Source organism: Enterococcus sp. DIV0294 (genome assembly GCF_050558155.1).
In the GTDB taxonomy this organism is placed as follows: Bacteria; Bacillota; Bacilli; order Lactobacillales; family Enterococcaceae; genus Enterococcus; species Enterococcus faecalis.
Map to the genome: position 1 here is coordinate 1,398,871 of NZ_CP187889.1, position 115,343 is coordinate 1,514,213.

A 115,343-nucleotide genomic window follows, 5' to 3' on the forward strand; every position below is an offset into this window, starting at 1 on the left:
TTATAGTACAGTCATGTTTTTAAAAGGAAAATCTGCAGCAGAACATGATGACTCGTTGCCTCAAGAAAAAGTAGAAACATTTAATGGTGTCAAAAGTAGCAACGGGGCTAAGAATATTTTAATTCTTGGCAGCGATACACGTGGGGAAGATGCTGGACGAGCCGACACAATAATGGTTCTCCAACTAAATGGACCATCAAAAAAACCGAAATTAATTTCATTTATGCGTGATACATTCGTGGACATTCCTGGTGTCGGGCCGAATAAAATTAATGCCGCATACGCTTATGGCGGTGCTGAATTGGTTCGTGAAACGTTAAAACAAAACTTTAATTTAGATACGAAATATTATGCTAAGGTAGATTTCCAATCATTTGAAAAAATTGTTGACTCTATGTTTCCAAAAGGTGTCAAAATCGATGCAGAAAAATCACTGAATTTAGATGGCGTTGATATTGAAAAAGGGCAACAGGTCATGGATGGACATGTCTTACTTCAATACGCTCGCTTTAGGATGGATGAAGAAGGCGACTTTGGTCGGGTTCGTCGCCAACAACAAGTTATGTCAGCTGTAATGAGCCAAATGAAAAACCCAATGACTTTATTAAGAACCCCAGAATCACTTGGGAAATTAGTCGGCTATATGTCGACAGATGTGCCTGTTAGTTTCATGTTAACGAACGGACCATCATTGTTGATTAAAGGAAAAGCAGGGGTTGAGTCATTATCGGTTCCGGTACCAGATTCTTGGAATTTTGGTGAATCCTCTTATGCAGGCAGTATTTTAGAAGTAGATGAACACAAAAATGCTGACGCCATCGAAAAATTCCTGAACGAATAAGGAAAGCATTTTAAAATATCCTTTTTTATGCTATATTAGAAACAACGTGGAAAATTAGTGAAACGAGGTTACAAAATGAAAATTGCTATTGTGACAGATAGTACAGCTTATTTACCCGAGCGCATTAAAGATCATCCGAATCTTTTTGTAATTCCCATCCCAGTCATTTTAGATGGAAAAATATACAACGAAGGCATTGACATTGAAGCAGATGAATATTATGCATTGCTAAATAATAGTAAAGAATTTCCGACGACTTCACAACCTGCTTTAGGAGAAGTGTTAGAGCTTTACAAATCAATCGCTGAACAAGGGTACGACACCATCATCAGCATTCATCTTTCTTCAGGAATCTCTGGTTTTGTTCATACGTTGCACGGACTTACTGATGAAATCCCAGGCGTTGCTTTGTATCCATATGACTCAAAAATTACAAGTATGCCAATGGGACACATGGTAGAAGCTGCTTTAGATTTAACAGAAGAAAAAGCCAGCTTAGAAGAAATTTTTGCCAAATTAGATTTAATTCGTGATAATACGTATGCATATCTAATTGTAGAAGATCTGAACAACTTAGTTCGTGGCGGTCGCTTAACGAATGGCGCAGCCTTGATCGCTGGGCTATTGAAGATTAAACCTATCTTGACTTTTGAAGATGGAAAAATTGTATTATTTGAAAAAATCCGTTCAACAAAGAAAGCTTTTGCTCGTGCAGAAAAGATTATTGGTGAACGAAACGCAGGGATTGAAGCACCAGTTAAACTGTATGTGATTCATGCCAATAACCGCATCGTTGCTGAAAAAGAACAAGCAAAATTACAAAAGCTATACCCAAATGCAGAAATTGAAATCGGTCATTTTGGTCCAGTTATCGGGACCCACCTAGGGGAAAAAGCAATTGGTTTAGCGATTTCAGCTCAATAATAAAAGATGAGACAAAAGTAAACTACTTCTGTCTCATCTTTTATTCTATTATTTTGTCGTTTGCTGCTGTTACTCAGCCGAATACTTTTTGTTTATAAGAAAATGTAAAATTACTCCTTTTTATTAGAAAATATCTTGCAAATTAAGCAATTCCTTACAAAGTAATGTATACTAAGGAAGAGGAGGCGGTTAAATGAAAAGAAATATAGCCTTGTTGCAAAGCGAAAAAATGAAAAAAGTTCAAGCTTTAGCAAACTACTACCAAGAATCAATTGACTTACCGCCTGGAAAAAACCGTGAGGCGGTTATCAAAAAGATTAATGAATCAAAAAAAGAAATTAAAGAAATAAATGATATATTAACAGATATTCAAAAGAAAAAGAAATAAAGGAGTCGTTTGTGATTATCGATGGATTTACGTTATTGCTATTTTTATTTGTCGTCGTTATGTATGGTTACTTTTACTTCGTACGTAAAAGTATTATAATTCCGGCTGCAAAACATCCTACAACAAAATATTTAGTTGCTTTTTTTAGTTTAATGATTCTGGCCAATGCATTTTCGGCAGGAGATAAAATTGAAATGATTCGAAGTGTGTTATATATTTTGATTATCTTCAGTTTTCTTTACGATGCAAGAGGTTTTGCGGAGGACTGTATTATTACGCATCCTTTTGACAATCGGGGCACGGCCTTTAAAGATATCGAAAAGATTGTCCTTGTTCAAAAGTCGAACGGTATTCGTTTAGGGTATTTAAAAAAAGGCAGAAGAGGGGTGGTTTTACGCTTTTCTGCGCCACTAGAAGAAATGGTTCTTTTTCTTTCAACACGGATGAATGAAGAGGCAGAAATTGATATTATTGTTAATGAAGATTAACCATGTTCAGCTCCTAGAAATCAGCTTTTCCCGCGTTAAGTTTTGTCTGAATTTCTTTTAAAAAAAAGAAAGCAATTTTGCTTGTACTTTTGGTAAAATTTGTTATAATTAGTCAGATTAAATTTTGGAAGGAAGTTGTTTCGGTGAGTGAAGAATTTGAAAAGTGTGTCGCTGACTTGAAAAAGAAATATCAAGCAATCCCTGAAGAAAAACGACAACACTTTGCAGAACGTATGCAAAAGAAAAATTTCTTACGCTACAAAAAAATTGAATTAATTAAAGGAGAACTTCTTCGTTTAGAAGCACGACGCGCTCAATTGGAACTTTGCGAACGCAGTTCTGAGTTAGAAGAAGTTGAAAAGAAAATTATTCTTAAAAAGAAAAAATTACTTAAATGTTTTGATCGGTAAGTCATTAAAAATTTAATATAGAAGGGAATGATAGGATGGAATTTACCTTTCTAATCATTGTTTTTGCACTGTCTATTACCTTCTCAAACATATTCAACCGGATTGTTCCCGTCATTCCGCTGCCAATTGTGCAAATTATTGTAGGCGTTCTAATTGGTTTAACTAAAATGGGGCAGGAAATTGAATTTGAGCCTGAAGTGTTTTTAGTAATGATTATTGCACCGCTTTTATTTAGAGAAGGGGAGCTAATCAATCTGAAAGCAATGATGAAAAATTTCGGGATGATTCTTTTCTTGGCCTTTTTTGGTGTGTTAATTACCTTAGTCGGAGTCGGCTGGACCCTGCATATGATTTTGCCTACTTTACCATTAGCCGCTTGCTTCGCTTTTGGAGCGGCTCTAGGGCCAACGGATGCGGTGGCGGTAGGTTCGTTATCAGGTCGAATTGACATTCCTGAACGTTCGATGAACATTTTATCTGGTGAAGGACTCATTAATGATGCATCAGGCGTTACAGCCTTTCAATTTGCATTAGCGGCTTTATTAACGGGGTCATTTTCGCCGGTGGAAGCGGCAGGGACCTTGGTTATTTCCAGTATTGGTGGAGCGGTAGTCGGAATCGTGTTAGTTCTATTAAAACAGCAAATTGTTCATTTACTTGAAACTGCAGTGGCAAAAGATGTTACAGGCTACTTGTTGATTGAATTACTCTTGCCATTTATTGCTTATTTAATTTCAGAGTTGATTGGCGTTTCTGGAATTATTGCCGCTGTGATTGCTGGAATTATGCAAGCGTCTAGTTTGAAAAAAGTTTCGCTTTTTGAAGCAGAACTGTCAAATGTTGGCGAAAGTATTTGGAGTATGATTGAGTTCACCTTAAATGCCTTAGTTTTCTTATTCTTAGGAATTGAACTTTCTCAAGTGTTTTCGCCAATTTGGATTGACCAACAATATTCAAACTGGTTCCTACTAATGGTTGTTCTAATTATTAGCGCCGTTGTCTTTTTGATTCGTTTCTTAGCCATTTTCAGTGTTTACACGCTTCAACATGGACTTAAGAAAGTTAAAAACGCAATGAATGAAATGCTGATTTTAACTTTTGGCGGTGTTAAAGGAACAGTGAGTTTAGCCACCATCTTTATTTTGCCAACAGCGATTAACGGCGAGCATTTTAAAGAACGACCGTTATTACTATTCATTACGGCTTGTGTTATTTTGGTGACTCTGATTGGTGGGATTCTAGTTTTACCATTTTTAACTGATTCAGAGACGGAAGTGGAAAATGAAGAGTCAGTCGAAATTGATTTATTACGTGATGTCATTGATGTCTTAAAACAGCAAAATGAAGAGAATCCTCGTGGTGAAATGAATGCGGTCATTGAAAATTATCAAGATCGTTTAAAAGAATTGTATACCGAGCAGCTAAGTGCAGAACGAAAACAAGAAGTGCAAGAGTTGCGGACGTTAATTGTGTCCATTGAACGAGACGGCTTAGAAGAAAGTCTGAAACAAGGAGAAATTAGTGTCAGAAGTTATCGTATGTATCAACGCTTGATTACACGGATGCAACGGTCGATTGCCAAACAATTATTATCGATTGTAGGCTTTTGGTTATTATTTGCTCGACAAATCATTTCGATTCTTTTACATCCTAAGCTATTTTTCAATCGTGGTGAAGCTTCTGAAGAAGAAAAAGAATTACGAAATGAAGAACTAGAAAATATTCGCCAAGTTTTTCTAAGAAATTCTCAAGTTATTCTGAAGAGTTTAGATAATTTGCGTGGTGTCTATGATGATGATTTAATTGATTTCTTCATTGAGGGACGCTTGGATTTAGCCCATAAGTTTGAAAAAGGCGAATTTATTGATTCATATATTGTTCATACGGAGACAGACTATGTCAAAGACCTATTATTAGGCTTCCAAGAAGAACGACGGATGATTGATCATTACGAACAATCTGAACGCATTTCAATTATCGAAGCGAACGAGTTACGAAAAAATGTCAATTTATTAGAGAGTTATTCGATTAGCGGCGAAGTGAATAATGTTCCGCTGAAACGATTTGTTAAAAATTTTAATAAAGAATAAGTAATAGTGCATGAGAAGAGTTGATATCTCCTTCAAAATTTAAAAATCCTATAACTAAATTTTAAGTACAGACTAAAAACCACCGTAAAATTTTTTATTTTAAAGAATTTTTACGGTGGTTTTTTCTTTATAATAATTATACATTTAATTAAAAATAATAACAAAATCCATTGATAGATATAATTTTTAATAAAATAAATATTTTAATGATTATTCGCAACGTTTGTTTATATTTCTTGATATATGCCTAAAACGTTATTTAATAACAATTTTTAATATTTCGTTAAAAAAACCTTTATTTATGTGGTGTTTGTGTGTACAATTTAATTATTGTAATAATAAATATACGATTAAAAAGGAGTGGTGAAAATGGTAGGGACAGTTGCGGTAACTCCAGAACAACTTAAGAGTCAAGCTAAAGTTTACGCACAAGCCTCGAATCAAATTAACAATGCAATTCGCAAAGTTAATTCAATGAATCAACAAATTTCGCAACAATGGAAAGGCGAAGCATTTCAAGCGTACTTGGAACAATATAATCAATTAGAGGGTAACGTGAAAAAAATGGAAGAATTACTTATTAGCATCAATCAACAATTGAACAAATACGCTGATACTGTCGCACAACGAGATCAACAGGATGCACATTCATTTGGTTTTTAAATAATTATAGTTGTTGGAGGGGAAAATGAATAATCATTTAAAGAAAAAAGCTTATCGAAACACACCAGCTTTTGTGATGTTAGCATGGGGTTCGTTTCTGTTCTTTGTGGTATTAATTTTGGTGGGACTTTATACATTAAAGGAGCCTTTAATGGTAAAGGGATATTATTTAATGGGATCGGTAGGGTTAATTTCTTCTTCATTCACTTTATCTAAAGTCATTAGAGATAATCAAGAAGATGAAGAAAGATATAATCAGATGTTTCGAGCACATGAAGAATCAGAAGAGTAAGAAATTTCTTCTGATTTTTAATGAATTGAGAGGGCATTCTTTTGAATGCTCTTTTTATATAATAATTAAAGGAGGAAGCTGATGGTAAAAATCGCATCCAATCAAGGCACTGCCCAAAAGGCAATTGCCGGGATCAAGAATGTATCTGTGAGTAAAAATCAAACATGTCATTTAGGAGAAAGCAATATTTCAAGTATGAAAAAAGGGGTTAAAGTCAGTAATCAACTGCTCAATAAATTAGCAAAAGTAGTCAATGGTGTCAACGCACAAGCTAATAAATTCCCCAAATTAGCGGCAACGATGGCGGCTAGAGATAGCCAAACAACGTTTAAATAAGGAAAAACGATGGAAAAGGATACGAATGAAAAATTAAGAAGGAACTATGCGGAACAGATTGTCGAAAAAGAACGAGCGATGGATCAATTGTCGAAGGAAAAGAAGCAAATCCAAACCATTTTTGGTACACTAGAGTATGAACTAACTAGAAATTTTCGCGAACTTGAGCAACTCAATGCAGAAGTGATTCATAAAGGCGGTAAGTTTACGCGTTGGGAGCAAGAGGAGCTCTCTGGAAAACAACGCTATTTAAAGGGCTTTTGACAACAACAGACACATGAATTAAGTCAAAGATACACAAAAGCAACCGCACAATCGAATGAAGAACGACTACAGCTCCAAAGAGAAAGGAGTCGGTTGTCATGGGATTAATCTACTCCAGTAGCGATTCTTCAGCAATGATGCGTGCGCTGTCCAGCAACCTAGCAGTTGCCCGAACAACCACCAGTGAGCTAACAGCTGGTTGTCAGCAACTAATCGCAGCCATCGACGGTCATACATTGTCTGGCGCTGCTTATAATGCGGGAAAAGGGCTATTTTCAGAATTAGTGATTCCGACGATTCATCGAATGACTGCCGCCGTTGATAACGTCCAAAGTAATTTGGTCAAATACAACGCTGCGGATTCATTTATTGCCAGTGAGGGCTTTTTAGATGAAGACAAACTCAAATTAAAAATAAAAATCATGAAAGCCAATCAACAATTATTGCACGATTCTGCTAGAGCAGTCGCCACATTAGCCCATAGTCAGCCAATTCCAGGAATTTATGAACTCTTACAAAATGCCCAACGGACCTTTATTAAGATGGCAGAAAGCATGCAACAGGACATTGATAAGCTCCACAAGCAAATACAAAAGCTCAATGAGTTTGATCGACAAACCAAAAACCTATTCGCCACTAGCTTAGAAGAAATGCAGTTGGCGATGCAAGGGATCTTAGTCCTGAATGAAACAACGGTCAAAAGCAACGGCCTCTACACCTTACCAAGTGGTGTTGATAAAAGTTACTTTACGGAAATTAAAAAAGATACTAAAAATGAAGTGACTGACAAACAATTATTAGAAGGCTGTACGATTATTCGTGTTCATGATAGATCACGCGGCTTTGAGTATTACATGTTAGAAAAGGACGGCTATTCCTACCGAATAGACGAGAAAAAACTATCAGGAAACTTGGCTTCTCTAGTAAAAAAATATGACTTAGATGTAGTAGAATTGACGCCAAAGGAACTGACTACCCGAGTCAATAATCAGCAGAAAAAAGGCTATAATTACTTTGAAAAGGATGACAGAGTTTTGGGATTAGGTCTCCTGTCAAAAGGTCAAGGAGTCATGGATGAAATCCAAGAGTCAGGTGTGTGGGATTCCCTGTGGATGTTAGGCTTAAGTACCGCAGCAATCCGAAGTACCCAGACATTCTCTAACGAAACTGGTGGCACGAGTAATGGCTTAAAAGGAAGTAAGAATGGACGGGCTTATACGCTTGATAGGAATAAGAGTGCTGAGGCTAAATTTTCTGGAGAAGATATCTTTAACTATACAAACAAAGTGATCGAGCACATGGCTAATCCTGATAGAGCAGTTCCAGCTCAAACATTGAAAGAAGTAATCAATGGTGGTATCTCAATGTCTGACCCCAGAGGTTCTAGTGCGACAATGTATTATAGTAAAATTTATATTAATGACAAGAAGTATAATTTTGAAGTGCTTTATGATAAACCAACAAACACTGTTTATCACTTTAAATATGACAGAAGACCATTGGGCCCATTACCAGCAGTATCAAAACAATAATACTGGAGGAAACTATAATGACAAAAAAAGAGCAACTATATTATTTATTAAATGGTTTGAATCTTGGAGAAATAGAAATTAACCATTTTACAAATCAGTTTATGAAAATTTTTGATTTAGAAATAGATTATGATGAATTGTCGAATAAAGAATATACAGTTCTAGGAAATATTTCTGATATGTCAGCTAGATTTTCTGATAATACAGAAGATTTGAAATTACCTAATGTGTACTATAGCGAAAAACAAATTAGAGATGAAGTATTCTATGCTTTAAAAGAATTAATGTAAATCATATAAAAAAAGACGATTTACTGATTGATAATTAAATAATAAGGCCTTGATAGTAAGGATATAGGTTCATCAATCCAGTTGTCAATAGCTAACAAAATATATCTATCAGAAAAAACAGAGTGATTGTGGTCAATTTAAACCGCAATCACTCTGTTTAAAATAAATATAGAACCTGGATTTAAAAATTATTAATACACGATAACAAAACTTACATAATACCAATCTACAAGTCGCAACCTTCAAGACATTGACAAACTCCACAAGCAAATACAAAAGCTCAATGAGTTTGATCGACAAACTAAAAACCTGTTCGCCACTAGCTTAGAGGAAATGCAGTTGGCGATGCAAGGCATCTTAGTCCTGAATGAAACAACTGTCAAAAGCAACGGTCTCTACACCTTGCCAAGTGGTGTGGATAAAAGTTACTTCACGGAAATTAAAAAGAAGCTTCTACGGTTCTTGAAACAGCCAAACCAAAAATAGAGCTAATCAAGAAAACCGACAGTCTAGAAGAAATCAGCAGAAAAACCATTGCTTGTGCAAATATAGGCATTAATCCTTATACAGGAAAGAAAATTAGTCAAAGAGAAGCCAATAAATTCAAGTATACTGCATGGTCTGGAACGCTTACGGAGATTGGAAATGTCGTTTTAGGCTCATATTATGGAAATAAAGCCGCTTCACGACTGGACGGACTTGATAATGTAGGGAATGTGAAAAAAGGGAGAAGTTCCGCTAACGACGCCTTAACTAGCAATAAAAACAGAAAAAATTATGTATTAGATAGAAATAAAAGCACAGGAACTGTGACTTATAAGAAAGTCAATGGGTCTACAAATACAGTCTGGGATGATATTAAAGGTACACAACCTCCAAGAGAAGGAACTACTATTCCTAAATCGTTCGAAATGAGTGTTAATGGGGAAAATTGTGGGTAAATCCAAACGGAACCAAGCACATGGTAGAATATTCAACTCGAAATTTATCTCATGGACAAAAACTTACCGAACAACAATTATTAAGGAGTTTTCAAGGTGCTGTAGAACAAGCTACCTCTACAGGGATAAAATTTAATGCTAAAATAATAATAGATAATTGGGAATTAATATTTAGTCCGGCTAGAGAAGCAGGACAATTACCAGTTATTAAACATGCTGTATATCTGCCTTAACTATGGAAGGAGCAAATTATGAAAATTAAAAGTTATGAAGATAAACTAGTCAAAGATGATATGGAAGTTGACTATTATGTCCCAATCACGGTATCATTTTCAGAAAATGATGATAAGTATAGTTTAGGAGAATTTTATTATTATAGATTCGTTAACGAACACGAATCCTTCGTTGAGCTTAAAATCAATTCTGTTACACAGAAAATTGTAGAAGTAGTATTAACAGCCATCAATGATATTGAGGAGTCTAATTTATTTATTGATGAGTATACAGAAAAAAATCCAGTAATTCAAACAGATATTTTTAATGGAAATTCGATTATAACTAAAGAATCTGGTTTTAAAATATCTAGGGAATATAAAAGGTTGTATTTTAAGCTAGATAAAGAAAAGATAGATTCTGTTGTAAAAATGTCTAACCATGTATCTTTATTTCTAAATGAAGACAGTGAGATTGTTGGTCTGGAATTTTCTAGCTTTTCAGATAATGAATGGGCAGAACTCAGTGAAAGTATACAATCTACTACTTGATTTTATTTTAAATAGAGACGATTTATAGGTGGTGCGAAATAATGGTATATTCCCAATCTAAACAATTTAGTACAAATCAAGTAAAGTTAAAAAATGAAGGCAAGGAGTTGTTAAATGAATTAGATAAAAGATGTAATATATCTGATGATGTTCAAAAAACACAATTAAAACTAATCTATTCAGAAATTAGTTCTATGGTTAGTTCTGTTGAAAATCCACAATCTATAAAAAAAATTATAGCTTCTTATCCTCAATTGATAGTAGATACTTGGGATTTCTCAGACGAATTAGGAATTAGATTATTACATTTCAAAGATTCATATAACAAATTTATGAAAAAAGTGTTTAATGGTAATTAATTAGTAAATAACATTAGAAAAAAGTAGAGTGATTGCAGTTAATTCAAACTACAATCACTCTGTTTAAAATTAAAAATCATGAACATAGGATAACAAAGTGTACATAATATCTATCTACAAGTCGTAATATGCAAGGCATCTTAGTCCTGAATGAAACAACTGTAACTTTTGGGATGGACTGTTCTCCTATGAAATCTTATCTGAAAAGAGCATTTCAGAAATGATTAAAAAACATGCAGGAAATGGAAAAGAACATTATGGACTTGGAATTTGGTTGGTAAATCCAACAAAAAATCATACGCATATTTATATTGAAGGTTGTGATCCCGGTGTTTCCTGTATTTCACTGTTCAATCCTTTGGGAAAAGATATATACACAGTTTTTAGTAATTATGAAGACAATGTTTGGGAGCTTGCTCGAGGCTATTTATCAAGAAAATAAAGAACATACAGAACCTTGGACAAAGCGGGTTTGAATTTTTGTCCAAAGTTAAGGTTCGCTACATATGAAATTCTCTCTTGACGAAGATTATTCTGAACATCTATAATTTATTTTTTTGGTAGCCGCATACGCTGATTTTTGATACAATAAGCAAGACCAAAATAGAAGGAGTTGGTAGTGTCGGTGAAAGAATTAAAAGTAACAGATTTAACCAAAACATATGGGGAAAAAACACTATTTGATCATCTTTCTTTTTTGATTCATGAAAAAGATCGCATTGGTTTAATTGGGATTAACGGCACAGGGAAAACCAGTTTATTAAATATTATTGCTGGCGTAGATAGCGGTGATGGTGATCTTGCTGCAATTCAGCAGCCAAGTGATTATCAAATTGGGTACCTTTCCCAGAATCAAACATTTGACGAGAATATTACGATTGCAGAAGCCGTGTTTCAGGGAGACAGCCCGATCATAAAAGCGGTCAAAAATTATGAATTAGCGTTAGCTGCTTTAAGTGAGAATGGTTTAGACGAAGGGGTTCAAAGACGTTACACGCAAGCAGAAGAAGCCATGAATAAACAAGATGCTTGGACAGCAGATACCAATGCAAAAATTATTTTACAAAAATTAGGTATTCCCACATTGGAAAAGAAAATAGGTGAGCTTTCTGGTGGGCAGTTAAAACGAGTAAGCTTGGCGCAAGTCTTAATTGAAGCGCCTGATTTACTGTTATTGGATGAACCAACGAACCATCTGGATTATGAAACGATTGAATGGCTGGAAAACTTTTTAAATAACTATCGTGGCGCGGTTTTAATGGTGACCCATGACCGCTACTTTTTAGATCGAGTAACCAATCGGATTTTCGAACTTTCTTTTGGAAAACTGTATGAATACAAAGGAAACTATGAAACGTATGTAATGGAAAAAGCCGAACGTGAACGTGTCGCTGTAGAACAAGAAGAAAAAAGAAAACGCCTCTTCAAACAAGAACTTGCGTGGATGCGAGCAGGCGTTCAAGCACGAGGAACGAAACAGCAAGCAAGAATTGATCGGTTTCAGGATTTAAAAGAAAACTTGCATCAGGTACAAACCAATGGCACCTTAGAAGCAGACTTTGCCACGCAGCGTTTAGGGAAAAAAGTTCTGGAAATCAAGGAAGGAAATTATGCCATTGATCATAAACAGCTTTTGAAAGACTTTAATTTACTCATTCAAGCAAACGATCGAATTGGCATTACTGGTAAAAATGGTGCAGGAAAATCCACGTTATTAAATATTTTAGCTGGACGCATTCCTTTAGAGAGTGGCCTATATAGTATCGGTGAAACCGTCCGAATTGGCTATTATACCCAGCAAAACGAAGAAATGGACCCTAATCAACGGATGATTGCTTATTTGCAAGAAGCAGCAGAAGAAGTGAAACGAAGTGATGGAAGCAGCGTTGGGGTCGCTGAAATGTTAGAGCGCTTTTTATTTCCTCGTTTTATGCATGGCACACTGATTGGCAAACTGTCTGGTGGAGAAAAACGCCGGTTATATCTCTTAAAATTATTAATTAGTCAGCCTAACGTGTTATTATTGGATGAGCCAACCAACGATTTGGACATTGATACGTTGACCATTTTAGAAGATTATATCCAAACGTTTAAAGGAGCGGTAATTGCGGTTTCTCATGACCGTTATTTCTTGGATAAAACAATGGATAAATTGTTAGTTTTTCAAGGAAATGCTCAGATCCTATCATTTTATGGCACAATGAGTGAATATTTGGCGAACCAAAAAGAACAAGAAAAGGTCAAAGAAAAACCGCTCAATAAACCAGTAAAAGAAGCATCGACAGAAAAGAAAGAAAAAACAAAGCTGACTTATATGGAACAAAAAGAGTGGGCAACAATTGAAGAAGACATCACACAATTAGAAACGAAATTAGAAACATTAACTGAAGAAATGAATCATCAGGGTGATGATTTTGTTCGTTTACAAGAATTGCAAGAAGCAGTAACAGCAACGGAACAATTGTTAGAAGAAAAAATGAATCGTTGGGAATACTTGAGTGAATACGCGGATTAAGAGACGGAGGGAATAAGATGGAAGAAGCATACTTAGCGCTAGGAAAAAAGATTTTAGAAGAAGGTCATTTTAAAGAAGACCGTACAGGAACTGGTACGTATAGTTTATTTGGCTATCAAATGCGTTTTGATTTGGCCAAAGGATTTCCCTTACTAACAACCAAACGAGTACCGTTTGGCTTGATTAAAAGTGAGTTATTGTGGTTTTTAAAAGGCGACACGAATATTCGTTATTTGTTAGAGCGAAATAATCATATTTGGGATGAATGGGCGTTTGAACGCTATGTAAAAAGCGCAGATTATCAAGGACCAGACATGACGGATTTTGGGCATCGTGTCTTACAAGATCCAGCATTTGCAGAACAATACAAAGAAGAACATCAAAAATTCTGTGACGCCATTTTAAACGATGAAGAGTTTGCAGAAAAATATGGTGAATTAGGGAATATTTATGGTGCGCAATGGCGTCACTGGGAAACCAAAGATGGTAGCTTTATTGATCAATTAGCTAATGTGATTGAAATGATTAAAACCAATCCTGATTCTCGCCGTTTAATTGTTTCTGCTTGGAATCCAGAAGATGTGCCTTCAATGGCGTTGCCACCTTGTCACACTATGTTTCAATTTTATGTAAATAAAGGAAAATTAAGCTGTCAACTTTATCAGCGCAGTGCCGATGTTTTTTTAGGTGTTCCTTTTAACATTGCAAGCTATGCTTTATTGACACATCTGATTGCACATGAAACAGGTTTAGAAGTGGGGGAGTTTGTACACACGCTAGGAGATGCCCACTTATATCAAAATCATGTGGAGCAAATGCAAGAACAATTATCACGAGAAGTTCGTTCTTTCCCAACGCTCGTTTTGAATCCAGACAAGGCTTCTGTTTTTGATTTTGATATGGAAGATATTAAAGTAGAAGGCTATGACCCACATCCAACGATTAAAGCGCCGATTGCCGTATAAAAAAGGAGAGAGAAGCTATGTTAGCAGCCATTTGGGCCCAAGATGAACAAGGAGTTATTGGTAAAGAAGGCAAATTGCCTTGGCATTTACCCAACGACTTGAAATTTTTCAAGGAAAAAACAATTCATAATACATTGGTCTTAGGACGTGCAACTTTCGAAGGCATGGGATGTCGTCCGTTACCAAATCGAACAACGATTGTTCTTACCAGTAATCCGGATTACCAAGCTGAAGGCGTTTTGGTTATGCATTCCGTAGAGGAGATTCTTGCGTATGCTGACAACTATGAAGGTGTGACCGTTATTGGTGGAGGTTCTGTCGTTTTTAAAGAACTGATTCCCGCATGCGATGTCTTATATCGGACGATGATTCATGAAACGTTTGAAGGCGACACTTTCTTTCCAGAAATCGACTGGTCTGTTTGGGAAAAAGTTGCCACTGTTCCCGGCGTCGTGGACGAGAAAAATCTCTATGCACATGACTATGAAACGTATCATCGAAACGATAAATAATAAAATGAAGGGAGGCATGAGCAATGCCGACATTGAAAGAAAAAATTATTCAAGAGAGTCAACGTTTAGGGATCGATAAAATCGGCTTTACTCATGCTGAACCATTTATTGAATTAGAAGATTCTCTGCATGAACAACGAGAGCGAGGATATAACTCGGGGTTTGAACATCAAAATGTGGAAGAACGAATTTACCCAGAAAAAACGTTTGAGCATCCTAAAAGTATTATCTCCATTGCTTTAGCTTATCCCACCAAAGCTCAGGAAAAAATGCCTAGAGATGAAAAGCGTGGACAATTTGCGCGAGCCTCTTGGGGAATTGATTATCATCACATTTTGCAGGATCGGTTGCAAAAATTAATTGCTTTTATTGAAGAGCAAGCTGCCACTGAAGCAGAAAAAGAACACTGGCGCTTTCGGCCGCAAGTAGATACTGGCGAATATGTTGACACCGCTGTTGCTCAGCGGGCGGGTTTAGGATTCATTGGTAAAAATGGTCTACTGATTACCGAAGAATTTGGTTCCTTTGTATATTTAGGTGAGGTGACCACCAACATTCAATTTGAACCAGATGAACCTGTTCCAAATGGTTGCGGTGATTGTACTCGTTGTATCACAGGGTGTCCTACAGGGGCTTTGTTAGGGGACGGTCGAATGAATGCTCAAAAATGTTTGTCTTATCAAACGCAAACAAAAGGCATGATGCCTGAAGAGTATCGAAAAAAAATGCGTAACGTCATTTATGGTTGCGACATTTGTCAGTTGGTTTGCCCTTATAATAAAGGAAAAGATTTTCATTTTCATGAAGAGATGGAACCAAAGATTGAGGAAGTTTATCCCAAATTGGCACCGTTATTAACTATTTCCAATAAAGAGTTTAAACAGCAATTCGGACACTTAGCAGGCTCTTGGCGTGGTAAAAAACCATTGCAACGGAATGCTTTAATTGCGTTAGCGAATTTGGGCGGCCGTGAAGCTATCCCACAAATTATTCTCTGTTTAAATGATCAGCGTCCTGTCATTCGCGGAACAGCTGCTTGGTCGTTAGGTCAGCTCGCAAAAAGAGAACCCGAGCAAAGTTTAGAAGCTTTAAATTATCTACTTTCTGTAGAAACTGAAGCAGAGGTTATCGAGGAAGCTCAAAAGGCTATTCACTTGTTAACAAGCAAAAAAGGAAGCCGCTCAACGGAGTGACTTCCTTTTTTTATTAAATATGATTGCGATATAAACCAACAACTTTACCTAAAATTGTAACGTTATCTAAAAGAATAGGCGCTAATGCATCATTTTCAGGCTGCAAGCGGATATGATCTACTTCTCGGAAGAATCGTTTACAGGTTGCTTCATCTTCATCGGTCATTGCGATTACGATGTCGCCATTATTGGCATTCGATTGCTTACGAACAATCACTTGGTCGCCATCTAGAATACCTGCGTTAATCATACTTTCTCCTCGAATCGTCAACATAAATAAAGCATTTTCTTCTGTACGTAAATCAGGAGGTAACGGGAAGAAATCTGATGCTTCTTCCACCGCTAAAATTGGTTCACCAGCAGTTACGACACCTAACATCGGAATAGTTGTCGGTTGAATCCCGATCTTTTCCAAGCCTTCTGGTGTTAATTCGATTGCTCGCGGTTTTGTTGGGTCACGTAAGATTAGACCCTTTTTTTCAAGACGAGCTAAATGTCCGTGAACGGTAGAAGTTGAGGATAAATCAACAGCCTTCCCAATTTCGCGAACGGTTGGCGGATAACCCTTTAATTCGACTTGTTCGTATATATATTTAAGTACTTCTAATTGTCTTGTTTCTGTACGTTTCGCCAAAACCCGCACCTTCTTTCAATTGATAAAATTAGTGTACCATAAAATGCGAACGAAATCAAACAAGCGTTCGTGTTTTATAAATATCAGAATATAGTTGTTTTTTTAAGGCAGTTCTTATAATATAGACAGTGAGAGTAAGGAGGGATTTTGATGTTATCGAAAGAAAAAATTGCCCGTATAAATGAATTAGCGAATAAAGCAAAAGTGGAAGAACTTAGTGCGAAAGAAAAAGTCGAACAACAAGAATTACGTAAAGAGTACTTAGAAGCATTTCGTGGAGGGATGCGTCACCATATCGAAGGAATGAAGGTCGTGGATCAAGAAGGGACCGATGTGACTCCTGAAAAACTAAAACAAATTCAACGTGAAAAAGGACTTCACAACAGAAAGTAATTGCTTTCATTGTCGAAATAAGCTACACTATGAATAAAGGTAAAAAAAACCTAAATTAGGAGATGATTTTTTTGTTTGACAAGACAGATCAATTGGGCGTTAATACAATCCGGACATTAAGTATTGAAGCCGTACAAAAAGCGAACTCAGGACATCCTGGTTTACCAATGGGTGCTGCCCCAATGGCGTATGCACTTTGGACAAAACATTTAAAGGTGAACCCAACAACTTCTAGAAACTGGGTTGATCGTGATCGTTTTGTACTTTCAGCAGGCCACGGCTCTGCAATGTTGTACAGCTTATTACATCTATCAGGATACAACGTAACAATTGACGATTTGAAAAATTTCCGTCAATGGGATAGTAAAACACCAGGGCATCCAGAAGTGCACCACACAGATGGTGTTGAAGCAACAACGGGACCTCTAGGACAAGGGATTGCTATGGCTGTTGGTATGGCAATGGCTGAAGCGCATTTAGCTGCAACTTATAATCGTGATAGTTTCCCTATTATGGATCATTATACGTACGCAATTTGTGGTGACGGCGATTTAATGGAAGGTGTTTCCCAAGAAGCAAGTTCAATGGCTGGTCATATGAAATTAGGTAAATTAATTGTCTTGTACGATTCAAATGACATCTCATTAGATGGACCAACTTCTAAAGCCTTTACTGAAAATGTTGGGGCTCGTTATGAAGCATACGGATGGCAACATATTTTAGTTAAAGATGGCAATGATTTAGATGAAATAGAGGCTGCGATTGAAGCGGCTAAAGCTGAAACAGATAAACCAACATTGATTGAAGTTAAAACAGTCATTGGTTACGGAGCACCAAAAGAAGGAACTTCTTCCGTTCACGGCGCGCCAATTGGTGAAGAGGGCATTACAGCGGCTAAAGCTGTTTATGGTTGGGAATATCCTGACTTTACTGTGCCAGAGGAAGTCGCTGCTCGTTTTAAAGAAACGATGATTGACGAAGGCCAAAAAGCTGAAGAGGCTTGGAATGAGATGTTTAAGAACTATGAACATGCGCATCCAGAATTAGCCAAACAATTTAAAGAAGCTTTTGCCAACCAATTACCTGAAGGTTGGGAACAAGAATTACCTAAATATGAACTAGGAACAAGTGCCGCAAGTCGTGTAACAAGTAAAGAAACGATTCAAGCTATTTCAAAAGTTGTTCCAAGTTTCTGGGGAGGTTCAGCTGATTTATCAGCCTCAAATAATACAATGGTTGCTGCAGAAAAAGATTTCGAACCTGGTCAATACGAAGGCCGTAATATTTGGTTTGGTGTTCGCGAATTTGCAATGGCTGCAGCAATGAACGGGATTCAATTACACGGTGGTAGCCATGTTTATGGCGGGACATTCTTCGTCTTTACTGACTACTTACGTCCAGCAATCCGTTTAGCCGCTTTACAAAAAGTTCCTGTAACTTACGTCTTAACGCATGACTCTGTTGCGGTGGGTGAAGATGGGCCAACACACGAACCAATTGAGCAATTAGCAAGTGTTCGTTGCATTCCAAATGTTCATGTGATTCGTCCAGCAGACGGCAATGAAACTGTTGCTGCTTGGAAAATTGCTATGACTTCTACGGAAACACCAACTATTTTAGTTCTAAGTCGTCAAAACTTACCTGTTTTAGAAGGAACGTTAGAACACGCTTCTGATTCTGTTCAAAAAGGTGCTTATGTATTGTCACCACAAAAAGGTGAACAACCAGCAGGGATTTTAATTGCGACTGGTTCTGAAGTAAATCTAGCAGTGGAAGCACAAGCTAAATTAGCGGAAGAAGGCATCGATGTATCTGTCGTGTCAATGCCAAGTTTTGATTTATTTGAAAAACAATCTGCTGAATATAAAGAAAGTGTGTTACCTAAAGCTGTGACAAAACGTGTGGCGATTGAAGCTGCAGCAAGCTTTGGTTGGGAACGCTATGTAGGAACAGAAGGCAAAACAATCACAATTGATCACTTCGGCGCTTCTGCACCTGGCGGTCTAGTTCTTGAAAAATTCGGCTTTACTCCTGAAAATGTGGTTAATACCTATAAATCACTATAAATAAACATTAAAAAACCTGAATGCTTGTGATAGCATTCAGGTTTTTTTGCTTCATTTCTTTTTGGGAGCAAAGAGCATAAAGTGAAAAAATAATGCGAACAATTGGAACCCAATACCAGTTAAAGTAACACCAGACCAACCATAGTTTTGCCACATTAATGTACCAATCAATGAACCCAGTGAACCGCCGATGAAATAGAAAAACATAAAGACGGTATTGTTACGATTGCTGGCTTCTTCTCCCAAATTTTGGACGCGTGTTTGATTGGCTACTTGCCCAAATTGAGTACCGATATCTAAAACAATAATTGCTAAGATTAGTAAGACCACATGTGTTCCACCTAGAAAAAGTAAGATAAAACTACCGAACTGCATCAACAGGCCAATCAAAACAATCTTCCGTTCTGGATAATAATCGGATAGACGACCAATGATGGGTGCTACGAAAGCTCCCGATAAACCAAAAATTGCTAGAATACCGACTTCTTTAGGTCCCCAATAATAAGCTGGACTACTAACAAAGAAAATTAATGTAGACCAAAAGATTGAAAAGGTTGCAAACATAAAAAAGCCATTGACAGTTGCTTCTCTTAATAAAGGTTGTGATTTGATTAGTTTAGGAAGACTTTTCAAAGAACCTAAATAAGTTAATCGATTTGAACTTTGAGTATGTATCACTGTTTTGGGCAATTTTAATTGAAGTAGAACGACCAATGCTAACACGAATATTACGGCGATTAAGTAGACTGTTCGCCAAGAAGCTGCACTAGCAATGAAACCCGAGATCGTTCGAGACAATAAAATCCCTGTCAATAGTCCGCCAAGCATTCGACCTGTTACTTTACCACGGTTCGCTGGTCCCGCCATGACCGCAGCATAAGGAATAATAATTTGGGCGACAATAGAGAGCAACCCAATAAAAAAAGAAGAGAGTGCAAACAGGAGAAAACTTGGTGCAAAAAACGCAGCACTTAGAGACAGCGAGGAGAGCGCGGCTACTCGAATGATTAATTTGCGACGATCAACGACATCGCCTAATGGAACAAGAAAAAGTAAGCCTAGCGCATAGCCTAATTGGGTCAGCATAGTAACAAAACCAATAGAACCAATACTGACTTGAAAGTCCTGAGCAATTTGGGTGCCAATTGGTTGAATATAATACATATTGGCGACCACAACCCCGCAAGTTAACGCTAATAAAAACGTCACTTGATTTGTTAAACCCGATTGTTGTTTCTTCATCTAACCACCTACATTTCTATGTAATTCATTTTGTAATACAACAACTACTTGGTAATAGTTGTTTTGACTACAAAAACAGACTTCTCTTATAAAGTTTGTTCAAAAAGTGACAAGTCCATTAAAAAGTTTATCACAATAAATAAAGAAAAGTAAGAGGATAAATAACAAAAATCTCATCAAATTGAAAAGAAGAAGTGGTTGTTTTCACAAGTGTGAAGAGGGTTAATTAAATACAAACAAGATTTCAATTACATTACAGAAATTTTAAAACTCAAAATTTAATACGTTTATTTCTTGTTTCAATAGGAAATTAACGGTAAAATAGAAAAGTGAGACAGTGAGGAGGAAAAATGAATGAGCGAACAGTTAACAAGAAGTAGTAAACATATTCAAAAAGCTCTTAAAAAGCAAAAAGCTTATAAACGTGCTACCGCCGTTGCGGGGACTTCAATGATTTTAGCACCTGTGGTTGGTGCTGCGGTACCTGCCCAAGCAGAATCAAGCCAGCAAGCATTTATTAATGAAATCGGAAATTCAGCAGCAGCCGTTGCCAATAGCAATGATATGTATGCTTCCGTCATGATTGCTCAAGCGTTGCTAGAAAGTAGTTATGGTAGTTCTGGGTTAGCATCTGCACCGAACTATAACTTGTTTGGTGTAAAAGGAAGTTATAATGGACAATCTGTTTATATGCCAACAAAAGAATATTTAGACGGACAATGGGTGACCGTCACAGCAGCATTTAGAAGTTATAATTCTTATGCGGAATCGTTCCAAGATCATGCCAATGTTATTCGTTCCACTGCTTTTGGGGATACATACCATTATTCAGGCGTTTGGAAGAGTAATACTAGCAGTTATCGCGATGCAACAGCCGCTTTAGCTGGAAGTTATGCAACTGATCCAGGCTATGCCGAAAAATTGAATTGGTTAATTGAAGCATATAATTTAACTCAATATGATTGGGGAGCACCAGTCGCTCAAACCACTAGTTATTCAGATACAACGGGAACCGTTGATACAACAATCGATACAGCGGCTTCTGCAACAGCAACAGCAGAAACTGTAGCTAGTCAAAGTTACACTGTCGCAAACGGCGACACATTGTGGGACATTGCTGCACGTTTTGGAACGACAGTTGATAATTTAATGTCACTAAATGGATTAACATTGGATTCTGTTTTATCGGTGGGTCAAACCATCCAAATCGGTTAATTTTGCAATTATTTAGTTGAAGAAAGACCTTACAAAAGCAGTAGTTTTTGTAAGGTCTTTTATCGTGAAAATAGGTAGGGCTAGCAGCAATTATTTGATGAGCCTAATCCGTTTTTTTATTTAATTTTTCACAAACTAAAATTCGTTTTTCTGGTAGAAATCGTTTTTTTGAGCTATGCTTAGAGAAAGAATTATTATATTGTTTGTAAAATTGGAGGATGTAGGATTATGACTAAAGGTTATGTAAAATCAGTAACAGAGTTAATTGGTCAAAGCCCAGTTGTGAAATTAAAACGGATGGTACCAGAAGGAGCTGCAGATGTTTTTGTTAAACTAGAGTTCTTTAATCCTGGTGGCAGTGTGAAAGATCGAATTGCTTTAAGCATGATCCAACAAGCCGAAGCAGATGGTCGCCTAAAACCTGGACAAACGATTATTGAGCCGACTAGTGGTAATACAGGCATTGGGTTAGCAATGGTAGGTGCTGCGTTGGGATATCCAGTTAAGATTGTGATGCCAGATACTATGAGTATTGAACGCCGCAAATTAATGCAAGCATATGGGGCTGATTTATTATTAACCCCTGGTGCCGAAGGAATGAAAGGGGCAATTGCAAAAGCCACAGCATTAGCAGAAGAACACGGATACTTCATGCCTTTGCAATTTAATAATCCAGCTAATCCAATGGTACATGAACAAAAAACAGGAAAAGAAATTGTTGATGTCTTTGGTAAACGTGGCTTAGATGCGTTTGTTTCTGGTGTTGGCACTGGAGGAACCGTTACAGGAGTTGGCCATGAATTGAAACGGATTTTTCCAGATATTGAAATTGTTGCAGTAGAACCAACAGAGTCGCCTGTTTTAGAAGGTGGCGAACCAGGTCCACATAAAATCCAAGGAATAGGCGCTGGTTTTGTCCCAGAAGTTTTAGACACCACCGTTTATCAAAAAGTTGCCGCTGTTTCTAGTGAAGACGCATTAGAAACTGCTCGTTTAATGGGGCCAAAAGAAGGCATCCTTGTGGGGATTTCAGCAGGGGCAGCAATTAAAGCTGCCATTGATTTGGCAGTCGAATTAGGCGCAGGCAAACGTGTCTTAGCGCTGGTTCCGGATAACGGTGAACGTTATCTTTCGACAGCTCTTTACGAATTTCCAGAATAAAAAACACGCCAAAAAACGAGCATTTCTCTTAGTTTAGTAAAATGCTCGTTTTTTCCACGAGAATCCTACAATAATTCTTGTCAATCGTAATAAGAAATAGTATTATTTAAGAAAGATAGACAGGGGAGGGATACAAAGATGGACAACGTATTGGTTAAAAATGCACTTGCTGAATTAAAAGAAGCCAATATCCGAATTACTCCGCAACGTTATGCTATCTTGGAATATTTAATCGAAAATCATACACACCCAACAGCTGATGAAATTTATCGCGCACTAGAAGATCATTTTCCAAATATGAGTGTAGCAACGGTTTACAACAATCTACGTTTATTTACTGAAATCGGTTTCGTTCAAGAAATGAGTTATGGCGATGCATCTAGTCGTTTTGATTTTAGTTCGAAGAAACATTATCACGTGATTTGTCAAAAATGTGGTAAAATCGTTGATTTTCATTATCCAGGGTTAGAGGACGTTGAAATGGCCGCTAGTAAATTAACAGGCTTCGAAATTAATGAACATCGTTTAGAATTATATGGATTATGTCCAGATTGCCAACAAGCACAACAGGAGAATGTGTAAAAAATTACATACTGTTAAAAATTTATCAAAAGATAAGTCACTTGTCTAGGCAAATTTCACAAGCGTAAGAGTTTTCACTCTTATGCTTGTTTTTTTGTGTGGTTATTGACTTTTAAATTCTTAAAAACAAAAAATTAACTAGCTATTATTAAGAATTAGCAACAGTTTGTGAATTTTTTTATATGCGATTCACAAGCATAGAACTCGAATAAGCTTGATTCCTCTGATATATTTTAAACAGACAGAGGGAGACGTCACCTCTGCAAAACAAAGATTGTGAAAGAAGGGATTTACAACATGAAAGTCGTAGTCGTAGGATGTACCCATGCTGGAACTTCAGCAGTTAAAAGTATTTTAGCAAATCACCCGGAGGCGGAAGTCACTGTATATGAAAGAAATGACAATATTTCCTTCCTATCTTGCGGAATTGCCTTGTACGTTGGAGGCGTAGTTAAAAATGCTGCTGATTTATTTTATTCAAATCCAGAAGAACTGGCTTCTTTAGGAGCAACAGTGAAGATGGAACACAATGTTGAAGAAATCAACGTGGACGACAAAACTGTTACAGCGAAAAACTTACAAACGGGTGCAACTGAGACCGTTTCTTATGATAAATTAGTGATGACAACTGGTTCTTGGCCAATTATTCCACCAATTCCAGGAATTGATGCTGAAAATATTTTATTATGTAAGAACTATTCACAAGCCAACGTGATCATCGAAAAAGCGAAAGATGCCAAACGTGTCGTTGTCGTTGGTGGCGGTTATATTGGTATTGAATTAGTAGAAGCTTTTGTAGAATCTGGTAAAGAAGTCACTTTAGTTGACGGGTTAGACCGCATTTTAAATAAATATTTAGATAAGCCATTCACAGATGTTCTAGAAAAAGAATTAGTTGATCGTGGCGTTAATTTAGCTTTAGGTGAAAATGTCCAACAATTCGTAGCAGATGAGCAAGGAAAAGTAGCAAAAGTCATTACACCAAGTCAAGAATTCGAAGCAGATATGGTGATTATGTGTGTTGGTTTCCGTCCAAATACAGAATTATTAAAAGATAAAGTTGACATGTTACCAAATGGTGCAATTGAAGTCAATGAGTATATGCAAACAAGCAATCCTGATATTTTTGCTGCGGGTGATAGTGCAGTTGTTCACTACAACCCAAGTCAAAGAAAAAATTATATCCCATTAGCAACGAATGCTGTTCGTCAAGGTATGCTAGTAGGTCGTAATTTGACTGAACAAAAATTGGCTTATCGTGGCACACAGGGAACTTCTGGCTTATATTTATTCGGTTGGAAAATTGGTTCAACAGGTGTGACAAAAGAAAGTGCCAAATTAAACGGACTAGATGTCGAAGCAACTGTTTTCGAAGATAACTATCGTCCAGAGTTTATGCCAACAACTGAAAAAGTTCTGATGGAATTAGTCTATGAAAAAGGAACACAACGCATTGTTGGTGGTCAATTGATGTCTAAATATGATATCACACAATCTGCCAATACTTTATCATTAGCGGTCCAAAATAAAATGACTGTCGAAGATTTAGCGATTTCTGATTTCTTCTTCCAACCACATTTTGATCGCCCTTGGAACTACTTAAACTTATTAGCCCAAGCCGCTTTAGAAAATATGTAATTAATAATAATAGAAAAAGGATGAAGAACTTCTGTTCTTCATCCTTTTTGTTAGTCACTAAGCGCTCCAGTTGTTTGGTTCATTAATGCCATTAATTGCTCTTTCGTTGTTCGTTTGATAGAAAGAGGGGGGAGATTATCTAAAGAAAAATAAGCACAATTCGAGGTTTCAATGTTTTTTTCAAAGGGATGGTTTTCTAAAATCTCACAAGAAAAGATCATTTTATAGTACTGAAATAGTTGAGGAATGTCTTTTCGTTTATCTGTATCATAAACAGCAAGCAATTCTTTTGCTGTAACAACTAAGCCAGTTTCTTCCAATACTTCTTTTTCAATATTTTCTTTAGGGGAGCAGCCAATTTCGGCATAGCCACCAGGTAATGACCATTCTTTGGTCCGTAAATCTTCAACTAATAAAAAACGATTCTCTTTTTTTATCAAACCGCGAACATCTACTTTCGGTGTTGGATAACCTTCCTCTTTAGTTAAGATTTTTTCTAAGTCGGGCAAGACAGTCGCTTCGTGTCCGGTTGCGCTAATAAGTTGTAACGTAAGTTCCCGTAGTTCTTGGTAACGTTCTTGATCAAAAGCATCTTTCCCGTAAAAAAGACCTGCATCTGCCAATGCTAGCAACCGCTTATAGGTGTTCAGATAATCCATATACGCACGCTCCTCATAGACTTAATACGTTTAGTTTAACAGAAAAAAACAAATGAAGGGCAGATTTAGCGAGAAAAGGAGTCGGTTTAAGGAAATAATAAAGAATAAATGACTAACTTACATTTTTAAACTACCTATGCTATTATTTAATAAAAAAGATTGGATATACAATAATTTTGTTATGTAAACAAAAAGGAGGTTGTAAATTGAAAGAATTTATAATTATAAGGGAAAAAATGCAGATAAAAAGACTCAGGCAGCACAAGAAGTATTGTTTAATCTTCCAGAATGGTTTGGCCTTGAAAAAGAGACCCGCAAGTATATCGATATAGCTAGCACTTTACCTATGTGGGTGGCAAAGGATGTAGAGAATAAAATACTCGGTTTTATAACACTTTCAGAAACAAGTAAAGATACAGTAGAAATCCATTGTATGGCAGTTAAAAAGCGGTATCATCGCAAAGGTATCGGCAAGTTATTGATAGAAAGCGTGGAAACGTATTCTAAAAATAACTATTTTTTTATTCAAGTCAAAACAGTTGACGAAGGAAATTATTCCGTGTACGATCATACTATTCGTTTTTACGAATCATTGGGTTTTAAGCGCCTTGAGGTTTTTCCGACATTATGGGACGCTTGGAATCCTTGTTTAATTTTAATTAAACACTTGATTTAATCTACAAAGGAGTTTTAGTATGTCAGTATTTATTAGAGAGTGTACCGTCGCAGACGTACCAGAATTAGAGGCCATTTGCCAAGAGACTTTTGCAGATACTTATGGAGATGGCGAAAACGAAGAGGATTTACAGGCACATTATGAGAGGAAATTTAGTCCAGCAGTTTTAGAAAGCGAAATCTTACATAAAGATTCGCAATATTTCTTTGCTTTTTATAATAATGAACTTGCAGGTTATGTGAAATTAAATCACGGTGATGCTCAGATTACCTATCAACATCCACAAGCGTTACAAGTTGAGCGCATTTATATTCGTAAATCTTTTAAGCGTTTAGGCTTAGGCAAACATTTGATTACGAAAGCAATTGAATTAGCGGAAGAAGCAGAAAAAGAGACGGTTTGGTTAGGTGTTTGGGAACATAATCATCCAGCGCAAAAATTTTATCAATCATTAGGCTTCGTCAAAACAGATGAACATGATTTTTATATGGGAAATGAACGTCATACCGATTATACAATGACGAAACAGTTAAAAGAGTCAACGTAAAGCAAAAACAAGGAAACGGACGCAATGAAGCCGACGATTCCTTGTTTTTTTATCTTAAAATTGTGAAGGGGATTTTCCATAATATTTTTTGAATAATTTACTGAAATGATAGGCATCTTCGTAACCAACCGTTTTTGCCACTTCTTTGACACTTAAGGAATCATTTTTCAGCAATTCTTTCGCATGGTTTAAGCGGATTTGAATTAAATAATTGATTGGCCCAACGCCTGTGGCCGCTTTAAAGGTTTTCGACAAATAAGTCGGGGTAACATATAACATTTCTGCTAACTGTTCCAAAGTAATTTCTTCGTCATGGTGCGTTTCCAGATAATAAATCGTATGATTGACTAAATTTCGTTTTCTTTTTTCCGTTTTCGATAGCCGAGTTTCAATTTTATTTTCTTGATCAACTGCTAAGCTTCTTAAAATATAGACCAATAGTTCAATAACTAAAGCTTTAATTTGTAACGCTGATTCAACTTCTTGATGGTTTAATTCATGAACAATTTGCCAAGCTTTTTCTAAAAAAGCACCATGTAAATGACTTAAATCTAATAAAGCTGATTTATTTGGAAATACGTTTCGCGCTAAGCCTTCTAAATAGAGATTTGAAATGCCAATGTGTAGTTGATGTGAGTAAGTTCCTGCTTTTTGTTGCTCACCATGTTCCGTTCGCGGATTAAAAAGAAACACCGTACCAGCAGTGGCATGGTACTGTTGCCCTTGAACAATATATTCAGATTCACCTTCTAAAAGAATAGATATTTCCAGAAATTCATGATGATGACAATTATAAGGGTGGGTCTCTTCGTTCCAAGGATCGAAGGCATATAAAATTTCAGGATTAAACGTTCGACTATTTGTGTAGTTCATAAAAAATCACTCCTACTTGTATCCGCTTTCTATACTATATTGTACATCAAAATATACAAGAATGCCCATTTCTTTTCCTATAAAAAAACAGTAATCTTATACACGTCCATAAAAACAAGAGAGAGTAGGGGAGAAAATGAATAGTTTTGAATGGATTTGGCAATATGCTAAAAAAAATAAGAATAAGTTACTGCTAGCTGTTATTTTTGTCGTTATTAACGCTATTTTAATTGTTATTATTCCATTGTTATCTGGCAGAATTGTAGACCAAGTAATCAATCAGGGGAAAACTGAAGAGCTTGTCCCAATTCTTGGGATTATGATTGGGGTGACCGTTATTCGGACAGTTGTTCGTTATAGTTATCAAGTCTTGTTTGAATCGGTCGGACAATCTGCGTTATTTGACTTAAGAAAAGATATGTATATCAAACTTCAAGAATTAGATTTTGATTTCTTTAATCATACACGTGTTGGCGACATTATGGCGCGAATGACAGGGGATACAGACGCTATCCGCCATTTCGTTTCTTGGGTCACTTATAACCTCTTAGAATGTATTTTATGGTTCATCGCAGCCGTGATTGTGATGGGGACGATCAATTGGCAATTGATGCTGGCATTAATTTTAATTACACCTTTGATTTTTCTGTTAACACAAAAAATGTCGAAGGAATCGCATCCGGTATTTTTTGAGATTCGGGAAAGTTTTTCTCGGTTAAATTCAATGGTCGAAGAAAATATTGGTGGAAATCGGGTGGTTAAAGCTTTTTCTCAAGAACCTTATGAAATTGAAAAGTTTAACAAGCACAATGAAGACTATAAAAAATGGAATATGGCTTCCGCAGATGTCTCTAAAAAATATTTACCGTGGTTAGACGGTTTTGCAGGTAGTTTAAATGTTATTGCCTTAGTTCTTGGTGGCCTCTTTGTGATTCAAGGTCGGATGACAATTGGTGATTTAGTGGCCTTTAACGGCTTTCTCTGGATGTTGAACATGCCGATGCGAATGAGTGGCTGGTTGATCAATGATGTGCAACGCTTTACGGCATCGTCCATTAAAATTCGTCAGTTATTAGCAACGAAACCGAAGATTCCCATTGCTCGGGAAAAAGAAGCAGAACCGATCCAAGGCTATGTGACGTTTGATCACGTGTCCTTTCATTTTTCAGATGATCCAGAAACCCCCATTTTATCGGATGTTTCATTTTCAGCAAAACCTGGTGAAACAATTGGTATTTTAGGGGAAACTGGTTCAGGCAAAACCACTTTAGTTAACTTAATCGCTCGGTTCTATGATCCAACAAAAGGCACTGTTTATATTGATGGAAAAGATGCTAAAAGCTATTCTGTTCGTAAATTGCGAGAAAATATCTCCATGGTTATGCAAGATGTCTTTCTTTTTTCCAATACGATAGAAGATAACATTGCTTTTGGTAATACACTGGCTAACTTGGAACAAGTGCAAATGATGGCTGAAATTGCTGATGCCCATAGCTTTATTTCCAGAATGCCCGAAGGTTATGCAACAATTGTTGGTGAACGCGGCGTTGGCCTATCTGGTGGCCAAAAACAGCGGATTTCACTGGCCCGTGCTTTAACCAAAGATCCAGCTATTTTAATTTTAGATGACACAACTTCCGCTGTTGATATGGAAACAGAATCAAAAATTCAAAAAGAACTAGGTCGTTTGACGGAAAAGAAAACGACATTTATTATCGCCCACCGAATTTCTTCTGTGAGAGAGGCCAATTTAATTTTGATGATGGAAAAAGGCCGTGTGGTGGAAAGCGGTACGCATAGCGAATTAGTCGAACAAAGAGGCAAATATTTTGACGTATATCAAAAACAATTAGGTCTGACAAAGGAAGGTGAGTCGCGTGGCTAGAAATACGTTTGATGTGGATGAGACTTTAGAAAAAGAATTTAATTGGTCTCATTATAAACGATTAGGCGCCTATATTAAGCCTTACAAAAAAGCTGTTTTTAAAACATTATTTGTCATCATATTAGCTAATCTGGCAAGTATGTTAGGCCCTTACTTTACTAAAATTGCGATTGATCAAGTAATTCCACAAAAGAATCTCTCGTTACTCTTGATACTAGGGGCTATTTTCCTATTTTCCTTGGTGATTATTGGTTGGTGTATGCGTTATCGGATATATGCCATCACAGAAATTGGACAAGATATTTTAAAAGATATGCGTTTTTCAATTTTTGAGCATCTACAAAAATTACCATTTTCTTATTTTGACAGTCGGCCGCATGGAAAAATCTTAATTCGGGTGGTCAATTACATCAATACGTTAAGTGATTTACTAAGTAACGGATTGATCAATTTAATTTCTGATTTATTTAATGTGATTATTACCTTAATTTTCATGTTATTTATTGATGTGAAATTAACCTTATACAGTTTACTGCTATTGCCTGTGTTGTTCGTGATGGTTCTGTTTATCCAAGGGAAACAACGAAAAGCTTACCAAGAGCTTAGCAATAAACAATCAAACTTAAATGCCTATATTCATGAAAGCATTTCAGGAATTAAAATTACACAATCTTTTGCACGAGAAGATGAAAATTTCCAGATTTTTAACGAGGTAAGCGAAGAATATCGTCAATCCTTTATGAAAGCTGTGCGTGTCCAGTATTTATTATGGCCAGCAGTGCAAAATATATCCGTCATTACGACTTGTTTTATCTATTTCGTAGGAATCCGTCAATTAGGTGTGTCCGTTACTACTGGGACGCTAATTGCTTTTATCGGTTATATCAATAACTTTTGGAATCCGGTCATCAATATTGGTAACTTCTACAATTCTCTGATTACTGCAACTGCTTATTTGGAAAGGATTTTTGAAACGATGGATGTTGTTCCAGAAATTCAAGATGCGCCGCACGCTATTGCGTTGCCGCCAATTAAAGGAACCGTCGACTTTCAGCATGTTTATTTCCGTTATGAAGAAGGAAAAAATATTTTGACCGATGTTAGTTTTCATATTGAGCCAGGACAAACAATCGCCTTGGTTGGGCCAACAGGTGCGGGTAAAACAACAATCATCAATTTGTTAAGTCGTTTTTATGATGTGAATGAAGGGGCCGTTAAAATTGATGGTTATGATGTTCGCGATGTGACACTCCGTTCGTTAAGAAAACAAATGGGGGTAATGCTTCAAGATACGTTTATTTTTTCAGGAACGATTATTGAAAACATTCGGTACGGAAATTTAGCAGCCACAGAGGAAGAAGTCATCCAAGCCGCAAAAATTGTTCGTGCGCACGACTTTATCAAGGATTTAAAAGATGGCTATGAAACAGTTGTAGAAGAGCGGGGGAGTACACTCTCGGCAGGACAACGCCAATTAATTTCATTTGCTCGTGCTTTACTGGCAGATCCCAAAATTTTAATTTTAGACGAAGCAACCTCCAGTATTGATACAAAAACAGAAGAATTGTTACAAGAAGGACTACAACAACTTCTGAAAGGACGGACATCGTTTATTATTGCTCATCGACTTTCTACCATCAAAAATAGCGATAAAATTTTCTATATTGATGGTGGTCGTATTGTGGAAGAAGGATCTCATGATCAACTAATGGCAAAACATGCGTTATATCATCATTTATATCAATCGCAATACGACTTATTAAAGAGTTAGATGATAAAACAGAGAAAATTCTTAGTTGAATCTTTCTCTGTTTTTCTGTATCGTAACCTTAACAAAGGAAAAAATGATGAGGTGCCAAATGAATCGGAATTTTGAAGTAGAATTAACAACACTATGTATGATTAGAAATCAGAAAAATGAAATCCTTGTGCAAGAACGACAAAAAAAGGATTGGCCTGGTTGGACGTTCCCTGGCGGACATGTTGAAAAAAACGAGGGCATGGAAACAGCCATGGTTCGCGAACTCCTTGAAGAAACAGGATTAGTGCTGAAGCCACAATTAGTAGGTGTTGCAGAATGGCTGAATGATTGTTCAGGTGCGCGGGAATTAGCCACATTATTCATTGCAGAAACAGCGGATGAACTACCAGAAGAAACGGAACAACCCTTGTTTTGGGTCACTGAAAAAGAATTGCGAGAAGGTCCTTTAGCTGGCAGTTTAGCAGAACTTTTCCCAGTATTTTTTGGCGAAAAGCAATTTTATTTTAAAAATAATACAGCTTAATGATTCAAACCTAAAAGATTAAATCAATCCCACTTATTAAAAGAGAGGAAATCTAAAATTAAACATTGCTATTTATAAGTAATGTTTGCTATTCTTAATAAAAGGGAATTAATTTTTTATATAATGAGGGGGAAAAAGTGTGTTAAAAAGAAAAGTGGGGATTATCGCAGGCGTTTTCTGTTCAGCTTTGTTACTGACAGGTTGTGGCAAAAGCGCGAAAGATGAGTTCATTCAAGGGATTGGCAATCAAAACGCACAAGAATCTGGGGTTTGGGATTTCTCTATGTCAATTAGTGACATGAAATTTTCACAAGAAGATGGTGCACAAACGAATCCTATGATTGGGATGCTCATCACGCAAATCAAAGACGCATCGCTTTCTGGGAAGATTCAAGTAGATGCCAAAAAAGAAAAAGCATTCAACTTAGAGATGAAATTAAAAGCGATGGGAATGGATGTACCGATTTCATTGGTTGGATCAGTAGATAACGAAGGCAAAGAGCCAAAACTCTATTTAGCAACAGATATGATGGAATATATTGTCGCTGTCGCAGACTCAATGACTGACGGTGCTATCGATAGTTCTCAGTTAGATACAGAAAAACTAAAAGGAAAATACATTGATCTTTTAGCCATGAACGAGGAAAGTACGAAAGAATGGCAAGATACAATCAAAGAGTATCAAGAATCGGAAAAAGAACGAAAACAGTCTGCTAAGGAATACAAAGAGTTTTTAGAAGGATTAGACAAGGATACGTTCGAGAAAAAAGGGGACACCATTACCCATACGTTTACAAAAAAAGAATTACAAAAGTTAATCAAAATTACGACAGAAGCATCTGAGAAAGGTAAAGAACAAGATCCTTTCGAAAAAATCAAAGATGTTTCTGCTAAAGTTTCTGTTAATACAAAAGAAAATAAAACAAATATGTTGATTAATGTGAAACCGCAGCAAGACAAGAACGTTGATATGGGACTTGAATCATTATCTAGTAAAATTAGCATTACACAAAAAGCCAAAAAAGCGACGATTTCAATGCCTAAGAAAGAAAATATTTTATCAGAACAAGAAGTTGAAAAAATTTTTTCCGATAGCACCTCTATGACAGGTCTATCGACTGAAGACACGACTGTTGCGATCAATCAATAACGCTGAATGACCAATAAAAACGGTCCCTCAAAAAAAGTAACGAAAGACCTAGCATGATTGGGAGGCTAGGTCTTTTTTGAATAAAAAAACAGCATTTTAGTTTTCTTTGAATTATTGGTTGTTATTTTTGGTGGTGTAAACAGTTTAAAGTTAATACATTTGTTTTTGATTTAAATTCTACTGCTATTTTTAATCATTCTATTAAATAACAAATGTTTTCGAGTGTTTTAGGTGAAAAATCAACATTTAACTACGTCACAAGGAAGTCCAGTTGGCGATAATCAAAATTCGCTAACTGCAGGAGAATTTGGTCCTGTCCTAATCCAAGACGTTCATTTATTAGAAAAATTAGCTCATTTTAATCGTGAGCGCGTGCCAGAACGGGTTGTTCATGCCAAAGGTGGTGGTGCTCATGGGATTTTCAAGGTGAGCCAATCAATGGCACAATATACTAAAGCCGATTTTTTATCTGAAGTTGGCAAAGAAACACCTTTATTCGCTCGTTTTTCAACTGTAGCTGGAGAATTAGGTTCATCAGATACATTGCGTGATCCTCGCGGTTTTGCGCTTAAATTCTATACAGACGAAGGAAATTACGACTTAGTTGGCAATAATACGCCCATTTTTTTCATTCGTGATGCAATTAAGTTTCCAGATTTTATTCATAGCCAAAAAAGAAATCCACGGACGCATTTGAAAAGTCCAGAAGCTGTTTGGGATTTTTGGTCTCATTCACCTGAAAGCCTTCATCAAGTAACAATTTTAATGAGTGATCGTGGCATTCCGTTGTCGTTCCGTCATATGCATGGTTTTGGTAGCCATACATTCAAATGGGTCAATGCTGCTGGAGAAGTATTTTTTGTTAAATATCACTTCAAGACGAATCAAGGAATCAAAAATCTAGAGAGTCAATTAGCAGAAGAAATTGCTGGGAAAAATCCCGATTTCCATATTGAAGATTTGCATAATGCAATTGAAAATCAAGAATTTCCTTCTTGGACATTATCTGTGCAAATTATCCCGTATGCAGATGCGTTAACAATGAAAGAAACTCTTTTTGATGTAACAAAAACGGTTTCTCAAAAAGAGTATCCGCTGATTGAAGTTGGCACGATGACTTTAAATAGAAATCCAGAGAATTATTTTGCAGAGGTTGAACAAGTAACCTTTTCACCAGGGAATTTCGTTCCTGGTATTGAAGCTTCTCCAGATAAATTATTGCAAGGACGTTTGTTCGCTTATGGGGATGCACATCGTCATCGTGTGGGCGCTAATAGTCACCAATTGCCGATCAACCAAGCAAAAGCGCCTGTAAATAACTACCAAAAAGACGGCAATATGCGTTTTAACAATGGCAATAGCGAAATTAATTACGAACCAAATAGTTATACTGAAACACCAAAAGAAGATCCTAAGGCGAAAATTAGTTCCTTTGAAGTTGAAGGAAATGTTGGTAATTATAGCTATAATCAAGATCACTTTACACAAGCAAACGCTTTGTATAATTTGCTGCCAAGCGAAGAAAAAGAAAACTTAATTAACAATATAGCGGCATCTTTAGGTCAAGTGAAAAATCAAGAAATCATCGCGCGTCAAATTGATTTGTTCACTAGAGTAAATCCAGAATATGGAGCACGTGTCGCACAAGCAATTAATCAACAAGCATAATTTATATAACGTACGTGACAAAACCAGTCTAGATAAATTAAAGACTGGTTTTGTTTGCTTTTCAATGCTTTTTACTCTACTCCCGAATACTAGAATAAAGTGCAACACTCAGCAAATTATTGTTGAGTGTTTTTGTTATGTATCGAGGGTTAACATTGACAAATAAGCTATTTTAAGCTAATGTATAAATATGCTTATACCAACTTAAAAGGAGGCATGTTTATGATTCAAAAGAAACGACTTGAGTTAATTTTAGAGGAATTGAAGACGCGCGGAACTCTTAGTTTGAAGGAAATTATAAACTTAACAGGTTCTTCAAGAGATACAGCAAGAAGAGATATTATCAAATTAGCTCAAAATAATGCTATTGATCGCACATATGGTGGAATTAGTTTGCCCAATACCTTTAGTCGTTTAGATAAATATCTTGAACGTACTGAAGATCTCAGTGCTGAAAAAGATATTCTAGCAAAAACTGCTAGTAATTTAGTAAAAGATAATTCCCATATTTTTTTAGATATTTCGACAACGGTCAGTTGCATTCCAAGACATATAAGACCTTATGAGAATGTCATAGCAACGACAAATTCATTAGATATTACCGACCAACTATTGAGAAATACTAAATGTAAAACTAAGATTTTAGGTGGAAGCGTCGATCCTATCAAACGAAATGTCGTTGGAACGAAACCAATGCTTGAGCTGGATTCATTTATCTTTGATGTTGCTTTTATGAGTGCTGCTGGAATCACAACTTCAGGCATTTATTACGCCTACGATGAAGATATAGATTTCAAAAAAAAGATAAGAAAACAATCCAAACTTGTAGTTTTACTAATTGATAATACAAAAATCGGATTAAGTCATAACTATAAAGGTTTAGATTTCGAAGATATTGATTTTCTTGTTATAGAAAGTCGTCTACCAGATGATTTAGAAAGAACAATATCAGATAGTAATGTCTCTATAATAAATTCAAAGTAGGTGCAAACATGATTAAAACGGTATTATTTGACGTAGATGGAACAATCTTAGATACAGAATTTGTCATGATTAAGTCTTTACAAAAAACTCTAAAAGAAGAGAAAAACTTGGACGTTCCAGAAGAAAATTTAGAGTATATCTTAGGTATACCAGGTAAAAAAGCAATTGAACGGTATTCATCATCTGGAGAGGAAGTTGATAAGCTACATGCATGTTGGTCCGAACATGTTAAACAATACTCTCATCTTGCGACTTTGTTTCCTCAAGTGGAAGAAGCATTGACTAAGTTAAAAGAAAACGAGATACAAATTGGGATCGTTACATCCAAAACAAATGAAGAAATGGAAAATGAATTTGAACATTTTGGTTTAAGTAAACTTTTTGATATTTCAGTAACTGCCTCTGATACAACGAAACATAAACCTAATCCTGAACCAATTCTATATGCATTAAATAAATTAGGAAGTTTACCCGAAGAAACAATTTATATAGGCGATTCTATCTATGATATGCATAGCTCACAATCAGCTGGAGCTAAATTTGCTTTAGCAAAGTGGGGAGCAAAAGAAAATCCACTATTCTCAAGTGCAGATATTAGGTTAGAAACTCCTCTAGAAATATTACAACACTTAAAATAGATCAGCTTACTAAAAAATATGTTATTTCATTAACGGTTAACATAAGTGAGGATTATTTCAAGTGATTGTCGTAGCAAGGATTTCAATCACCTAGATTGTGAAATGAGAATGGTCTACCTATGAACGCCTTGTCATTAAGGGATTTGTGGGCAGAAATCTTTGTGATTTACTAGAAGCGTCGTTTGTTGGGTTTGTTTTTTTAGATAGGAGTTTATGAAATGTCGTATAACCATTTATCAGCTGAAGAGCGTGGACAAATAGAAGCGTATCTGAAGGAAGGAGTCTCTCAGGCTGAGATAGCTCGCCGATTGGATCGGCATAGATCCACGATCTCTAGAGAGATCAAACGTGGTTCCGAGCAAAGAAAGAAGAAGAGTCTCGCTAGTTTGCCTTATCAAGCAACTAGCGCTGGTAATTTAGCACGTATTCGCAAGAAAAATTGCGGAACAACTACTAAGGCTACTGTACACAATACTAAAACTATCATGAAGTATCTTGATATGAAATATTCGCCGGAACAGATAGCGAACGCAGTTCGTAGTGTAAAGGTTTGTACATCAACAATTTATAACTGGATTTACAAAAAGATCGTTCCTTTCGATATTAAGAAATTACGCGGTCGTGGAAAACGTTACAAAATAAAGAATACTGGGAAACGATTAAAACGGCCGGATCGAGCTTTCTTTGAAGGGCGCACGTTGGAGAACCGACCAGAAGAGGTTCAGTTACGAACGGAGTTCGGTCATTGGGAAGCAGATACCGTTGTGTCCAAGCAAGGTGTTGCAGCGTGTCTAGCAACATTCATAGAACGTAAAACAAGGCATTATGTAGCAATTAAGATACCGAACAAGACAGGTAGATCCATGATGACAGCAATTAAGCGTCTAGTGGAAATGTATCCACATGGTGTGAAATCGATCACATGTGACCGTGGAAGCGAGTTTGTCAATCAGTTTGAAATTGGACTTATTGAAGACACTTTTGACTGCAAAATCTATTATGCTAATCCATGCGCGCCACATGAACGCGGATCAAATGAAAATCATAATGGATTACTCAGAGAATATTTTCCAAAACCATCTAATTTTAAAAATATTTCTCAAAATAAGATCAATCAAGCTGTTCAAAGTATGAATTTACGGCCACGAAAAATCTTTAAGTGGAAATCACCGCAGCACAAATTTAATTTGGAGTATTCGAAAGCTTTCTAGCACCAACAAATAGTTTTTACATTGTTATAAAAAAGAACAAAACGAACGATACTATTTATATGGAAATTGAAACATGATATAATAGAGCAAATCACGAACAATCGTTATACTAAAACAATTACATGTTGCGCTTAATCCTAACATTCGCCCTTTTTACTCTACTTTGTATAATGTATATTATGTAAACTAGAATAAAATAAAAAACTTTAGCCGATAACTTGCCACTTCTCTTTCGACCAATCAATTCACCCAACTAACCTTACAGTTGTTTGCTAAGCTAGTTGGGTTTACTGTTTATTGAAACCTTGGATTGTTCATTTCTTGATGAATTTCTTTGCTCGCTTCATATAGAAATAATGTTTGTTTTTTACTTGATGCATAATCGACAATGGGTTTTGGATAATTTTCTCCTAAATGTACATGATATTGCGTTTGTAAGGCTTCGTTCATTAGATTTGGTTGATGAATATACTTTTGTGGCACTTGTTTAAGTTCTGGAACATATTTTTTGATGAACTGGCCGTCATTATCAAATTTTTTTGACTGGATAATTGGATTAAAAATCCGAAAATACGGGACAGCGTCCGTTCCTGTCGAAGCAGCCCATTGCCAGCCACCGATATTATTGGCGGCATCATAATCAATCAACATTTTTTGAAAGTATTTTTCACCCCAACGCCAATCGATGTGTAAATTTTTAACTAAAAAAGAGGCAGTGATCATTCTTAAGCGATTGTGCATCCAACCAGTTTGATTCAGTTGTCGCATTGCGGCATCAATTATAGGGTACCCCGTCTCCCCTTTTTGCCACTTGGCAAACATTTCTGGGTCATTTGTCCATTGAATATAACGAAATTTTTCTTGAATAGCTTCCTCTTTTTGTTGTGGAAACGCACTATAGATCATATTGTAAAAGTCACGCCAAGCTAATTCTTTTTTGAAGGTTTCTTTACTTAAGCTAGAAGGCGCAGATGCAAGCTCTTGCCAAATGGTGCGAATCGAAAGTTCTCCCGTTCTTAAAAAAGTAGACAGATGACTCGTTTGATCCTGATAAGGAAAATCACGCTTATTTTCATAGGATTGAAGTTTTTGATCAATAAAAGTATTTAAGCACCTTCTGGCTGTTTTTTCGCCGACACTATAGTGCTTTAAAGGAATCCTCGCAATCTGTTCCCCATATGCTGCTTCCTCTTCTGGAAAAAGACACGCACTAAAAATTTTTTCAGCTGTATAGGAAACAGGAATCGGGGTTTCTTTAGGCGCCTCTTTCCATTTATTGTAATAGGGCGTAAACACTTGGTACTTGCTGCCATCGTTCTTCTTAATTTCTTCAGAGCCGTGCAAATAGGCATCTTGAAAAGAGAAAGACTGAATATTATTTTCTTCAAAAAAGCGCATAGCTTGCTGGTCCCGCTTTGCCCCAAAGCCACAAGTATCTTCATTAAAATAAATGGCCTGCCAATCGGGTAATTTGCGTTTCAAACGTGAAAATAAACCTAACGGTTCGCCGACCATGATTTGTAAATGTGCCTCTTGATCGATTCGTTCTTTAAACGAGGCTAAACTTGCAAAAAAAGCGTTATGATTAGCACTTTCTTGAATAAATTGTTGAGGATTCATTTGGAATAATAAAATCAATTCATCAGCTGCAGAATTTTGTAACGCGTGTGCTAATGCTTTATTATCTTGTAATCGTAAATCACGTCTAAACCACATTACTCTTTTCATTTTTAAATCCTCCTAAATACTTCGTCTTGCTTATCGTAACCGTGACTGCTGATTTTTAAAAGCAACTTGCCTAGACTTTTCAAAAAGCCGATAAAAACTGGATTTTCAGCTTTTATCGGCTTTTTGATTAAATTAATAGGAAATATTAAAAGCTTTCATATCTTTCTCAATATATTGTAGGACTTCTGTATTGCCAAAAAATTGTGTAAAATAATAGGCTTGACGATAGTCATCGGCTGTGTCTTCCCCGAGCATTTGTTTGTTAAAGGCTTTTTCATATAAAAGATAATCTAGCAAATAAATGGAGTGTTTGTCACGACAAATCTGAATCCCTTTTTCGCTTAAAATGACACTTTTTTGGTAGTCTTTCATTTCCGAGTAGAATTTAGCAGAATTATAATAAATTCTACAACGCTCCAAGGAACATTCTAATTTAAATTGTTCCAATTCTTGTAATGATTTTTCGTAATACACTTGCGCTTTTCTCATATCTTTTTCCAGTTCATATAGCGTACCTAGCGCATTCAAGCTTAAAATGTTGTAAATATTGACTTTACGGTCAATTTCCGCGCCCCGGTATAGGTAAAACAAGGCCTCTGCTTTATCTTTTTTTCCTAATAAACAAGTAATTCCCTTATAATATAACAATTTAGTCGTTAGTTCATTATTAGATAAGATAAGACCTTCAGGCACTTCTTGTAATAAATTGTAGGCCTCTAAGTGAAATAACCGTAAAGATAAATCCTCGACTTTGTTTAGTAGATTTTCAATTTTCTTTTCTTCAGAAATCATCATACATTCTTCTACTTCTAAATCTAATCGGAGGCAAATAGATGAGAAAATATCTAAACTGTCACATAGATTACGGTTTTCAATATTACTAATTGTTGCTTGCGTACAGATGCCGTTAGCCAGCTCTGATTGTGTGATTTTTTTAAGTTTTCTCGCTTGTTTTATTTTGTCTCCTGCTACCTTCACGAACAGACCTCCACTTGTATTATTATGTAAATTCATTAAAAAATGTTATACTTTGATTATCAATTAAAGGAGGTACATGCTATGTTTGATTTACTTGCATTATTGACTGGAACATCAACTTATGGCAACGTTCCCCATGTTTAATTAGTCAATGCGTGTCAAGTATGGTCTTCCATACTTGGCATGTTTCCTTTAAAACTGACTCAATCATACTACAAACGGATAGACAAATACAACCGAAAATCATTGGTTTTTTATTAAGAAAAAGAACAGCAAGAAGTGAAGAATACTTCTTGCTGTTCTTTTGTTTAGTTAGGTGTATTTAGGTTTAAAATAATTTGTTCCGGCGTAATTTCATTATGATCTGACATCGTTGGCTCTACGCTTAAATAACTTGAAGTATTTGTAATAATAACCATGACAGTTGAGTCAAGCCCAGCTTCTTTAATGGCTTTTCGATCGAACGTTCCTAAAAGATCTCCTTTTTTAACACGGTGACCTTGGGTTACTTGTGTCTGAAAGACCTCCTGCCCCAATGTGACAGTATCAATTCCTATATGAATTAATACTTCAGCTCCTGCGTCCGTTTGGATACCATAAGCGTGTCCAGTTTCTGCAACCAAGTTTAATAAACCATCTGCAGGCGCGTAAACCTTGTTCGCTGTTGGCATGATTGCTAAACCTTTGCCCATCATCTCGCTTGAAAATACCGGGTCATTAACAGCAGTAAGATTCATTGCGTAACCAGTTACTGGAGAAAAAAGTTGTTCATCTAAGGTATTGTGTTGCATTTCAAAGACTTCGCGTTCTTCCTCTTCGATTACTTTATCTGAAATCAAAACTTCTTGCGGAATTGCAAATAGACTGGTTAATGCATAACATACACCGACAGATAAAAGTGCGACTAATAAATAGATCACTAATTGATGTGCACTATAGATATACATTAAGAAAGAAGGAATAACGGCTAATCCATAAGAATTTGATTGAATATGAAAAATAGCTAAAATTGCTCCGCCTAAACCTGATGTAAACAAGACACATAGCAGCGGTTTTAAGTTCCAACGAATAAGTAATCCGAATAACACAGGCTCACTAACTCCAAATAATTGAGACAACATAGAACCGATGGCCGTCGACTTCACTTTGCTATCTTGCGCTTTTTTCGCAAAAGCTAAACAACTGCCAACGTTGGCAAACCCATACATGGCACATATTGTAATCAATGCATTAAATCCTGTATTTGCTAATAATGATGTTTCTACCATAGTTAGTGTATGATGAATACCAATCAAAACCATTAAAGGATATGAGGCACCAATCACGAAACCACCTAGTCCTAAGGGCAACCCAATCAACCATTGGACAACATCTACCATGCCTAACTCAACGGTATGCAAAATTGGGCCAATTCCGAGAATCATGATTAAAAAAGTAATTAACATAGTCATAAAAGGTGTAAAAATTTGATCGAGAATATTCGGCATCTTTTTTCGGAAAAAAAGTTCAATCTTTGCGCCAATTATACCAGCAGCAATTGCACTTAAAACGGAACCTTGTGCACCGACAACTGGGATAAAACCAAAAGCCATAATAGCTTTCACGCCAGAATCTGGTGTTGCAACTGCATAAGCGTTTGGTAAAATGGGTGATACCATCATTAAACCAATAACAATCCCGATTACAGGCGTCGCATTAAATGCTTTAAAGGTAGACCAAACAATCAAAGCTGGCAAAAAGGCAAAGACGGTATCTGTAATGACAGAGACAATTTGTTGAAAGCTTTCAGGAATATTGGCTACACTTGCTCCGAATAATTGTAAAAAAGTATCGTTAAAAATAACACCTTTTAACCCTAGGAACAATCCTGTTGCTGCAATTACTGGAACAATTGGAATGAATATTTCACTTAAAATGCGCATTGTTTTGCGCATGCCCGTTTCATTATTTTTTAAAATTGCTGTTTGCTCTGCTTTTGACACAACATTGATTCCAAGTTTTTCTATTTCATCATACACTTTAGTCACAATACCAGTTCCTAAAATCACTTGGTATTGACCACCATTATAAAAAACACCCTTGACTAAATCGATTTTTTCTAGTTGTTTACCATCTACTTGTTCGTGGTCCTTCAAAATAAAACGTAACCGCGTTTGACAATGGGTGACCGATATAATGTTATCCATACCGATTAATTGAATAATGTCTTTGGCTGCCTGCTGATAATTTTCTGCCATGTTATACTCCTCCTAGCTACTCATTTATAGTAATCAATAGTCCTTGATAGCTTTTTAATAATGTTCCCTGCTGAACTAATTGCTCTCGTTCTTCAGACTGTGTATCAAAAATAACTGTGCCATTAACTAAATAATGAGGGATTGGAACCGCCTCACCAAAATTAAAAAAGGCGTAAATCGTTTTTTCATTTAATTTGCGTTTATAAGCAATAACATTATCTGGAAGATTTGATAGTCCCTCAAATGTTCCATAAAGTAAGATGTCTGTATAGGGACTCTTTTGACGAAATGCAATCATCCGCTTATAGAAATGAAAAATACTTTGACTATTTTTTATTTCTGCTTCGGCATTGATTTCTTTATAATTATCCACCATTCCTAACCAAGGTTTGACGCTTGAAAAACCGCCATACATAGAATCATTCCATGGAAAAGGCGTGCGGGCATTGTCTCGACTACGCAAATTGACAAGTGACAAGGCTTCTTTGGGCGTAAATCCTTCTTTTATTGCTCGATAGTATTGATCAATGCTAGAAATATCATCGAATTCATCAATCGAACCCCTTTCAAAATTGGTCATTCCTAATTCTTGTCCTTGGTAAATAAAAGGCGTGCCCCTTAAAAAGAAATACATGGCGCCGAATGTTTTAACCGCATTTGGCTGTTGAGCCTGTTCTTTTAAATATTTCGTTGTCGCTCGAGGTTGATCATGATTTTCAATAAAATTTGCACTCCAACCAGCCTCTTGCATGGCTTCTTGCTGTTTGAAAATTAATGTGCGTAAATCATTCCAAGACCAATTGATTCTATAAAACCATTCGCTTCCTGATTTCACATCCAAATCAGCCCATTTGAAGTCAAAAATCATGTCGAAATACCCTGTTTCTCCAATAAATTCTGATAAATTTGGATAATTGACGCCGGCCGCTTCAGCAACTGTGACAATATCAAAACCAGCAAAAGCTTTTTCTCTTAATTCGTTCAGAAAGTCACTCATTCCTGGCATGTTTCTACTAGCTTTTGTTACTTTGGCTAATTGATCTGCCCCATCAGCAGGTAAGTTTGTCCAAGTCAAATCTTTCTTAATAAAATTAATCGCATCTACACGAAAACCAGCAATTCCTTTGTTTAACCAAAAACGAATCATTTGATAGATTTCTTTGCGTAGTTCAGGATTTTCCCAATTTAAATCCGGCTGTTTTTTATGAAAGGCATGAAAGTAGTAGGCATCTTCCCCAGGTAATTTTTCCCAAACACTACCACCGAAGTTAGACCGCCAATTTGTAGGTGCTTCTTGTCCTTCTTTTATAATATAAAAGTCTCGAAAACGACTTTGAGGATTTTTTAAAACATCTTGAAACCAAGCATGTTCATCAGATGTATGGTTTACCACCAAATCTAAAATAACTTTTATGTTTCGTTTTTTTGCTTCTTCAATGAGTTCATCGAAGTCTGCCATTGTACCAAAATCGCTAGAAATACCATAATAGTCTGAAATATCATATCCATTGTCAGCCATTGGCGACGGGTACATTGGACTCAGCCAAATCAGCGTAATTCCTAAATTTTCTAAGTAATCCAGTTTTTGAATAATGCCTTGTAAATCACCAATTCCGTCATTATTACTATCCGAAAAGCTACGTGGATAAATTTGATAGGCCACTTCTTTTTTCCACCAATTTCTGTTCATTCTGGTTCTCCTCACTCTTAAACTAGTCCTGTTAATTTTTTCTGTAACCGTTTTTACATTTTGTATGATACTCGTTTTTGCGTGATATGTCAAACGTTTATCATAAATAAATTTAAATTATAATATTCTTTTGATTTAAATAGATTTATATATGTTATACGTTTGACTTTTTTCTGATTTGTTTATACTATTAGACTAACTACTATTTTCTAATAAAGGAGACATTACTTATGTCAAGCATCATGAACCAATGGACTGATGAATTACGTTATGCGCCTTATTCTTCTTGGACATCTGCTCACCTCGAAAATCTAACTTCTATTATCGCGCAATCTAGTTGGCGTTTTAAGTATCATATTCAACCACAGACAGGACTACTAAATGATCCCAACGGTTTTTCGTATTTCAATAACCAGTGGCATTTATTTTATCAAGCGTTTCCTTTCGGGAGTGTTCACGGACTAAAAAGTTGGGCCCACTTAACTTCCTCCGACTTAATTCACTGGGATTATGAAGGAATTGCCCTTTATCCCGACTCTGAATATGATTCTCATGGCGTCTATTCAGGCTCAGCTTTACCAATAGATAACCAACTATGTTTATTTTATACAGGAAATGTTCGTGATCAAACTTGGCAACGATTTGCATATCAAAATATTGCATGGCTGAATTCTTTAGGTGCGATCACAAAGGAATCAACACCATTCCTACCTATTGACCCCAATTATTCTTCCCATTTTCGTGATCCGATGGTATTTCCTTATCAAGAAGGACTTGTTTTATTAATTGGTGCTAGTGATTTAAATGGACAAGGAAAAATTGTGGTCTATTTTTCTAAAGATCGAAACGTACACAATTTTCATCAACTTGGCGAATTGACGTTCACCGACCAAGAATTAGGCTACATGGTTGAATGCCCCAATTTGGTATTTATTGATGGCCAGCCTGTCTTATTATTTTGCCCACAAGGTCTATCTCCATCTGTAAAAAGTTATCAGAATATCTATCCGAATATGTACACATTGGCCGAAACGTTTGATTTGGAGAATCTTTCTTTAGTTCAGCCTAGGCCTTTTGAAAATTTAGATGAAGGATTTGATGTCTACGCCACTCAAGCCTTTAATGCGCCAGATGGTCGTGCACTTGCGGTCAGTTGGATTGGATTGCCAGAAATCACTTACCCAAGTGATGTGGAGGGTTGGGCAAATGGCTTAAGTCTGGTTAAAGAACTCACAATTCACAACGGGAAACTATTTCAATATCCAGTTTCTGAAACAAAAATGCTTCGTCAATCCGCCACTACTTTATCAAATGGCTGCCATTTTTTATCTACTGCTTCTTTTGAATTAGAAGTGGATATTCCCAAAAATGAGATTGCTTTTATTCGGCTTTTAGCGAACGAAACGGGTTCAAAAGGACTTTTAATTACAATTGATACGATTCATGGTAAAATAACCCTTGATCGAACATTTGCTGGCCAACCTTTTGCTGAAAAGTATGGCACAATTCGTGAAACTAAAATTAGGAAAAATAAGTCAGTTCAGTTAACTATTTTTGTTGATTGCTCTGTTGCAGAAATCTATGTAAATAAAGGTGAAAAAACGATGACTGGTCGCTTCTTTCCAGATAAAGCGCAACAGTATCTTCATCTATCCAAGACGGCAAAAGCTTGTTTTTATGAGCTGGAAAATACGAATAATTAGGAATGATGGTGAATTTTGATGGTGGTTAAATTAACGGATGTAGCAAAGCTTGCTGGGGTGAGCCCGACAACGGTAAGCCGCGTGATTAATAATTATGGTTATCTTAGTCAAAAAACAATTGATAAAGTTCATCAAGCGATGGAAGAATTAAATTATCAACCTAATGGATTAGCCAGAAGCCTCCAAGGAAAAAGTACGCAGCTGATTGGTTTAGTCTTCCCTTCTGTTAGTCATCCATTTTTTGGTGAATTAATTGAAACACTGGAAAGAAAGCTCTTTGTTCAAGGATATAAAGTGATTTTATGTGATAGTGAAAAAGATCCAGAAAAAGAGCGCGCCTATTTACGAATGCTCGCTGCAAATAAAGTGGACGGTGTAATCACTGGTAGCCATAACTTAGCTATTAACGAATATGAAAATGTTTCACTACCTATTGTTTCCTTTGACCGTTTCTTGGCACCTGGCATTCCAATTGTCTCTTCGCAAAACTTTCAAGGGGGCCAAAAAGCCACTGAAGCCTTATTTGCAAGTGGTGCACAAAAGATTGCAATTATTACTGGTGCTAATAACACAGGCGCACCTAGCGATTATCGATTGGCTGGTTATAAACAAACAATGGAAAAATATGGCACAGAAAAAACGATTCTACAAATTGATAATGGAACCTCTACAACATTAAAAAATCTAGAAATCGAACGTTTGCTTCAAAATAAAACTGTAGACGGCATCTTTTGTACCGATGATTTGACAGCAATTACAGTTATGAATATTGCTCAAAAATTGAAGATAGCCATTCCTGAAGAATTAAAAGTAATTGGTTATGATGGGACAAAATTAATCAAAAGAATTGCCCCACAACTATCAACCATTGTGCAGCCAATCGACGAGATGTGTGACGTTATGATTGACTTACTGCTTCGTAGAATGAAGGATCCTGATGTTGCGCTCGAGGAAAATTATCCTATTCCGATTCAGCTATCATTGTCTGAATCCTGTTAAAAAAGACACCTTTTGAGCCGACCCCCAAAAGTTAGACCTAGAAATCTAACTTTTGGAGGTTTTTTTGTATGGCAAAATACAGTTTTGAATTTAAACTTAAACTTGTTCATGACTACTTATCTGGTCAAGGAGGTCTAAGGTTTCTCGCAAAGAAGTATGGGCTTAAAGATAGTTCTCAAATAAGCAAATGGATAAATGCCTATAAAGAACTTGGTGAAGAAGGCCTACTTCGCAGTCGAAAAAATAAGAATTACTCTGTTCAATTTAAGCTAGATGCGATAGAGTTATATTTAACAACAGAGTTGTCCTATCAAGAAGCAGTTAATCTTCTAAAAATGAACAATCCATCATTGATTGCGAATTGGCTTAGAACGTATCAGAAGTTTGGTATAGAGGGACTCTCTAAACAGAAAGGACGTCCACCTACCATGTCTAAAAAGAAACGAAATGAACCCCAACCACTACCAAGTGAACGATCTCAAGTAGAGAAACTAGAAAAAGAAAATAGAATGTTAAAAATTGAGAATGCCTATTTAAAAGAATTGAGGAGACTGCGTTTAGAGGACGAACAAAAAATGAACGAATCGCACGAATCATTCACAGTCTCCGAAGACACTTTCGATTAAAAGATATTTTGGAAACCCTAAGGTTTCCAAAATCTACTTACATGTACTGGCAAAAACGCCTCGACAGAACAGCTTCAACACAAATCATCGAAGAAGAAATTCAAGCGATTCGTAAAAAACATCAACATTATGGCTATAGAAGGATGACCCAAGAATTGAAACGACGTGGATTTCAAGTGAATAAAAAGAAAGTCCAGCGATTAATACAAAAGTTAAAGTTACAAGTCAAAGCTTTTACTAAGAAATCCAGAAAATATAATTCCTATAAAGGAACCGTTGGTAAAATCGCTAAAAATTTGATTCGTCGCCGATTTAAAACCTCTGTTCCTCATCAAAAAATTACAACTGATACAACTGAATTTAAGTACTTTGAAGCAGATAACGCAGGCATCTTTCGTCAGAAAAAACTATACTTAGATCCATTTATGGATATGTATAATAGTGAAATTCTAAGCTATAGCCTTTCTACTCAACCAAATGGTAAAACAGTTATGGAAGGTCTGAAAGAAGCAATTTCTCAAACAAATGATTGTCCCTATCGGCGCACCTTTCACTCTGATCAAGGCTGGGCTTATCAAATGAATGTCTATATACAAGCATTAAAGGACAACAATATCTTTCAAAGTATGTCTCGAAAAGGAACCTGTTTAGATAATTCTCCTATGGAGAATTTCTTCAGTATCCTAAAACAAGAAGTGTACTATGGAAAAATCTATCAAAGTCAAAATGAATTGAGAGAAGCAATTGAGAACTACATTTATTATTACAATCATCACCGAATCAAGGAAAAACTTAACTGGAAAAGCCCAGTAGAATTTCGACAATTCAATCAAAAAACTGCATAAAAATAGAGTGGAAAAATCCACTCTATAAAAAGTCTAACTTTTTGGGGTCACTACATTTTCAGGTGTCTTTTTTTATTCTTAATTCCTCATTTGCCCATTTCCCCTTAATTCCAAAGCACAGAGATTAAATAATACAACAACATGATCCCTACAAATACACCGAGCATTAGTAAAACATACCACCAATTTTTGGCGCTATAGGTTTCATTTTTATCTTTTTCGGTTCGTTTCCCGGCAGCCCATTTCCATAAATCGTAATTATTCATCTCTCTCACCACCTTTAATGGGTTTGTTAACTTAAGTCTAACACGGAATGAGAGAACTTGAAAACAAAAGGATCACCCGCTTATGCCAACGGATGATCCTTTTGGGGCACTATTCTTCTGGTAACCCATTATTTTTAATCACTGATTGGTACCAATAAAAACTATCTTTTTTAATGCGTCGTAAATCTTTTAACTCATGGTCTTCACGATTGACGTAAATAAAACCGTAGCGTTTTTTGAATCCTTGATGAGAACTTAAAATATCCATGACCGACCAAGGGCAATAGCCAAACAACTCAACACCGTCAGAAATAGCCGCATGACAAGCAGCAATATGGTCATGCAAATACGCAATTCGATAGTCATCATGAACTTTTCCGTCCTCTGTTAGGCGATCTGGTGTGCCTAAGCCGTTTTCTGTAATGATTAACGGTAAACGGTATTGACGATAATAATCATTTAAAACTAAACGTAGACCAGTTGGATCAATTTGGGCACCATACTTAGAGGTTTTTAAATGTTGATTTTTTTCGATTTTGAAATAACCGTATAGATCAAAATCAATGTCCTTTTCTTTCGTACCCAATGGGTGTTGCTCATCTGTCGGTAAATAGCTAGCGACTAACGTCCGATAATAATTAAGAGCGATAAAATCTGGTTTAGCGGCTTTCAAAATTGCTTGATCTTCTGGCTGTGTTTCGGGATAAATGCCGCATTTGGTCAAATACTCTTGATAGTAACCTGGGTATTCGCCAAAACAATACATTTCTAGAGCGTAATTCGTTTTAAAGTTATCATTCATACGAGCTGCCCAAACATCTTCAGGCTTATTGGAACTAGGATAAGTCATCGTTGAGGAAACAGAGGGACCGACTTTTCCCCCAGCAACCAATTGGTGACAATCATTCGTCGCTAACGCATGGGCAACAAACATATGGTAATCCATTTGTGCACGAATTTTTTCAACATTTTCTGGTGCAACATCGTACATATTCATTCGTTCATCAACACGAATCATTAAGTTTTGTTCGTTCGTAACTTGCCAATTTTTGACTCGATCACCAAACGCTTGATAACAAACTTGCGCATAGCGTTGAAATGCGGAAACGCAGCGACGATCCGCCCAACCATTGTATTTTTCCACCAATGCAAAAGGTAAATCAAAATGATAAAGTGTGACAAACGGCAAAATATCGTTTTCTAAAAGTGTATCAATGACAGCATTATAAAAATCGATGCCGGCTTGATTGATTTCGCCATCACCTGTTGGAATGATTCGTGCCCATGAAAGAGAAAAACGATAGGTTTTTAAGCCTAATTCTTTCATTAACGCAATGTCCTCTTTGAAACGATGGTAAAAATCGCTGGCGACTTTCGTATCTGCTTGTACAGCTGACTTTTTAAAAGAATTGTAATCAGCAACTGTTAGGCCTTTGCCGTCCTCATTCCAAGCGCCCTCAATTTGAAAAGCGGAGGAAGAAGCGCCCCATAAAAAATCGTTCTTAAATTGTTTAACCATTAGTTTTGCTCCTTTACTTGCATGAAAAATAAATTTGTTTGTGGTGTAATCTCTGTTTGTTTGGTTGTCTCAATTATAGCCATTTCCGCAGTATTTGTTACGATGACTAAGACGGTTGGATCATAACCAGCAGCTTGGATGATTTGTTTATCAAAAGAGAGCAGTTTTTGTCCTAGTCTGACCCTTTCTCCTGCTTTTACGAACCTCTCAAATCCTCGTCCTTTTAATTCGACTGTATTGATTCCAATGTGAAGAAGGATTTCAGCACCATTGTCTAACTTTAAGCCAATTGCATGATGAGTTGGATATAAAGCCGTCACTTGCCCATTTCCTGGTGAAACAATTTGTTCCTCTGTCGGATAAATAGCTAGCGTTTTTCCCATTTGTTGAGAAGCAAAGACTTCATTGTTGATTTGGTCTAAAGATACGAGTTGTCCTTGAACAGGTGCTTGAATCCATTGTTTTTCTTTGACTGTCGTTGCCTCTGTCTTTAGGACTGGTTCTTGACGTGACTCGTCAAGCGGTAAATCATTAAAGCCTAGAAAAATCGTTAATAGAAATGCACCAAAAAAAGCAATGCCACAACCTAATAAATAACAAATAAAGGCTTTGGTTCCTGCTTCTGCGTAAACTGGGATGGTCAAGAGTCCTTGGTTAGCGAAGGCTGTCCCATAGGAGCCGCCCCAGCCCATTAAGGCCCCGCCTGCTGCTCCGCTAGCCACCGCATAAATCATCGGTTTTTTTAGCCGCAAGTTTGCCCCATAAATGGCTGGTTCTGTGATACCAAATAATGCAGTCACTGTTGCAGAGGCAGCAACAGCTTTCAAGTCTTTATTTTTTGTGCGGACAAACACGCCAAATGCGGCGCCCGCTTGAGAAAAGTTCGCTGCACCAGCAAACGCTAGCAAATTTTGCCGTCCTGTTCGAGCGACATCATTAATCCCAATTGGCACAAGCCCACGGTGAGCCCCAAAAATGACTAAGACACACCAAATTCCGCCGATAAAACCGCCTAACAAGATGGGACTAAAATTCATTATATAATAATACAACCAATTCACGCCGTCACCTAAATAAATCCCTATCGGTCCAAATAATAATAAAGTGGCTGGAATCATTAAAAGTAATGACAGCGTAGGAACCATAATAATTTTTAGAACTTCTGGAATCACTTTTTCCAAAAAGCGTTGTACATAAGCTAAAATAAAAATTGCAAGAATAATAGGAATTACTGTGGAAACATAATTGGCTTTGGTCACATGTAATCCAAACAAGGTAACCGCTGATTCTTCAGTCATTAATGAAACGATGGTTGGATAACATAAGGTGGCACCAATTACCATGGCGATATATTCGTTTGTTTTGAAAACCTTAGCAGCTGAATAACCTAAAATAACTGGCATAAAATAAAAAAGTGCATCGGAAGCGGCGCTTAAAATAATATACGTATTCAAAGGTTTTAAATCGACCTGGTAAAAATTGTTTGCGACCATCACAGCGATGGCTAGAATTCCTTTTAACATGCCTGAAGCGGCAATTGCTGGTACGACAGGTGTGAAAATCGCGGCAACAGTATTTAAAATTCGATTACCTAATGAATTTTTTTCTTTTGTGGATGTTTTGGTCGTAAGTTGCTGAGCCAACAAAGGTTCTAGAGCATTATAGACATGCGCGACTTTATTGCCTAAAACCACTTGATACTGCCCGCCGCTTTCAACAACAGAAATGACACCTTCTGTTTGTAGTAAGGCTTCTTTCTTCGCTTGTTTCGTATCTTTCAATACGAAACGCAATCGTGTATAACAATGTGTGACATCCACGATATTGTCTTTGCCACCTACGTCTTTCAAAATTTCTTTTGCTATTGCTTGGTAGTCCATGGTGACCACTCCTTATCTATAAAATAACAGCTCAATAAAAAAGACCAAATCACACATGCACGTTTCAGCAAACACACTCAATATTTGCTCGTCGTGAATGTCCCTTTGATCTGATCTACGTAATAACTATGTTTCTCACGATAGAATAGCTGATTGAATTTATTTTTAATTTACCATTATTTAGAGGGATTATCAATGAATTAGGTAGACCAACTCAGTGTTTTGTTACTAAAATCAGCAGTGAAAATAGTAGTTTACTACATTCACTGCTGATTTATTTAATTACAAGACTGGTGACAACAAGCGTGAAAAGTTTTGCTTGAAGCGTAGCCAGTACCCTTGTTTTTTTATTATCTCGTCGGTTAATAAGACACTTTTTTCTATATCTTCTTCAAAGACTTGCGCTAACATCCACGCAATGTCGGGATTGTAAATAAACGTACTCACCTCAAAATTCAATGAATAACTGCGAATATCTTGGTTTGTTGTCCCAACCATAGCTAATTCATCATCAATCACCATTGTTTTTGCATGAATAAACCCACTATCATAAATATAAATTTTAATGCCGCGTTTGTGTAAGTAATTCGCGTAATATTGTGTTGCGCGGTAAATAAAGGGATGGTCAGGCATACAAGGAATCATAATTCGCACGTCGACACCTGAACGAACTGCCACTAACAACGCATTAATCATACTATCGTCAGGGATTAAATACGGTGTTTGAATCCAGACACTCTTTTCTGCAGAAAAAATCATCCGAACAAACCCGCTTTTCAAAATTTCTTCTTCTGAATCAGGACCATCTGAAACAACTTGTAAGGACAAATGCTCCACTTCATGATCTTCTGGTAATTTAAAATATTTTTCATGATACGTCATACGTTCTTCAGGATATTTGACTGAAGCATTCCAATCCATGATAAATATCTCTTGCAATGAAAATACGGCCGTCCCGACCAAACGAATATGGGTATCTCGCCAGTAACCAAATTTTTCGGTGACATTCAAATATTGATCCCCAACATTGAACCCGCCGGTCCAGCCAATTTTCCCATCGATGACAACAATTTTCCGATGCAAGTGATAATTTAGACGTGTTTTACGGATCATATCGCGAGAAGTAATAAAGGGAGCTACTTTTCCTCCAGCGTCAACGTAACGAGCAAAAAACTTTTTATTTGCGCCGGGTGAACCCCAAGGATCGTAAATTAAGTAAACTTCCACGCCTTCATGCAACTTTTCGATTAATACATCTAAAAATTGATTGCCAATTGTGTCATTAAAAAACGCATAATACTCCACATGAACGGTTTCTTTCGCTGCACGAATATCTTCAAATAATGCTTGGAATTTTTCTTGGCCATCTGTGAATAATTGCAAACTATTTCTTTTGGCCAACGGTGATGCGTCCATATTCCGGAAATAACGATTTAAAACTTTCGCATCATAAAGTAAATCATAACGTTTATCGCGCCCTGCTTTTTTGTTATCAACGTCCACTTTTTCTTTAATTCGTTGAACCATTTGTTTTTCATCATCAGACAATTTAAAAACTTCTTGTCCATCGATACCTCGTCCACAGAATAAGTAAATAATAAAGCCGATACCAGGCAAGAAAATCAACGTCATCATCCATGCTAAAACGCTGGAAATACTACGAGGTTTTCTAAAAACAGTAATTAAGGCAGCAATAACGTTAATTACTAATAAAAATAACAAAATCCAAACAAAAATTTTCATCGCTTACCTCCTTCTTACTTCATACTAAGATTATATCAAATAACAGTTAAATTAGGCGAATAATATGAGCGAGTATTCAAAAAAAGAATTCATTTCTATAAGTGTTTCGCCTTTGATTCTCAGTTTTTCTGTACTATAATGAGGGCTGGATGTAAAGATTTTGAAAAGAGGTACTTATTTTATGGTCGTTGATTTGAAAATGTTAGCTATGATTTTTATCATTAATTTTGCGTATATTACCTTAAATACTATTCGTTTTATGTTAACGATGAAAGGTTATCGGGTTATTGCACCGCTGGTTAGTATGGCTGAAATAACAATTTATGTCTTAGGGCTAAGTATGGTTCTGAATCGGTTAGACAATCCTTTAAATTTACTTGTTTATGCGCTTGGTTACGCTGTTGGCATTAGTGTAGGAATTAAAATCGAAGACTATTTGGCCTTGGGTTATATTATGGTATCGGTTATCCTCCCTTCTACTACTGAACAATTTCATTTACCAGAAACACTTCGTGAACACGGCTATGGTGTTACACAAAGTGTTGCCTACGGACGCGAAGGAGAACGAATGGTTTTAGAAATTCTTTCCCCAAGAAAAAACGAACGTACATTGTACAAATTAATCAATCAATTAGAGCCGAGAGCATTTATCATTTCCTATGAGCCTAAGTTCATTTCCGGTGGTTTTTGGACGAAAAAAGTTCGCAAAAGAAATGACGCCATTTCTCACTAAGAAGCGGCGTCATTTCTTGTTATTGATTTTTAGTTTACATAATAAAATTATCGTAACTTTAATTTATTCTAAGATAACTTAGAGAGTTCGTACCTAGTTGCTCAATCAATTGTTGCATAAAAACTAAGCGTTCGATGGCCGATCGGTTAGCAATTTTTTCATAATAAAATGCTAGAATATCTGACTGTGCTTCTAAAGGCTCGGCTTGTTCCGTTGCTACTGGTAAAAGGAGTTTTAAGTGGTCCTGGTCAATCGTAATCACTTGGGTCAAGTGCAAACTTTCTTGAAAAATATTAGGCACAGTACTGACTTTGCGGCCTCGCAGAGCTTGTTTAATGACTCTTCTCGCTTGCGAAAGATAGTATTCAGGATTTACGTCCCCTAGCAAGTCATATAAAGCGCTGAAGGCTTCTGGTAAGGCTTCCTCTTTGCCCAAATAATCAAAATAACGCGGCATTGTTGGAACCTCTGTCTTCTCTTTTTCAAGCGTAATTATAGATAGTTGTGCCGAGGCCAATCTTTGTTTTTGATAAAATGAGGGGCCACCGCTCACGCCAAAAAAATAGTCTTCCTCTTCTGGAAACACTTGTGGCCAAAAAGATTCAGCTAGCCAAAATAATTGCTCTGTTACAGTTCCTTTAAACTTAGGAAGTTCGTCTTCAGCCATGGTCAAACTCGCAACTTCAGCTGCCGTATAAATAGGAAAATTCAAACGATATTGACGATTTTCCCGAATGATTAACTGACAATCAATCATTTCTGATAAAAATTGTTCTAACTTGGCTTCTGTTGCAAAGGCCGCTTTTAATTGTCTTAAAATGATTCTTTCTTCCCGATGTTCATACATAAAAGTAACAAGAGGGAAAAAAAGTGATTGGTTGAGCAAATGATTGTATTGTTTCGTTTGTTGCGGAGAATGATAGTAAATTGCTAAATCATTCATGTTAACGCCCCTTTACTATTGAAGCGCCTAAGCAACAAGGAATTTATCGCGTTGCTTAGGCGCTTACGGTTTTAGTTAAAGACTTCTGTTAATTGTGGTACTACTTGTTTTTTACGAGAAACAACGCCTGGTAAGAACGCACGATTGTTAACTAGTGTTACATTGAACGCTGCTTCAATTTTGGCCTGTTCCGCACCAATCGCTAATAATTCAGAATCACTGTCTAAGATATTCGTAATAATTAAGACAAACAAGTCATAATTATTGGCTGCATTTTCTGCGGCCATAGCTGCTTCTAATTCAGCTTGACGATCTAAAACTTCTGCTAAGTCGACGGTATTTACTTGGGCAACGCGAACTGTTTTGCCGTTCATTGGGAAGCTCTTAGCATCTAAATCTAAAAGAACTTCAGCTGATTTATCGCTTAAATTTGTTCCTGCTTTTAATAAGTCAAGACCATAGCCTTCTAAATTAATTTCAGCAATATCAGCTAGGGCGTGCGCTGCATCGATGTCTTCTTGTGTGCAAGTTGGTGATTTAAATAATAATGTATCAGAAATAATCGCTGAGACCATCATACCAGCAATTTGAGCTGGAATTGTCACGTTATTTTCTTTAAACATTTTATAGATGATTGTACTGGTACACCCTACTGGTTCTGCACGATAATACAATGGATCTGCTGTTTCGAAGTTGGCAATCCGGTGATGATCCACTACTGCTAAAATGTTTACTTCAGCGATATCTGAAATGCTTTGTTGGAATTCGTTATGATCCACTAACATGACTTGGTTTGTTTCGCTAGCTGCTTCAGTGACAACACGTGGTGCTTCAATATTGAAGTAATCTAAGGCATATTGTGTTTCTTCACTTGGTGTTCCTAAAGCGACAGCTTCTGTCTCTTTTCCTAATTCTTTTTGTAAGTAAGCAAAACTAATTGCTGCTCCGATAGCATCTGTATCAGGATTTTGGTGTCCAAAAACTAAAATTTTTGACATAATACACACTCCTTGGTTTTGATTCACTCTTAATGATAACAAAAAATAGAAAAGAAACAACAAAAAAATTGTCTTCTTTTCTATTTTTTCGTTTGTTAACGTGCTAGATAACCTTGATAGTCCTCGACATGTAGTAGTTTTTTCGCATTTTCAACACGATCATTTTTAGGAGGTTCAATTCCTTCTAATGGATAAGGAATACCTAGTTCTTCCCATTTGTACTTGCCCATCGTATGGTAAGGAAGCACTTCAACTTTATCTACATTGTTTAATGTTTTTATGAAGGCATCCAGACGGATTAAATATTCGTCGTAATCACTACGTTGAGGCACCAATACGTGGCGAATCCAAACAGGTTTGTCAATTTCAGATAAATAGGTAGCCATTTCCAAAATATTATCATTTGATTGCGTTGTTAACAGTTTATGCTGCTCGTTATCAATATGTTTGATGTCGAATAAGAGTAAATCTGTGTACTTCATCAATTCATCAAATTGACTAATGAAGGGTTCTTCCCGAGTAAAAGGTTTGCCACACGTATCTAAGGTTGTATGAATGCCTTGTGCTTTGGCTTTTTTAAATAAATCGATTAAAAAGTCCATTTGCAATAGCGGCTCGCCACCACTGACAGTGATACCACCCTTTTCGCCCCAATAAGAGCGAAAACGTAATGCTTCCTCTAATACTTCGTCAGTCGTCACCACACGACCACCGGAACCAATTTTCCAAGTATCTGGATTATGACAGAATTGACATCTCATGCGACACCCTTGTGTAAATACGATAAAACGGACACCTGGGCCATCAACGGTACCAAAATTTTCTGTTGAATGAATTCTACCTGTAACTGGTGTTGTCATAATGATCCCTCTTCTTTCAAACGAAAAGGATGACACGTTAAATGTCACCCTTTCAGTTAAATAATGTAAATGTTTTTTATAGTCTGTCGTGTGAAGTTCTTGAGATAACGTCTGCTTGTTGTTCAGGAGTTAAGTCACGGAATTTCACGGCATATCCAGATACACGGATAGTTAAGTTTGGATATTTTTCTGGATGTGCTTGTGCATCTAATAATAATTCGTTTGTAAATACGTTTACGTTTAAGTGGTAACCACCTTTATCGAAGTAGCCATCTAATACGTTACGTAAGTTGTTAATTCTTGTGTCGTCGTCTTTACCTAAACCATTAGGGTTGATGGTTTGTGTATTAGAAATACCATCTAAAGCGATTGTATATTCTAAACGAGCTGTTGAGTTTAATGAAGCTAACAAGCCATTTTTCTCACCTAAGAATTTACCGTCTTGATAACTTGGGTTCGCACCTGGTGCAAGAGGTTTGCCAGCACGACGTCCGTCAGGCGTGTTCCCTGTTGCTTTACCATAAACAACGTTTGAAGTGATTGTTAATAATGAAGTCGTTGGTTTAGAGTTACGGTAAGTGTGTTGACGTTTAATTTGTGTCATAAAGTAATCTAAAATCCAGTTAGCCATTGCATCGGCTTCTTCGTTATCGTTTCCGTATGTTGGGAATTCTTTTGTTGGTACATAATCAATTGCCATACCATCTTCGTCACGGATTACTTCTACTTCACCGTGTTTAATTGCCATGATACTATCAGTCGCATGAGAGATTCCGGCAATACCAGTTGCGAATGTCCGTTGTAAATCAGTATCCATTAAAGCTAATTGTGGTGCTTCATATGCATATTTATCATGCATGTAATGAATAATGTTTAATGTGTTAACGTACAATTCAGCTAACCAGTCTAAGATGTCTTTATAGCGTTCCATGAATTCGTGGTAATCTAATTTGTCACCAGTCATTGGACGATATTTTGGTGCTACTTGCATTTTAGTTTTTTCGTCGACCCCGCCGTTAATTGCATAAAGAACAGCTTTCGCTAAGTTCGCACGAGCGCCGAAGAATTGCATATCTTTACCCATAACTGTTGCAGAAACACAACATGCGATTGCACAGTCGTCAGAGCCCCAGTTTTCACGTAATAAGTCATCGTTTTCAAATTGGATAGATGAGCTTTCTTTCGCGATTTTAGCTGCATATGTTCTGAAGCCTTCTGGTAAGTGAGAAGAATACAATACAGTTAAGTTCGGTTCTGGAGATGGTCCCATGTTTGTTAAGGTGTGTAAGATACGGAAGTCATTTTTGGTAACTAATGAACGACCGTCAATACCCATACCAGCAATAGATAATGTTGCCCAAATTGGATAACCAGAGAATAATTGGTTGTATTCTGGTGTCCGTGCAAATTTAACCATACGTAATTTCATGATTAAATGGTCAATCATTTCTTGTGCTTCAAATTCAGTGATTAAACCAGCTTCTAAGTCACGTTGGATATAGATATCTAAGAATGCTGAGATACGACCAATTGACATTGCCGCACCATTTTGAGATTTAATGGCACCTAGGTAACCAAAGTATAACCATTGGATTGCTTCTTGCGCATTTGCAGCAGGACGAGAAATATCGAAACCATAAGAAGCAGCCATTTGTTTTAAGTCATTTAACGCACGGTATTGTTCAGAAATTTCTTCACGTAAGCGAATAACATCGTCTGTCATTTCTTTGTTACCAGTGTTATCATGATCTTTTTTCTTTTGTTCCATTAAGTAGTCGATACCATATAATGCGATACGACGATAGTCACCGATAATACGGCCACGGCCATAAGCATCTGGAAGACCAGTAATGATTTTGTTTTTACGTGCTAAACGCATTTCAGCTGTGTAGGCATCAAAAACACCTTGGTTATGTGTTTTTCTGTATTCTGTGAAGATTTTTGTCATTTCTTCGTCAGTTTCATAACCATTTGAAACTAAGGCATTGTTCGCCATTTTAATACCACCGAATGGCATAAATGCTTGTTTTAATGGTACATCTGTTTGTAAACCGACAATTTTTTCTTCTTCTTTGATTAAGTAACCAGGTTCATGTGACGTAATAGTTGCTGGGATATCGCTATCCATGTCATAAACGCCATTTTTTTCATGTTGGATTTCAAATAATTCTTGTAGTTTTGTCCATAATTTGTCAGTGCTCGGAGCGATTGGTTCTAAGAAACTGTCGTCGCCTTTGTACTCTGTGTAGTTGTTTTGAATAAAATCACGAGTGTCAACGCTTGTTCTCCATTTGTCGCCTTTAAAGCCTTCCCATTGTTTCATGAAGTGTTTGCCTCCTTAGTTAACTGCTACTTGATTGTATGTAACAGCTTTATGTGATTAGTATAACACATAACCTTTTAGATGCAAGCGTTTTTTTATTATTTATTGCACTTTCTTAATAAATAAACGGGGATATAAGATTCTAAACGCTGATATATAAACATTTATACTTGTGAAAACAAGAACGATTTATAGTTGTTATCACTTGTGAAAAATGTACTTCTGTATTAAAAACAGCAGCCATCTGTATTAATACAGATGGCTGCTGTGGAGATATTTATAACACAGTTTAGTTTGTTTGTTCTTCTTCAATCACTGCAGAATGCATCTCGTGGACTTCCATTACTTGGCCATCTTTTTGTTCATCGATGACAAAGGAACCGTTGGATGTTCGTTCACTGATTGGATAGTTTTTCGACTGAATAACTTCTTGTGTGCCTTTTTGCGTAGTAACTAATAAATCTAAATCGGTACTTTCAGACATAAAGACAACACGATGTGGATTTTTCTTCAATTCCCGCAAGACCATTAGTCCACGTTTTGCTCGTCCTAATTGTGTTAATTCTTGGGCTAACATGCGTTTAACACCGCCACGTTGGGTAACGATGACAATCGGTGTATCCCCTTCAGAATGAACCAGTAAACCATTAACGACATAATCGTCTTCTTTGAGGTTCATTGATTTAACTCCAGCCGCTTTACTACCCACGACTGGTACTTCATATAATGGATAACGTAAGCCAAAACCGCGATTGCTAACGAGGAAAACATCCAATAAGTCTTGATCATTTGTTAAATAAACATTGGTAATTTCATCTTGGTCTGATTTTAATTTCATACAAGATGTCGGGCGGCTCTTATAAGTGCGCCAAGGCTCAAAATCAGCCATTTTGGTTTGTTTAATCATGCCAGCTTTTGTAATGAAAACAAAGGTTTTTGTCGGACTTAACTCTTTATAAGGATATACAGCAATAATCGATTCATCGATAGCAAGATTTAAAATGGTTTGAGAAATATGTTCGCCAATTTCTTTCCAGCGTAAATCTGGCAACTCATGGACGGGGCGATAAATCATATTCCCTTTATTTGTTACTAGTAAAAGATGATCTAATGTATTGACTTCGCCAGCATATAGTAAAAAGTCGCCTTCTTTCATGCCGATTTCTTCTGGTTTTGATGCTGTATAAGAACGAATACTACTCCGCTTGATATAGCCTTCGTGCGTCACGGTTACGACCACGTCTTCCTGCGCAACTAACACGGCTGTTTCAATCTTGATTTCTTGGATTTCCTCTTCAATTTGAGTTAAGCGCGGATTTCCATATTGCTTTTTAACTTCGCGAAGTTCTTTTTTCATGACTGAGAATAGTTCTTTTTCATTGTTTAAAATGTTCAATAACTCAGCAATTTGTTGTTCTAAAGTTTTCGCTTCTTCTTGTAAATCAGTAATATCCGTATTGGTTAAACGGTATAGCTGTAAAGTAACGATTGCTTCTGCTTGTTCTTCAGTAAACGCGTAGTCGGATACTAAGTTCTTCTTCGCATCTTTTTTATCTTTACTGCCACGAATTGTTGCAATCACTTTATCTAAGATAGACAATGCTTTAATTAAACCAGCAACAATGTGCTCACGTTTGCGAGCTTTGTCCAACTCAAATTGACAACGGTTAATGATAACTGATTTGCGATGCGTAATGTAACTTTCTAAAATCCGTTTTAGTCCCACTTGTTGCGGGGTCATGTTGTCGATGGCTACCATGTTAAAGTTGTAATTGATTTGCAATTCAGTGTTTTTAAATAGATAATTTAAAATACCTTCTGCATTGACATCTTTTTTTAGTTCAACAACAATTTGCAAGCCAGTTCTGTCACTTTCGTCACGAACTTCGGCAATGCCGTCTACTTTTTTATTTAAACGGATTTCATCCATCTTCTTCACTAGCGTTGCTTTGTTGACTTCATAAGGAATTTCAGAAATGACAATTTGTTGTTTGCCGCCTTTTAAGGGCTCAATCTTTGTCTTTGCACGTAAAATCACTTTACCACGGCCGGTTTCGTAGGCTTTTTTAATTTCTGCTTTTCCTTGTAGGATCCCACCTGTTGGGAAATCTGGTCCTGGAATGTATTCCATTAATTTCTCTAAACTTGCATTAGGATGATCAATTAAATACACAGTTCCATCAATGATTTCCGCTAAATTATGCGTAGGAATTTCTGTTGCATAGCCTGCTGAAATCCCCGTTGAGCCGTTTACCAATAAATTAGGATATTTGGCTGGTAAAACAGTGGGTTCTTTTTCTGTATCGTCAAAATTCCAGACGAAATCGACGGTATTTTTGTCGATATCTTTTAACAACTCACCACTTAACTGTGATAAACGAGCTTCTGTATAACGCATCGCCGCTGGTGGGTCGCCATCCATACTTCCGTTGTTTCCGTGCATTTCAATTAGTACTTCCCGTAATTTCCAGTCTTGACTTAGACGCACCATCGCTTCATAAATACTAATGTCGCCATGGGGATGATAATTCCCCATAATGTTTCCGACAGATTTTGCTGATTTACGAAAGCCTTTATCAAAGGTATTGCCGTCTTTATTCATTGAAAAGAGAATGCGGCGTTGTACTGGTTTTAGCCCATCTCGAATATCTGGTAGGGCCCGTTCTTGAATGATGTATTTGGAATATCTTCCAAAACGATCGCCCATTACTTCTTCAAGGGTTAATTCTTGAACTTCTTGGCGTTTTTCCAAAATTGTCACTCCCTACTCTATGTCAAACAAACTGATTTCAGTGTCATCGGTTTGTTCTGCTTCTTTTGTTTTTTCCGCATCTAAAAGGCGTTCTCCTGTTGGTGCAGAAGTGTCTTCTTCTGAACGATCTAAAATACTGCCATCTTCTTCCAATGTAAATTGAACATGTTGTTCAATCCATTTTCGACGAGGTTCGACTTTGTCGCCCATTAATGTGGTCACACGGCGTTCTGCTTGAGCTGCATCATCAATCCGAACACGAATTAAGGTTCTAGTTTCAGGATCCATCGTTGTTTCCCAAAGTTGTTCTGCATTCATTTCACCCAAACCTTTATAGCGTTGGAGCATATAGCCTTTACCAACTTTATCAATCACTTCTGCCAATTCACCATCGGTCCAAGCATACTCAATGACTGATTTTTTTCCAGTTCCTTTAGAGACTTTATAAAGAGGTGGTAAGGCAATGTAGACTTTGCCGGCTTCAATTAATGGTTTCATATAACGATAGAAGAACGTTAATAGCAACACTTGAATATGGGCACCATCGGTATCCGCATCGGTCATGATGATGATTTTATCATAATTACAATCTTCAATTGAAAATTCAGGACCAACGCCTGCGCCAATCGTATAGATCATAGTATTGATTTCTTCATTTTTCAAGATGTCTTGCATTTTCGCTTTTTCCGTATTAATGACTTTTCCTCGTAGCGGTAAAATGGCTTGAAACTTCCGATCGCGTCCTTGTTTTGCTGAACCACCGGCCGAGTCTCCTTCGACAAGATATAATTCATTTTTCTTAGGATTTCTGGATTGAGCCGGGGTTAATTTTCCAGAAAGTAACGATTCGCCTTTTTTCCGTTTTTTACCGTTCCGGCTTTCTTCACGGGCTTTGCGAGCCGCTTCACGGGCTTCACGGGCTTTAATCGCTTTCCGAATTAATGATTGACTCATTTCACTGTTTTCTTGTAAATAGAAGCCCATTTGTTCGCCTACGACGTTGTCGACAACGGTTCTTGCTAAAGGTGTACCTAATTTCCCTTTGGTTTGGCCCTCGAACTGTAGTAAGTTTTCTGGTACTCGAATAGAAAGGACGGCTGCTAAGCCTTCACGGAAGTCGCTACCTTCTAAATTTTTATCTTTTTCTTTTAATAGTCCTACTTTACGTGCATATTCATTGTACGCCTTTGTCATTGACGTTTTCATACCGACTTCGTGGGTACCGCCATCTTTTGTGCGGACATTGTTAACGAAAGATAAAACATTTTCAGAATAGCCATCGTTGTATTGATAGGCTAATTCAACTTCAATACCTTCTTTGGCTCCTGAAAAATAAACAACGGGTGTTAATGTATCTTTTTCTTCATTTAGATAGGAAACAAATTCTTTAATGCCTTCTTCGTAGTGAAAGACTTCTTCTTTGGGTTCTTCCCCACGTTCATCTGTTAAAGTAATTTTGACGCCTTTTAATAAGAAAGCTGATTCTCTCAAACGTTCTGCTAAAATTTCGTAAGAAAAATTTGTCGTAGAGAAAATGGTGTCGTCAGGTAAAAAAGTAACAGAGGTGCCGTTGCGTTTTTTTGTTTTGCCGATTTTTTTTAAGGTACCAACTGGTTTACCGCCGTCCTCAAATCGTTCCATGTATTCTACGCCATCACGAACAATATGAACTTCTAACCACTTAGATAAGGCATTAACAACACTGGCACCCACCCCATGGAGTCCGCCTGAAGTTTTATAGCCACCTTGGCCAAACTTACCACCCGCATGTAAGACAGTAAAAATTACTTCTACTGTTGGGATACCAGAAGCATGCATCCCTGTTGGCATTCCGCGGCCAGAGTCTGCAACACAAATACTATTATCTTTTTGGATAGTTACGTTGATTTCATTCCCGTAGCCAGATAACGCTTCATCGACTGCGTTATCGACAATTTCATAGACTAAGTGATGGAGTCCACGGCTATCGGTTGAACCGATATACATACCAGGTCTTTTCCTCACTGCTTCCAATCCTTCTAGGACTTGGATAGAGGCATCATTGTACTCATTGTTAATTTTTTTAGCCAAAGAAAAAACTCCTTATACTTAGATTCTCGTTTAGTTAATAAGCGTACATTAACTATTTCTTAAAGAATTAGAAGAAGAGTGAGCGGGTTTCTTGCGTTTTCCGTTCGCTCCTTCTAAAACCATCATTACAATAATACTCTATCTGGGTCAAAAAAAAAAGAGCTTTCCGTTCAGGACGCTCTTTCTTTATAAAATTACACGTGTTTATTCAGCATCTGCCATTTTTGCCAATTCAATTTTAATACAACGGTCCATAATAACTTGACGACCTTCATTTAATAACAAGTTCGCTGCCTCTTCATTTTCCAAACCTAGTTGGGCCCAAAAGACAGGCGCTTCTGTTTTCAATGTTTCTGCGGCCACTTCTGGCAAAAATTCACTCCGCCGAAAGACGTCAACAATATCAATCTTTTCAGGAATCTCTGTTAATGCCCCATAAACCGTTTCGCCAAGCACCGTTTCGCCTTTTAAAACTGGATTGACAGGTAACACACGATAGCCATGTTGCTGTAAAATTTCTGCAATTTTGTAACTTGTGCGGTCGGGCTTGTTACTCAAACCAACCACCGCAATATTTTTTGCTTGTTTTAGAATATCAAAAATTTGATTTTGACTTGGATTCTCAAATGTCATTCACTCAACCCCTTTTTTCGTTCTTATTTATTATAACGCTGAGTAAAGGGTTTTGGCAAAATTATTCTCTGAATACCGACAAAATAATTATTGGCTTTGCCAATCTGCTGGATAAGTCACGTAGACAAAGCGGGCATCCCCCGTCACTGAAAATTGAATTTTGCTACTTTTCGGGATTAAAATAATTTCGCCGGCTGTTGCAGAAATTTTACGTCCGTCAATCAGTATATCTAATTGTCCTGAAATAATATAATCAATTTCATCGTATTCTAGCGTCCAGTCGAAGGTGGTATCTTTCATCACCATTAAACCGCAACCAAGGCGCGGGCTTTCTTCTAAAGAAAACAGATCTTTTGTGTAAACAATGTCCGCTGGGTTGCCTGTATCTAAGCGATCGTCTTCTGTTACGTCAATTTTGGGTAATTTGATGGACATAATTCCACTTGGATCCACTTGTTTAGTCGGCATTAATTTTTCTGTGACAATTTGTCGAACAAGTGTTTCAATCATTTCACGATTTAATTCTGTCATATTTACACCTCATTATTTCACTTCTGTTTCGGGTTTCCCTAGCATTCGATTTGCCATAAAGATAGCCACAAAAATGGCGGTAATCCCTCCAACTAATTTGCCAACAATCATTGGAAAAATCATTTCTTTTGCTACGCCTGCAGTAAAACCAAGGTGGTCACCTAAAACGAAAGAAGCCGAAACAGCAAAAGCGATATTAATAATTTTTCCTCGATTATCCATGTCTTTTAACATTTGGAACATGGGAATATTGTTAGCTAATGTAGCAACCATTCCTGCAGCCGCTACTTCATTCATTCCTAAAACTTTTCCTAGTTTCATCAATGGTTTATTAAAGACTTTCGTAATCACAGCGACTAAACAGAAAGCGCCAGCTAAAGTTAAAGCAATCCCGCCAACGACTTCAATTCCTTCAGTAACTGGTGCAATACCAGGAATCACTGTAATTCCTAATAATAGTTGAATCGCCCCCACAACTAAACCAAAGATAGCGACAATCACTACGCCTTGACCAAAAATTTGGAAGCCTTTAATCATGCCATTTGGCGCTAACCATAAACCTAAAATAATTAAAGCAGCAACAATAATAATTGGAATTAAGTTAGGAATAATCAATGACAATGGCATGCCAGCTGTTAACCCACCTGCTAATAAACCAAAAGGAATTGTAATAATCCCGCTCAAAACACCCGTTGCTAAGAATTGCTGATCGTCTTTTTGGATAATGCCCAGCGCTACTGGAATTGTAAAGACTAACGTTGGCCCCATCATTGCACCTAAGATTGCCCCCGCAAATAAACCAGCTTGTGGATCATTGGCTAATTGTTGCGCTAACGCAAAGCCTCCCATATCATTAGCCAATAAGGTTGTGGCAAACATTGCTGGATCAGCCCCTAGTAATTCATAGACAGGAACGACAATCGGACTTAAAAGATTGGCTAAGACAGGCGCTAAAGTGATAATCCCTACCATAGAAAGCGCTAGAGAACCCATAGCCATAATCCCTTCCTCAAATTGCTCCCCTAAACCTAGTTTGTTGCCAATACATTTATCGATTCCTCCAATAATCATGAAAAGAACCATAATATACATAATAATTTCATTAATGCTCATGTCTCGTCCTCCCTATTCTTCCTCTGTAGAATCAATGACACCAACAATCATTGCATCAATTGGGACCTTCGGATCTTCTGCCGAAATACGGGCAGCATTGCCTTGACTAATTAACACTTTGTCCCCGACACCAGCTCCAGCGTTGTCAGCAGCAATTAAAAATCCTTGCTTTTCGTCCTCTTGATTCAAAATATCAACCATCATAAATTTCCAGCCATTTAATTTTTCATCTTTTCTTGTTGACCAAAGGCTACCAGTCACTTTTCCTAAAAGCATCGTTTTTCCTCCTTACGTCAGCAATTGATGTTTCCTAGCATAATCTTTCGCTAACGGGGTTAAATAGGCGTTTTTACTTAAAGAAACACCTGATTCTGTCATTCTTATCAATTGTTTTTCAGTAATGTAGGTTCGTTTGGTCTCAGCTAAAGAACGAAGTTGTTTTTGACAGGCCGCCTGAAACACAGCGTAATTTTCTGAATCATGATAAAAAATCATCCCAAACTGTTGGCACATGTCCACGTTTTCCTGAATCGTTTGTTTCAAACGATACTTCAATCGTGAATTTTTACTCACTGAAGGTATTGGGGTTAAAACCAATACCGGCTTACCTTCAAATAAGAATGCTAAGATGTTTTTGACTAATTCATCCGTTTCCTGTAAATGCGCAATCGCATTTACTTGGGAAATCGTTAGCCTCTTTACAACCAAGCCTCGTGCTAGCTTCTGCTCCTTGGTTACCCAATTTACATTAGGAAAACGAACAAACATTTCTTCAGGAAATGCTTCTTTTGCTTCTGCTAAAGCCACTGAATAAGACGACGACAGCAATTGTTGGCAAATTCGATCAGTAATCTGTTGAATCAAATTTTCCATTTCAGAAACGTTCATTGTCTTGCCTCCTTTTACTTAAGAATATAGCCACGAGCTCCTTTGGTTAAGCCGCAAGCGTTGGCTTCATCGTAGTCAATGTGCATGTACGTTGCAAATCGCGGACTGATTCGCACAACTACATCATCAAAGATTAACGGACGTGTGCCTTCCACTTTGACTTGTACAATTTGGCTATTGCTTACTTTATTTTTTAAGGCATCTTCTGGTGTCATGTGAATATGACGTTTGGCAACGATTAAACCGTGACTTAATGTCACAACTGCTGATCCGTTCATCAGCGTGACGCCTGGTGTCCCTTCTGTCTTGCCACTCTCTCTAACTGGGGCATTAATTCCTAAAATACGCGTATCCGTCATAGAAACTTCGACCTGTGATTCGCTACGTTCAGGGCCTAAAATAACCACATTTTGAAAAAGTCCTTTAGGTCCAGCAACCGTAATTCGTTCTTTACAAACGAACTGTCCAGGTTGTGATAAATCTTTCACTTTTGTTAGTTGATATCCTGGTCCAAATAATGCATCAATCTCTTGACGAGACAAATGAACATGTCGGCCAGAAGCTTCAACTTCAAAAGTATTTTGTTGTTGTTGCTGAATTCGTTTAACAACTTCTTCAACAATTTCATTCATTGAATCCAATTTGTTCATCTCCTAGTTTCGTGATATTTCAGTCATGGTGCTAACTAATTCTGTAGCCCAAGATTGAAAAAGGCCGAACAGTTGTGATTCTCCTTTTAACTGGAGAATAATTTTATCTAGTTGTAATTGAATTTCTTTTGAGGAATAGCGCCATTGTCTCTGTTGGTTAGTTAGAATAGTTACCTTTGATTCCAAAATGACTGGTTCCATTACAAGCGACTGTTCTAAAATAAATTTCTCTAACCACAGTTGTTGTTGTTCGAAATATAACCAACCTTCTGTTGATAACGCTTCATTCGTTAAGAAAGGCAAATACAATAGATGGCTTAAGTGCCGAATCTCATAAATTGTTTCTTTTGATAAATTTTCTTGTTTTTGTGAGGAGGCCTTCACTGAATGAACCTCAGAAAGCAATGGGTTTGTTGAAGAGAAGCTGCTATTAATCCGATGCTCGCGTAGATAGCTTTTGGCGGCTGGCGTCAGAAAACTGCCTACAGGAAACACAAAATCCGTGCCATCTTCTAGTTCTTTTTTTAGCCTTTTGATGCGAAGCATATCTTCTGTAATAACTGTCATAACACCCCTCCTCAATGAAAGTTTAGGACAGAAGTAATGAACCTACCTCTGCCCCAAAAAATCAAAATTATAATTCAGTTGTTGCGTGTGGTAAAATAGCGTCTACTTCTGTATGTGGACGTGGAATTACATGGACAGATAATAATTCGCCAACACGTTCTGCTGCAGCAGCACCAGCATCTGTTGCTGCTTTCACGGCACCAACGTCACCGCGAACCATTACTGTAACTAAACCGCCACCGACTTGTTCTTTTCCAATTAAAGTAACGTTTGCCGCTTTCACCATTGCATCGGCTGCTTCAACAGCACCTACTAAACCACGAGTTTCGATCATTCCTAAAGCATTTGTACTTGACATTATAATTTCCTCCTAAGATGTATGTTTTATTTTTAAAAATTTGGGACAATTATCAATTTGACTTAGGTCCCAAACCCTAAATCCAATAATTCATTTGTTTTACTCTTACTCGCTCGTTTCTTGTTAGTTTAAGCGAGCTAAAACTTGAGCCACCACGGCATTTACTAGTTCTTCTTGATTGGTTGTTTCGCAAGAAGTAGCCACAGATGTGGTTGATGTTTGACCAAATTCTTGACGAATCTCTTCTAAATCACGCACGCCATAAGCAACACGACGTAAATTGAACAGATTTTCAACCCCAATATTATCAGAAGTTGAGCTGCCACCAACTGCGCCACAACCTAGTGTTAATGCTGGCACTAAGTTAGTTGAAGCACCAATTCCGCCAAGTGTACCAGAGGTGTTAACAAGCAAACGAGAGACGGGTTTTCTTAAGCCAAATTCACGAATGACTTCTTTGTTTTCTGTGTGAATACCCATCGTATGACCCGCACCTTCACCTTTCAAAATTTCAATTGATAACGCGCAAGCTGCTTCCCAGTTTTCAACTGTATAGAAAGCAATAATCGGTGCCAATTTTTCTCTTGAAAATGGATATTTCAAACCTACATGTGTTTCCTCGGCAACAATTAAGCGGCGATCTTTTGGAATAGATAAACCGACTAATGAAGCAATATGTTGAACGGAACGTCCTACGATTTGCGGGTTCATTGTACCGTTTGGTCGTAAAATAAATTTAGCTAATTTGTCGGCTTCGGCTGGACTTAAGAAATACGCGCCCTGCTTAATTAACTCTTCTTTGACCGCTTCACGGTTGACAGTTTCAACAATAATTGATTGTTCCGATGCACAAATTGTACCGTTATCGAAAGTTTTTGAATCCATTATTTGTTTCACTGCATGAGGAACATTTGCGCTTCGTTCGATGTAGGCTGGTCCATTACCAGGCCCAACACCGATTGCTGGTGTCCCAGAAGAGTACGCGGCTTTAACCATTGCGTTTCCACCAGTAGCTAAAATTAAATTTGTTTCTTTATTTTTCATTAATTCGCTGGTCGCTTGCATAGTTGGCGTTTTGATGACCGAGACACAACCTTCTGGTGCCCCTGCAGCAATAGCCGCTTTTTGGATAATTTCCACTGTTTCAATAATCGATTTCAACGCATTGGGATGTGGTGAAAAAACAATGCTGTTGGCAGCTTTTAATGAAATTAATGCTTTGTAAATGACTGTTGATGTCGGGTTGGTAGAAGGAATTAATCCTGCAATTACACCAACTGGGACAGCAATTTCAGTGACTTTTTGGGCAGCATCATCATGGATCACACCAACTGTAGCTTTGTCCTTCATTTCGTCATATACTACTTTTGAAGCGAAAGCATTTTTGATGATTTTATCTTCATAGATACCAAATCCTGTTTCTTCATTGGCCATTTTCGCTAACTTTTCTCGTTGGTTAAACGTAGCCTCTGAAACTGCTTGGACAATCGCATCGATTTGTTTTTGCGAAAATGTTGCTAATACTTGTTGTGCCTCTTTGGCTTTTTTGATTAAATTTCTTGTTTCTTGGATGGAACGTAAGTCTTTATCTACTAATTCCACTCGTCTTCACTTCTTTCTATTTCAGCCATGATTGCTTGAATTAAAGCTTCTTTATTGGCAAATTTAATCTCACTTTTCTTTAAACTACTTAGGTTCATTTTGTAGGCTTGTTTGCGTAAATCAACCACGCGTTGTGTTTCTAATTTTTGGCGTGTGCCTGTGTGTTCTTCCAAATCTGGTGTTTCAATCTCTTCTTCAATTACTTCTACTTGTTCCATCGGTTCAGGTGCTGACTTGGGTTCTGGATCTGATAAAATTACTTCCGTTTGAGCATCAACCCGTGAGATCACATGATGAGCAATTAAACAATTTAATTCTTTAGCTACTTCCGTGCCTACTTCAACGGCAGCTTGGACCGCGGCAACGTCACCAATCAGTTCCACAGTTGTTAAACCGCCATTAATAATTTCAGCTTTTAACAAAGTAACGTCGGCGGCTTTCAATGCCGCATCAGCCACACTAATGGCACCTAAAAAACCTTTGACTTCGACCATTCCTAATGCTTTCATTCAGGTCACATCCTTAATAACTCAACGGATTGTCAGCGATATTTTGAATGACTTGTTCAAACGCACTGCAAGCAGCTTTACATGCAGATTGACTACCTGTCAATAAGGCACCGCCAAAGTTCGTTTCAGAAGGTGGGCCATAAAAGACACCCATTTGAACATCGGCAGCTTTCATTGCTGCATCTAAGCCAACCATTGCTTCTAGCGGTGGTGCAATCAGATAAGCAATCGCTTCACCTTCAGGAATATTCGCTTGTTCAGATAAAAAGCTACCCGTTCTTGATACTACATGTGCAAAATAAACAATACTGTCATCTTCGTTAGCACTATAGAAGCTGGCTTCTTCTTCAATGACTTGCGTAATGACACTCAAGCCACTATTGACTTCGGCAGGACTCGGACCAGCAATAATGCCTATCACTTCACCGGCTAATTTGGTTGAAGCATTTGCTGCGCCAGCATACATACTTTTACCGTAAACTACAGTAACATCGGCGGCTTTGGTTGCTTCATCTAATGCAACATAAGTGACATCATCACAATCGGAAGTAACAATTCCTAATGAGCGATGTTCTGGTTTCAATGATAATTCTTTTGCTAATGCCGGATCGACATTGGGAATGACTTTCATACTTAGGACATTTGCGCCTAGACGATCATTTTTCATGAGAAATCCTCCTTTATTCAGCTTCTTTTAAATCAATACCAGATTTTTTCTTGTCTAACATTTTTTTGATAATTTCGGCAATGTAGGCCCCTGCTTCAACAGCCGGTGTCCCACCTTTGTGAATATTTGAAATAACTGTCCGCCGGGCTTCTGGCATACCGACAGTTGGTTTGTAAGCAATGTAGGCACTCATAGATTCAGCTGTTACTAAACCAGGACGTTCGCCAACTAGCAAGCAAACAACATCAGCGTCAGTGATTTCACCAATTTTATCCATTGCTGGCACGCGACAATATTTAACAAAAACTACATTGTCGAAATCTAAGTTGTACATGTTTAATCCTTGTTTAATTGCTGGTAGGACTTCTTTAATATTCGCTTCGATAGCAGCTGAACTAAGGCCATCCCCTACGACCATTTGGATTTTGGCTTTTGGTGTCGTATTTTTCCGAATGATTTCACTATTTTCTTCATCAAATTGACGACCATAATCTGGACGTGTTAAATATTCATCTTTACTGTTACAGATTGTTTTTGTAGAAATAAAATTCATTTCTTTTACCAAGTCTTCGCTTACGTCTGAAAAGACCGCATCTTGTGCTGCCGCATGGTCCGCTCGGAAACGTAATGTTGAACTAGTCATATAACGCGTCCCTGCACGACCAACGCCTAAACGAGCTGGCGAGAAAGCTTTCATTTTTAATAGTGCTTCAGGATCTACGGCATTTTTCAATAGTAATTGTTTACGTAAATCTACTTCAGTAATGTCAGGAATTAGGCTTTCTTCAATTTCTGTCGTTTCAGTGACGTGTGTTGTGACTGGTTTTTCTTCAGCAGTCACAGTGGCAGTCGAAACCGCTTGATTGTCAGCGACCATTTCTGTTAAAATTCCGGCAATCATTTCTTTTAATTCTTTTTCGTTCATTTGTATTCTCACCTCGTTTATTTAATAAATACAGATGCATCGCCAGCGCGACTTGTTAATTTTCCGTTTTCCATTAAGCCCATTTTTTCCATCCATTCTTCAAATTCTTTAATTGGACGTAAGCCTAATGTTTCACGAATCGTCGCAGTTTCATGGAACCCAGTTGTTTGATAATTTAACATGACATCATCGCCATGAGGAATCCCCATGATATACGTACAACCAGCTGTTGCTAATAACATTGCTAAGTTTTCCATATCATTTTGATCAGCTTTCATATGGTTGGTGTAGCAGACATCACAGCCCATTGAAATTCCAGTTAATTTGCCCATGAAATGATCTTCTAAACCAGCGCGGATGACTTGTTTTGAATCGTAAAGATATTCTGGTCCAATAAAGCCGACAACGGTATTTACAATATACGGATCAAATTTTTTGGCTAAGCCATAACAACGCGCTTCCATTGTGACTTGGTCTGCGCCAAAGTTCGCTTCAGAAGAAAGTTCTGAGCCTTGACCTGTTTCAAAATACATCACATTAGGACCAGCTGCTTGACCACTGTGAAGCGCTAAATCTTGTGCTTCAGCTAAAATTTCTGCATTTAAACCAAATGCTGTGTTCCCTTTTTCTGAACCAGCGATGGATTGAAAGACTAAGCCAGTTGGCGCGCCTTGACGCATGGCTTCCATTTGTGTCGTTACGTGAGCAAGCACGCAAGTTTGTGTTGGAATTTCCCATTCGCTGCGGAACTCTTCAAATTTGTTTAAGATCCGTTTAACACTTTCTGTAGAATCATCAACAGGATTCAAACCAATTAACGCGTCACCGGCGCCATAAGAAAGACCTTCCATAACTGATGCCATAATGCCATCGACATTATCGGTTGGATGGTTCGGCTGTAAACGATTTGAAAAAGTTCCGGGACGGCCAATCGTTGTGTTGGCGGTTTTTTCAATATTGATTTTTTTTGCGCCAACAATTAGATCCATGTTGGACATTAATTTACAGACAGCAGCAATCATTTCAGAAGTGAGTCCACGGGAAATTCGTTTGATATCAAAATCGGTTGTTTCCGAAGATAAGATAAATTCGCGTAATTCTGCAACTGTCCAATGTTTAATACTTTCAAAAATTCGCATATTGACTTGGTCAATAATAATGCGTGTCACTTCGTCTTCGTCATAATCAACAACGGGATTGTTAAACAAGTCATTTAAGGACAATTCCGATAAAACGACTTTCGCTGCCACGCGTTCTTCGGCTGAATTAGCAGCTACGCCAGCTAACTTGTCGCCAGACTTTTCTTCATTGGCTTTGGCTAAGACTTCTTTAACGGATGTAAATTGATAGACTTTGCCAAATAGTTTGGTTTTTAAAATCATCTTTGTGTCGCTCCTTTTTAATTAAATACTAAGGTCTTAACAATGACTGGAAGGACGGCTCCTTCTGCCACTGGTAAACCGATATCTACATAATCACCGTTTTCTACTTTGACCGAATCAAGACAGATAAACGGATAGTCTTTTGGTAGATGGGCACTTAAGGCATGCCCTAAAGCTTTCGCCATGTCTTCATCCACCATAACAATAATGGGAATTTGTTCAGCAACTAAACTAGCTAATCCTTCCACAATCCCTTGACCATAGCGTTGAATATCAGCAAATGTTGGATTGCTCATGCCTCTAATTGCTAGGGCAATCTGGGGTGTTTCTTCAATACGATGCCAATTGAGTTTTTCTTGGATTCGCTGGCCTAATTCTGTCACAGTAAGGGTTTCATCCTCTTGCGCTAATTTTAGAATTGGGATATTTTTTACCGGCAAAATTTGCTCACGATAAGCGATCGTGCTTCCGCTAATTTCAGCAGTGTGTGAACCTGCTCCGACGACCGTCGCTCGGATTGTTTCTGCGCTTTCTAAGACTTCTTTTTCCGAAAAAATCAGTGACTTTCTCAGATATTTTCCTAAAAGCAAGCCGATGTCTCCATATTTAAAGAGATTCGTACTTGTCGTATTTAAGCAATCAGCCACACCACCAGAAAATGTTACAATTGGTAATTCCTCACCTTTTCGTAGTGGATGGTTGGTTACTAATAACTGGTAGAACGGACTTTGTGTCCCCAAGCCAATGCTATTTTCTAACACGGCAACTAATTCCGAAATAATTGGCAGTAAGTTTTGTTCGGTGGCTTGGTCACCAAGGTGCAAGGTTAGCCCTTTTTTATTTATAATTTCTTGAATCTTCGGAGCTATATAGGTGATTTTTTGTTGTTGATCTAATTTAATTAAGCGTCCGCCAATGTCAAAACAAGCCGTGTCAATCACTTCGCCATCTTTAAAGACAGCTAAATTTGTCGTTCCCCCACCAATGTCTAAATTAACCACCGGTTTGCGTTTCGTTTCAGAATAAGTTTGAGCACCAGCGCCTTTCCCGGCAATGATACTTTCTAAATCAGGACCAGCCGTAGCAACGACAAAATCACCTGCATAGCCACTAAGTGCTCGTAGCACATTGTTGGCATTGCTTTTTCGAGCAGTTTCACCTGTGATAATTACCGCACCCATTTGAATATCTTGTTTATGAATGCCTGCTTGGCGATATTGCTCCGCTACAAACGCTTTGATAGGTTCTGCATCAATTTCTGATTGGTTAAGTAAGGGTGTAAAGATAATGTCACTTCGGTAAATGACTTTTTTATCAGAAATGCTGATACGTGGTACTGTAAACGCAGAGGCAAAATTTTCAACAGTTAATTCTGACAAGACTAATTGGGTTGTAGACGTCCCTAAATCAATCCCTACGGTTAAAAGTGTTTCCTTCGACATCGCCTGACTCGCCTCCTTTTGCATACAAAAAGGCACTTAAAGAATCGTTAGAAAATTTCTTTCTACTTTTCTTTAAGCGCCTTTGCTTAATCAATGAACAACATCACTGGTGTTCTGTTCGAAATAGAAACAGGTTTTAGTTCCCTGTTTATTGGATTCAATTGTAATTTTTCCTTTTAATTTATCTTTTACGTAGCTTTTGATAATCATCAAACCTAAACTGGTCTCGTTACTTTGATGAACGTCATAGCCTTTACCATTATCTGTAACAGTAATGGTAATCATTTTATTATCTAATGTTCCACTAAGTTTAACAACGCCACTTGTTTGTGGCTCAAATGCGTGATCAAAAATGTTTTGTAATAGTTCGTTGACAACAAGGGAAATGGTGACCATTTGTTCGCTAGAAACCATAATGGCTGGATCAACATCCATCATCATCTCAATGGGTTGTGCGCCTTGAAAAAGATGTCTAAAATTATACATCACTGCTTCCAATGTTTGCCGTAAAGCAACGTCATCTTTGACTTGTTTTGACAGCAATTCATGGGTGGCTGCAATCGCCATAATTCGATTGACACTTTCATGAAGGACTTTCTTTGCTTCGGGGCTTTGCGTTCGCCGTTCTTGAATACGCAATAAGGAAACCACCGATTGCAAGTTATTTTTAACACGATGATGAATTTCACGAATCGCAACAGATTTGGAAATAATTTCCGCTTCTTTTTCTTTAAATTCTGTATTGTCTTGAATAATCATAATCAGTTGTTCTTCTGATGCCAACCATACTTTTCGAACCTTAAAATAATAATTAAGGTAGGTCGTTTTGCTTTCAATAGGTTGATTACTCATTTTATATTTCATTTGATACAACACATATTCAAAAGTTGTATAATCGATGGACAAATTGTCATAACTCATTCCAATGATATTGTCCCGATAACCAAGTTTGCGATAAAGCTCTTGTGCATTGTGATTGGTAATTAATAAGTGACCCGCCGCATCAAAAATCAAAACGGCTTCTGCCAATTGATCAATAAATAATGCGTCGACTTGACTAGTTGATTTCGCTACTTTTGCTAACTGGCAGTTATTTAGCTCCTCTTTTTGTAAGTCCGCTTGAATCTCTTCATCTGCCGCAATCTCGACAATAATGACACCAATCGTTCGATGTTCATTGCGAATGGGATAGATATTTTGCTTAATCAAACGATTTTCCTGAGTCACTGCTAACAAACCAATGCTATTTAAGCTAGTTTGCATGGTACGCAGAACACCAGGTTCATTTTTTAATAAAGCTTCCATCCCGACGACATCTCCGCTATATAAAGAAGTTGTCTTCGCAGGCGGCTTATGATAAACGACTAGTGCTTGCTGTGACATTTCCTTATACACATCAATAAAAACATCTGCACTTTGATAGAGTGTCGTCGAAGAAAGATAACGTGCTGTACGTTGTAATTCTTTAATGTCTGATTCTGAAAGATTGGTATATTGGTGACATAATTGCTCTAATCGTTTCATTTATTCATCATCCATTACAATCAATTCTGCAATTTCACTCATACGTGCGCGTTTGTTCATACTTAACGTACGCAACATTTGGTAGGCTTCTTCTTCCGATATATGATTTTCTTTTACAAGAATACCTTTGGCTTTTTCGATAATTTTACGTTCTTCTAATTTTAAACTTAATTTATCGATTTGATTTAGTAACAGCTGCGTTTGTTTGCCTCGTTCAATGCTCATTTCAATTGTAGGTATTAATGATTTTTCATCTAGAGGTTTAACTAAATAACCCAGTGCGCCTAATTTTTTAGCCTTGTCCGTATTTTGTACGTCACTGTATGCAGATAAAAAGACAATACTACTGGCTAGTTGGTCTTGAACAATTTTTTTACCTGCTTTTAGACCATCTAAAATTGGCATTTGAATGTCCATTAATACTAGGTCAGGTTGTGTTTTTTTACATACTTCAATTGCTTCAAAACCATCGGCTGCTTCACCGACTACTTCGTACCCTGCTTCTATCACAATATCACGAATATCGAGTCTCGTAATAGGTTCATCATCGACTATTACAATTCGTCCATCCATTTTCTTCACGCCCTTGTCCTTTCAACGCTATGTTCTGGTAATTTTACAAGTTACAGAAAAGTTTAAAATCTGTTGTAAACCTTCAATCACCGCTTGTAAGGCTGCTTCCACTGAGCTTACGTCACCAGAAATGACTACCGATCCAGAAAAACGATCAATAAAACCGATTTGGATATCTCCGCTTTTAGTCGCAATATCAACAGCGATAATTGCCGCTTCGCTCGGAGTGATTGTCAAAATACCTAGTGCATTGCTGGTGCCTTCTGGCAACCCTAATTTTGTATAAATTTCTTTATTAGGACTAGCAATGATGTGCGCTAACGTTACTTGTTTCCCAGGAACATATTCTTGAATCATTCGTTGTTTTTCTTCCAACCAGACTCGCTCCTTTAATTTAGCAAATAAAAAATCCTCAATAAAAAACGTAAAGGTTCCACTTTCGCTTTCTACTAAGGAGCTTCTTTGCTCTTAAATTTTGAAGCACGCCGTTGTGCTACCCACATTATATGTTATCGATTTCATCCTGTCAATCGCTTATAAGATAGAATTTAAAATTTTTGTCACTTCTGCTGCTGTTGGTTGGACAGGATTTGTTTTGGTGCAACCATCCATCAATGCGCCTTCAGCTATTTTTGGGATCGCAGCTTGGACTTCTTCTTTTGGTAAACCATAGTCACTAAAAGTGGCAGGCATGTTTAATTTTTGACGGAGTTGCTTGATTTGTCGAATAAATTGTTGAACACCAATCCGTGCATTGGTTGTCTGTGTATCATTTAGACAATTTGCTAACTGCGCATAACGTTTAGCTGTTGGTTCGTTGGTGACTTTGCCATTCGCTAAGCCACTGTTATATGCAATGACTTCCGGTAAGAGCATCGCATTCATTCGTCCATGTGGCACATGTAAACGCGCACCGGCCGCATGAGCAATGCCGTGATTCAAGCCTAATGAAGTAACATTAAACGCCATCCCTGCCATACATGAAGCTAAATGCATATTTTCACGGGCTTGTTGGTTGCTACCCTCATTAAAGGCTATTTCTAAATTGTCGAATACCAGGCGAACGACTTTTTCGCACAACGCATCTGAAATCGGATTTGCTTCTGTTGAAACATACGCTTCAATAACATGCGTTAAGACGTCCATTCCTGTATCCGCTGTGATTTTTGGTGGGACACTCATCACTAAATTTGTATCTAAAATCGCAATTTCTGGTTGAATTTCATCCGTTACAAGCGGGATTTTGGTGCCAGTTTCAGCAACCGTAATCACTGAAAAATTCGTAACTTCTGAACCAGTTCCACTAGTTGTAGGAACCGCAATAAACTCAGCAATCTGAGTTTGCAAAGTACGTTTGCCAAAAAATTTCATTGCTTTGGCCGCATCAATAGCGGATCCCCCACCTAAAGCTAATATCGTATCTCCTTGAAATGTCGCTAACTGCTTAATTCCCGCAGCAATCTTATCAATTGGTGGATCGGGGATGATGTCACTAAAAATTTGCCATTCGCTTTTTGTTAAATGCTTTGTCACTTCATTCACAAATCCAGAGTCAACCATGAATGGATCTGTGACAATGAAAACACGTTTATCATGAAGTGTTTCCAAATTGGCTAATGCGCCTTCTCCTACCCATAGTTCGGTAGGGAAATGAATTGTTTTCATCTCAATTCCTCCTTAATAAAATACAAAAAGACACTTCAAACAAACGAAAAATCATCTGTCTGAAGCGTCTTTGCTTCCTTATGTATACGCCATTGTACACGAAACCTTATCCATAGAGTACAACGCCTTTAATTAATTGTCAATAAAAAAAGGGAATATAGCAGTACGTCATTGTACCTGAAATCTCCTTCAACATTGAAAGACCAGCCCAAAATTCCCAAAAGCACTTCCTCGTGCCATTAATTGGATTAATACAAATATCTTGGGCTGGATTTTCAACACAAGCGTTGTTAAGAAACATCCTGTTTTGCCTCGAAACAGCATGCCCAATAATGAAAAAATGAAAAGACCTGACTTAAAAGCAACCTTGCTTCTTCACAGTGGCGGGACCGTGCCAGATTCTCACTGGCTTCCATTCATATTTTTCATAAAATATTCGTTTAATCTATCTGAAATTTACCATAAGTTTTTTAGAAAAGCAACTGTTTACAATCCATCTTCTTTAATTTTATGGAAAACCTTTTCGCTTCGTTCATAAAAAACATCAGGTCGTTGTGCTTGAACATTTAAATAGCGAGCCAACGCATAAAAATAATCTGATAAACGATTGGTAAAAATTAATACCTCTTCGTTAATTTTGGCTGTCCAATTTAAACGAACAATGATGCGTTCTGCGCGCCGTGCAATCGTCCGAGCCACATGAACCATACTGGCTGCTGGGGTTCCGCCAGGTAAAATAAAACGATCAATATCTGGTGATTGTGCAGTGTAGAAATCAATCCGCTGTTCTAGCCAATGCACACTTGCCTTTTGTAATTTAAATGGTCGTTGTGCTTCAATCGGTGTTGACAAATCTGTTCCCGCATCAAAAAGTAAATGTTGTAAAGCTTCTAGTTCTTCTTTAATTTCTTGATTTTCTTGGGGAAGTTGGCTGATAATGTAGCCCACCCAAGAATTCAATTCATCAATCGTTCCATAACTTTCAACTCGATCAGAATCCTTAGCGACGGTTGAGCTGCCGACTAATTTCGTCATTCCCTTATCGCCAGTTTTTGTATAAATTTTCATTCTGCTTCATCCTCCTCTAAATAATCTACTAATTCTTGCAAGCCAATTTTTTCAACAGAAGAAATTTCAAAAATTCTTGTTGCACCCGCACTTTTTAATTGTTGCCGAACAATCTCTAACTGCTGAGAATCTTGTGCTAAATCAATCTTGGTTAAAATACCAATGATTTCTTTCGGGAAAATACTACCAAATCCTGGTGAAAAAACTTGTTGTGTTTCTACAGCACTTTGGATCAAACCGATCACATCTGCTTCTGCCGCTGTGACGTTTAACGCATTATAATATTGCCGATGCAAAATAAACTCGCCCGGTGTATCAATCATTTCTGCATGAAATTCCACCGCCTGTGTTTTATCATAAATTAATTCTTTGCCTTGCAGAGCTTGACATAACGTGGTTTTACCACACCCGATAGCTCCCATTAAAATGATTCGTTTCATCGCTACCTCCATAAAAAAGGAGCCCAAAGCAAGTACCATCACGTACTTAGTCTTGGGCTCCTTTGCCGATTTGTTAAAACACGCCATTGTGTTTCTGATTCTTTGCCTTTATCTTACCTGTTTCCAAAAAACTTGTCAAAATTATTGAATAGTTTCCCAAACTTTATGTTGTTTCTGAAAATAGGAGACAATATCTGTTTCAAAAATTGTTTGTAAAAATTCTTTGGAAGCCAACGTTTGAAAATCACCTTGCGCGGCCACTTTCCCTTGCTTCATAAACACAATTTTTTCACTTAGCGTTAACGCTAAACGGATATCATGAAACACCCCGATTAACATTTTCCCTTCTTGCGCACTCCACTCATTTAACTGCTGAATCAATTCTTGTTGATACCGAATATCCAAATGATTATTGGGTTCATCCAATAAAATAATTTCTGGATCTTGTACAAATAATTTAGCCAAAAATACTCGTTGTTGTTGTCCTCCTGAAAGCTGATTGACAACTTTATCTTTTAAAGGCAATAAACCCGTGCGTTCTAAATAATAAAGGATTCGTTCTTTTTCTTGTTTAGAAACAATCGGTAAAAAACGTTGTGCTTGTTGTCGATACGCCCCCATCAAAACTGTTTCGTAAACCGTATAATCAAAAGCAACTGTCGTGAATTGACTCATCATCGCTACTTTCGTTGCCAATTCCTTCCGCTTTTGTCCATGAACTTCTTGACCATCAATTAAAACAGAACCACTATAAGGGACAAGTCCGGCAATCGTTTTTAAAAGTGTCGTTTTACCGCAACCATTTGGACCTAAAATACAAGTTTTACTACCTGTCGGAAAAACGAGGGAAATATCTTTTAAAATGGGGGTTTGTTGGAGTGTTACAGCTGTTTTTTTTAATTCAATCATGCAGCAACGCCCCTTTTTTTAAAGTAAATATACAAGAAGAATGGCGCTCCAATCAAGGCTGTTACGGCCCCGATGGGAATTTCTCTTGGTGATAAAATCGTGCGAGCAATTGTGTCCCCTATTACCATGATGGTCCCACCTAAAATTGCCGAACCGGGAATCAGCCAGCGATGAGTCGCCCCTAAATAGCGACGGACAATATGTGGTGCTATTAAATCAACAAAACCAATCACACCGACAAATGAAACCGCACTTCCTGCTAATAAACTAGCCAAAAGAATAATGCGTAGTTTTGCTGTTTTGACTTCTACTCCCGCTAACATCGCATGTTCTTCTCCTAAACCGAGAACATCCAATGCGTTGGCATCAAACCAAAGAAACAGACTGCTGACAAGCAAGATTGGACAATAAATAGCAATTTTTTGCCAATTACTGCCAGAAAAACTACCCATTTGCCAAAAGACTAATTGTTTCAAATAATCTTGGAAAAGTGCTGTAATCAACGTCAAAATAGCACCGACAAACAAGGTCATAATCATTCCTACTAAAACAACTGTTTGATTGGACATTTGACTATCCATTGTTTGCGTAAATAACAAAACTAAAAAGACCGTTGCTAAGCCAAAGATAAAACCAGTTAAAGGCAATAAAAATGCCCCTAAGATCGAAGCAGTTACTCCAGTTACCATGATTAACGCAGCGCCTAAGGATGCTCCCGCTGATACGCCCAAAGTATACGAAGAAGCTAAAGGATTACCCAAGAGTGATTGCATCACCGTGCCACTTACTGCTAAGCCTGCGCCCACGAGATAGGCCATCACGACACGCGGTAACCGAACATTCCAGATGATTCCTTCTAAAATCCCATCTTCTGAAACCGTCTTTTTCACTAAAATTTGAAGCAAATCCGTTAACGAAATCTGAACACTTCCAATTTTAATACCTAAAAAGAGCATGCTCATACTGATCAAGAGCATCAGTATGAGACACGTTTTTTTACTCATCTTTTAAATCCTTGTATTCCTCTGGATAAACAGCTTTTGCCATTTGTTTTAATGCTTTGGTAATGTGGTTATTTGGTAAAGAGCTAGACATGTTATCGATTTCGAAAACTTCTTTGTTTTGAACTGCAGGAACGTTTTCCCAGTTTTTACGAGCTAAAATTTCTTTGGCGGGATCTTTCATATAGTTAACATTGGTTAAAATGACTTCTGGTTTTGCAGCAATGGCCGCTTCTTCTGTCACTGGTAACCAGCCTTTTTCATTTGCCAAAACATTTTTTGCCCCAATTATTTCAATCATTTCATTTAAAAATGTCCCATTACCAAAACTATAAATGTCTGGTAAGGCAGCCACTTCAAACAAAACAGTTTTTGGTTTTTTAATGGTTTTACCAATTTTGGCTACTTCGTCGATTTCTTGATCCATTGTTTTGATTAACTTTTGTCCTTTTTCATGTTCAGATAAGCTATCCGCGATGAATTGGACGTCTTCTTTGATTGCTTTGATACTTGTACTAGTGGGGATATTAACGACTGTAATTCCAGCATCTTCCACTTGTTTCCAAACACTTTCTGAGCTAGCTAAATTGATGTCATTCACATAAACAATTTGTGGTTTCAAGGCAATCAATTTTTCTGCATCGACAGCCATCATATCCATTTGTGGTAATTTTTTTAAATCAGTCATCATTGTGCTACTTTGAGTATCAACTGCGATTAATTGGTCGGTTTTACCTAAGTCTTCAATCACTTCTGTTGTTGATGGCACTAGGGAAATAATTTTGGTTGCTTCTTTGGGTAAAGTAATTTCTTTGCCGCTACGGTCTTTGGTTGGTAACGTTACTTCTGTTTTTTCAGAAGAGGTAGTTGCTTTCTTTTCCTGTTTACCACACCCTGCTAAGCCAAGTGTTGCTACTAAACCTAAAGTCATCATTGTTAAAGTAAATTTTTTCATTTTTTCATCCTCGCATTCGTCTATTTTATTTTGGGGAAAATTTTCTGAAATGAACCTCCTTTGTCTCAACGTCAAAACAATACAAAAAAACCACTTTTTTCTCCAATAGAAAAAAAGCAGTCACTTAACTATGCTAATGATATACTCAGCCAGTTATCTTCAAAGCCCCTTCTTTTTCCTACAAAAGAATGATTAGACTTATCAAGCCGGTATCCTGACTTAGCTTCTTCTTACTCCCAATCCTTCCAGAATAATCTGTGGTCTTATTGGTTTCATCCACCATACAGTAGGTAGGTCTGTAGAGGATTCGCACCTCTTTCCCTGACACTTCATAAGTACATATATATTGTATCTTCGTTGATAACTAATTTTCAAACCAGTGATTAGACGTCTTTGTCTAATGACACACATTTATTATAACGGTTATCAACCATTTGTCAACGCTTCCTCAAGCAAAAGAAAAACTTTTCTTGTTTTAGTTATTAGACGTTGTTCCGTTTTTCTATTCATGATAAAATAAATCCTAGTTTGAATAAGAAAGAGGTTAACTTGATGAAAATCGTCATTTTGTTACTTGTTGCCTATTTATTAGGTTCGATTCCCTCAGGTGTTTGGATTGGCAAACTTTTCTTTAAAAAAGATATACGCCAATTTGGGAGTGGGAATACAGGAACAACCAATACATTTCGTGTCTTAGGGAAACCTGCCGGAATTACGGTATTATTAATGGATATCTTGAAAGGAACGTTAGCCACTTCATTACCCTATTTGTTTGGTTTACAAGGCGTGAACCCGCTCTTCTTTGGGGTAGCCGCTGTTTTAGGGCATACCTTCCCTATTTTTGCCAATTTCAAAGGTGGTAAAGCCGTAGCCACTAGCGCTGGCATGTTATTAGCATACAGCCCCACATTTTTTATTTATTCTGCTCTTATTTTTGTGATTTGTCTGTATCTAACCAGTATGGTGAGTTTAACAAGTATGATTAGCGCTGTACTAATTACACTTTCTACTATTATTTTGCCTTTCACTGTCCCAGCTATTTTACCAACATTTAACTGGTTATTAACCGTGATTGCGATTGCTTTGACTACTTTTATCTTTGTCCGTCATCGTGAAAACATTCAGCGAATTAAAAATGGAACAGAAAGTCGCCTTTCTTTTGGCTTACGTGCAAAAAAATAAAGAAAAAGGCTGTGAACAAATAATGTTCACAGCCTTTTTCTTTATTTTACACTAATCATATACTGTGTTTTAAATAGTTCGTTAGCTGTTAACTTATTGATGCCAAATTTTTCAGCAAGTTGGCCAGTTGCGTCGACAGCATCAGCAATCCCGCACCAAGGTTCGATACAGACAAAAGGCGCTTCTTTCGGTGTCGGTGACCAAATCCCTACAAAAGGCATTTCTGGATAACTCAAAGTGACTTGATGGTCACTTTCGTCTGTGGCAATCGTAATTGCTGTTTGACCTTTTGTTTCAAAAATCATTGCATCATTTTCAAATAATTGATGCGTTAAGTCAAAGCTGGTATTCGTTTGGGCTAGCGTTTTATTCGCTAAATCAATAAACGGGCCTGCTAAGGGAATTTGTGTCCGTGATTTTTTAGGTGAAAAACTTAGATAATAATCTTCAAACGTTAGTGAAGATTCTAAAGGTACATTAAAGGCTGGATGACCACCAATCCCAAAATACATCTCTTCTTTCCCTGTATTTTCTACTTGGTAGTTTACAGTCAATTCTTGGTGTTCTAATGTATAAGTAATCACTAGTTCAAAATCAAAAGGATACTTCTTCTTGGTTGCTTTTGTTGATTTTAATGAAAAAGAAACTTCTTCTCCACCTCTTTCAATCACATCAAATACTTGATCACGAGCAAAACCATGTTGAGTTAAATGATACGCTTGATTTTGGTACATATACGTATCTTCTTTTAGACGACCGACAATCGGAAAAAGTACGGGCGCATGGCGGGCCCAAAATTCAGGATTTCCTTGCCAAATATATTCAATGCCGGTTTCTTTTGATTGTAAACTTACTAATTCTGCTCCTTCTTCAGCAAATGTTGCGATTAGAAATTCATTTTCAATTTGTACAGTCATTGCGTTGTCCTCCTAGTTGATACGAGCAATTGCTTATTTTTCCAACTCTTTAATAAATTGTTGATTTAACACTTTTAAATAAGTCCCTTTCATACCAAGAGAACGTGATTCAATAATTCCAGCTGATTCTAATTTTCTTAAGGCATTCACAATTACGGAACGAGTAATGCCTATTTCGTCTGCAATACTTGAAGCAGTTAAACGACCTTCTTCGCCATCTAAGGCTTCAAAAATAGCATGGACGGCTTTTAATTCACTATAGGAAAGAGTGTTGATGGCCATTTGCACGGCAGTCGCACTGCGAACTTCTGCTTCAATTGTTCTGGATTGATGATACAAAATTTGCATGCCGACAACGGTCGCACTATATTCAGCTAACACTAAATCATCCTCGTTAAAGGATTTTTCAACACGCGCTAAAATAATCGTACCCAAGCGTTTGCCAGCACCGTACAAAGGCACAATAGTGGTTAAACCAAACGGATACAGCTCTCGTGATTCAAAAGGAAATGCAGTTAAATCACTATCTATTGGAATATTGGCTTCGGTTACTTTGAGCATATCCACGGCCTCGGTGTATCCTTGAGGAAATTTTTTCTCTTTAAACATATTTTTGATACGGGCATTATTAACATCTAATTTTTCAGTATACCCCAACAAATCCCCTGAACTGCTAATAATATACGCATTACTTTCTAAAATATCCCCTAAAATCATTGCCATTTTGTTGTACGGAAGTTCTGCTTGTACGTCAAACAGATTATTTTTTTGCAAAAGCTCGTTCACTTGACGTGTTTTTTCTAATAATGTAGCCATCTTTTCTCCTCCAGCCTTTTTTATAAGATGTAACGACTTAAATCTTCATTTTGAACAATGTCATTCAATTTTTCATTGACATATGCTTCGGTAATCGTAATTTCACCCATTTGCATATCTGGTGCTTCATATAATAAATCTTCTAATAAACGTTCTAAAATTGTGTGTAAACGACGCGCCCCAATATTATCTGTATCACGGTTTACATCATAAGCGATGTGTGCTAACCGTTCAATTGCTTCTTTTGTAAAGATGACTGAAACATTTTCTGTACCGATTAATGCTACATATTGTTTAATTAAAGCATTATTTGGCTCAGTTAAGATACTTACGAAGTCATCAGCCGTTAAATCATCTAATTCAACTCGAATTGGGAAGCGGCCTTGTAATTCTGGAATCAAGTCACTTGGTTTTGACAAGTGAAAAGCACCTGAAGCGATAAATAAAATGTGATCCGTTTGTAAAGGACCATACTTCGTGTTAACTTGAGAGCCTTCAACAATCGGCAAAATGTCTCTTTGTACTCCTTCACGAGAGACTTCGCCCGAACTTTGTTGACTTTTAGAGGTGATTTTATCAATCTCATCGATAAAAATAATTCCGCTTGATTCAGCTAAACGAATCGCTTCACTATGAATATCAGCGTCATTGACAATTTTTGCTGATTCTTCTTTCACTAATAATTCTTGTGCTTCTTTCACCGTTACAGTACGTTCGATTTTTTTCTTTGGTGACAGAGCGCCTAACGTTTCATTTAAGTCGATGCCCATTTGTTCTAGGCCATTGTTCATAGCTGGCATCGTTTTCTTCGGTTCTTCAATTTCAATTGTTACTTCACGATTATCTAATAGACCTTTTTCCAGCTGTTCCAAAATTGTTCGGCGATTCGTTCGAATATCTTCCGTTACTTCTTCTTGTGCTTCTTGCTGTTGCTGAGCCATGTTAAACATATTCATCATTTGTTCAAATTGATTACCGCCAGCCTGTTTTTGTTCTTTTTTAATTCCAGGCACTAATACTTTGACTAAACGTTGATTGGCCTTTTTCAACGCTTGCGCGTACACGCGACTGTATTGTTGTTTTTCAACAATTTGGATCGCATTTTCTACTAAATCCCGAACCATTGATTCGACATCCCGACCGACATACCCTACTTCTGTAAATTTGGTTGCTTCAACTTTTACAAAAGGCGCATTGACAATTTTTGCGAGACGACGAGCAATCTCAGTTTTACCAACACCTGTTGGTCCAATCATTAGTAAGTTTTTAGGCGTAATATCTTGTTGCATATTTTCTTCTAATTGCAAGCGACGATAGCGGTTACGTAAAGCTACCGCCACTGATTTTTTGGCAGCTTGCTGTCCAACAATATATTGATCTAGTTCTTTGACTATTTCTTTTGGTGTTTTGTTTAATTCATTCATGGATTTTCCCTCGCTTATAATTCTTCTACAATGATATTATGATTCGTAAATACACAGATATCTGCAGCAATATTTAAGGCATTTTTAGCAATCTCTTTCGCTGGCATTTCTTTATCACCAAAGTTTTTCATGGCTCTTGCAGCGGACAAAGCAAAATTACCGCCAGAACCAATTGCTAAAATACCATCGTCTGGTGTAATGACTTCCCCAGTTCCTGAAACTAAGAGCATTTCTTCCTTATTCATCACAATCAGCATAGCTTCTAATTTTTGCATAGACTGTTGTGTACGCCACTCTTGGGCTAACTCAACCGCAGCTCTCGTTAAGTTTCCGTTGTATTCATTTAATTTCCCTTCAAACTTTTCTTCTAATGTAAAGGCATCTGCCACACTTCCTGCAAAACCGACAACGACTTCATCATTGTAAATACGGCGCACTTTTTTGGCTGTACCTTTCATAACGACAGATTCGCCCATTGTTACTTGGCCGTCACCAGCCATTGCAAATTTTCCATCTTTTTCGACTGCACAAATTGTTGTAGAGTGAAATTGTGATTCAACCATTGTTGTTCCTCCTAGACGTTTCCCTCCATTATGCACGAGGATGAAACGTTCGATAATTTTTTTGTAAACTTTCTTTTGTCACATGCGCATATATCTGAGTTGTTGATAAATTAGCATGTCCTAATAATTCTTGAACTGTCCGCATATCGGCGCCATTATTTAATAAATGTGTCGCAAATGTATGGCGTAACATGTGGGGATGAATTTCCGCATTTAATGAACTTTTTTTAATTAGTTGGTTTAAGACATATTCAATCCCTGTTGGCGTGATTTGTTCACCATGATGATTAACAAAGACATACGGATGTTTTTTTTGATATTTTGTCATTAATAGCGCGCGGCCATTCTCTAAGTAATCCTTTAAGGCGTCTTGTGCAAATGAACCAAAAGGCACATAACGGTCTTTATTTCCTTTTCCGTGAACCAATAAAACAGAAGCTTGAAAGTCAACTGCGTCCACCGTTAAGTTCGCACATTCACTGACCCGAATACCAGTCCCATACAGAACTTCTAGTAATGCTTGATTTCTCAAATCAAGCGGTTGCTCCCCTTGTGCGCTCTCAAATAATGCATCCATTTCTTTTTCATAAAAAAAACGGGGCAACCGTAACTGTTTCTTTTTCATATGAACATAGGAAAAAGGATTTTCTTGGATTGCTTCATTTTTTAATAAGAATTGATAAAAAGAACGCAAACTGGCAATTTTTCGACTAATCGAATTACGGCTATATTCCTGATCGTACAATTCGCTCAAATAAGCCCGAACATCCAAATGTTCCACAGTCAAATAATTGTCATTACCTGAAGTCTTTAAAAACGAAAAAAAATGTTGTATATCTTCTTGATATGCTTTTTTTGTTTTTTCTGAATAGCCTCTTTCGACAATAAGATAACGAGCAAATAACTCAGGCCAATTCTTTTCTTCCATGTGATAGCCCTCCTCATTCGATTACAAAGTAACTTTAGCATAACCTTTTTCAAAAGACAATTAAGTTGTCAGAATTTAATCAATATTTCTAAATATGTTCACAATTTTAACTATTCTTTAGCTTTTGTTATTTTTTTCTAAAAATTAAAAGACTGAGTATCATCGCATTTCTTAGCAATGATGCTCGGTCTTTTCTCATATTTTTTCTAATTTAGTCTAAAGATTGGATAACTTGAGCTTGGACATCTAAGGCCCGATTAGCAATTGCTTCATAGCGTTCTTTTTTGTCACGAATTCGTTCAGGTAACTCTGGGAAAAGCCCAAAGTTTGCATTCATTGGTTGGAAATGTTTGCCTTCTGCATGTGTAATATAATAAGCCATACTTCCTAAAGTCGTTTCGCGAGGGAATTCAATCGGCTCTTCCCCTTTGGCAAGACGAGCTGCGTTAATACCTGCGAGTAAACCACTTGCCGCGCTTTCAACATATCCTTCAACACCAGTCATTTGTCCAGCAAAAAACAGATCGTCACGTTTTTTTGATTGGTAGGTTGGTTTTAGCAACTCTGGAGAATTCATAAAACTATTACGGTGCATGACACCATAGCGAACAAATTCAGCATTTTCTAATCCCGGAATCATACGGAATACTCGTTTTTGTTCACCCCATTTTAAATGCGTTTGGAAACCAACAATATTGTATAAAGAAGCTGCAGCATTGTCTTGACGTAATTGAATTACAGCATAAGGGCGTTTACCTGTTTTAGGGTCTTCTAGTCCGACAGGTTTCATCGGACCAAACAACATGGTTTTAATGCCACGTTGCGCCATTACTTCGATGGGCATACAGCCTTCGAAAAACTTCTCTTTTTCAAACGTGCGTAAAGGAACCACTTCTGCATTGACTAGTGCTTCATGAAAAGCATTGAATTCTTCTTCAGTCATCGGACAGTTTAAGTAAGCCGCTTCTCCCTTGTTATAACGAGATTTTAAATAAACTTTATCCATGTCAATTGTTGATTTATCAATAATTGGTGCTGCTGCATCGTAAAAATAAAAGCCTTCAGAACCATTAAATTCTTGAATTTTTTGAGATAAGCTTTCAGAGGTTAAGGGCCCCGTTGCAATAATTACAATCCCTTCCGGAATATCAGTGATCTCTTCATTTTTGATTGTAATTAATGGATGACTTTTAATTTTTTCAGTGATTGTTTCAGAAAAAGAATCACGGTCAACTGCTAAGGCGCCGCCAGCTGGTACAGCGGTTTGATCTGCACTACCAATAATGATTGAATTTAAACGGCGCATTTCTTCTTTCAAAACACCTACCGCATTGGTTAAACTATTTCCACGTAATGAATTAGAACAAACTAACTCTGCAAAATTTTCTGTTTGATGTGCTGGTGTCTTTTTGACAGGGCGCATTTCATATAAATCAACTGGTACGCCAGCATTGGCCACTTGCCATGCCGCTTCACTTCCGGCTAAACCGGCACCAATAATTGTGACTTTTTTTGTCATGTATAAAAATTCCTTTCTATGTCAAGAAGTTAAGAGCTGTCTCTTACAAACTCAATTCATTTTACTAAAAGAGAAGACCGAAGTAAATTCTTCGGTCTCAATTTTTCTTATTTTTGGACGTTTTCTTCATAATCGCCATTGATACAAACGACTTGTTTGCCGCCTTTAACTTTTTTCTCTACTAAATATTGCCCACATTTTGGACATGGTCGGCCTACTGGTTTGTCCCAAGAAGTGAAGTCACACTCTGGGTACCGACTACAGCCATAGAAAATTCGATTTTTCTTTGATTTGCGTTCGATAACTTGTCCTTCGTGACACACAGAACACGTCACGCCAATTTCTTTAACGATCGCTTTTGTATTCCGACAATCTGGGAAATTACTACATGCATAAAATTTTCCGTAGCGACCCAGTTTAATCACCATTGGATGTCCACATAGTTCGCAGTCAAAGCCTGCTGGTTCATCTTTAATTTGGATTTTTTCAATCTTTTCTTCGGCATTTGTTAATTCTTTTTCGAAGGGCTTGTAGAAGCGATCGACAACTTCAACCCATTTTTCTTGGCCTTCACCGACTTTATCTAAGTCCGTTTCCATTGTCGCTGTAAAATGTGTATCGACAATTTGTGGGAAAAACTCTGAAACTAAGGAATTCACAATTTCACCTAATTCCGTTGGTTCAAACCGTTTATTGGTTAGCTTCACGTAATAACGCCGTTGAATGGTTTCTAATGTTGGCGCATACGTTGATGGTCGGCCCACACCATTTTCTTCTAAAGTCCGGATTAACGTGGCTTCACTAAAACGAGCCGGTGGTTGAGTAAAGTGTTGTTTCGGTTCGATATCGACCGATTTAACAACGTCACCTTCCACTAATTCAGGTAAAATATTTTCCTTGTCTTCTTTACCATCATCGCGTCCTTCAACATATACTTGCATAAACCCTTTAAATTTCACTTTGGAGCCATTGGCAATAAACGTTACGCCGTTTTGTTGAAGCGTGACCTTCATGGTATCTAAAATCGCTGGTGTCATTTGACTAGCAACAAAGCGCGACCAAATAAGAGTATATAATTTTAATTGATCTTTATCTAAATACTTCTTCATTTCATCGGGTGTTCTTAAAACGCTTGACGGACGAACCGCTTCATGGGCATCTTGTGCACCTTGCGTATTTTTTGCTTTGCGGCCGCCATGTGCTGAGAACTCATCTCCGTAGGTCTTTTCAATGAATTCAGCAGCTTCTGCTTTGGCGGAATCAGCAATTCTGGTTGAGTCTGTACGCATGTAGGTAATCAGCCCCACAGTGCCTTGTTTCCCTAAAGCAATTCCCTCATACAATTGTTGCGCAACCATCATGGTTTTACGGGTACGGAAATTTAATTTACGTGCCGCTTCTTGTTGTAAACTACTGGTTGTAAAAGGTAATGCAGGATTACGTTTCCGTTCTTTTTTCTCAACTTTTGTAACATCGTAATCTTTACCGTCAATTCGAGAAGTGATTTCTTTCACCGCTTCTGCATTTGGTAATTTTTTCTTTTTACCATCTACGCCCCAGAAATTTGCTTTGAATTTCTTGCGACCTTTTTGGAAATTCCCATCAATGCTCCAATATTCTTCAGGTTTAAATTCTCGAATTTCATTTTCTCGATCAATAATCATTTTTAAAGCAACAGATTGCACACGACCAGCACTCAAACCTTTTTTTACTTTACGCCATAAAATAGGACTAATCGAGTATCCAACTAAACGGTCTAAAATGCGCCGTGCTTGTTGTGCATCAACTAAATCAACGTTGATGGTTCTAGGTTCTTTAAATGCCGCTTTTACCGCTTCTTTAGTGATCTCATTGAATACCACACGGTTTTTATCTTTTAAATCAAGGCCAAGAAGATAAGCTAAATGCCAAGCAATTGCTTCACCTTCTCGGTCCGGATCGGCTGCGAGATAGACTTTTTCAGCTTTTTTTGCAGCCGCTTTTAAACTTTTGATGACATCGCCTTTTCCGCGAATCGAAATATAATGAGGTTCATAATTATTTTCAATATCAATCCCCATTTTACTTTTTGGTAAATCGCGAATGTGACCAACACTGGCAACCACCTTGTAGTTTCTTCCTAGATATTTTTCAATTGTTTTGGCTTTGGCAGGTGATTCTACAATCACGAGATACTTATAGGCCATTCAATTAGCTCCTTTCGCGTTCGCTTTCCTACTATATAATATATGTAAAAAACGCACAAATCGTAATACATCATATGCTATATAGAACAGGTTTGTCAAGACTAGGCTTTCTAACATTTCTGTCATTTCTGTTTGACTGTCCGAATTTATAAATAAAAAATGCCTATGATTTATAGATTTTATCCTAAAGCATTAAAATACCCAAAACATTCCAAATAAAATGAGTCAAGACAGCAGCTTCAAAGCGACCCGTGCGTAGATAGACCCAACTTAACGCTAAACCCATGCCCCAATAAATAATAAAACTACCTATATCTGTGGGCGTGTGCACAAGTGCAAATAAAATAGAAGAAACGAGTATGCCTATTTTTGAAGCTGGCTTGAAAAACGCTTGAATCCCGACACGAAAAATTCCCTCTTCGAAAATTGGCCCAATCACACCTGCAAAAATAAGTATAAGCCCTTTAGGAATAGATTGGACAATTTCTTCAACACTTTGTTGGTTAGAGGTCGTCTCTAATCCTTCCAGACGTAATAAGAAATCACCAAATATTCCCACACAAAAGATTATCACCAAACCTAACAAGACCACTGGCAAGGTTTCTTTGATTCCTAAAAAAGTCCAAGTTATGAGCTTTTTCTTTTTCAAAAAAGCAACAAATAGATAGACGAAATAGGCACCAAGTCCAACAGCCACTAATCCACTAACAAAGCGAAACCAAAAATTTTCTGTAGAAAATTGAACAACTGAGACCATCATCAAAGGAATTTGATCCAAAATCAAAAAGCCCAGTAGCTGCATACCAAACAACCATCTTTTTCTAACAACCGTTTCCATTTAGACACTCCTAACTACCAACCAAAAGATTAAAATCTGATTAAATAGTACCGAAGTGAACGTAGGTTGTCAATTCACAATTAGTAAAAGTCACAATTCTTCACAAATATCATCAATTGTCTGAACACATTTAGCGCCGTCCTGAATTAATTCATGGCAGCCTGTTGAAAAAGACTGGAAAATACTTCCCGGTACGGCAAATACCTCGCGCCCGTAATCCATCGCCGCTTGTGCAGTAATTAAAGAGCCACTATTCTTACGAGCTTCCATCACGCAGACCCCTAAAGATAATCCAGCAATAATGCGATTACGTGCAGGAAAATGATATTTTTTCGGCCCACTCCCATTCACATATTCTGTTAAAACAAGCTGATTCTGCTTCATAGTTTGCTGTAATTCTTTCTTTTCATACGGATAATATACATCTAATCCAGTGCCTAAAATTCCAATTGTCTGACCCCCGTTCTGGATGGCCATCTCATGGCTACGACTATCAATGCCTTTGGCAAGACCACTGACGATTGTGAATCCTTCTTTGACTATTTTAGGAACCAGAGCTTCAGTCACTCTTAACCCATACGAAGTGGCATAGCGAGCGCCGACGATGCCAATTTTCCTTCTACTTAACAATTGTAAATTTCCTCTATAAAAAAGAATTGCTGGTGGATTATAAATTTCTCGTAATAATTTAGGATAGACGGCATCTAAAATTGTCATAAATTGGTGTTGGCATTGTCGTATATATAACGCTTCACTATGAATCGTATGGTGTAACCAAGATTGTTCAAATAATTCACGATATTTCTTGATTTCAGCAATTCTAATAATTTCTGTACTGGAAAAATCAACACGCTTTTGTGCGATAGCTTCTTGTAACACTTTTAAGATCCCTAAATTGCCAATTCCTTGGCATACCGCTAATTTAAATAATAATTGTCGTTGTAAAATTTCCAACAAAAAACACCTCTTTCACATCTTCTTAAAATAAGAATACGTAAAAAAAGTGTTTTATTTTTAAATCATATCTTTTATTGGCGCAAACGTACGTCGATGAATGGGTGTTACACCGTATTTTTCTAACCCGAGAAGATGTTCTTTTGTTCCATAACCTGCATTGTTTTTAAATCCATATCCAGGATATAATTCATCATATTCTTCCATTAATCGATCTCTTGTTACTTTTGCAATAATACTGGCTGCTGCAATCGAAATGGAGCGCGCATCCCCTTTAATCAAACTTTCTTGTGGTTGGGGAACGTCTAACTGCATTGCATCAATTAATAAATAATCTGGTGCAAAAGCTAAATCGTCAATTGCCATTTTCATCGCTTGTTTAGTTGCTTGATAAATATTAATTTGATCAATGACTCCTTGATCAGCGATACCTAACCCGATAGCGACAGCCTGTTCTTGAATCTGGTTATATAACGTTTCCCGTTTTTTAGCAGATAGTTTTTTTGAATCATTTAAACCTAATAATTGACAATCTTTCGGTAAAATAACTGCAGCTGTCACAACAGGGCCAGCTAATGGTCCGCGGCCTACTTCATCAATTCCCGCAATTAAACGATGGCCTTTTTTATAGGCCGCTTCCTCAAATTGACTCATTTCTTTAAAAAGTTGCCATTCTTTTTCTTTGGCTAACTGGCGACGTTCCCATTGTTTGATCGCTTGTTGCACTCCTGAACGTTCATCTTCTCGCCAGCTTGCTAATCGTTCATCGGTTGCATCAGTGACAGTTAGCAACGCTTCTTTGATTGCCTGAATCGACTCTTTTGCCATGTTATTCGTCTCCTAGTTCTTCCCAGCGGTCCAAAGTATACGTACCTAATTTTCCACTGCGAATTTCTAAAATAATCATTTCGCTGGCTCGATTATAATCATCTCTAAAACCACGTTTTTGGCTAATTAACATCAATTGTTCTGGGGCAGGTAAAAATAGCTCTTCCTCTGTTAAACCATATCGTTCCGTCAAACGTTGCGGATAAAAACGTGCAAAAAATTCTAATCCATAAATCGCCAAATCATCTAAATGCAATAATTGATCTTTTATAGCGCCAGTTAAAGCTAATTTTTTCCCAATTTCTTCATCTTCAAATTTTGGCCAAAGAATTCCTGGTGTATCCAGTAATTCCAATTGGGAACCAGAGCGTAACCATTGTTGTCCTTTTGTCACACCTGGCTTGTTCCCAGTTTGCGCAATTTTTTTTCCGACTAAACGATTCATTAAGGTTGACTTACCAACATTGGGGATCCCAATACACATGGCGCGAATCGCACGCGGTTTCAAGCCTTTCGCCTGTTCACGAGCCAATTTTTCTTTTAACGCTTCCTTGGCTGCTGGCACAATTTTATTGATTCCTTTATTTTGTTGGGCATTGATAACTAGGGTTTGGTACCCTTTCTTTTGAAAGTAATGTTGCCATTTTTTATTTTGGTCGTTATCTGCTAAGTCCCCTTTATTTAAAAGGACTAATCGTGGTTTTTGTTGGACAATTTGGTCCATCATTGGGTTACGGGAAGAAAGCGGTAACCGCGCATCAACTAGTTCAAATACAATATCGACATATTTGATTTTTTCAGAAACTTCTCTTCTTGCTTTGGCCATATGGCCGGGAAACCATTGAATGGTCATAATCTGTTCAAATCCCTTCTTTAACACATTGTTTCTTTGATTCAATTCTTCAACGAGTCCTGTGTTCCGCGTAGATTCTTGCGAAAAAACACCTTCTCTAGTTTAACATATTTTTCACGGATTTGATTTATTTTCTGTAGTGTTCTTTAAAAAACAAAAAAGCTGAGACAAACTCACTTTGGATTTTGTCTCAGCCTTGTACACTGGCAAAGTATAGAAAGAAGTAGGTCAAGCTCTTCTCAAGACCGACTCAAGAATATTTCTGTTTTTACTTGTTATTTAGCATGAAGTAAATTTTCTTTACAATGAATTAACTCTGTTAAAAACTGACAGTACGGTGTAGCAATCCCATAGACTTTCCCTTTGCGAACAATTGCTCCATTGATATAATCAATTTCGGTTAAACGATGATTGGTTATTAAGTCCTGATACATCGATGGATGGTGCAAACCAATTGTTTCTCGATTATAACACGAGCGGATTTGTTGAAGCACTGCTTGTTTATCTAACGTAACTTGTTCCACTTCAGCGACTGCTAAAAATTCATTAACTATTTGTTGAACAATTTGATCTGCTTGCTCTGTTTCGCCAAAGTCTGCCATATTACAATCCAACAAAGTACATAAACCATTCATTGTTCCATTCACACAGGCCTTCTTATAAATGGATGATAAAATATTCTCAGAATAACGAGCATTTAAGCCAGCGTTATTTAATACCTTAATGACTGCTTCTGCTGCTTGTTCACTTTGCGCCCCTAAATTTTGTAAATCAATCGAACCATTACCAAATAATTTTACTTTGCCCGGTCCTTCTAACCCAGCGGTCCACATTGTGTTTCCTAATAAAATATTTTCGTAAGGCACGTATTTTTTGATAATATCTTCGTGCCCAATTCCATTTAACAAGCATAAAACTTTCGTATTTTTATTAAGGAAATGTTCTAATGCTTCAAGCATTCCTGCCAGTTGCATTGCTTTTGTAAATAGGATAACTAAGTCTGCTGTAAAATCGATGCTTGCTACTTCTGTCTGAGGATAGATAGGAATTTTAGCGGTCACCACTTCGCCATTAAAATCAGCAACTAACCCGTTTTTTCTTATTGCTTCAATATGTTCTGGCCAACCATCGACAAAAATAACATCATTTCCTGCTTGATGTAACATTAGTCCAAAGCGACTGCCCATAGCGCCAGCACCTGCGATAATAATCTTCATTTCTTTTCCTCCGTTCAATTTTTTATTTTTAGGTAAAAATCTGCTAAGAAAATCTCTATCTCTTACTTTTATAGCAATAAAAAGGCAAAACATATGTTATATTATAAGTGATCTATTTGTTATTTTTTATCCAAGCACATTTGTGTAAGCGCCTTTAAAAAGAAAGGGAGTTTCTGATGAATATTCAGCTTTTAAAGTACTTCATTGAAATTGTTAATACTCGCAGTTTATCGGCGGCCGCTCGCAATTTATTTGTCACCCAACCAACACTTTCTTTAGCATTGAAAAAAATGGAATCTGAGTTAGGCACAGCGTTGTTTGATCATTCTGATCAACCGTTTCAATTGACCGATACTGGTGTTTATTTATATGAACATGGCCAAGAAGTTGTTTTTCAATTCGATCAATTGGTAACAGATATTCGTGAAATGAACCAGAAACCAGTTAAAAAGCAATTGCGTTTAGGGTTAACTACTTTATTTGCTGTACAATTTATGAAAGAAATTTCACGATTTTTAACAACCCATCCACATGTGAATTTAATATTACAGCAAGACGGCTCGCCAAAATTACAAACGATGTTAGCAAATAAAGAAATTGATATGGGACTAATTTCTTTCCCAAATACCTTACCTGAAATTATTCATATTGAACCTTTAGAAACGACTACCAAAGGCTACCATGTTTATGTCGTGGTACCAGAATCAAATCCTCTCTCCCAATATGAAAAATTAACTTTTAAAGATTTGAAAGATCAACGATTTTCATCGTTAAGTGATAATTTTATGATTGGTCGCCTACTACTAGATCGGACTCGGAGCTTCGGTTATGAGCCGAATATCATTTTGCATAACGATGATTTACAAGTACTTCTTTATAGTTTACAAAAAAATAATTCGATTTGTTTGCTGCCGATTGAATATTATGAAGTGGGAAAAAGTCAAGGACTGAAATGGATTCCTTTAAAAGATAAGTTTGACTATTTCCCCATCGGCATTGCTTTGCGCCGCGATTTTAGTCTGACAGAAGATGTTAGAGATTTTATCCAAATCATTAAAGAAAATTAATGGATAATCTAGCCTTGATAAGCAAAGACGACTTTACTATCATAAAGTTTCAACACTTTTTCAAATAAGAATTTTGAGAATAAACCCGTGACAATTGGAACAACAAACCAAGAAAAGAGTAAGGGTAAGATCCCTAAGCCCGCATCCAATGAAGCAAGTGGTCCCACGAGTCCAACCAAGCCAAATCCAGCCGATTGTGGGGTTCCTGAAATGTTGAATAGAACCACAGGAATTGCTGAAATAGTCGCTGTAAATAAACAAGGAATTAAAATAATTGGGTATTTAAATAAGTTAGGCATCATCATTTTCATGCCGCCCAAAGAGACAGCCAGTGTCACTCCCGATTGGTTGACATTCCAAGAATTAATCACAAGAACAACAGTTGTGGCTGCAATTCCCATTGCGGCAGCACCTGCAGACAAGCCATTCAACTGAATCGCCAAACCGATTGCCACAGTAGTGATTGGTGAAATAATCAGTGCAGCAAATGAACAAGCAATTAAAATACTCATGATAATTGGCTGGAAATCAGTAAAATTGTTAATCACTTTACCAATGGCGACCGTGATCTGTGTCACATATGGGTAAATCAACATGCCAAACAAACCTGCACCTACTCCAACAACAATCGGTAAAGCAATGATTTCCACTGAACCGAATTTTTTATCGATGACTAATAAAAGTAAGACTGCAACAGAAGCGGTAATCATAATATTAATGATGTCACCAGTGCCTGCACCAATAAAGCCTTTCACTTCTGAATTAAATTTAATCACGCCAGAGCCAGCAAATGCTGCACCGCCAGCAATCATCATTTTCTGTGGCGTTAAGCCAAATTGAAAAGCAATCAGTCCACCAATAATTAAAGGGGTGGCTAGTTGGAAAATTTGCGCCGCATGAATAATCATTTCGATAATCTTGTATTCTGCAAAATATTTTAAAATGGCTCCTAATACAGCATTGGGAATTAAAGCGATAATGGTGCCGGAAGCTGTTCCAGCTAACACTTTGTTAAAAAATATTCTTGGGGTTAATTGAGCATCCAGTTTATCAGTGGGCATTTTCAACACTCCTATTGATTATTTTTGTTTTTTTAAAACAAGTTTGAGAATTATTGAACTTTCTGTTAGATAAAGAGCGGTCTCAAAGAAGAGCGCTTATTTCTTTGAGGCGCTTTTTATTTAACTAAAGCAAGGAACGATTTTTAATATACATCCGTATCCGCATTATATTTCGCTAAATTATCTTTAACATCTCGCAAGAACTTACCTGCTTGTTGTCCATCTAAAATTCGATGATCAATAGAAAGACATAAATTAACCATATCTGCCACTTTAAAGCCTCCATCTGCGGTTGGCACAAGGCGTTTATTAATTGACTCTACTTGTAATATCGCAGCTTGTGGATGGTTAATAATTCCCATCGATTGGACGGAACCTAGTGTTCCAGTATTATTAAGAGTAAAGGTCCCTCCTTGCATTTCTTTGCTTGCTAGCGTTCCTTGTCGGACTTCTTGTGCCAAGCGATTGATTTCTTTAGCTAGCCCTGCAATTGAATAGTTATCCGCTTGTTGAATCACTGGCACATAAAGATGCTCGTCTGTCGTTACAGCTATGGATAAATTAACATCTTTATGATAAATAATTGAGCCATCATCCCAAGATGTATTGATTTTTGGATTTTTCTTTAACGCTTGAATGACTGCTTTGGCAAAAAATGGGAAGAAGCTTAGAGATAGGCCCTCTTGTTGTTTAAATTCATCTTTTAATGAATTTCTAAGTTGGACTAAGTTGGTCACATCCGCTTCCACCATTAACCAAGCGTGAGGGATTTCGTTGACGCTTTGGACCATTTTTTTAGCAATTGCTTTACGTACAGGATCTGCAGAGACAATTTTATCTGTGCTTGTTTCAGTTGGACTAGCTGTTGCGGCGCTTTCATTTTGCGAAGCAACTGGCTCCTCTGAAATTGAAGGGCTAGTTCCTGGACTCACTGTTTTCTCAGGTGTTCTTGCCTGTGTTGGTGTAAAGTTTGTAACATCTTTTCTAGTAATTCGACCATCACGACCTGTCCCTGTAACTTGTGTTAAATCAATCTTTTTTTCTTGGGCAATTTTAAGGACTGCTGGGGAATAACGACCATTATTTTTTTGATGGGACGTCGCAGTGCTTGTTGTTTCAGCCGTTTCATGTTCTTGCGCTTGTTCCGCACTTGCTTCTTTCACTGGTGCTAAAGTAGCTACTTCTGTTTCTTCTGTTGTTTCTTCTGTCTCTAACGTCATCACCGCTGTTCCGATGGGCACATCTGTATCTAGAGAAATCAGAAATTCTTTTACTACACCATCAAAATCTGATGGGACTTCCGTGGTGACTTTATCAGAAACGACTTCCATTAAGGGATCATAGCGTTTCACTGAATCTCCTGGTTTAACTAACCATTGGACAATGGCTGCCTCTGTGACACTTTCGCCTAGATGAGGCATTTTGATTTCTTTTGTGGCCATTTATTTTTTCCTCCTTGCTTCAATTAAAATTCTGCTAATTCTTTCATTGCTGCTAATACTTGCTCTTCATTGATTAAAAATTCTCTTTCTAAAGGTAATGCATAAGGCATGCTTGGACAATCAGGTCCTGCAAGTCGTTGAATCGGTGCATCTAAATCAAAGAGAGCATCTTCTGAAATCATTGCCGCAATTTCACTCATCACGCTGCCTTCTTTATTGTCTTCTGTTACGAGTAAAACCTTCCCTGTTTTCTTAGCTGCAGCTACTAATGTTTCGCGATCTAAAGGATATAATGAGCGAACATCGACGATTTCGGCATCAATTCCTTCAGCGGCTAGTTTTTCCGCCGCAGCTAAAGCTAATTGCAAGGTCATGCCGTAACTAATCACGGTTAAATCACTACCCGTTCTAACGACATTGGCTTTGTCAATTGGTACGATATAATCATCTGCAGGCACTTCATCTTTTAGTAAACGATATAAACGCTTATGTTCGTAAAAAATGACTGGATCATCGGAACGAATCGCTGCTTTAATCATCCCTTTTGCATCATAAGGATTAGAGGGGGTCACAACTCTTAATCCTGGTTGTCCACAAAAAACTTTTTCTGTAGACTGAGAATGATACAGCCCACCACGAACACCGCCGCCATAAGGTGTCCGATAAACGATTGGCGCAGTCCAATCGCCTTTTGTTCTATAGCGCATTGTCCGAGCCTCTGATAACAATTGATTGGTTGCAGGCAAAATGTAATCCGCAAATTGAAATTCACCAATTGCGCGATAGCCCATTAAACCTAAGCCGACAGCTAAACCACCAATTAAGCCTTCTGTTAACGGTGTATTAAAACAACGCTCGTCACCGTATTTAGCAGCTAAACCCTTTGTTACACCGAACACGCCGCCTTTGTCGCCGCCGACATCTTCTCCAAAAATAACTACTTTTTCATCACGAGCCATTTCTTCAGAAATTCCTAAGTTAATTGCTTCTAAATAAGTCATCTCAGCCATTATATTTCTTCTCCTCTTCTCTTATTTTGCATACACTTCTTCTAAAATTGATGTCGGTACAGGATCTGGCATTGCTTCTGCTTCATCCGTTGCTTGATTGATTTCTGCACGAATTTCTTCATCAATTTGGGTAATGTCTTCGTCTGTTAAATAGCCCTCTTCTAATAATTGTTTTTCAAAAAGCTTCACTGCATCGTTCTTTTTCATTTCTTCAATTTCTTCTTTTGAACGATAAACAGATTGATCATCGTCAGCGGAATGAGAAGTCAAGCGAGAAACCATTAATTCAATCAATTTTGGTCCTTTTTTCCCGCGAGCCGCTTTTACTGCTTCTTTAAACGCTAGATAGACTTCAGTAAAATCACTACCATCAACGGTCACACCTTCAAAGCCATAAGCTTTCGCGCGATCGGCCATTCGTTTATTGGCATACTGTTCTTCGATTGGGACAGAAATCGCATATTCATTATTTTCAACAACAAAAATGACTGGCAATTTTTTTACGCCTGCAAAGTTCATAGCTTCTTGGACTTCTCCTTGATTGGCAGAGCCTTCCCCAGTGGTGGTCAATGCAACAAAATCAGCTTTTTGAAGTTGCGCTGCATAACCAACACCTGTCGCTAATGGCATTTGTGTACTTACTGTTGAAGAGAAGGAAACAATATTATGCTCTTTTGAACCATAATGATTCGGCATTTGACGACCATGGGAAGAAGGATCCGCTTCTTTTCCAAAAGAACCCATTAAAATATCTTTGGAGGTCATGCCCCAAACCAAGCACGCGGTCATATCACGATAATACGGTAAAAAATAATCTTTTTGAGGATCAAAAGCCATCGCCATCGCTACTTGTGCAACTTCTGCCCCTTGACCAGAAATATTGAAAGAGGTCTTACCAATCCTTGTTAATTGCCACAACCGTTCGTCTAAACGACGTCCTCGTAGTACTTGACGATATGCCTGAATCAATTCTTCTTTTGATAAACCCGATTTTTTAAGCGTTTTCATTTTCATCAACCTTTCTCTATTTGTGAATCGCTAAGCCATAAGTATCTAAGGCTGCTTCTTGCAATACTTCTGTCATTGTTGGATGCGCATGGATTGCTTCACCAATTTCAATGGGCGCGGCATCTAAATACATGGCAGTACTTGCTTCGGCAATTAAATCCGTGACATGTGGCCCAATCATAGAAACCCCTAATAAATCATCGGTCTTCTTGTCACGAATTACTTCTATAAAGCCATCTGTTTCTCCATAAACAAGTGATTTACCATTACCATTAAAATTAAAGGTACCAATCACTACTTCTTTATCTGCTGGTAAAGTTTCTCTAGTATAGCCGACACTTGCTATTTCAGGATTTGTATAAACACCTCGAGGCACGTTTGTATAATTTAAAGGTTCAACTGTCTCGCCTAAAAGATGCTGAACAGCTAGCTCTCCTTCTTTCATAGCCACATGCGCTAGTTGAAGTGTATCAATACAATCACCAATCGCATAAATATGTCCTTCTGTGGTTTGATAAAATTCATTTACTTCAATGCCTTTGTCAGTATATTTCACTGAGGTATTCTGTAACCCTAACTTATTGATATTGGGTTGACGACCAATTGCTACCATGACTTTGTCAACAGTGAGGGTTTCTTGTCCTGCAACTTCTACTTGAACCTTCTGTCCGGTAACTTTCGCTTCTTGGACTTTGCTACCTAATAAAATGTTAATTCCTCGTTGCTCTAAACGTTTCTTTAATTCTTTAGAAATTGTTGCACTCTCATTTATAAGTAAACGATCCAAAAATTCAATGATAGTTACGTTGACACCTAAACTATTTAATAAAGAAGCCCACTCGACACCAATAACGCCACCACCAATAATTGCAATTGATTCTGGTAGCTCTTCTAATTCAAGCATCCCATCAGAAGATAAGATAAATTCTTCATCCAATGGCAAATTAGGTAACGTTTTAGGACTAGAGCCTGTCGCAATAATGACATTTTTAGGAACGATAATTTCTTCTTCTCGTGTTGGATCATTAAACGTAACTGCCACTGCGCCAGAGACTGGTGAAAAAATGGAGGGACCTAAAATCGCACCTTCGCCTGCTAAAATTTTGATTTTATTTTTCTTGCATAAGCCTTCAACACCTTTGTGTAACTGCTCAATAATTCCTTCTTTCCGTTGTTGTATTTTAGAAAAATCAATGGACGCTGCCTCTGTTTCAATCCCAAAAGAAGCCGCTTGTTTTAAGGTATCAAAAACCTCTGCGCTTCTTAATAAAGCTTTTGTAGGGATACAGCCTTTGTGCAAACAAGTGCCACCTAATTTGTATTTTTCAACAATTGTGACGTTTAGCCCTTTTTGTGCAGCTCGAATTGCTGCTACATAGCCTCCTGTTCCGCCACCTAAAATCAGTAAATCTGTTTGTTCCGCCATTTTGATCACTCCTGCTCAATTTTTGCTTCACTATAATTTAAAGCTTGTTCTTCCCCTGTTAATACTCGATTGACGCCTTCATATAAAGCAGCCATCTCCATTTCACCTGGGTAAACCTTAATTGGTGCAATCCAAGTGACTTTTTGACTAATTTCTTGAACAACGGTTTGCGAATAGGCTGCGCCCCCTGTTAAAATAATTGCATCAATTGTGCCTTCAAGAACCACGGCCATCTCGCCAATACTTTTTGCGATTTGGTAACACATTCCTTTTAAATAGTAATTTGCTGTTTGATCACCTGCAGCTATTTGTGCTTGGATATGCCGTAAATCTGTTTCACCTAGGTATGATTTAAGACCGCTATTCCCCGCAATTAGCTTTTTCACTTGGCTAATCGTTAACTCCTGTTCAAGTATCCATTGCGCAAATTCAACGAGCGGTAAGGCACCACTGCGTTCTGGCGTATAAGGGCCTTCACCATCAAGCCCATTTACCACGTCCACCATGCGGCCTTTTTGATGCGCCCCCAAGCTAATACCCCCACCTAAATGAACAACGATAAAATTGCTTTGCTCATATGTTTTCCCTAAATCCTCAGCGATTTTTCGAGCGACCGCTTTTTGATTTAAGGCGTGACCAACGCTACGCCGCTGAATGCCTTTTAATCCAGAAATCCTGGCTAATGGGTGTAGCTCATCTACAACAACAGGATCGACAATAAAGGCTGACACGTGATATTTTTCTGCAAACTCATTAGCTAAAATCGCCCCTAAATTTGAAGCATGGGTATTAAAGCGTTCTGTCCGCAAGTCTTCTAGCATTTGTTGGTCGACAAGATACGTACCGCCAGGAATAGGCTTAAGCAAACCACCACGCCCTACAACAGCGGCTAATTGTGTGATGTTATGTGTTTCTAAAAATTCCGCGATCATTTGTTTTCGAAATGATGTTTGACTGACAACATTTTCAAAAGGTGCCAATTCTTGGACGCTATGTCTAAGCGTTTCTTCTGCCAAGCAATCATGATTAGCAAAAAGCGCTAACTTCGTGGAGGTCGAGCCAGGATTAATAACCAATACTGTTTCCATTGTTTTCTGCTCCTTTTTTTAAACTTGTCTCATGGCAAATCTTAATGAATGGAATTTGCTTTCTGTCGAATCGCTTCTAGATGTTAAAACGACTGGGACTTTTGTGCCAACAATCGTTCCTCCCACCTTGGCGTGCCCAAACAAGGTTAATGATTTGTATAAACAATTTCCAACATCAATAGTTGGGACCACTAAAATATCTGCATCCCCCATGATAGGACCGCTGTAACGTTTATGCGCAACCGCTTCTTCAGAGGTCGCTAAATCAAGCGAAAGTGGACCAAAAACCGTAGCCTCTTTTTGATCATTAAAATGTGCCGTGACTTCTTTTGCTAAAACAGACGAAGGCATTTTAGGATTGAAATTTTCCGCTGCGCTTAACAAAGCAATTTTCGGGTGGTGCAGTCCCAATTTTTGGGCGACTTCTTTAGCATTTTCAACAATTTCAATGAGGGTCGCTTGAGTGGGGGCGATATTCATCGCACAATCGGTTAGCAAGAAGGTTTTTCCCGCAGGCAGCTCCACCATTGCTACATGGGAAAGAATCGGTTTATTTTTTAATTGATGCTCACTTTTCAACATTTCTTTTAGTAATGTGTGGGTCTGAATAATTCCTTTCAATAAAATTTGTGCTTGACCGGTTGCAACTAGACTGATAGCTTCCCGTGCTACCGCGGCCTCATCTGAGCAATGAACATATTTCCAGAGATTTTCAGTATCAAGATTTTCATTTGTATCAAATACAATAAACTGCAACGGTTGCTCGGCTTCTTTTAGTGCTTTTTTAACTAACTGTAAAATCTCTGGTTGTGAACCTCCTGCAATTGAAACAGTGACCATTTTCTCACCTCATTTTTTCTTCTTTACACTTTAAATCTACCTCAGTATGTAAGCGCATACAAATTGTTAATTTTTATGTCCTTATTAATATTTTTTATAGAGAAGGAAAATCTTAGTAAATCAAGCTTTTCCTTCTCTAAACAATTGTTATCTAATTTACTTTCCATGAAAAAACTTCTTTTCTAAGAATGAAAGGAAAACTTATGCTTCGGCACAGCTGTTTATTTATGTCAGATTCTAAACCATGTTATACTTTAGATACTTATTTTAGGAGGAATTAAATGGCACTACTACTATTCTTTTTGTTTATCGCCCTACTAGGATTTGGTATATTAAAAATTAATAACCGCAGTATCCTCGGCGGTATCACTTTGGCTTCCGGCACCTTATTGTCATTAGTCACCTTACTATTTATCGGACTAGACAAAATTTATTTACATTTTAAGAATGGCGACCTAATTACCTTGGCCATTGCTTATCTATTAATTCCCGCTGTGTTTATCGGCATTTGCCTTTACTTTATTTTTAACTCACGTACGATGCAAACGAAAGAAGGCAAAAGTGTCACGGCTAAATTGTCGGCGGGCTTAGGGTTGAACTTATTAATTGCTTTACCAGCCTTTCTTTATTTATTATCGATTGGCACAATGCAAGTACCCTATGTCCTTTTTCTGTTCTTACTTTTTCTATTGTTAATGGATCTTTTGCTGACCTTTCTATTTGCTGCTTACGTCTTGTATTCATGGATGTACCAAATGATTCCTTTAAAAAAAGCGGTTGATTATATCATTGTTTTAGGTTCGGGAATTCGTAGCGAGGAAGTACCTCCACTTTTGAAGAGTCGGTTAGATAAAGGAATTGAATATTATGAAAAAAATCCCACCGCTAAATTTGTAGTCAGCGGTGGTCAAGGTCCTGACGAACCTGTGGCCGAAGCTTTCGCAATGAAAAAATATTTGCTTTCACAAAATATTCCTGCAGAAGCAATTTTGATGGAGGACCAATCCACAACCACTTATGAAAATATGTTGTTTTCTAAAGCAATAATTCAGGCAGATTGGCAAAAGATGCCGTCTGATTCTAAAAAACCCTCTGTTATTTTTTCAACAAATAACTATCATGTCTTACGAGGAGCTATGTATGCCCATCGTGTCGGCTTAAAAGCTGAAGGTGTCGGGGCGCCAACTGCCTTATATTTTTTACCAACTGCTCTAATCCGAGAATACATTGCCTTACTGGTTCATGATAAGCGAATTGTGCTTTTTGTTTTTCTACTTGTCACTCTTCTTTTAGGAATCAGTATCTTACCCATCTAAAAAAACAGCGACTCACATTTTTGTGAGTCGCTGTTTTTATTCTTTTAATATAAAAAGGTTTAATGAACGTAATTGGCTATCAATGCAATCAGCCATAAATGGAGCGGATAGAATCCGTAAAATAAATATTTGAAAAATGGTGCTTTGCTCCCTCTCTCACCATTGTAAAGCGATATAAAGGGTAACACAGTGATAAACATAAAATCAGAATTATAAGCTAACATTTCAATTGTCGTTGGCCAATCTCCCAACCATTGAAAACTTGTAACTAAGAAAAAGAGCGCTAATGCACCATATAAACAGTTCCGTAAGACAAGTCTCTTTCTGGCTAAATACGTAATCAACATAAAAGGTAACATCACAATGCCACCTTCAGCAAACATTGCTCCTATTCCTAAAATTGCTAGTATACTAATCAATAAAACAATTTTTAAACTGATTTTTGGCATCTCTAGCATCGCTTTTGTCACAATTAACATACTGACACCAAGGGCTAAGGTGAAGAAAATATTGTTGTGAACAGCGACAGCTGGATTATTCACTAAATGATTTAGAAGCGTATTTCCAACAAACATGATTGCTGCCCAAATATACAAACGACCATTGTAACGATAAACATTCCGTGTATAGTTGAAACCTTCTACAGCCATGTAACCAAAAAACACACCGACACAACGAGTAATTACATGAAAAATCAGTGCCCATTCTGGCGGAACAAAATAACTAATATGGTCAAGAACCATTAACCCCATCATCAATAACTTTAAGCGATTTGCGTTCATGAATCGTCTCCTTTATTTTTTCTACAGAAACTATCATATCTTTTTATATAACAGAAAACAACGAACATTCTTGTTAGATTCAACCATTCTTTTTGTCACTTTTGTTAAACTTGGTACCGCAAAGATAAATCTTCAAATAAATAATGTTGGTATTTAAATTGTTCAAAATGAATTTTTCGAATTTCTTGCTTAATGGCTATTAAGCATTCATCGACCGTCATCAATGATTCTTCTTTCAGAAGCGCCTCTTCTATTAATAATTTGCATTGGCAGTCAATCAATAAAAGTTGACTATAGAATGTGTAAAATGTTTCTTTATTTAATTTTTCAATCAAATTTTTAGCTTGATTCTGCAGCTTTTGATAACATTTGGTCAATTTTTGATAATCCATTAAATCAACTAACTGACCTTGTTTTAACATGTTACTAAAGTCTAAATCCCAAAGCATTTCTTTAGTCGGCTGTTGCAATAAATAATACATAGAATGACTACTAATAATTTCAGTGGTCGGTTCTTCAATTGTTTCATAAAAAGTCACAAAATATTCTCGCTCAATCACAGTAATAATTTCTTCTTCTGAAAGCTCACAATCTTCTAAATTTTGATAGAATATCAATAATTTAATCCGCTCATCTATTTTATTCAGCGAAGCGACTAATTCAGGAAAAAGAACCGACTGACAATTCTCTACTAATTCTCTTGCCTTATTTTGTTCATTTTTATAAAAGCTGTATAACTTTTTCCGCTGTTTTAACGAGTTTAGTAAGTTATCGGGTATATTCCAGTAATATTGTTTCTTCATAGCATTCCCACTCTTCTTTTTTATGTACAATTTTACAAAAATTGGTCTTAGCCAATTTCGTCTCTAGTTATTCTATCAAAAAAGTGACGCTTTTTTACTGACAATAATTACTCGTTTTACGCCCAAAAAGTGAAAACTCAGCTGTTAAGTAATTATTGGGGCTTGTTTCTCGCGGGCCGAAAAAACTTTTTCCTTTTAAAAGTCCAGAAAAAGACCTACACTAGAGATAGACAAACGTTGGAGGGATTTAAATGGATTTACACTTAACGAATAAATTAGCATTAATTACTGGTTCAACCAAAGGAATTGGCAAAGCAATTGCGATTGAAATGGCTCGTGAAGGGACCGATGTCATTATCAATGGGCGCAATGAAGCCGAAGTAATCAAAGTTGTTGAAGAAATACAAACAATGTTTCCAGACACTCATCCTCAAGCAGGAACTGCCGATATTTCCATTGAAAGTCAACGAACTACTTTACTTGAAAAATTCCCTAAAGTCGACATTTTAGTGAATAATATGGGGATTTTTGAACCAATGGAATACTGGGACATCGATGACGCCACTTGGGAAAAATTTTTTACTGTGAACGTGTTGTCAGGCAATGCATTAGCAAAAGCTTATCTACCTAAAATGCTTGCACAAGATTTTGGTCGCATTATTTTCATCGCTAGCGAAGAAGCAGTGATGCCTTCTGGCGAAATGCCCCAATATAGCATGACAAAAACGATGAATCTTTCCTTAGCTAAAAGTTTATCCAACTTAACTGTCGGCACACATGTCACCGTTAACACGGTTATGCCTGGCTCAACCCTTACCGAAGGTGTAGAAAAAATGTTGGAAGATATGTACGCTGGTTCAGACATTCCCAAAGAGGATTGGGAAAAAGATTTCATGAAAAATCATCGTTCTCGTTCACAAATCCAACGGCTCATTCGACCAGAAGAAATTGGTCGTTTTGTTACCTTTGTGGCCAGCCCGGATTCTTCTTCATTCTCAGGCGAAGCCTTAAGAATCGATGGCGGCTTAGTTCCAACGATCTTCTAAATTAAACAAAAAAGACAGCCAGCAAAAATTCACATTTTTTGCTGGCTGTCTTTTTAAGCATATTAATTGATTACTTACCAAAAGTAAGTTATATTTATCTCGAATTCGAAATAAAAAGAGGTGAAACAATGAGCCAACAGCAAGAAGCTTTAAAAGCCTATATCGGTTTATTAAGAACCAGCCATCAACTAGAGCAACTTGCCAAGCAAGATGTTACTTGTTATGACTTAAACATTACAGAATTTTCAGTATTAGAGCTGTTACTCCATAAAGGTCCTCAGACCATCCAAAAAATTAAGGAGAAAATTTTAATTGCTAGCAGTAGCACCACTTATGTTATTGACCAATTACATAAAAAAGGCTATGTAACGCGCACCCCCAGTGAAAAAGACCGACGCATTACTTACGTCGAATTAACAGAAGCTGGAAAAACATTAATTGAAGAAATTTTCCCGACGCATGCAAAGCGAATTGCAGAAGCATTTGAACAACTCTCTTCCGAAGAATTAACACTTCTTCAAAAAACTTTACGAAAAATAACAAATGAAACGAAATGAGGAAATAATGATGAAAAAAGAAGATCAATTATTAGGAATCCACCACGTTACAGCTATGACAAGTGATGCAGAAAAAAACTATCACTTCTTTACAGACGTTTTAGGGATGCGTTTAGTCAAAAAAACAGTGAATCAAGATGATATCTATACTTACCATACCTATTTTGCTGATGATTTGGGTACACCAGGTACAACCATGACCTTTTTCGATTTTCCCAATAACCCTAAAGGATTAAAAGGAACCAATACAATTTCAAGAACAGGGTTCCGGGTTCCTTCAGATGCAGCTTTGACTTATTATGAAAATCGCTTTAATAAATTTGCGGTCAAACACACAGGTATTTCTGAAGAATTTGGCAAAAAAGTCCTTCGCTTCTGGGATTTTGATGATCAAGCGTATCAATTAATCTCTGATGAATTAAATCAGGGCGTTGCAGCGGGCACCCCTTGGAAAAAAGGACCTGTTCCAACAGAATTTGCGATTTATGGCTTAGGACCTGTCGAAATAGCTATTTCCTATTTTCATGAATTCAAAGAAGTCTTTGAAGAAATTCTAGGCTTTCACCTAGTGGCACAAGAAGGCAATCGCTATTTACTAGAAGTTGGCCAAGGTGGCAATGGTGCCCAAGTCGTTTTGGTAGACGATGATACTAGCTCACAAGCACAACAAGGATATGGTGAAGTACATCACGTTGCATTCCGCCTAGCGGATCGTAAATCACTTGGGACTTGGCAAGCGCTCTTTGATCATTTAGGCTTACAAAACTCTGGCTATGTCGATCGTTATTATTTTGAATCATTGTATGTTCGCATTGGGCATATTTTAGTCGAATTAGCCACCGATGAACCAGGATTTATGGGGGATGAACCTTACGAAACATTAGGAGAAAAGTTATCTCTTGCACCATTTTTAGAAAACCGTCGTGAGTATATTGAGAGTGTTATCAAGCCTTTCAATACAAAACGAGCCTAAGGAGGAAAAACCATGCATTCAATTTTTAAAAAAGGACATCCTGAAGCACCTGTCTTTGTGCTACTTCACGGTACAGGTGGTGATGAAACATCTCTCCTACCAATTGCCCAAGAACTAAATAAACAAGCCACTGTACTAAGTATTCGTGGTGATGTTTCAGAAAATGGAATGAATCGTTATTTTAAGCGCCTAGCGGAAGGTCATTATGACTTAGAAGATCTAGAAAAACGCGGTGAGGCGCTTCATAAGTTTATTCAACAAGCCGCTAACGAGCATCAATTTTCATTGGATAAAATTATTTTTATTGGCTATTCAAATGGGGCCAATATCGCTATTCAATTATTGCTTACTCATCCCGATAGTTACCATCAAGCTGTCCTCTATCATCCCATGTTTCCTGTTGAATTGACCAATCAACCAGACTTGACCGACACTTCTGTTTTATTATCTCTAGGAGAGCATGACCCGATTGTTCCACTTCCTGAAAGTATGCGTGTGATTCAATTATTTCAGAATCATGGAGCAACCGTACAAGAGGTTTGGACACAAAGTCATCAATTAACTTATCAAGAAATTAAGGAAACACAAACTTGGTTGGCACATCTGTCCTCTTAACAAAAAAGTGGGTCCTAAGTCGAAATGACTTAGGACCCACTTTTTCTATTTTAAGATAATTCACTGTCTGAGCTTCTTTTTATTCTGCCATTTGAACAACTATTTTACCAACTGCATGGTGCGTTTCACTGAGTGCATGTGCATCATAAATCCCTTGTCTAGAAAAAGGGAAAACTTCACCAATAATTGATTTCACTTTTCCAGCTGCCATCAAGTCAGCAATTTTTTGTAATTGTTCTCCATTTGGTTGAAGCCAAATACTTTCAGCAGAAATATTTTTTTCGGCTGCCAATTGTTTATCTTCAATGCCCACAATTGAAACAAGACGACCGGTGTTTGGTTTTAAGACGTCAAAACTATTTTTTTGAACCTCACCACCCATTGTATCAAAGACCAAATCAACATCAGCTAATACCTCTGCAAAATTCGTTGTATGATAATCAATCACTTCATCTGCACCAATTTTTTTCAGTAAGGCATGATTTTTTGCGCTAGCGGTCGTGATGACATGTGCGCCCGCTTCTTTTGCTAGTTGAATCGCATAAGTACCAACCCCACCTGCACCAGCATGAATTAAAACAGTTTCTCCTTCTTTAAGGTGACCATGATCAAACAATGCTTGCCAAGCGGTTAAACCAGCCAACGGAACGGCAGCAGCTTCTTCAAAGCTAATTGTTTCAGGGATTTTTGCTAATAAATGATCATCCACAATCGTTACTTCTGCATAGGTACCAAAACGAGTAGTTTCAGGACGAGCAAAAACTTTATCGCCAACTTGCCAATCCGTTACTTGACTCCCCACCTCTGTAATCACACCAGCGACATCCCAACCAAGAATAATCGGAAAGGACCAATCAAACATCTGTTTTAAATATCCTTCACGCAATTTCCAATCAATCGGATTAATTGATGTCGCGTATTCTTTTACCAACACTTGATGTTCCGATAATTCTGGCAGTGTTACTTCTGCTTCTTCAAGTACCTCTTTACTTCCGTACTGATTAATCACAACAGCTTTCATAAACCAACTTCCTCTCATTTGTTTCATTTTTCACACTTTTAGTATACGCCTATTGCCTTCTTTTTATATAAGAATATGCTTTAGTTAAATTGAGAGAAAGTGGCTGTTTTTAATCTATTATTCATAACGTAAAGATTCAATTGGATCTAATTTTGCTGCTCTTCGAGCTGGTAAAGTTCCTGCTAAAAAAGCAATAAACATAATAACTAAGATAATCGTTAGTGAAGATGGCAATGAAAATTGAATTAATTTAAATCCTGTTAAAGCCTTTAAAAAAGAATCCGTTGCCAAACGATTAACTAAATTTCCAACCCCAACAGCTCCTAAAATGCCTAATATTGAGCCAAAAAAGCCAATTAAAGCCGCCTCAACACTAAAAATTGTAAAGACTTTCCCATTGCTAAGACCCACGGCTTTCATTAAACCAATTTCTCGCGTTCTTTCTTGGACAGACATATACAGCGTGTTAATAATGCCAAAGCTTGCAGCTAACAAGGCAATTGCACCAAACATGGTTAAAACACCAGTGATTGCATTGATTATATTACGAATCATGCCAATTTCATCTTCGACAGTAGTCGCTAAATAGCCAGCTTTGTCTAAATCTTTTTTGATGTCCTTAATCTGCTCTGGCGTGCTGTCTTTTTTAACTTCAGCAATAATCATCGCGTATTGATTTTTTAAATGTTCTGGAAGATCTGCTTGATTGATTGAGACAACTTTATCAATCAATGCTTTATTCATCAGCGAGAGCCCATTTTGAATGACACTGGCATTTCTAACGCCAACAATTTTTGCTTCAATAACTTGCTCTTGTCCTTTCAAGGAACTTGAGATACCTAATTGAACTGTTTCCCCCACGGCAGCTTTACTAGATGTATAGCCGAGCGCTTTTACATATTCTGGTGACAAATTAATTTCGAAGTCCTGGCTCGTTTGCGAAACTTTACGGCCAGCCGCTAAATCAATGGTCATCTCATCTAGCGCAGAAGTAGCTGAAAATACATATTTATGCTTATCTGATCCTTTTATATAATCGATAGCAACGGATTTCATTGGTTCCACTGATGTAACATCCGAGATTTTTTTAATCTTCTCAATATCTTTTTCAGCAAGCATACTTTGTTGTTGAATCGTACTGATTTTTTTCTCTGGATTATATTTACTTGGTTCTGTTCCGTTACCAACATTCATCTCCATTTTTGGCTGAATAAATAGCTGATTTGCACCACCGACACTACCGACTTGTTTGTCAATATAATCATTTACACCAATATTGACTCCTGTAGTTAAAGCTATGGTAAATGCTCCAATAAAGATTGCAATAATGGTCAATACGGTTCGACCTTTATTACGCATTAAATTGGTACTAGCTGATTTTAAAATATCTCTAAATTTCATTTACTCATCTCCTCCTACAATCAAGCCGTCTCGAACATGAACTTGCCGATCACAACGTGCTGCTAAGTCTGGATCATGTGTCACAATAATTAA

At 37.3% G+C, this 115,343-nt stretch carries 110 protein-coding genes, 3 pseudogenes and 2 riboswitches (2 of these 115 only partly in view); of the genes and pseudogenes, 47 read left to right on the forward strand and 66 right to left on the reverse strand.

Translation table 11 applies throughout. The features are described from left to right. The 20 genes from IGJ20_RS06890 to queG form a co-directional block, all read left to right on the forward strand. Positions 1-841, forward strand: the 3' portion of a protein-coding gene (locus IGJ20_RS06890) for an LCP family protein (protein WP_202522534.1). Its footprint begins 332 nt before the window's first position; only the last 841 of its 1,173 coding nucleotides appear in the window; its start codon lies beyond the left edge, outside the window; it ends in the stop codon at positions 839-841. A 75-nt stretch (positions 842-916) separates the two neighbouring features. Next, complete coding sequence (locus tag IGJ20_RS06895) at positions 917-1,765, forward strand: DegV family protein (protein ID WP_002382324.1); 849 nt, start codon at positions 917-919, stop codon at positions 1,763-1,765. 193 nt (positions 1,766-1,958) lie between these two features. Next, positions 1,959-2,153, forward strand: a complete 195-nt coding sequence (locus IGJ20_RS06900) for a hypothetical protein (protein WP_002357574.1) — start codon at positions 1,959-1,961, stop codon at positions 2,151-2,153. Positions 2,154-2,164: 11 nt separating this feature from the next. After that, positions 2,165-2,641, forward strand: coding sequence for a hypothetical protein (locus IGJ20_RS06905; RefSeq protein ID WP_016616363.1), 477 nt, complete (start codon positions 2,165-2,167; stop codon positions 2,639-2,641). Between the two features lie 77 nt (positions 2,642-2,718). Next, complete coding sequence (locus IGJ20_RS06910) at positions 2,719-3,051, forward strand: ACP phosphodiesterase (RefSeq protein WP_002357572.1); 333 nt, start codon at positions 2,719-2,721, stop codon at positions 3,049-3,051. Between the two features lie 35 nt (positions 3,052-3,086). Further along, positions 3,087-5,141 (forward strand): cation:proton antiporter, encoded by a 2,055-nt coding sequence (locus tag IGJ20_RS06915; RefSeq protein ID WP_141416629.1) that lies wholly within the window; start codon positions 3,087-3,089, stop codon positions 5,139-5,141. Between the two features lie 369 nt (positions 5,142-5,510). Further along, positions 5,511-5,804, forward strand: a complete 294-nt coding sequence (locus IGJ20_RS06920) for a WXG100 family type VII secretion target (protein ID WP_033594709.1) — start codon at positions 5,511-5,513, stop codon at positions 5,802-5,804. Between the two features lie 25 nt (positions 5,805-5,829). Continuing rightward, complete coding sequence (locus IGJ20_RS06925) at positions 5,830-6,096, forward strand: YiaA/YiaB family inner membrane protein (protein WP_010828797.1); 267 nt, start codon at positions 5,830-5,832, stop codon at positions 6,094-6,096. Positions 6,097-6,177: 81 nt separating this feature from the next. Next, complete coding sequence (locus tag IGJ20_RS06930; protein ID WP_016617319.1) at positions 6,178-6,432, forward strand: hypothetical protein; 255 nt, start codon at positions 6,178-6,180, stop codon at positions 6,430-6,432. A gap of 9 nt (positions 6,433-6,441) precedes the next feature. Then, positions 6,442-6,696 carry a hypothetical protein gene (locus IGJ20_RS06935; RefSeq protein ID WP_231414711.1) on the forward strand — a complete coding sequence of 85 codons (255 nt, stop codon included), beginning with the start codon at positions 6,442-6,444 and terminating at the stop codon, positions 6,694-6,696. Positions 6,697-6,794: 98 nt separating this feature from the next. After that, the gene (locus IGJ20_RS06940; protein WP_430605120.1) at positions 6,795-8,228 is read left to right on the forward strand and encodes a T7SS effector LXG polymorphic toxin; all 1,434 of its coding nucleotides are present in this window, start codon (positions 6,795-6,797) and stop codon (positions 8,226-8,228) included. Positions 8,229-8,245: 17 nt separating this feature from the next. Continuing rightward, positions 8,246-8,518, forward strand: coding sequence for a hypothetical protein (locus IGJ20_RS06945; protein WP_016617324.1), 273 nt, complete (start codon positions 8,246-8,248; stop codon positions 8,516-8,518). Positions 8,519-9,479: 961 nt separating this feature from the next. Further along, positions 9,480-9,692 carry a hypothetical protein gene (locus IGJ20_RS06950; RefSeq protein WP_016617326.1) on the forward strand — a complete coding sequence of 71 codons (213 nt, stop codon included), beginning with the start codon at positions 9,480-9,482 and terminating at the stop codon, positions 9,690-9,692. Positions 9,693-9,710: 18 nt separating this feature from the next. Beyond that, a complete protein-coding gene (locus tag IGJ20_RS06955; protein ID WP_016617327.1) occupies positions 9,711-10,223 on the forward strand; it encodes a hypothetical protein in 513 nt (170 codons plus the stop codon). A 41-nt stretch (positions 10,224-10,264) separates the two neighbouring features. Continuing rightward, entirely contained in the window at positions 10,265-10,582 is a 318-nt protein-coding gene (locus IGJ20_RS06960) for a hypothetical protein (RefSeq protein ID WP_202522535.1), read from the forward strand. Between the two features lie 220 nt (positions 10,583-10,802). Continuing rightward, complete coding sequence (locus IGJ20_RS06965) at positions 10,803-11,024, forward strand: hypothetical protein (protein ID WP_016617329.1); 222 nt, start codon at positions 10,803-10,805, stop codon at positions 11,022-11,024. A 183-nt stretch (positions 11,025-11,207) separates the two neighbouring features. Beyond that, complete coding sequence (locus IGJ20_RS06970) at positions 11,208-13,097, forward strand: ABC-F family ATP-binding cassette domain-containing protein (protein WP_002396340.1); 1,890 nt, start codon at positions 11,208-11,210, stop codon at positions 13,095-13,097. 17 nt (positions 13,098-13,114) lie between these two features. Beyond that, positions 13,115-14,062, forward strand: a complete 948-nt coding sequence (locus IGJ20_RS06975; protein WP_010818383.1) for a thymidylate synthase — start codon at positions 13,115-13,117, stop codon at positions 14,060-14,062. 17 nt (positions 14,063-14,079) lie between these two features. After that, positions 14,080-14,574 carry a trimethoprim-sensitive dihydrofolate reductase gene (gene dfr / locus IGJ20_RS06980; RefSeq protein WP_002357568.1) on the forward strand — a complete coding sequence of 165 codons (495 nt, stop codon included), beginning with the start codon at positions 14,080-14,082 and terminating at the stop codon, positions 14,572-14,574. Positions 14,575-14,597: 23 nt separating this feature from the next. Next, a complete protein-coding gene (gene queG / locus IGJ20_RS06985; protein ID WP_010818384.1) occupies positions 14,598-15,767 on the forward strand; it encodes a tRNA epoxyqueuosine(34) reductase QueG in 1,170 nt (389 codons plus the stop codon). Positions 15,768-15,780: 13 nt separating this feature from the next. Here queG and lexA read toward each other — a convergent pair whose 3' ends face one another. Next, positions 15,781-16,401 (reverse strand): transcriptional repressor LexA, encoded by a 621-nt coding sequence (gene lexA, locus IGJ20_RS06990; RefSeq protein ID WP_002357566.1) that lies wholly within the window; start codon positions 16,399-16,401, stop codon positions 15,781-15,783. A gap of 150 nt (positions 16,402-16,551) precedes the next feature. Here lexA and IGJ20_RS06995 point away from each other — a divergent pair, with 150 nt between their 5' ends. Together IGJ20_RS06995 and tkt are read left to right on the forward strand one after the other, a co-directional pair. Next, the gene (locus tag IGJ20_RS06995; protein WP_002384502.1) at positions 16,552-16,794 is read left to right on the forward strand and encodes a DUF896 family protein; all 243 of its coding nucleotides are present in this window, start codon (positions 16,552-16,554) and stop codon (positions 16,792-16,794) included. A 71-nt stretch (positions 16,795-16,865) separates the two neighbouring features. Next, on the forward strand, positions 16,866-18,860 hold the full coding sequence (tkt, locus tag IGJ20_RS07000) for a transketolase (protein ID WP_002360299.1): 1,995 nt from the start codon (positions 16,866-16,868) through the stop codon (positions 18,858-18,860). A gap of 51 nt (positions 18,861-18,911) precedes the next feature. Here tkt and IGJ20_RS07005 read toward each other — a convergent pair whose 3' ends face one another. After that, a complete protein-coding gene (locus IGJ20_RS07005) occupies positions 18,912-20,102 on the reverse strand; it encodes an MFS transporter (protein ID WP_174090291.1) in 1,191 nt (396 codons plus the stop codon). Between the two features lie 354 nt (positions 20,103-20,456). Here IGJ20_RS07005 and IGJ20_RS07010 point away from each other — a divergent pair, with 354 nt between their 5' ends. The 4 genes from IGJ20_RS07010 to IGJ20_RS07025 all read left to right on the forward strand — a co-directional run bounded on the left by IGJ20_RS07010 (position 20,457) and on the right by IGJ20_RS07025 (position 24,698). Further along, positions 20,457-21,317: a glucosaminidase domain-containing protein gene (locus IGJ20_RS07010; protein ID WP_002357562.1), complete on the forward strand. Its 861-nt coding sequence runs from the start codon at positions 20,457-20,459 to the stop codon at positions 21,315-21,317. Between the two features lie 228 nt (positions 21,318-21,545). After that, complete coding sequence (cysK, locus tag IGJ20_RS07015; RefSeq protein ID WP_002357561.1) at positions 21,546-22,478, forward strand: cysteine synthase A; 933 nt, start codon at positions 21,546-21,548, stop codon at positions 22,476-22,478. Between the two features lie 138 nt (positions 22,479-22,616). Next, positions 22,617-23,060 (forward strand): Fur family transcriptional regulator, encoded by a 444-nt coding sequence (locus tag IGJ20_RS07020; protein ID WP_002357560.1) that lies wholly within the window; start codon positions 22,617-22,619, stop codon positions 23,058-23,060. A 297-nt stretch (positions 23,061-23,357) separates the two neighbouring features. Continuing rightward, entirely contained in the window at positions 23,358-24,698 is a 1,341-nt protein-coding gene (locus tag IGJ20_RS07025; protein WP_202522536.1) for an NADH oxidase, read from the forward strand. Between the two features lie 50 nt (positions 24,699-24,748). Here IGJ20_RS07025 and IGJ20_RS07030 read toward each other — a convergent pair whose 3' ends face one another. Continuing rightward, positions 24,749-25,357, reverse strand: a complete 609-nt coding sequence (locus IGJ20_RS07030) for an NUDIX hydrolase N-terminal domain-containing protein (protein ID WP_002360295.1) — start codon at positions 25,355-25,357, stop codon at positions 24,749-24,751. A 271-nt stretch (positions 25,358-25,628) separates the two neighbouring features. Between IGJ20_RS07030 and IGJ20_RS07035 the strand changes: the two genes are divergently transcribed. Both IGJ20_RS07035 and IGJ20_RS07040 read left to right on the forward strand, forming a co-directional pair. Then, entirely contained in the window at positions 25,629-26,033 is a 405-nt protein-coding gene (locus IGJ20_RS07035) for a GNAT family N-acetyltransferase (protein ID WP_231414714.1), read from the forward strand. A 19-nt stretch (positions 26,034-26,052) separates the two neighbouring features. After that, positions 26,053-26,580 (forward strand): GNAT family N-acetyltransferase, encoded by a 528-nt coding sequence (locus IGJ20_RS07040; protein ID WP_002357555.1) that lies wholly within the window; start codon positions 26,053-26,055, stop codon positions 26,578-26,580. Between the two features lie 54 nt (positions 26,581-26,634). Here the strand turns inward: IGJ20_RS07040 and IGJ20_RS07045 are convergent, their stop codons facing one another. Beyond that, a complete protein-coding gene (locus IGJ20_RS07045) occupies positions 26,635-27,453 on the reverse strand; it encodes a helix-turn-helix transcriptional regulator (protein WP_002357554.1) in 819 nt (272 codons plus the stop codon). 136 nt (positions 27,454-27,589) lie between these two features. Between IGJ20_RS07045 and IGJ20_RS07050 the strand changes: the two genes are divergently transcribed. The 8 genes from IGJ20_RS07050 to IGJ20_RS07085 all read left to right on the forward strand — a co-directional run bounded on the left by IGJ20_RS07050 (position 27,590) and on the right by IGJ20_RS07085 (position 37,274). Beyond that, positions 27,590-29,338, forward strand: a complete 1,749-nt coding sequence (locus tag IGJ20_RS07050) for an ABC transporter ATP-binding protein (RefSeq protein ID WP_002379457.1) — start codon at positions 27,590-27,592, stop codon at positions 29,336-29,338. Then, a complete protein-coding gene (locus tag IGJ20_RS07055) occupies positions 29,331-31,109 on the forward strand; it encodes an ABC transporter ATP-binding protein (RefSeq protein WP_002378276.1) in 1,779 nt (592 codons plus the stop codon). Before IGJ20_RS07050 ends, IGJ20_RS07055 begins: the two co-directional genes overlap by 8 nt. Before the next feature lie 88 nt (positions 31,110-31,197). Next, entirely contained in the window at positions 31,198-31,623 is a 426-nt protein-coding gene (locus IGJ20_RS07060; protein WP_002385906.1) for an 8-oxo-dGTP diphosphatase, read from the forward strand. A gap of 139 nt (positions 31,624-31,762) precedes the next feature. Beyond that, complete coding sequence (locus IGJ20_RS07065) at positions 31,763-32,773, forward strand: hypothetical protein (RefSeq protein WP_086317889.1); 1,011 nt, start codon at positions 31,763-31,765, stop codon at positions 32,771-32,773. 231 nt (positions 32,774-33,004) lie between these two features. Beyond that, positions 33,005-34,441 (forward strand): catalase, encoded by a 1,437-nt coding sequence (locus IGJ20_RS07070; RefSeq protein WP_430605125.1) that lies wholly within the window; start codon positions 33,005-33,007, stop codon positions 34,439-34,441. A gap of 222 nt (positions 34,442-34,663) precedes the next feature. Then, positions 34,664-35,425: a DeoR/GlpR family DNA-binding transcription regulator gene (locus IGJ20_RS07075; RefSeq protein WP_202522537.1), complete on the forward strand. Its 762-nt coding sequence runs from the start codon at positions 34,664-34,666 to the stop codon at positions 35,423-35,425. 8 nt (positions 35,426-35,433) lie between these two features. Then, a complete protein-coding gene (locus IGJ20_RS07080; RefSeq protein ID WP_105208591.1) occupies positions 35,434-36,063 on the forward strand; it encodes an HAD family hydrolase in 630 nt (209 codons plus the stop codon). A gap of 218 nt (positions 36,064-36,281) precedes the next feature. Then, positions 36,282-37,274, forward strand: a complete 993-nt coding sequence (locus IGJ20_RS07085; protein WP_002397316.1) for an IS30 family transposase — start codon at positions 36,282-36,284, stop codon at positions 37,272-37,274. Between the two features lie 294 nt (positions 37,275-37,568). Here IGJ20_RS07085 and IGJ20_RS07090 read toward each other — a convergent pair whose 3' ends face one another. From IGJ20_RS07090 to IGJ20_RS07105, 4 genes are all read right to left on the reverse strand, one after another. Beyond that, on the reverse strand, positions 37,569-39,002 hold the full coding sequence (locus tag IGJ20_RS07090; protein WP_126254688.1) for a cryptochrome/photolyase family protein: 1,434 nt from the start codon (positions 39,000-39,002) through the stop codon (positions 37,569-37,571). Positions 39,003-39,134: 132 nt separating this feature from the next. Then, positions 39,135-40,016, reverse strand: coding sequence for a helix-turn-helix domain-containing protein (locus tag IGJ20_RS07095; protein ID WP_002363971.1), 882 nt, complete (start codon positions 40,014-40,016; stop codon positions 39,135-39,137). 272 nt (positions 40,017-40,288) lie between these two features. Then, positions 40,289-42,217: a sucrose-specific PTS transporter subunit IIBC gene (locus IGJ20_RS07100; protein ID WP_010824666.1), complete on the reverse strand. Its 1,929-nt coding sequence runs from the start codon at positions 42,215-42,217 to the stop codon at positions 40,289-40,291. A 16-nt stretch (positions 42,218-42,233) separates the two neighbouring features. Continuing rightward, positions 42,234-43,907 (reverse strand): glycoside hydrolase family 13 protein, encoded by a 1,674-nt coding sequence (locus IGJ20_RS07105; RefSeq protein ID WP_010824667.1) that lies wholly within the window; start codon positions 43,905-43,907, stop codon positions 42,234-42,236. Positions 43,908-44,149: 242 nt separating this feature from the next. Here IGJ20_RS07105 and IGJ20_RS07110 point away from each other — a divergent pair, with 242 nt between their 5' ends. From IGJ20_RS07110 to IGJ20_RS07120, 3 genes and pseudogenes are all read left to right on the forward strand, one after another. Then, on the forward strand, positions 44,150-45,610 hold the full coding sequence (locus IGJ20_RS07110) for a sucrose-6-phosphate hydrolase (RefSeq protein WP_126254702.1): 1,461 nt from the start codon (positions 44,150-44,152) through the stop codon (positions 45,608-45,610). Between the two features lie 18 nt (positions 45,611-45,628). Beyond that, on the forward strand, positions 45,629-46,609 hold the full coding sequence (locus IGJ20_RS07115; protein WP_010822829.1) for a LacI family DNA-binding transcriptional regulator: 981 nt from the start codon (positions 45,629-45,631) through the stop codon (positions 46,607-46,609). Between the two features lie 68 nt (positions 46,610-46,677). Continuing rightward, positions 46,678-48,080 (forward strand): annotated as a pseudogene (locus tag IGJ20_RS07120) (IS3 family transposase). 104 nt (positions 48,081-48,184) lie between these two features. Here IGJ20_RS07120 and IGJ20_RS07125 read toward each other — a convergent pair. The 4 genes from IGJ20_RS07125 to cls all read right to left on the reverse strand — a co-directional run bounded on the left by IGJ20_RS07125 (position 48,185) and on the right by cls (position 53,488). Next, complete coding sequence (locus tag IGJ20_RS07125; RefSeq protein WP_002361843.1) at positions 48,185-48,346, reverse strand: hypothetical protein; 162 nt, start codon at positions 48,344-48,346, stop codon at positions 48,185-48,187. Between the two features lie 109 nt (positions 48,347-48,455). Beyond that, positions 48,456-49,865 carry a glycoside hydrolase family 1 protein gene (locus tag IGJ20_RS07130; protein WP_126254610.1) on the reverse strand — a complete coding sequence of 470 codons (1,410 nt, stop codon included), beginning with the start codon at positions 49,863-49,865 and terminating at the stop codon, positions 48,456-48,458. Then, positions 49,865-51,745, reverse strand: coding sequence for a beta-glucoside-specific PTS transporter subunit IIABC (locus IGJ20_RS07135; RefSeq protein ID WP_126254611.1), 1,881 nt, complete (start codon positions 51,743-51,745; stop codon positions 49,865-49,867). The genes IGJ20_RS07130 and IGJ20_RS07135 overlap by 1 nt, the downstream gene beginning before the upstream one ends. 282 nt (positions 51,746-52,027) lie before the next feature. Next, positions 52,028-53,488, reverse strand: coding sequence for a cardiolipin synthase (cls, locus tag IGJ20_RS07140; protein ID WP_002371124.1), 1,461 nt, complete (start codon positions 53,486-53,488; stop codon positions 52,028-52,030). A gap of 181 nt (positions 53,489-53,669) precedes the next feature. Here cls and IGJ20_RS07145 point away from each other — a divergent pair, with 181 nt between their 5' ends. Beyond that, on the forward strand, positions 53,670-54,221 hold the full coding sequence (locus tag IGJ20_RS07145) for a DUF2179 domain-containing protein (protein ID WP_002361848.1): 552 nt from the start codon (positions 53,670-53,672) through the stop codon (positions 54,219-54,221). 58 nt (positions 54,222-54,279) lie between these two features. Here the strand turns inward: IGJ20_RS07145 and IGJ20_RS07150 are convergent, their stop codons facing one another. The 29 genes from IGJ20_RS07150 to IGJ20_RS07290 all read right to left on the reverse strand — a co-directional run bounded on the left by IGJ20_RS07150 (position 54,280) and on the right by IGJ20_RS07290 (position 83,638). Further along, the gene (locus IGJ20_RS07150) at positions 54,280-55,164 is read right to left on the reverse strand and encodes a DUF1803 domain-containing protein (RefSeq protein ID WP_002396319.1); all 885 of its coding nucleotides are present in this window, start codon (positions 55,162-55,164) and stop codon (positions 54,280-54,282) included. A gap of 71 nt (positions 55,165-55,235) precedes the next feature. After that, the gene (locus tag IGJ20_RS07155; protein ID WP_002360265.1) at positions 55,236-56,162 is read right to left on the reverse strand and encodes a manganese-dependent inorganic pyrophosphatase; all 927 of its coding nucleotides are present in this window, start codon (positions 56,160-56,162) and stop codon (positions 55,236-55,238) included. 95 nt (positions 56,163-56,257) lie between these two features. After that, positions 56,258-57,022 (reverse strand): pyruvate formate-lyase-activating protein, encoded by a 765-nt coding sequence (gene pflA / locus IGJ20_RS07160; RefSeq protein WP_002357530.1) that lies wholly within the window; start codon positions 57,020-57,022, stop codon positions 56,258-56,260. Positions 57,023-57,098: 76 nt separating this feature from the next. After that, positions 57,099-59,345 carry a formate C-acetyltransferase gene (pflB, locus tag IGJ20_RS07165; RefSeq protein ID WP_002357529.1) on the reverse strand — a complete coding sequence of 749 codons (2,247 nt, stop codon included), beginning with the start codon at positions 59,343-59,345 and terminating at the stop codon, positions 57,099-57,101. 289 nt (positions 59,346-59,634) lie between these two features. Further along, a complete protein-coding gene (gene parC / locus IGJ20_RS07170; protein ID WP_010706655.1) occupies positions 59,635-62,097 on the reverse strand; it encodes a DNA topoisomerase IV subunit A in 2,463 nt (820 codons plus the stop codon). Positions 62,098-62,109: 12 nt separating this feature from the next. Next, positions 62,110-64,167: a DNA topoisomerase IV subunit B gene (gene parE / locus IGJ20_RS07175; protein ID WP_126254614.1), complete on the reverse strand. Its 2,058-nt coding sequence runs from the start codon at positions 64,165-64,167 to the stop codon at positions 62,110-62,112. Between the two features lie 204 nt (positions 64,168-64,371). Further along, entirely contained in the window at positions 64,372-64,800 is a 429-nt protein-coding gene (locus IGJ20_RS07180; RefSeq protein WP_002377361.1) for a CoA-binding protein, read from the reverse strand. 87 nt (positions 64,801-64,887) lie between these two features. Beyond that, on the reverse strand, positions 64,888-65,331 hold the full coding sequence (locus IGJ20_RS07185) for an ethanolamine utilization protein EutQ (RefSeq protein ID WP_002377360.1): 444 nt from the start codon (positions 65,329-65,331) through the stop codon (positions 64,888-64,890). A 12-nt stretch (positions 65,332-65,343) separates the two neighbouring features. After that, entirely contained in the window at positions 65,344-66,444 is a 1,101-nt protein-coding gene (eutH, locus tag IGJ20_RS07190) for an ethanolamine utilization protein EutH (RefSeq protein ID WP_002396318.1), read from the reverse strand. Positions 66,445-66,456: 12 nt separating this feature from the next. Then, positions 66,457-66,720: a EutN/CcmL family microcompartment protein gene (locus tag IGJ20_RS07195; RefSeq protein ID WP_002377358.1), complete on the reverse strand. Its 264-nt coding sequence runs from the start codon at positions 66,718-66,720 to the stop codon at positions 66,457-66,459. A 12-nt stretch (positions 66,721-66,732) separates the two neighbouring features. Beyond that, on the reverse strand, positions 66,733-67,332 hold the full coding sequence (locus tag IGJ20_RS07200) for a TIGR02536 family ethanolamine utilization protein (RefSeq protein ID WP_126254615.1): 600 nt from the start codon (positions 67,330-67,332) through the stop codon (positions 66,733-66,735). A 14-nt stretch (positions 67,333-67,346) separates the two neighbouring features. After that, the gene (eutD, locus tag IGJ20_RS07205) at positions 67,347-67,982 is read right to left on the reverse strand and encodes an ethanolamine utilization phosphate acetyltransferase EutD (protein WP_002357516.1); all 636 of its coding nucleotides are present in this window, start codon (positions 67,980-67,982) and stop codon (positions 67,347-67,349) included. Positions 67,983-67,985: 3 nt separating this feature from the next. Then, the gene (locus IGJ20_RS07210) at positions 67,986-68,549 is read right to left on the reverse strand and encodes a hypothetical protein (RefSeq protein WP_161970848.1); all 564 of its coding nucleotides are present in this window, start codon (positions 68,547-68,549) and stop codon (positions 67,986-67,988) included. Between the two features lie 67 nt (positions 68,550-68,616). Beyond that, positions 68,617-68,907, reverse strand: coding sequence for a BMC domain-containing protein (locus tag IGJ20_RS07215; RefSeq protein ID WP_002357513.1), 291 nt, complete (start codon positions 68,905-68,907; stop codon positions 68,617-68,619). 123 nt (positions 68,908-69,030) lie between these two features. Next, the gene (locus tag IGJ20_RS07220; protein WP_126254616.1) at positions 69,031-70,509 is read right to left on the reverse strand and encodes an acetaldehyde dehydrogenase (acetylating); all 1,479 of its coding nucleotides are present in this window, start codon (positions 70,507-70,509) and stop codon (positions 69,031-69,033) included. Next, entirely contained in the window at positions 70,500-71,018 is a 519-nt protein-coding gene (locus IGJ20_RS07225) for a BMC domain-containing protein (protein ID WP_002357510.1), read from the reverse strand. Before IGJ20_RS07225 ends, IGJ20_RS07220 begins: the two co-directional genes overlap by 10 nt. A gap of 13 nt (positions 71,019-71,031) precedes the next feature. Next, positions 71,032-71,685: an ethanolamine utilization microcompartment protein EutL gene (gene eutL, locus IGJ20_RS07230; protein ID WP_002357509.1), complete on the reverse strand. Its 654-nt coding sequence runs from the start codon at positions 71,683-71,685 to the stop codon at positions 71,032-71,034. A gap of 13 nt (positions 71,686-71,698) precedes the next feature. Then, positions 71,699-72,610 carry an ethanolamine ammonia-lyase subunit EutC gene (gene eutC, locus IGJ20_RS07235; protein ID WP_126254617.1) on the reverse strand — a complete coding sequence of 304 codons (912 nt, stop codon included), beginning with the start codon at positions 72,608-72,610 and terminating at the stop codon, positions 71,699-71,701. 17 nt (positions 72,611-72,627) lie between these two features. Further along, complete coding sequence (locus tag IGJ20_RS07240) at positions 72,628-73,992, reverse strand: ethanolamine ammonia-lyase subunit EutB (RefSeq protein WP_002357506.1); 1,365 nt, start codon at positions 73,990-73,992, stop codon at positions 72,628-72,630. 17 nt (positions 73,993-74,009) lie between these two features. Further along, positions 74,010-75,458, reverse strand: a complete 1,449-nt coding sequence (gene eutA / locus IGJ20_RS07245) for an ethanolamine ammonia-lyase reactivating factor EutA (protein ID WP_002382341.1) — start codon at positions 75,456-75,458, stop codon at positions 74,010-74,012. A 66-nt stretch (positions 75,459-75,524) separates the two neighbouring features. Then, complete coding sequence (locus tag IGJ20_RS07250; RefSeq protein WP_126254618.1) at positions 75,525-76,958, reverse strand: sensor histidine kinase; 1,434 nt, start codon at positions 76,956-76,958, stop codon at positions 75,525-75,527. Continuing rightward, entirely contained in the window at positions 76,959-77,531 is a 573-nt protein-coding gene (locus IGJ20_RS07255; RefSeq protein WP_002357503.1) for an ANTAR domain-containing response regulator, read from the reverse strand. 27 nt (positions 77,532-77,558) lie between these two features. Then, positions 77,559-77,906 (reverse strand): ethanolamine utilization microcompartment protein EutS, encoded by a 348-nt coding sequence (eutS, locus tag IGJ20_RS07260; protein ID WP_002345864.1) that lies wholly within the window; start codon positions 77,904-77,906, stop codon positions 77,559-77,561. A gap of 159 nt (positions 77,907-78,065) precedes the next feature. Further along, the gene (locus tag IGJ20_RS07265; protein ID WP_002361859.1) at positions 78,066-79,196 is read right to left on the reverse strand and encodes a 1-propanol dehydrogenase PduQ; all 1,131 of its coding nucleotides are present in this window, start codon (positions 79,194-79,196) and stop codon (positions 78,066-78,068) included. Positions 79,197-79,488: 292 nt separating this feature from the next. Next, positions 79,489-79,638, reverse strand: a riboswitch (adenosylcobalamin (AdoCbl) riboswitch). Between the two features lie 44 nt (positions 79,639-79,682). Next, positions 79,683-80,264, reverse strand: a complete 582-nt coding sequence (locus IGJ20_RS07270; protein WP_002365686.1) for a cob(I)yrinic acid a,c-diamide adenosyltransferase — start codon at positions 80,262-80,264, stop codon at positions 79,683-79,685. Further along, on the reverse strand, positions 80,261-80,704 hold the full coding sequence (locus tag IGJ20_RS07275; RefSeq protein WP_126254619.1) for a EutP/PduV family microcompartment system protein: 444 nt from the start codon (positions 80,702-80,704) through the stop codon (positions 80,261-80,263). Before IGJ20_RS07275 ends, IGJ20_RS07270 begins: the two co-directional genes overlap by 4 nt. A gap of 141 nt (positions 80,705-80,845) precedes the next feature. Further along, entirely contained in the window at positions 80,846-81,613 is a 768-nt protein-coding gene (locus IGJ20_RS07280; protein ID WP_126254620.1) for an ABC transporter ATP-binding protein, read from the reverse strand. Then, entirely contained in the window at positions 81,610-82,617 is a 1,008-nt protein-coding gene (locus tag IGJ20_RS07285; protein WP_002361862.1) for a FecCD family ABC transporter permease, read from the reverse strand. The genes IGJ20_RS07280 and IGJ20_RS07285 overlap by 4 nt, the downstream gene beginning before the upstream one ends. Continuing rightward, a complete protein-coding gene (locus IGJ20_RS07290; RefSeq protein ID WP_161970849.1) occupies positions 82,610-83,638 on the reverse strand; it encodes an ABC transporter substrate-binding protein in 1,029 nt (342 codons plus the stop codon). Before IGJ20_RS07290 ends, IGJ20_RS07285 begins: the two co-directional genes overlap by 8 nt. Positions 83,639-83,756: 118 nt before the next feature. Continuing rightward, positions 83,757-83,916, reverse strand: a riboswitch (cobalamin riboswitch). Between the two features lie 205 nt (positions 83,917-84,121). On the opposite strand from IGJ20_RS07290, the gene plsY reads away from it, so the two are divergent. Continuing rightward, on the forward strand, positions 84,122-84,751 hold the full coding sequence (gene plsY, locus IGJ20_RS07295; RefSeq protein WP_002360243.1) for a glycerol-3-phosphate 1-O-acyltransferase PlsY: 630 nt from the start codon (positions 84,122-84,124) through the stop codon (positions 84,749-84,751). Positions 84,752-84,792: 41 nt separating this feature from the next. Here plsY and IGJ20_RS07300 read toward each other — a convergent pair whose 3' ends face one another. The 12 genes from IGJ20_RS07300 to IGJ20_RS07355 all read right to left on the reverse strand — a co-directional run bounded on the left by IGJ20_RS07300 (position 84,793) and on the right by IGJ20_RS07355 (position 97,794). Then, on the reverse strand, positions 84,793-85,668 hold the full coding sequence (locus IGJ20_RS07300; RefSeq protein ID WP_126254621.1) for an aldose 1-epimerase family protein: 876 nt from the start codon (positions 85,666-85,668) through the stop codon (positions 84,793-84,795). A gap of 33 nt (positions 85,669-85,701) precedes the next feature. Beyond that, positions 85,702-86,484 (reverse strand): GTP-sensing pleiotropic transcriptional regulator CodY, encoded by a 783-nt coding sequence (gene codY, locus IGJ20_RS07305; RefSeq protein WP_002357492.1) that lies wholly within the window; start codon positions 86,482-86,484, stop codon positions 85,702-85,704. Between the two features lie 20 nt (positions 86,485-86,504). Further along, the gene (gene hslU, locus IGJ20_RS07310) at positions 86,505-87,908 is read right to left on the reverse strand and encodes an ATP-dependent protease ATPase subunit HslU (RefSeq protein WP_002396306.1); all 1,404 of its coding nucleotides are present in this window, start codon (positions 87,906-87,908) and stop codon (positions 86,505-86,507) included. A gap of 14 nt (positions 87,909-87,922) precedes the next feature. After that, positions 87,923-88,471 (reverse strand): HslVU peptidase proteolytic subunit, encoded by a 549-nt coding sequence (gene hslV, locus IGJ20_RS07315; protein ID WP_002357489.1) that lies wholly within the window; start codon positions 88,469-88,471, stop codon positions 87,923-87,925. Positions 88,472-88,499: 28 nt separating this feature from the next. Then, positions 88,500-89,399, reverse strand: coding sequence for a tyrosine recombinase XerC (gene xerC / locus IGJ20_RS07320; RefSeq protein ID WP_002357488.1), 900 nt, complete (start codon positions 89,397-89,399; stop codon positions 88,500-88,502). Positions 89,400-89,610: 211 nt separating this feature from the next. After that, positions 89,611-90,918 (reverse strand): FADH(2)-oxidizing methylenetetrahydrofolate--tRNA-(uracil(54)-C(5))-methyltransferase TrmFO, encoded by a 1,308-nt coding sequence (gene trmFO, locus IGJ20_RS07325; protein WP_002357486.1) that lies wholly within the window; start codon positions 90,916-90,918, stop codon positions 89,611-89,613. Positions 90,919-91,025: 107 nt separating this feature from the next. After that, positions 91,026-93,104 carry a type I DNA topoisomerase gene (topA, locus tag IGJ20_RS07330; protein WP_126254622.1) on the reverse strand — a complete coding sequence of 693 codons (2,079 nt, stop codon included), beginning with the start codon at positions 93,102-93,104 and terminating at the stop codon, positions 91,026-91,028. Between the two features lie 184 nt (positions 93,105-93,288). Continuing rightward, positions 93,289-93,942, reverse strand: a complete 654-nt coding sequence (locus IGJ20_RS07335; protein WP_002396303.1) for a CPBP family intramembrane glutamic endopeptidase — start codon at positions 93,940-93,942, stop codon at positions 93,289-93,291. Positions 93,943-94,032: 90 nt separating this feature from the next. After that, entirely contained in the window at positions 94,033-94,896 is an 864-nt protein-coding gene (gene dprA / locus IGJ20_RS07340) for a DNA-processing protein DprA (RefSeq protein WP_002382350.1), read from the reverse strand. Between the two features lie 60 nt (positions 94,897-94,956). Then, positions 94,957-95,724: a ribonuclease HII gene (locus tag IGJ20_RS07345; RefSeq protein ID WP_002357481.1), complete on the reverse strand. Its 768-nt coding sequence runs from the start codon at positions 95,722-95,724 to the stop codon at positions 94,957-94,959. 1 nt (position 95,725) lies between these two features. Further along, positions 95,726-96,577, reverse strand: a complete 852-nt coding sequence (gene ylqF, locus IGJ20_RS07350; protein WP_002357480.1) for a ribosome biogenesis GTPase YlqF — start codon at positions 96,575-96,577, stop codon at positions 95,726-95,728. A 275-nt stretch (positions 96,578-96,852) separates the two neighbouring features. Then, complete coding sequence (locus IGJ20_RS07355) at positions 96,853-97,794, reverse strand: 2-dehydropantoate 2-reductase (protein ID WP_025193302.1); 942 nt, start codon at positions 97,792-97,794, stop codon at positions 96,853-96,855. A gap of 176 nt (positions 97,795-97,970) precedes the next feature. Between IGJ20_RS07355 and IGJ20_RS07360 the strand changes: the two genes are divergently transcribed. Next, positions 97,971-98,861 carry a LysR family transcriptional regulator gene (locus IGJ20_RS07360; protein WP_002369350.1) on the forward strand — a complete coding sequence of 297 codons (891 nt, stop codon included), beginning with the start codon at positions 97,971-97,973 and terminating at the stop codon, positions 98,859-98,861. Between the two features lie 8 nt (positions 98,862-98,869). Here the strand turns inward: IGJ20_RS07360 and IGJ20_RS07365 are convergent, their stop codons facing one another. The 8 genes and pseudogenes from IGJ20_RS07365 to ptb form a co-directional block, all read right to left on the reverse strand. After that, complete coding sequence (locus tag IGJ20_RS07365; RefSeq protein ID WP_010784764.1) at positions 98,870-99,922, reverse strand: PTS sugar transporter subunit IIC; 1,053 nt, start codon at positions 99,920-99,922, stop codon at positions 98,870-98,872. 143 nt (positions 99,923-100,065) lie between these two features. After that, positions 100,066-100,998: pseudogene (locus IGJ20_RS07370) on the reverse strand (dihydrolipoamide acetyltransferase family protein); the annotation flags it as partial. Positions 100,999-101,193: 195 nt separating this feature from the next. Then, a pseudogene (locus IGJ20_RS07375) lies at positions 101,194-101,364 on the reverse strand (biotin/lipoyl-containing protein); the annotation flags it as partial. 23 nt (positions 101,365-101,387) lie between these two features. Continuing rightward, complete coding sequence (locus IGJ20_RS07380; protein ID WP_002357475.1) at positions 101,388-102,374, reverse strand: alpha-ketoacid dehydrogenase subunit beta; 987 nt, start codon at positions 102,372-102,374, stop codon at positions 101,388-101,390. 21 nt (positions 102,375-102,395) lie between these two features. Further along, positions 102,396-103,388 (reverse strand): thiamine pyrophosphate-dependent dehydrogenase E1 component subunit alpha, encoded by a 993-nt coding sequence (locus tag IGJ20_RS07385; protein WP_016626653.1) that lies wholly within the window; start codon positions 103,386-103,388, stop codon positions 102,396-102,398. Between the two features lie 10 nt (positions 103,389-103,398). After that, positions 103,399-104,808 carry a dihydrolipoyl dehydrogenase gene (gene lpdA, locus IGJ20_RS07390; RefSeq protein WP_010777656.1) on the reverse strand — a complete coding sequence of 470 codons (1,410 nt, stop codon included), beginning with the start codon at positions 104,806-104,808 and terminating at the stop codon, positions 103,399-103,401. Between the two features lie 5 nt (positions 104,809-104,813). Further along, entirely contained in the window at positions 104,814-105,896 is a 1,083-nt protein-coding gene (gene buk / locus IGJ20_RS07395; protein ID WP_131750602.1) for a butyrate kinase, read from the reverse strand. An 18-nt stretch (positions 105,897-105,914) separates the two neighbouring features. Beyond that, positions 105,915-106,736, reverse strand: a complete 822-nt coding sequence (ptb, locus tag IGJ20_RS07400) for a branched-chain phosphotransacylase (RefSeq protein ID WP_016626651.1) — start codon at positions 106,734-106,736, stop codon at positions 105,915-105,917. Between the two features lie 281 nt (positions 106,737-107,017). On the opposite strand from ptb, the gene IGJ20_RS07405 reads away from it, so the two are divergent. Continuing rightward, entirely contained in the window at positions 107,018-108,052 is a 1,035-nt protein-coding gene (locus IGJ20_RS07405) for a YdcF family protein (RefSeq protein ID WP_010820013.1), read from the forward strand. Positions 108,053-108,111: 59 nt separating this feature from the next. Here the strand turns inward: IGJ20_RS07405 and IGJ20_RS07410 are convergent, their stop codons facing one another. Together IGJ20_RS07410 and IGJ20_RS07415 are read right to left on the reverse strand one after the other, a co-directional pair. Then, positions 108,112-108,834: a TraX family protein gene (locus IGJ20_RS07410; RefSeq protein ID WP_002357468.1), complete on the reverse strand. Its 723-nt coding sequence runs from the start codon at positions 108,832-108,834 to the stop codon at positions 108,112-108,114. Between the two features lie 104 nt (positions 108,835-108,938). Next, positions 108,939-109,637 (reverse strand): DUF7006 family protein, encoded by a 699-nt coding sequence (locus IGJ20_RS07415; protein WP_002360218.1) that lies wholly within the window; start codon positions 109,635-109,637, stop codon positions 108,939-108,941. A 251-nt stretch (positions 109,638-109,888) separates the two neighbouring features. Here IGJ20_RS07415 and IGJ20_RS07420 point away from each other — a divergent pair, with 251 nt between their 5' ends. From IGJ20_RS07420 to IGJ20_RS07435, 4 genes are all read left to right on the forward strand, one after another. Beyond that, on the forward strand, positions 109,889-110,683 hold the full coding sequence (locus tag IGJ20_RS07420; protein ID WP_033594766.1) for an SDR family NAD(P)-dependent oxidoreductase: 795 nt from the start codon (positions 109,889-109,891) through the stop codon (positions 110,681-110,683). Positions 110,684-110,811: 128 nt separating this feature from the next. Beyond that, the gene (locus IGJ20_RS07425; RefSeq protein ID WP_033594768.1) at positions 110,812-111,240 is read left to right on the forward strand and encodes a MarR family winged helix-turn-helix transcriptional regulator; all 429 of its coding nucleotides are present in this window, start codon (positions 110,812-110,814) and stop codon (positions 111,238-111,240) included. A 10-nt stretch (positions 111,241-111,250) separates the two neighbouring features. Next, positions 111,251-112,213 (forward strand): ring-cleaving dioxygenase, encoded by a 963-nt coding sequence (locus tag IGJ20_RS07430; protein ID WP_033594769.1) that lies wholly within the window; start codon positions 111,251-111,253, stop codon positions 112,211-112,213. 12 nt (positions 112,214-112,225) lie between these two features. Next, on the forward strand, positions 112,226-112,828 hold the full coding sequence (locus IGJ20_RS07435; RefSeq protein WP_002361880.1) for an alpha/beta hydrolase: 603 nt from the start codon (positions 112,226-112,228) through the stop codon (positions 112,826-112,828). A gap of 79 nt (positions 112,829-112,907) precedes the next feature. Here the strand turns inward: IGJ20_RS07435 and IGJ20_RS07440 are convergent, their stop codons facing one another. From IGJ20_RS07440 to IGJ20_RS07450, 3 genes are all read right to left on the reverse strand, one after another. Further along, a complete protein-coding gene (locus IGJ20_RS07440; protein ID WP_002394481.1) occupies positions 112,908-113,876 on the reverse strand; it encodes an NADP-dependent oxidoreductase in 969 nt (322 codons plus the stop codon). 90 nt (positions 113,877-113,966) lie between these two features. Further along, entirely contained in the window at positions 113,967-115,250 is a 1,284-nt protein-coding gene (locus tag IGJ20_RS07445; RefSeq protein ID WP_202522539.1) for an ABC transporter permease, read from the reverse strand. Then, a protein-coding gene (locus tag IGJ20_RS07450) for an ABC transporter ATP-binding protein (RefSeq protein WP_002357457.1) crosses the window boundary here: on the reverse strand, positions 115,251-115,343 show its end. Its footprint extends 588 nt past the window's final position; only the last 93 of its 681 coding nucleotides appear in the window; its start codon lies beyond the right edge, outside the window; it ends in the stop codon at positions 115,251-115,253. It abuts the gene before it with no gap.

Coding starts and splice junctions, on each gene's coding strand:
- IGJ20_RS07185 (WP_002377360.1), bottom strand. CDS start 65,331: ATGACAGAATTAAATCGTGAAATGATTGAAACACTTGTTCGACAAATT.
- buk (WP_131750602.1), bottom strand. CDS start 105,896: ATGGAAACAGTATTGGTTATTAATCCTGGCTCGACCTCCACGAAGTTA.
- IGJ20_RS07090 (WP_126254688.1), bottom strand. CDS start 39,002: ATGAAAAGAGTAATGTGGTTTAGACGTGATTTACGATTACAAGATAAT.
- ptb (WP_016626651.1), bottom strand. CDS start 106,736: ATGGTCACTGTTTCAATTGCAGGAGGTTCACAACCAGAGATTTTACAG.
- IGJ20_RS06965 (WP_016617329.1), top strand. CDS start 10,803: ATGATTAAAAAACATGCAGGAAATGGAAAAGAACATTATGGACTTGGA.
- IGJ20_RS06935 (WP_231414711.1), top strand. CDS start 6,442: ATGGAAAAGGATACGAATGAAAAATTAAGAAGGAACTATGCGGAACAG.
- IGJ20_RS07435 (WP_002361880.1), top strand. CDS start 112,226: ATGCATTCAATTTTTAAAAAAGGACATCCTGAAGCACCTGTCTTTGTG.
- IGJ20_RS07080 (WP_105208591.1), top strand. CDS start 35,434: ATGATTAAAACGGTATTATTTGACGTAGATGGAACAATCTTAGATACA.
- IGJ20_RS07145 (WP_002361848.1), top strand. CDS start 53,670: ATGGTCGTTGATTTGAAAATGTTAGCTATGATTTTTATCATTAATTTT.
- IGJ20_RS07060 (WP_002385906.1), top strand. CDS start 31,198: ATGAATCGGAATTTTGAAGTAGAATTAACAACACTATGTATGATTAGA.
- IGJ20_RS07045 (WP_002357554.1), bottom strand. CDS start 27,453: ATGAACTACACAAATAGTCGAACGTTTAATCCTGAAATTTTATATGCC.
- IGJ20_RS07365 (WP_010784764.1), bottom strand. CDS start 99,922: ATGCCCACTGATAAACTGGATGCTCAATTAACCCCAAGAATATTTTTT.
- IGJ20_RS07430 (WP_033594769.1), top strand. CDS start 111,251: ATGAAAAAAGAAGATCAATTATTAGGAATCCACCACGTTACAGCTATG.
- IGJ20_RS07440 (WP_002394481.1), bottom strand. CDS start 113,876: ATGAAACAAATGAGAGGAAGTTGGTTTATGAAAGCTGTTGTGATTAAT.
- IGJ20_RS07025 (WP_202522536.1), top strand. CDS start 23,358: ATGAAAGTCGTAGTCGTAGGATGTACCCATGCTGGAACTTCAGCAGTT.
- IGJ20_RS06900 (WP_002357574.1), top strand. CDS start 1,959: ATGAAAAGAAATATAGCCTTGTTGCAAAGCGAAAAAATGAAAAAAGTT.
- IGJ20_RS07415 (WP_002360218.1), bottom strand. CDS start 109,637: ATGAAGAAACAATATTACTGGAATATACCCGATAACTTACTAAACTCG.
- pflB (WP_002357529.1), bottom strand. CDS start 59,345: ATGAAACAATGGGAAGGCTTTAAAGGCGACAAATGGAGAACAAGCGTT.
- IGJ20_RS06940 (WP_430605120.1), top strand. CDS start 6,795: ATGGGATTAATCTACTCCAGTAGCGATTCTTCAGCAATGATGCGTGCG.
- IGJ20_RS06895 (WP_002382324.1), top strand. CDS start 917: ATGAAAATTGCTATTGTGACAGATAGTACAGCTTATTTACCCGAGCGC.
- IGJ20_RS07100 (WP_010824666.1), bottom strand. CDS start 42,217: ATGGCAGAAAATTATCAGCAGGCAGCCAAAGACATTATTCAATTAATC.
- eutA (WP_002382341.1), bottom strand. CDS start 75,458: ATGCAAAAGGAGGCGAGTCAGGCGATGTCGAAGGAAACACTTTTAACC.
- IGJ20_RS07240 (WP_002357506.1), bottom strand. CDS start 73,992: ATGATTTTAAAAACCAAACTATTTGGCAAAGTCTATCAATTTACATCC.
- IGJ20_RS07050 (WP_002379457.1), top strand. CDS start 27,590: ATGAATAGTTTTGAATGGATTTGGCAATATGCTAAAAAAAATAAGAAT.
- IGJ20_RS07200 (WP_126254615.1), bottom strand. CDS start 67,332: ATGAACGTTTCTGAAATGGAAAATTTGATTCAACAGATTACTGATCGA.
- IGJ20_RS07405 (WP_010820013.1), top strand. CDS start 107,018: ATGGCACTACTACTATTCTTTTTGTTTATCGCCCTACTAGGATTTGGT.
- xerC (WP_002357488.1), bottom strand. CDS start 89,399: ATGGAAGAAAAGAATTGGCCTGAGTTATTTGCTCGTTATCTTATTGTC.
- topA (WP_126254622.1), bottom strand. CDS start 93,104: ATGGCCTATAAGTATCTCGTGATTGTAGAATCACCTGCCAAAGCCAAA.
- IGJ20_RS07040 (WP_002357555.1), top strand. CDS start 26,053: ATGTCAGTATTTATTAGAGAGTGTACCGTCGCAGACGTACCAGAATTA.
- pflA (WP_002357530.1), bottom strand. CDS start 57,022: ATGACAACACCAGTTACAGGTAGAATTCATTCAACAGAAAATTTTGGT.
- plsY (WP_002360243.1), top strand. CDS start 84,122: ATGAAAATCGTCATTTTGTTACTTGTTGCCTATTTATTAGGTTCGATT.
- eutH (WP_002396318.1), bottom strand. CDS start 66,444: ATGAGCATTAATGAAATTATTATGTATATTATGGTTCTTTTCATGATT.
- lpdA (WP_010777656.1), bottom strand. CDS start 104,808: ATGGCGGAACAAACAGATTTACTGATTTTAGGTGGCGGAACAGGAGGC.
- IGJ20_RS07075 (WP_202522537.1), top strand. CDS start 34,664: ATGATTCAAAAGAAACGACTTGAGTTAATTTTAGAGGAATTGAAGACG.
- codY (WP_002357492.1), bottom strand. CDS start 86,484: ATGGCTACATTATTAGAAAAAACACGTCAAGTGAACGAGCTTTTGCAA.
- IGJ20_RS06995 (WP_002384502.1), top strand. CDS start 16,552: ATGTTATCGAAAGAAAAAATTGCCCGTATAAATGAATTAGCGAATAAA.
- IGJ20_RS07300 (WP_126254621.1), bottom strand. CDS start 85,668: ATGACTGTACAAATTGAAAATGAATTTCTAATCGCAACATTTGCTGAA.
- IGJ20_RS07010 (WP_002357562.1), top strand. CDS start 20,457: ATGAGCGAACAGTTAACAAGAAGTAGTAAACATATTCAAAAAGCTCTT.
- IGJ20_RS07335 (WP_002396303.1), bottom strand. CDS start 93,942: ATGGAAACGGTTGTTAGAAAAAGATGGTTGTTTGGTATGCAGCTACTG.
- IGJ20_RS07360 (WP_002369350.1), top strand. CDS start 97,971: ATGAATATTCAGCTTTTAAAGTACTTCATTGAAATTGTTAATACTCGC.
- IGJ20_RS07135 (WP_126254611.1), bottom strand. CDS start 51,745: ATGGACTACCAAGCAATAGCAAAAGAAATTTTGAAAGACGTAGGTGGC.
- IGJ20_RS07265 (WP_002361859.1), bottom strand. CDS start 79,196: ATGAAAACAATTCATTTCCCTACCGAACTATGGGTAGGAGAAGGCGCA.
- IGJ20_RS07195 (WP_002377358.1), bottom strand. CDS start 66,720: ATGCTTTTAGGAAAAGTGACTGGTAGCCTTTGGTCAACAAGAAAAGAT.
- IGJ20_RS07105 (WP_010824667.1), bottom strand. CDS start 43,907: ATGAACAGAAATTGGTGGAAAAAAGAAGTGGCCTATCAAATTTATCCA.
- IGJ20_RS07115 (WP_010822829.1), top strand. CDS start 45,629: ATGGTGGTTAAATTAACGGATGTAGCAAAGCTTGCTGGGGTGAGCCCG.
- IGJ20_RS06945 (WP_016617324.1), top strand. CDS start 8,246: ATGACAAAAAAAGAGCAACTATATTATTTATTAAATGGTTTGAATCTT.
- IGJ20_RS07225 (WP_002357510.1), bottom strand. CDS start 71,018: ATGAAAGCATTAGGAATGGTCGAAGTCAAAGGTTTTTTAGGTGCCATT.
- IGJ20_RS07005 (WP_174090291.1), bottom strand. CDS start 20,102: ATGAAGAAACAACAATCGGGTTTAACAAATCAAGTGACGTTTTTATTA.
- cysK (WP_002357561.1), top strand. CDS start 21,546: ATGACTAAAGGTTATGTAAAATCAGTAACAGAGTTAATTGGTCAAAGC.
- IGJ20_RS06960 (WP_202522535.1), top strand. CDS start 10,265: ATGGTATATTCCCAATCTAAACAATTTAGTACAAATCAAGTAAAGTTA.
- IGJ20_RS07020 (WP_002357560.1), top strand. CDS start 22,617: ATGGACAACGTATTGGTTAAAAATGCACTTGCTGAATTAAAAGAAGCC.
- IGJ20_RS07210 (WP_161970848.1), bottom strand. CDS start 68,549: ATGACAGTTATTACAGAAGATATGCTTCGCATCAAAAGGCTAAAAAAA.
- IGJ20_RS07255 (WP_002357503.1), bottom strand. CDS start 77,531: ATGGATGGACGAATTGTAATAGTCGATGATGAACCTATTACGAGACTC.
- IGJ20_RS07385 (WP_016626653.1), bottom strand. CDS start 103,388: ATGAAAATGAAAACGCTTAAAAAATCGGGTTTATCAAAAGAAGAATTG.
- IGJ20_RS07410 (WP_002357468.1), bottom strand. CDS start 108,834: ATGAACGCAAATCGCTTAAAGTTATTGATGATGGGGTTAATGGTTCTT.
- queG (WP_010818384.1), top strand. CDS start 14,598: ATGCCGACATTGAAAGAAAAAATTATTCAAGAGAGTCAACGTTTAGGG.
- IGJ20_RS07445 (WP_202522539.1), bottom strand. CDS start 115,250: ATGAAATTTAGAGATATTTTAAAATCAGCTAGTACCAATTTAATGCGT.
- IGJ20_RS06955 (WP_016617327.1), top strand. CDS start 9,711: ATGAAAATTAAAAGTTATGAAGATAAACTAGTCAAAGATGATATGGAA.
- IGJ20_RS07155 (WP_002360265.1), bottom strand. CDS start 56,162: ATGTCAAAAATTTTAGTTTTTGGACACCAAAATCCTGATACAGATGCT.
- eutD (WP_002357516.1), bottom strand. CDS start 67,982: ATGAACAAATTGGATTCAATGAATGAAATTGTTGAAGAAGTTGTTAAA.
- IGJ20_RS07285 (WP_002361862.1), bottom strand. CDS start 82,617: ATGAGTAAAAAAACGTGTCTCATACTGATGCTCTTGATCAGTATGAGC.
- IGJ20_RS07180 (WP_002377361.1), bottom strand. CDS start 64,800: ATGACATTTGAGAATCCAAGTCAAAATCAAATTTTTGATATTCTAAAA.
- IGJ20_RS07110 (WP_126254702.1), top strand. CDS start 44,150: ATGAACCAATGGACTGATGAATTACGTTATGCGCCTTATTCTTCTTGG.
- IGJ20_RS07150 (WP_002396319.1), bottom strand. CDS start 55,164: ATGAATGATTTAGCAATTTACTATCATTCTCCGCAACAAACGAAACAA.
- dfr (WP_002357568.1), top strand. CDS start 14,080: ATGTTAGCAGCCATTTGGGCCCAAGATGAACAAGGAGTTATTGGTAAA.
- IGJ20_RS06920 (WP_033594709.1), top strand. CDS start 5,511: ATGGTAGGGACAGTTGCGGTAACTCCAGAACAACTTAAGAGTCAAGCT.
- cls (WP_002371124.1), bottom strand. CDS start 53,488: ATGAAAATTTTTGTTTGGATTTTGTTATTTTTATTAGTAATTAACGTT.
- hslV (WP_002357489.1), bottom strand. CDS start 88,471: ATGGTTGAATCACAATTTCACTCTACAACAATTTGTGCAGTCGAAAAA.
- IGJ20_RS07345 (WP_002357481.1), bottom strand. CDS start 95,724: ATGGCAAAAGAGTCGATTCAGGCAATCAAAGAAGCGTTGCTAACTGTC.
- IGJ20_RS07420 (WP_033594766.1), top strand. CDS start 109,889: ATGGATTTACACTTAACGAATAAATTAGCATTAATTACTGGTTCAACC.
- IGJ20_RS07085 (WP_002397316.1), top strand. CDS start 36,282: ATGTCGTATAACCATTTATCAGCTGAAGAGCGTGGACAAATAGAAGCG.
- IGJ20_RS06975 (WP_010818383.1), top strand. CDS start 13,115: ATGGAAGAAGCATACTTAGCGCTAGGAAAAAAGATTTTAGAAGAAGGT.
- IGJ20_RS07355 (WP_025193302.1), bottom strand. CDS start 97,794: ATGAAGATTATTATCGCAGGTGCTGGCGCTATGGGCAGTCGCTTTGGA.
- IGJ20_RS07380 (WP_002357475.1), bottom strand. CDS start 102,374: ATGGCTGAGATGACTTATTTAGAAGCAATTAACTTAGGAATTTCTGAA.
- IGJ20_RS07275 (WP_126254619.1), bottom strand. CDS start 80,704: ATGAAACGAATCATTTTAATGGGAGCTATCGGGTGTGGTAAAACCACG.
- hslU (WP_002396306.1), bottom strand. CDS start 87,908: ATGAATGAATTAAACAAAACACCAAAAGAAATAGTCAAAGAACTAGAT.
- IGJ20_RS07130 (WP_126254610.1), bottom strand. CDS start 49,865: ATGGTTAAACAATTTAAGAACGATTTTTTATGGGGCGCTTCTTCCTCC.
- IGJ20_RS06925 (WP_010828797.1), top strand. CDS start 5,830: ATGAATAATCATTTAAAGAAAAAAGCTTATCGAAACACACCAGCTTTT.
- IGJ20_RS06950 (WP_016617326.1), top strand. CDS start 9,480: ATGGTAGAATATTCAACTCGAAATTTATCTCATGGACAAAAACTTACC.
- IGJ20_RS07425 (WP_033594768.1), top strand. CDS start 110,812: ATGAGCCAACAGCAAGAAGCTTTAAAAGCCTATATCGGTTTATTAAGA.
- eutL (WP_002357509.1), bottom strand. CDS start 71,685: ATGAAAAATGATCGTCTAGGCGCAAATGTCCTAAGTATGAAAGTCATT.
- IGJ20_RS07250 (WP_126254618.1), bottom strand. CDS start 76,958: ATGAAACGATTAGAGCAATTATGTCACCAATATACCAATCTTTCAGAA.
- IGJ20_RS07030 (WP_002360295.1), bottom strand. CDS start 25,357: ATGGATTATCTGAACACCTATAAGCGGTTGCTAGCATTGGCAGATGCA.
- trmFO (WP_002357486.1), bottom strand. CDS start 90,918: ATGACAAAAAAAGTCACAATTATTGGTGCCGGTTTAGCCGGAAGTGAA.
- IGJ20_RS07095 (WP_002363971.1), bottom strand. CDS start 40,016: ATGAATTTACATAATAATACAAGTGGAGGTCTGTTCGTGAAGGTAGCA.
- ylqF (WP_002357480.1), bottom strand. CDS start 96,577: ATGACCATTCAATGGTTTCCCGGCCATATGGCCAAAGCAAGAAGAGAA.
- IGJ20_RS07125 (WP_002361843.1), bottom strand. CDS start 48,346: ATGAATAATTACGATTTATGGAAATGGGCTGCCGGGAAACGAACCGAA.
- IGJ20_RS06915 (WP_141416629.1), top strand. CDS start 3,087: ATGGAATTTACCTTTCTAATCATTGTTTTTGCACTGTCTATTACCTTC.
- IGJ20_RS07270 (WP_002365686.1), bottom strand. CDS start 80,264: ATGAAAATTTATACAAAAACTGGCGATAAGGGAATGACGAAATTAGTC.
- eutC (WP_126254617.1), bottom strand. CDS start 72,610: ATGAACGAAAAAGAATTAAAAGAAATGATTGCCGGAATTTTAACAGAA.
- IGJ20_RS07280 (WP_126254620.1), bottom strand. CDS start 81,613: ATGATTGAATTAAAAAAAACAGCTGTAACACTCCAACAAACCCCCATT.
- IGJ20_RS06930 (WP_016617319.1), top strand. CDS start 6,178: ATGGTAAAAATCGCATCCAATCAAGGCACTGCCCAAAAGGCAATTGCC.
- IGJ20_RS07215 (WP_002357513.1), bottom strand. CDS start 68,907: ATGTCAAGTACAAATGCTTTAGGAATGATCGAAACTCGTGGTTTAGTA.